The 115343-nt window shown below is 69.2% G+C and carries 89 protein-coding genes, 2 tRNA genes and 1 riboswitch (1 of these 92 running past the window's edge); of the genes, 34 read left to right on the top strand and 57 right to left on the bottom strand.

Annotated features, from left to right (window positions below; translation table 11 throughout):
* Nucleotides 1–288: the final stretch of a hypothetical protein gene (locus H5J31_RS13780; protein WP_181772930.1), read on the top strand. 741 nt of this gene lie to the left of the window's left edge; 288 of the gene's 1029 nt are visible here — the last part of the coding sequence; its start codon lies beyond the left edge, outside the window; it ends in the stop codon at nt 286–288.
* Between the two features lie 619 nt (nt 289–907).
* On the opposite strand, the gene H5J31_RS13775 is transcribed toward H5J31_RS13780, so the two are convergent.
* Nucleotides 908–2107 carry a GNAT family N-acetyltransferase gene (locus H5J31_RS13775; RefSeq protein ID WP_207898007.1) on the bottom strand — a complete coding sequence of 400 codons (1200 nt, stop codon included), beginning with the start codon at nt 2105–2107 and terminating at the stop codon, nt 908–910.
* 124 nt (nt 2108–2231) lie between these two features.
* On the opposite strand from H5J31_RS13775, the gene H5J31_RS13770 reads away from it, so the two are divergent.
* Entirely contained in the window at nt 2232–3170 is a 939-nt protein-coding gene (locus tag H5J31_RS13770; RefSeq protein ID WP_236005033.1) for an alpha/beta fold hydrolase, read from the top strand.
* 48 nt (nt 3171–3218) lie between these two features.
* Here the strand turns inward: H5J31_RS13770 and H5J31_RS13765 are convergent.
* From H5J31_RS13765 to H5J31_RS13735, 7 genes are all read right to left on the bottom strand, one after another.
* Nucleotides 3219–3290, bottom strand: a tRNA-Val gene (locus tag H5J31_RS13765).
* Nucleotides 3291–3325: 35 nt separating this feature from the next.
* Nucleotides 3326–3400 (bottom strand) — tRNA-Val (locus H5J31_RS13760).
* A 100-nt stretch (nt 3401–3500) separates the two neighbouring features.
* Nucleotides 3501–5345 (bottom strand): serine/threonine-protein kinase, encoded by a 1845-nt coding sequence (locus H5J31_RS13755; protein ID WP_181772928.1) that lies wholly within the window; start codon nt 5343–5345, stop codon nt 3501–3503.
* 9 nt (nt 5346–5354) lie between these two features.
* Nucleotides 5355–7238, bottom strand: coding sequence for a serine/threonine-protein kinase (locus H5J31_RS13750; RefSeq protein ID WP_181772927.1), 1884 nt, complete (start codon nt 7236–7238; stop codon nt 5355–5357).
* Nucleotides 7239–7284: 46 nt separating this feature from the next.
* A complete protein-coding gene (locus H5J31_RS13745; protein ID WP_181772926.1) occupies nt 7285–9531 on the bottom strand; it encodes a heavy metal translocating P-type ATPase in 2247 nt (748 codons plus the stop codon).
* A 508-nt stretch (nt 9532–10039) separates the two neighbouring features.
* Nucleotides 10040–11161, bottom strand: a complete 1122-nt coding sequence (locus H5J31_RS13740; RefSeq protein ID WP_181772925.1) for a DUF6801 domain-containing protein — start codon at nt 11159–11161, stop codon at nt 10040–10042.
* Nucleotides 11162–11225: 64 nt separating this feature from the next.
* Complete coding sequence (locus H5J31_RS13735; protein WP_181772924.1) at nt 11226–12452, bottom strand: DUF6801 domain-containing protein; 1227 nt, start codon at nt 12450–12452, stop codon at nt 11226–11228.
* A 481-nt stretch (nt 12453–12933) separates the two neighbouring features.
* On the opposite strand from H5J31_RS13735, the gene H5J31_RS13730 reads away from it, so the two are divergent.
* Genes H5J31_RS13730 through H5J31_RS13720 form a run of 3 tightly spaced genes read left to right on the top strand, consistent with a single transcriptional unit; the run spans nt 12934 to nt 15307 of the window.
* Nucleotides 12934–13503 carry a hypothetical protein gene (locus H5J31_RS13730; protein WP_181772923.1) on the top strand — a complete coding sequence of 190 codons (570 nt, stop codon included), beginning with the start codon at nt 12934–12936 and terminating at the stop codon, nt 13501–13503.
* 29 nt (nt 13504–13532) lie between these two features.
* Nucleotides 13533–14747, top strand: coding sequence for a lipase family protein (locus H5J31_RS13725; RefSeq protein ID WP_181772922.1), 1215 nt, complete (start codon nt 13533–13535; stop codon nt 14745–14747).
* A gap of 44 nt (nt 14748–14791) precedes the next feature.
* Entirely contained in the window at nt 14792–15307 is a 516-nt protein-coding gene (locus tag H5J31_RS13720) for a GtrA family protein (protein ID WP_181772939.1), read from the top strand.
* Here the strand turns inward: H5J31_RS13720 and H5J31_RS13715 are convergent.
* Nucleotides 15247–16443, bottom strand: coding sequence for a helix-turn-helix domain-containing protein (locus tag H5J31_RS13715; protein WP_181772921.1), 1197 nt, complete (start codon nt 16441–16443; stop codon nt 15247–15249). The two genes, H5J31_RS13720 and H5J31_RS13715, sit on opposite strands and share 61 nt — an antisense overlap.
* A 313-nt stretch (nt 16444–16756) precedes the next feature.
* Here H5J31_RS13715 and H5J31_RS13710 point away from each other — a divergent pair, with 313 nt between their 5' ends.
* From H5J31_RS13710 to H5J31_RS13695, 4 genes are all read left to right on the top strand, one after another.
* Complete coding sequence (locus H5J31_RS13710; protein WP_181772920.1) at nt 16757–17983, top strand: helix-turn-helix domain-containing protein; 1227 nt, start codon at nt 16757–16759, stop codon at nt 17981–17983.
* Nucleotides 17984–18313: 330 nt separating this feature from the next.
* Nucleotides 18314–19324: an alpha/beta fold hydrolase gene (locus tag H5J31_RS13705; RefSeq protein ID WP_181772919.1), complete on the top strand. Its 1011-nt coding sequence runs from the start codon at nt 18314–18316 to the stop codon at nt 19322–19324.
* A 338-nt stretch (nt 19325–19662) separates the two neighbouring features.
* Nucleotides 19663–20853, top strand: coding sequence for a helix-turn-helix domain-containing protein (locus H5J31_RS13700; protein ID WP_181772918.1), 1191 nt, complete (start codon nt 19663–19665; stop codon nt 20851–20853).
* Between the two features lie 54 nt (nt 20854–20907).
* Nucleotides 20908–22152 carry a PucR family transcriptional regulator gene (locus H5J31_RS13695; RefSeq protein WP_181772917.1) on the top strand — a complete coding sequence of 415 codons (1245 nt, stop codon included), beginning with the start codon at nt 20908–20910 and terminating at the stop codon, nt 22150–22152.
* 333 nt (nt 22153–22485) lie between these two features.
* On the opposite strand, the gene H5J31_RS13690 is transcribed toward H5J31_RS13695, so the two are convergent.
* The 12 genes from H5J31_RS13690 to H5J31_RS13635 all read right to left on the bottom strand — a co-directional run bounded on the left by H5J31_RS13690 (nt 22486) and on the right by H5J31_RS13635 (nt 34201).
* A complete protein-coding gene (locus tag H5J31_RS13690; RefSeq protein WP_181772916.1) occupies nt 22486–23136 on the bottom strand; it encodes a hypothetical protein in 651 nt (216 codons plus the stop codon).
* 11 nt (nt 23137–23147) lie between these two features.
* Nucleotides 23148–23651 carry a hypothetical protein gene (locus tag H5J31_RS13685; RefSeq protein WP_181772915.1) on the bottom strand — a complete coding sequence of 168 codons (504 nt, stop codon included), beginning with the start codon at nt 23649–23651 and terminating at the stop codon, nt 23148–23150.
* A 5-nt stretch (nt 23652–23656) separates the two neighbouring features.
* Nucleotides 23657–24757, bottom strand: coding sequence for an MCE family protein (locus H5J31_RS13680; RefSeq protein ID WP_181772914.1), 1101 nt, complete (start codon nt 24755–24757; stop codon nt 23657–23659).
* Complete coding sequence (locus H5J31_RS13675) at nt 24757–25740, bottom strand: MCE family protein (protein WP_181772913.1); 984 nt, start codon at nt 25738–25740, stop codon at nt 24757–24759. The genes H5J31_RS13680 and H5J31_RS13675 overlap by 1 nt, the downstream gene beginning before the upstream one ends.
* Nucleotides 25737–26741, bottom strand: a complete 1005-nt coding sequence (locus tag H5J31_RS13670) for an MCE family protein (RefSeq protein WP_181772912.1) — start codon at nt 26739–26741, stop codon at nt 25737–25739. Before H5J31_RS13670 ends, H5J31_RS13675 begins: the two co-directional genes overlap by 4 nt.
* Nucleotides 26741–27751 carry an MCE family protein gene (locus H5J31_RS13665; protein WP_328701476.1) on the bottom strand — a complete coding sequence of 337 codons (1011 nt, stop codon included), beginning with the start codon at nt 27749–27751 and terminating at the stop codon, nt 26741–26743. Before H5J31_RS13665 ends, H5J31_RS13670 begins: the two co-directional genes overlap by 1 nt.
* Nucleotides 27748–28761, bottom strand: coding sequence for an MCE family protein (locus H5J31_RS13660; RefSeq protein WP_181772911.1), 1014 nt, complete (start codon nt 28759–28761; stop codon nt 27748–27750). Before H5J31_RS13660 ends, H5J31_RS13665 begins: the two co-directional genes overlap by 4 nt.
* Entirely contained in the window at nt 28758–29981 is a 1224-nt protein-coding gene (locus tag H5J31_RS13655) for an MCE family protein (protein WP_181772910.1), read from the bottom strand. Before H5J31_RS13655 ends, H5J31_RS13660 begins: the two co-directional genes overlap by 4 nt.
* A complete protein-coding gene (locus H5J31_RS13650; protein WP_181772909.1) occupies nt 29978–30817 on the bottom strand; it encodes an MlaE family ABC transporter permease in 840 nt (279 codons plus the stop codon). Before H5J31_RS13650 ends, H5J31_RS13655 begins: the two co-directional genes overlap by 4 nt.
* A gap of 4 nt (nt 30818–30821) precedes the next feature.
* Nucleotides 30822–31625 carry an MlaE family ABC transporter permease gene (locus H5J31_RS13645; protein WP_181772908.1) on the bottom strand — a complete coding sequence of 268 codons (804 nt, stop codon included), beginning with the start codon at nt 31623–31625 and terminating at the stop codon, nt 30822–30824.
* A gap of 2 nt (nt 31626–31627) precedes the next feature.
* Nucleotides 31628–32410, bottom strand: a complete 783-nt coding sequence (locus tag H5J31_RS13640) for a hypothetical protein (RefSeq protein ID WP_181772907.1) — start codon at nt 32408–32410, stop codon at nt 31628–31630.
* A 198-nt stretch (nt 32411–32608) separates the two neighbouring features.
* The gene (locus tag H5J31_RS13635; RefSeq protein ID WP_181772906.1) at nt 32609–34201 is read right to left on the bottom strand and encodes a DUF6801 domain-containing protein; all 1593 of its coding nucleotides are present in this window, start codon (nt 34199–34201) and stop codon (nt 32609–32611) included.
* Between the two features lie 356 nt (nt 34202–34557).
* Between H5J31_RS13635 and H5J31_RS13630 the strand changes: the two genes are divergently transcribed.
* Both H5J31_RS13630 and H5J31_RS13625 read left to right on the top strand, forming a co-directional pair.
* Nucleotides 34558–35502 carry an ATP-binding cassette domain-containing protein gene (locus H5J31_RS13630; RefSeq protein WP_181772905.1) on the top strand — a complete coding sequence of 315 codons (945 nt, stop codon included), beginning with the start codon at nt 34558–34560 and terminating at the stop codon, nt 35500–35502.
* On the top strand, nt 35499–36350 hold the full coding sequence (locus H5J31_RS13625; protein WP_181772904.1) for an ABC transporter permease: 852 nt from the start codon (nt 35499–35501) through the stop codon (nt 36348–36350). The genes H5J31_RS13630 and H5J31_RS13625 overlap by 4 nt, the downstream gene beginning before the upstream one ends.
* 129 nt (nt 36351–36479) lie before the next feature.
* Here the strand turns inward: H5J31_RS13625 and H5J31_RS13620 are convergent, their stop codons facing one another.
* From H5J31_RS13620 to H5J31_RS13600, 5 genes are read right to left on the bottom strand one after another with little or no spacing between them, the layout of a single operon-like run.
* Nucleotides 36480–37619, bottom strand: coding sequence for a glycosyltransferase (locus H5J31_RS13620; RefSeq protein WP_181772903.1), 1140 nt, complete (start codon nt 37617–37619; stop codon nt 36480–36482).
* On the bottom strand, nt 37616–38401 hold the full coding sequence (locus tag H5J31_RS13615; protein ID WP_181772902.1) for an alpha/beta fold hydrolase: 786 nt from the start codon (nt 38399–38401) through the stop codon (nt 37616–37618). The genes H5J31_RS13620 and H5J31_RS13615 overlap by 4 nt, the downstream gene beginning before the upstream one ends.
* A 4-nt stretch (nt 38402–38405) precedes the next feature.
* A complete protein-coding gene (locus tag H5J31_RS13610; protein WP_181772901.1) occupies nt 38406–38705 on the bottom strand; it encodes a phosphopantetheine-binding protein in 300 nt (99 codons plus the stop codon).
* A 15-nt stretch (nt 38706–38720) separates the two neighbouring features.
* Nucleotides 38721–42764, bottom strand: a complete 4044-nt coding sequence (locus H5J31_RS40425; RefSeq protein ID WP_181772900.1) for a beta-ketoacyl synthase N-terminal-like domain-containing protein — start codon at nt 42762–42764, stop codon at nt 38721–38723.
* 8 nt (nt 42765–42772) lie between these two features.
* Nucleotides 42773–49129, bottom strand: coding sequence for a type I polyketide synthase (locus H5J31_RS13600; RefSeq protein WP_181772899.1), 6357 nt, complete (start codon nt 49127–49129; stop codon nt 42773–42775).
* 301 nt (nt 49130–49430) lie between these two features.
* Here H5J31_RS13600 and H5J31_RS13595 point away from each other — a divergent pair, with 301 nt between their 5' ends.
* Nucleotides 49431–50231, top strand: a complete 801-nt coding sequence (locus H5J31_RS13595) for an SDR family oxidoreductase (protein WP_181772898.1) — start codon at nt 49431–49433, stop codon at nt 50229–50231.
* A gap of 2 nt (nt 50232–50233) precedes the next feature.
* Entirely contained in the window at nt 50234–51199 is a 966-nt protein-coding gene (locus H5J31_RS13590) for an aldo/keto reductase (protein WP_181772897.1), read from the top strand.
* 40 nt (nt 51200–51239) lie between these two features.
* Here the strand turns inward: H5J31_RS13590 and H5J31_RS13585 are convergent, their stop codons facing one another.
* Genes H5J31_RS13585 through H5J31_RS13575 form a run of 3 tightly spaced genes read right to left on the bottom strand, consistent with a single transcriptional unit; the run spans nt 51240 to nt 54523 of the window.
* Nucleotides 51240–51734: a TetR/AcrR family transcriptional regulator gene (locus tag H5J31_RS13585; protein WP_328701478.1), complete on the bottom strand. Its 495-nt coding sequence runs from the start codon at nt 51732–51734 to the stop codon at nt 51240–51242.
* 56 nt (nt 51735–51790) lie between these two features.
* Nucleotides 51791–52996, bottom strand: a complete 1206-nt coding sequence (locus tag H5J31_RS13580; protein WP_181772896.1) for an MFS transporter — start codon at nt 52994–52996, stop codon at nt 51791–51793.
* 51 nt (nt 52997–53047) lie between these two features.
* Entirely contained in the window at nt 53048–54523 is a 1476-nt protein-coding gene (locus tag H5J31_RS13575; protein ID WP_181772895.1) for an FAD-dependent monooxygenase, read from the bottom strand.
* A gap of 81 nt (nt 54524–54604) precedes the next feature.
* Here H5J31_RS13575 and H5J31_RS13570 point away from each other — a divergent pair, with 81 nt between their 5' ends.
* The gene (locus H5J31_RS13570) at nt 54605–55270 is read left to right on the top strand and encodes a TetR/AcrR family transcriptional regulator (protein WP_181772894.1); all 666 of its coding nucleotides are present in this window, start codon (nt 54605–54607) and stop codon (nt 55268–55270) included.
* On the opposite strand, the gene H5J31_RS13565 is transcribed toward H5J31_RS13570, so the two are convergent.
* Nucleotides 55233–55853, bottom strand: coding sequence for a TetR/AcrR family transcriptional regulator (locus H5J31_RS13565; protein ID WP_181772893.1), 621 nt, complete (start codon nt 55851–55853; stop codon nt 55233–55235). The genes H5J31_RS13570 and H5J31_RS13565 overlap by 38 nt on opposite strands.
* 114 nt (nt 55854–55967) lie before the next feature.
* On the opposite strand from H5J31_RS13565, the gene H5J31_RS13560 reads away from it, so the two are divergent.
* Nucleotides 55968–57167 (top strand): oxygenase MpaB family protein, encoded by a 1200-nt coding sequence (locus H5J31_RS13560; protein ID WP_181772892.1) that lies wholly within the window; start codon nt 55968–55970, stop codon nt 57165–57167.
* A gap of 75 nt (nt 57168–57242) precedes the next feature.
* Here the strand turns inward: H5J31_RS13560 and H5J31_RS13555 are convergent, their stop codons facing one another.
* Together H5J31_RS13555 and H5J31_RS13550 are read right to left on the bottom strand one after the other, a co-directional pair.
* Nucleotides 57243–59831 (bottom strand): glycoside hydrolase family 3 protein, encoded by a 2589-nt coding sequence (locus H5J31_RS13555; protein WP_181772936.1) that lies wholly within the window; start codon nt 59829–59831, stop codon nt 57243–57245.
* Nucleotides 59832–60010: 179 nt separating this feature from the next.
* A complete protein-coding gene (locus tag H5J31_RS13550; protein ID WP_181772891.1) occupies nt 60011–60229 on the bottom strand; it encodes a hypothetical protein in 219 nt (72 codons plus the stop codon).
* A 142-nt stretch (nt 60230–60371) separates the two neighbouring features.
* Here H5J31_RS13550 and H5J31_RS13545 point away from each other — a divergent pair, with 142 nt between their 5' ends.
* Nucleotides 60372–61178 carry an NmrA family NAD(P)-binding protein gene (locus H5J31_RS13545; RefSeq protein ID WP_181772890.1) on the top strand — a complete coding sequence of 269 codons (807 nt, stop codon included), beginning with the start codon at nt 60372–60374 and terminating at the stop codon, nt 61176–61178.
* On the opposite strand, the gene H5J31_RS13540 is transcribed toward H5J31_RS13545, so the two are convergent.
* Nucleotides 61168–62130 carry an Lrp/AsnC family transcriptional regulator gene (locus H5J31_RS13540; protein WP_236005031.1) on the bottom strand — a complete coding sequence of 321 codons (963 nt, stop codon included), beginning with the start codon at nt 62128–62130 and terminating at the stop codon, nt 61168–61170. The two genes, H5J31_RS13545 and H5J31_RS13540, sit on opposite strands and share 11 nt — an antisense overlap.
* A gap of 55 nt (nt 62131–62185) precedes the next feature.
* Between H5J31_RS13540 and H5J31_RS13535 the strand changes: the two genes are divergently transcribed.
* Nucleotides 62186–63481 (top strand): MFS transporter, encoded by a 1296-nt coding sequence (locus H5J31_RS13535; RefSeq protein ID WP_181772889.1) that lies wholly within the window; start codon nt 62186–62188, stop codon nt 63479–63481.
* Nucleotides 63482–63531: 50 nt separating this feature from the next.
* On the opposite strand, the gene H5J31_RS13530 is transcribed toward H5J31_RS13535, so the two are convergent.
* Nucleotides 63532–64008: an RrF2 family transcriptional regulator gene (locus H5J31_RS13530; protein ID WP_181772934.1), complete on the bottom strand. Its 477-nt coding sequence runs from the start codon at nt 64006–64008 to the stop codon at nt 63532–63534.
* Nucleotides 64009–64119: 111 nt separating this feature from the next.
* Between H5J31_RS13530 and H5J31_RS13525 the strand changes: the two genes are divergently transcribed.
* Both H5J31_RS13525 and H5J31_RS13520 read left to right on the top strand, forming a co-directional pair.
* Entirely contained in the window at nt 64120–64851 is a 732-nt protein-coding gene (locus tag H5J31_RS13525; protein WP_181772888.1) for an SDR family oxidoreductase, read from the top strand.
* On the top strand, nt 64851–65282 hold the full coding sequence (locus H5J31_RS13520) for a cupin domain-containing protein (protein WP_181772887.1): 432 nt from the start codon (nt 64851–64853) through the stop codon (nt 65280–65282). Before H5J31_RS13525 ends, H5J31_RS13520 begins: the two co-directional genes overlap by 1 nt.
* Nucleotides 65283–65326: 44 nt before the next feature.
* On the opposite strand, the gene glpD is transcribed toward H5J31_RS13520, so the two are convergent.
* From glpD to H5J31_RS13505, 3 genes are read right to left on the bottom strand one after another with little or no spacing between them, the layout of a single operon-like run.
* Complete coding sequence (glpD, locus tag H5J31_RS13515; RefSeq protein ID WP_181772886.1) at nt 65327–67039, bottom strand: glycerol-3-phosphate dehydrogenase; 1713 nt, start codon at nt 67037–67039, stop codon at nt 65327–65329.
* A gap of 5 nt (nt 67040–67044) precedes the next feature.
* Nucleotides 67045–68562 carry a glycerol kinase GlpK gene (gene glpK / locus H5J31_RS13510; protein ID WP_181772885.1) on the bottom strand — a complete coding sequence of 506 codons (1518 nt, stop codon included), beginning with the start codon at nt 68560–68562 and terminating at the stop codon, nt 67045–67047.
* A gap of 24 nt (nt 68563–68586) precedes the next feature.
* Complete coding sequence (locus H5J31_RS13505; RefSeq protein WP_181772884.1) at nt 68587–69408, bottom strand: MIP/aquaporin family protein; 822 nt, start codon at nt 69406–69408, stop codon at nt 68587–68589.
* A 151-nt stretch (nt 69409–69559) separates the two neighbouring features.
* Between H5J31_RS13505 and H5J31_RS13500 the strand changes: the two genes are divergently transcribed.
* From H5J31_RS13500 to H5J31_RS13485, 4 genes are all read left to right on the top strand, one after another.
* A complete protein-coding gene (locus H5J31_RS13500; RefSeq protein ID WP_181772883.1) occupies nt 69560–70327 on the top strand; it encodes an IclR family transcriptional regulator in 768 nt (255 codons plus the stop codon).
* Between the two features lie 13 nt (nt 70328–70340).
* A complete protein-coding gene (gene glpK / locus H5J31_RS13495; RefSeq protein WP_181772882.1) occupies nt 70341–72293 on the top strand; it encodes a glycerol kinase GlpK in 1953 nt (650 codons plus the stop codon).
* A 176-nt stretch (nt 72294–72469) separates the two neighbouring features.
* Complete coding sequence (locus H5J31_RS13490) at nt 72470–72739, top strand: hypothetical protein (RefSeq protein ID WP_181772881.1); 270 nt, start codon at nt 72470–72472, stop codon at nt 72737–72739.
* 88 nt (nt 72740–72827) lie between these two features.
* Nucleotides 72828–74426, top strand: coding sequence for a purple acid phosphatase family protein (locus H5J31_RS13485; protein WP_181772880.1), 1599 nt, complete (start codon nt 72828–72830; stop codon nt 74424–74426).
* Nucleotides 74427–74833: 407 nt separating this feature from the next.
* On the opposite strand, the gene H5J31_RS13480 is transcribed toward H5J31_RS13485, so the two are convergent.
* A complete protein-coding gene (locus H5J31_RS13480; protein ID WP_181772879.1) occupies nt 74834–75490 on the bottom strand; it encodes a MerR family transcriptional regulator in 657 nt (218 codons plus the stop codon).
* A gap of 341 nt (nt 75491–75831) precedes the next feature.
* Between H5J31_RS13480 and H5J31_RS13475 the strand changes: the two genes are divergently transcribed.
* From H5J31_RS13475 to H5J31_RS13465, 3 genes are all read left to right on the top strand, one after another.
* Nucleotides 75832–76695, top strand: a complete 864-nt coding sequence (locus tag H5J31_RS13475; protein WP_181772878.1) for an alkaline phosphatase family protein — start codon at nt 75832–75834, stop codon at nt 76693–76695.
* Nucleotides 76696–76757: 62 nt separating this feature from the next.
* On the top strand, nt 76758–77747 hold the full coding sequence (locus H5J31_RS13470) for a TolB family protein (protein WP_181772877.1): 990 nt from the start codon (nt 76758–76760) through the stop codon (nt 77745–77747).
* A 168-nt stretch (nt 77748–77915) separates the two neighbouring features.
* On the top strand, nt 77916–78416 hold the full coding sequence (locus H5J31_RS13465) for a VanZ family protein (RefSeq protein ID WP_181772876.1): 501 nt from the start codon (nt 77916–77918) through the stop codon (nt 78414–78416).
* Here the strand turns inward: H5J31_RS13465 and H5J31_RS13460 are convergent.
* The 4 genes from H5J31_RS13460 to H5J31_RS13445 form a co-directional block, all read right to left on the bottom strand.
* Nucleotides 78380–80071 (bottom strand): flavin monoamine oxidase family protein, encoded by a 1692-nt coding sequence (locus H5J31_RS13460; RefSeq protein ID WP_181772875.1) that lies wholly within the window; start codon nt 80069–80071, stop codon nt 78380–78382. The two genes, H5J31_RS13465 and H5J31_RS13460, sit on opposite strands and share 37 nt — an antisense overlap.
* A complete protein-coding gene (locus H5J31_RS13455; RefSeq protein ID WP_181772874.1) occupies nt 80068–80823 on the bottom strand; it encodes a carbon-nitrogen hydrolase family protein in 756 nt (251 codons plus the stop codon). The genes H5J31_RS13460 and H5J31_RS13455 overlap by 4 nt, the downstream gene beginning before the upstream one ends.
* Nucleotides 80824–80937: 114 nt before the next feature.
* Nucleotides 80938–82980 (bottom strand): acyltransferase family protein, encoded by a 2043-nt coding sequence (locus H5J31_RS13450; RefSeq protein ID WP_181772873.1) that lies wholly within the window; start codon nt 82978–82980, stop codon nt 80938–80940.
* 103 nt (nt 82981–83083) lie between these two features.
* On the bottom strand, nt 83084–83647 hold the full coding sequence (locus tag H5J31_RS13445; protein ID WP_181772872.1) for a DinB family protein: 564 nt from the start codon (nt 83645–83647) through the stop codon (nt 83084–83086).
* Between the two features lie 93 nt (nt 83648–83740).
* Here H5J31_RS13445 and H5J31_RS13440 point away from each other — a divergent pair, with 93 nt between their 5' ends.
* On the top strand, nt 83741–84685 hold the full coding sequence (locus tag H5J31_RS13440) for a helix-turn-helix transcriptional regulator (RefSeq protein WP_181772871.1): 945 nt from the start codon (nt 83741–83743) through the stop codon (nt 84683–84685).
* A 25-nt stretch (nt 84686–84710) separates the two neighbouring features.
* Here H5J31_RS13440 and H5J31_RS13435 read toward each other — a convergent pair whose 3' ends face one another.
* Nucleotides 84711–86528 carry a flavin-containing monooxygenase gene (locus H5J31_RS13435; RefSeq protein WP_181772870.1) on the bottom strand — a complete coding sequence of 606 codons (1818 nt, stop codon included), beginning with the start codon at nt 86526–86528 and terminating at the stop codon, nt 84711–84713.
* 158 nt (nt 86529–86686) lie between these two features.
* Between H5J31_RS13435 and H5J31_RS13430 the strand changes: the two genes are divergently transcribed.
* Together H5J31_RS13430 and H5J31_RS13425 are read left to right on the top strand one after the other, a co-directional pair.
* On the top strand, nt 86687–87874 hold the full coding sequence (locus H5J31_RS13430) for a sigma-54-dependent transcriptional regulator family protein (RefSeq protein WP_181772869.1): 1188 nt from the start codon (nt 86687–86689) through the stop codon (nt 87872–87874).
* A 48-nt stretch (nt 87875–87922) separates the two neighbouring features.
* The gene (locus H5J31_RS13425; RefSeq protein ID WP_181772868.1) at nt 87923–89167 is read left to right on the top strand and encodes a cation:proton antiporter; all 1245 of its coding nucleotides are present in this window, start codon (nt 87923–87925) and stop codon (nt 89165–89167) included.
* Nucleotides 89168–89297: 130 nt separating this feature from the next.
* Here the strand turns inward: H5J31_RS13425 and H5J31_RS13420 are convergent, their stop codons facing one another.
* Nucleotides 89298–89813 carry an SRPBCC family protein gene (locus H5J31_RS13420; RefSeq protein ID WP_181772867.1) on the bottom strand — a complete coding sequence of 172 codons (516 nt, stop codon included), beginning with the start codon at nt 89811–89813 and terminating at the stop codon, nt 89298–89300.
* A 102-nt stretch (nt 89814–89915) separates the two neighbouring features.
* The gene (locus H5J31_RS13415) at nt 89916–90551 is read right to left on the bottom strand and encodes a DUF4230 domain-containing protein (protein WP_181772866.1); all 636 of its coding nucleotides are present in this window, start codon (nt 90549–90551) and stop codon (nt 89916–89918) included.
* 110 nt (nt 90552–90661) lie between these two features.
* Between H5J31_RS13415 and mptB the strand changes: the two genes are divergently transcribed.
* A complete protein-coding gene (mptB, locus tag H5J31_RS13410; RefSeq protein ID WP_181772865.1) occupies nt 90662–92101 on the top strand; it encodes a polyprenol phosphomannose-dependent alpha 1,6 mannosyltransferase MptB in 1440 nt (479 codons plus the stop codon).
* Here mptB and H5J31_RS13405 read toward each other — a convergent pair.
* Complete coding sequence (locus tag H5J31_RS13405) at nt 92005–92547, bottom strand: SRPBCC family protein (protein WP_207898002.1); 543 nt, start codon at nt 92545–92547, stop codon at nt 92005–92007. The two genes, mptB and H5J31_RS13405, sit on opposite strands and share 97 nt — an antisense overlap.
* Before the next feature lie 60 nt (nt 92548–92607).
* Between H5J31_RS13405 and H5J31_RS13400 the strand changes: the two genes are divergently transcribed.
* Nucleotides 92608–93189 carry a TetR/AcrR family transcriptional regulator gene (locus H5J31_RS13400; RefSeq protein WP_181772864.1) on the top strand — a complete coding sequence of 194 codons (582 nt, stop codon included), beginning with the start codon at nt 92608–92610 and terminating at the stop codon, nt 93187–93189.
* 3 nt (nt 93190–93192) lie between these two features.
* Here the strand turns inward: H5J31_RS13400 and H5J31_RS13395 are convergent, their stop codons facing one another.
* Nucleotides 93193–94095: a LysR family transcriptional regulator gene (locus H5J31_RS13395; RefSeq protein WP_181772863.1), complete on the bottom strand. Its 903-nt coding sequence runs from the start codon at nt 94093–94095 to the stop codon at nt 93193–93195.
* Nucleotides 94096–94177: 82 nt separating this feature from the next.
* Between H5J31_RS13395 and H5J31_RS13390 the strand changes: the two genes are divergently transcribed.
* Both H5J31_RS13390 and H5J31_RS13385 read left to right on the top strand, forming a co-directional pair.
* Complete coding sequence (locus H5J31_RS13390) at nt 94178–95401, top strand: MFS transporter (RefSeq protein ID WP_181772862.1); 1224 nt, start codon at nt 94178–94180, stop codon at nt 95399–95401.
* A 76-nt stretch (nt 95402–95477) separates the two neighbouring features.
* Nucleotides 95478–95546: riboswitch (guanidine-III (ykkC-III) riboswitch) on the top strand.
* Nucleotides 95547–95557: 11 nt separating this feature from the next.
* On the top strand, nt 95558–95872 hold the full coding sequence (locus H5J31_RS13385) for a DMT family transporter (protein ID WP_181772933.1): 315 nt from the start codon (nt 95558–95560) through the stop codon (nt 95870–95872).
* Between the two features lie 92 nt (nt 95873–95964).
* Here H5J31_RS13385 and H5J31_RS13380 read toward each other — a convergent pair whose 3' ends face one another.
* The 7 genes from H5J31_RS13380 to H5J31_RS13350 all read right to left on the bottom strand — a co-directional run bounded on the left by H5J31_RS13380 (nt 95965) and on the right by H5J31_RS13350 (nt 106283).
* Entirely contained in the window at nt 95965–97296 is a 1332-nt protein-coding gene (locus tag H5J31_RS13380; protein WP_181772861.1) for an alpha-lytic protease prodomain-containing protein, read from the bottom strand.
* A 137-nt stretch (nt 97297–97433) separates the two neighbouring features.
* Nucleotides 97434–98417, bottom strand: a complete 984-nt coding sequence (locus H5J31_RS13375; RefSeq protein ID WP_181772860.1) for a LysR family transcriptional regulator — start codon at nt 98415–98417, stop codon at nt 97434–97436.
* A 126-nt stretch (nt 98418–98543) separates the two neighbouring features.
* Complete coding sequence (gene fxsT / locus H5J31_RS13370; RefSeq protein ID WP_181772859.1) at nt 98544–101489, bottom strand: FxSxx-COOH system tetratricopeptide repeat protein; 2946 nt, start codon at nt 101487–101489, stop codon at nt 98544–98546.
* Nucleotides 101490–101636: 147 nt separating this feature from the next.
* Nucleotides 101637–102827, bottom strand: a complete 1191-nt coding sequence (locus H5J31_RS13365) for a cation:proton antiporter (protein WP_181772858.1) — start codon at nt 102825–102827, stop codon at nt 101637–101639.
* A gap of 92 nt (nt 102828–102919) precedes the next feature.
* Complete coding sequence (gene secD / locus H5J31_RS13360) at nt 102920–105199, bottom strand: protein translocase subunit SecD (protein ID WP_181772857.1); 2280 nt, start codon at nt 105197–105199, stop codon at nt 102920–102922.
* A gap of 94 nt (nt 105200–105293) precedes the next feature.
* Nucleotides 105294–105677 carry a hypothetical protein gene (locus H5J31_RS13355; RefSeq protein WP_207898000.1) on the bottom strand — a complete coding sequence of 128 codons (384 nt, stop codon included), beginning with the start codon at nt 105675–105677 and terminating at the stop codon, nt 105294–105296.
* Between the two features lie 30 nt (nt 105678–105707).
* On the bottom strand, nt 105708–106283 hold the full coding sequence (locus H5J31_RS13350) for a TetR/AcrR family transcriptional regulator (protein ID WP_181772931.1): 576 nt from the start codon (nt 106281–106283) through the stop codon (nt 105708–105710).
* Nucleotides 106284–106364: 81 nt separating this feature from the next.
* Here H5J31_RS13350 and H5J31_RS13345 point away from each other — a divergent pair, with 81 nt between their 5' ends.
* The gene (locus tag H5J31_RS13345; RefSeq protein ID WP_181772856.1) at nt 106365–106691 is read left to right on the top strand and encodes a rhodanese-like domain-containing protein; all 327 of its coding nucleotides are present in this window, start codon (nt 106365–106367) and stop codon (nt 106689–106691) included.
* 3 nt (nt 106692–106694) lie between these two features.
* Here the strand turns inward: H5J31_RS13345 and H5J31_RS13340 are convergent, their stop codons facing one another.
* From H5J31_RS13340 to H5J31_RS13330, 3 genes are all read right to left on the bottom strand, one after another.
* The gene (locus H5J31_RS13340; RefSeq protein WP_181772855.1) at nt 106695–107357 is read right to left on the bottom strand and encodes a maleylpyruvate isomerase family mycothiol-dependent enzyme; all 663 of its coding nucleotides are present in this window, start codon (nt 107355–107357) and stop codon (nt 106695–106697) included.
* 140 nt (nt 107358–107497) lie between these two features.
* On the bottom strand, nt 107498–113830 hold the full coding sequence (locus tag H5J31_RS13335) for a DUF11 domain-containing protein (protein ID WP_236005029.1): 6333 nt from the start codon (nt 113828–113830) through the stop codon (nt 107498–107500).
* 445 nt (nt 113831–114275) lie between these two features.
* A partial coding sequence (locus H5J31_RS13330; protein ID WP_181772853.1) for an ABC transporter ATP-binding protein occupies nt 114276–115343 on the bottom strand: 1068 nt, incomplete at its 5' end.

Here is a 115343-nt window from a genome sequence, read left to right as displayed (position 1 = left end):
CAGGGCGCCGCGCACGTGCTGCCCAACTCGAGCTACAACCTGTCCAACACCAACCCGCAGTTCGACATCAACCGGGACGGTCTGATCACCGGCCGGATCGACGAGGCGCACGGCGGCAACGACAACAGCGGCACCGGCTACGGCGTATGGCAGCAGGGCGCGTGGGTGTCGAACTTCGGCGACATCACGCTCGACATCCCGTCCCGGATCGGCGACGACGGCACGGTGGCGGGGGCGCGCATGGACGCCGACCGGATCTACCACCCGTACGTCTGGCGTTGTTCCTGATCACCGGCCGAGCGTTCTGACCATCTTCGCCGGCGCTCCGTCGACGTAGATCAGGCAGTGGTTCCCGTCGTCCGCCCGGACATAGCCGGGCTTGGTCGGCCGGCTGGTTCAGCAGCACACCGACGCTCGCGTCGGCCCCGGTCGCCTTTCACGGGCGGCCGGGGCCGATGCCCGGCAGCGTCGCCACCGCGTCGGTGAGTAGTGCGCACGGATCCGCCTTCTGCCAGTCGTTCGACGGGGCGCGGTGATCGAAATGGGCATCCTGCCAATCTGGATGGACCGGCGTGGCCTGCTTCTTCGGTCAGACCAATCGGCCTGTCTGGAGTGAGACCAGCACTGTCGCGCGTGCCCCGACAGTGCTGTCAGTGACCCAGGTCCGTGGCAACGGATGGCGGCTTCCGAGTTCGCGTCGGGAAGATGCGTGCGACGCCCTCGCGAACGGCTGCTGTCGAGCAATTTCCCATGAACGCGGTCTTCTGCCGATGTGCGCGTGTTTTCGATGCCGTCGGGCTTCATCCCGAGGGCGAGATGCGCTTCAGGAGCGGATCGCAGTTCACCGACGGCAACGCTCCCCACGGCAGCTGCTCGACCGCGGGCACCTCACTTTCGTCCCGCACTACTAGCGCCAGCGCATCATGTAGGTAGGTCCGTCGGCGTCGTGGCGCGCATCGCGTTCGTCGAAACGCCACTGCGCGAACATCGTTCGAGCAGTGGCGGGCGGCGCACCACGGCGAGCCGCCAGCAGCGATTCGAGCTCGTTGAGGCGCGCGGGTTTCTGGTCCCCCGCATCCCACGCTTTCACGTAGAGACGCCAGGCCTCCTGTTCGAGGGCGAGGCTCTCGTCGTCGATCGGCCAGACGGAGAACTCGTCGCCGTCTTCGAACAAGCTGTTCAGCCTGACGAAGTAGTGGGGAACGCCGGAGATGTCGGCGACACCGGTTTGCGGGCCGTCGTAGCGATCGTTTTCCACGTGGACGTGTTCGAAGCCGACGGAGATCAGCTGCTCCCGCGTGGTGTAGCCGCGGTCTTCCAACGGGACGATCGGGACGGGGTACTCAGTGAACCAGCCATCGGTACGGAAACCGAGCCTGCGGTACACCGGCTCGGTCTCGGCGGACGGTCGGATCGCCACGGTGTCGTATCCGGCGGCGCGAGCACTGTCCACCGCGGCCAAGGTCATGGCGCCGCCGAATCCCCGGCGCCGGGAGGCGGCCAGAGTGGAGATGTCGTAGATACCGGCGACCTCGGCGTGCAGGAAGATCTCGCCTGCGCTGACCGGCTCGCCACGGTGGTAACCGATCAGATACCGCGCCGGGCAGTCCTCGGCGAGGGCGGACGGGGCCACACGATCGTAGAACTCCACAACGGTGACGGCAGGTGGATTCCAGTCGGCGGCCAGGATTCGGGCGTAGTCGGCGAGTTCCTCGGGGGTGCGGACCCGGCGGATCTCCAAATCCGGGTGGGGGCCCGCAGCGGGGATGTCCGCGGTGTGGGCCCACATCGCGGCTTCCCTCTTCCCGGCCCTCAGTTGCACGGAGTCGAACGGCAGGTCCGCGGAATTCGGACCGGCCCACCACGAGAAGGCGCGGCCGGTCAAACGCAGCGTGAACGCTGTGCGGGAAAGACGGTTCTTCACCTCATCCGGCGCGAAACGCGCGTTCGCGACGATGTTGAAGGTACCGGCATCACCTTCGATACCGCTGTCGGCGATCACCAGGTCGCCGGTTTCCGTAACAGTCATCCCGTCGGTACGGCGATGCAGATGACAGGCATGTTCGGCGACGTTCGCCTCGATGCGCTCCGTGAGCCCGGCATACATGGGCTCACCGTACGTCGGGAGCCACGATTCGCGACACGTCCTCAGGCCTGGTAGGGCTAGCCCCACCGGGCTTTAGGGGGCGCTCCCGATGGTCTTCGGCTCGCCAGGCCGACAGGCTGGCCGCATGTCGATCTCTCCCTCCCGTCGTGACTTCATCAAATTGAGCACCACGGCCGCAGTCGTCGGCGTGGCGTCCCTCGGTATCTCGGGCACGGCGTCCGCGGGTGATCTGCCGCGGATCACCCCGCTGAAGATCCCTACGCCCGCCGGCACTTTCGATGCCGTCGCCGCCGGGCCGCGACACGGCCGGAAAGTGCTCCTGTTGCACGGTTTCCCCGAATTCGGCATCGAGTGGGAGCATCAGTTGCGCGCACTCGCCGCCGCCGGATACCGGGCGGTGGCGCCCGACCAGCGGGGCTACTCACCGGGCGTACGACCGACCGGGATCGAGAACTACCAACTGGACCACCCGGTCAGGGACGTCCGGGCGATTGCCGACTCCCTGGGCTGGCACAGCTTCGACCTGGTCGGACACGACTGGGGTGCCGCGGTCGCCTGGATCGCCGCGGCGAAGTACGCACGCCGGGTACGCTCGCTGACCGCTGTCTCCGTGCCGCACCTCGGTGCCTTCGCCGAGGCACTGCGGACCGATCCTGCGCAGCAGAAGGCATCCAAGTACATGAACGACTTCCGGGCGCCCACCCCGATCCCGGAGAACACGATTCTCGCGTCCGGGCCGCCCAAGATACCGGGCGCCTCACCGGAGAAGTGCGCGGAGTACTTCCGGCGGCTTTCCGAGCCGGGCGCCCTGACCGCCGTGCTGAACTGGTACCGGGCCAACGATTTCACCGGCTACGAGCAGCGGGTCACGGTCCCGACGCTCTTCATCGCGAGTACGAAGGATCCGATGGTCGCCCCCTCGGGCGTGGCGGCGACCAAGAACTGGGTCACCGGGCCGTACCGGCTGGAGAACCTCGCGGGCATCGGCCACACCATTCCCGAAGAGGCCGCCGAGACCACGTCGGCCCTGCTCCTCGCACACCTCGATTCAGTGTGTTCCTAGCAACCGGCGCAAAGCGAAAAGCCCCACCTGGGAAGGTGGGGCTCGCGGTGGGCGATACTGGGATCGAACCAGTGACCTCTTCGGTGTGAACGAAGCGCTCTCCCCCTGAGCTAATCGCCCGCTGTACGAACTCCGGTTCACCGGGGAAGTGAACCTGGTGCGCGATACTGGGATTGAACCAGTGACCTCTTCCGTGTCAGGGAAGCGCTCTCCCGCTGAGCTAAACGCGCGTTGTGTAGTTGTTCGTACTGAAGCTAGCTTAGCGGACCGGTTTTCGGGCCCGCACAGGGGATCCCCTTCGAGATCGAATCCCCGCGCGAGCAGGCGGATTCACGGCTTCGGCAGCTTCGGGACGATGGACGCGGCGATCTCCTTCGCCGGGTCGCACGAGCTTCCGCTCCCCTCCCTACCGAGCATCATGACGGTGACGTGTTCGGCTTCACGGTTCGGGAGCGGTCGATGCTGCCAATGCACGGTGCACTTCGTGGTCCCGGCACCGCGCAGGTCGCCGGTGACACCATTGCCGAGGTCCACCGGCGACCCGTCGGCCACGTACGCACCGAGGTTCAGTTCGACGGTCAGCGTGTTCCCACCACCCTGCCACTCGCAGATCCGCAGCGTGCGCGGCGCCGACTCCGCGTTGGCGATGTTCTTGCCGACGACGGCGGGATCCGCGACGGCACACGGGTCGAGCGGGAGGATGCTCGCCGGGTCGCCGGCGCGATCGACCTCGTGCGTACGCAGGCGCGCGAGGGCGGCGGTGAGCATGTCGTCGGCGGACTTGCAGGGGTCGCCTTCCTTGCCCGAACGGGAGACGACGATGCCGAACCGCCGCTCCGCCGGCAGCTGGACCACCGAGTCGCAGCCTCCGCTGATCGTGCTGCGCAGCAGGGGAAGTCCCTCGGCGGTGCGGTCCGTCCGCTCGAGACCGCTCACGGTCACACTCTCGCCCAGCTGCAGGTTGAAGGTGACGCCGTTGAGGCCGGTGTACTTGCAGCGAGCCGGATGGAGTGACCCCGATTCCGGTTTCAGCGTGCCGGATTCCTTCACGAAGCGGCCGGCGAGCACCTTGCAGGGGTCGGTCAGCCTCAGCCGCTCCGGACTGACAGCCTCGGTCACCGCGAGCGACGCCACTCCGGGATCCTCGGGCTTGGCGTACTCGGCGATGGAGAGGCCGAGCGCCACGATCCCGCTGACCAACAGCAGGACGACCGCGGCGAGCGAGCCGAACAGGATCTTCTTGGTCCGCGGCGCCATCTTCTTGGGCGGCGGCCGCCAGACCGGCAGCGGCAGGGCCAGCACCGAACGCACCTCGGCGTCCTGCTGCCGGATCCGCGCGTGCACCGCGGGCGGCCACGGAGCCACCCCCGGCGGCACCGGGCCGAGGTGGTTCAGGATCTGTTCCGGTGTCGGGCGCCTCGCGGGGTCCTTGGCCAGGCACGGCTCGGCGAGCCGCCGGATCTCCTCTGGGACGTCGCTGAGATCCGCGGTGCCGTGCACGACGTTATACAGCGTTTGGGGCGCTGTCGGTCCGGTGAACGGGCCGCGTCCGGTCGCCGCCATGACCAGGATCGCGCCGAGGGCGAACACGTCGCTCGCCCCGGTGACCTGCCCGGTGCCGGCCTGTTCCGGGGACATGAACGCGGGCGACCCGATGATCGCGCCCGTGCCGGTGAGGTCCTGGGCGTCTTCGGCCACGCGCGCGATGCCGAAGTCGATGACTCGGGGGCCGTCACTCGTAAGGATGATGTTGCTGGGCTTGAGATCCCGGTGGATCAGCCCGGCACGGTGGATCTCGGTGAGCGCCGCGGCGAGCGCCGACGCCAATAGCCGCACCGACTCGACGGGCAGCGGCCCGGCCGCGTCCACCGCTTCTTTCAGGGACGGTCCGGTGACGAAGACCGAGGCGAGCCAAGGGGTTTCCGCTTCGGCGTCGGCGTCCATGACGGCCGCCGTGTAGGCGCCGGAAACCAGGCGCGAGGTGGCGACCTCGCGACGGAACCGCTCACGGAACCGGGGATCGTGCGCGAACTGGGCGTGCAACTGCTTGAGCGCGACGAGCCTGCCGTCCGGGGCCAGGCCCAGCACGACACGGCCCATACCGCCTTCGCCGATCTCGGCGATGATCCGGTAGCGGCCGACCTGCCGGGGTTCGCCGGGATTCAACGGTTTCACTGATCAGCCCTAGGGTTTCGGGAGTTTCGGCAGCAGCACCTCGGCGAAGGCCTTCGCCTTCTCGCAGGCCTGGTCGGCGGTCAGCTTCGTGCCGCTGGTGCTGAACATCAGCTCCACGTTCTCCCCGTCACGCTCGCTGACGGACCGGTGCTGCCAGGTCAGCGAACAATGCGATCGGGCGATGCCGTCGTCCACCGCGGCCAGGTAGACCTTGGTGCCACCGAGGTCCAGCGTGGCGGTCTTGGTGTAGTACGCGTCCTTCGACTGAGTGGGCGGGTACCCGCGCACGAGGTCCACCCGAAGGCCGCCCGCCGCGTCGTAGCGGCATTGGTGCAGGTGCTCGCGGATCGTTTCGGCCACCGGGCCGATCAGCCGGTCCGCGGTCACCGGGCCGACCAACGCGCACGGATCCAGCAGGGCCAGTGTGCCCGCCGGAAGGTCGCGGTCGAAGCCGCCGGCCCGGATGCGCTTGACCGCGTCGGCGAGGGCCGCCTTCACCACCGAACAGGCTTCGTCCTTTGAGGACAGCGAGTTGACTTTCGCGGCGAGGGCGGTGTTCCGCAGCCCAGTGACGGCGACGGCCACCTCGCAAGAGTCGCTGGAGCCCTTGATGTTCGACGGAAGCCCTTCGATGTTGTCACCGGGCTCGCCTTGGATCACGTCGCCGCCGACGCCGAGATCGAGCCACTTGCCCGAGGGCGACTCGTACGTGCACGAGTCGAAATGGATGTCGATCTTCTTGGTCAGTTTGCCGAACCCGGGAACGGCGCGTCCTTCGAGGACCTTGCACAGATCCACCTTGCGCAGGTTGTCCGGGCCGAGTGGATCCGGGTTGACCGGGGTGGTGACGGGGACGTCCGGAGGCGGGGACGTGCTCGGCGCGGCGACGGCGGCCGGAGGCGGATCCTCCTTGTTCACCGAGACCGCGAGGACGACGCCACCGGCGAGCAGCACCACCGCGGCCGCGGCGAGCCCGGCGTACAGGCCGCGCTTCGACCGCTTCGCCGGCGGATTCAGCAACCGCCCGACCTCGGCCTGCTGCTTGTCGATGAGATGCGGCACGATCGGCGGCCACGGGCTCGGCATCGGCGGGATCGGCCCCAGCTGCTCCAGCACCCAGGCCGGGGACGGCCGGTCCGCCGGATTCTTCGCCAGGCACGGCTCGACGATCCGCCGGAGTTCCGGGGCCAGCTGCCGCAGATCCGGTTGGACGTGCACGACGTTGTACAAGGTGTGCGGAGTGGACGATCCGGTGAACGGGTTCGTCCCGGTCGCGGCCATCACCAGCAACGCGCCGAAGGAGAACATGTCGCTTGCCGAGGTCAGCGGCTTGCCCTCGGCCTGCTCCGGCGACATGAATCCGGGCGAGCCGATGACGGCGCCGGTGTGCGTGAGCTCCGAGTCGCCTTCGACGGCGCGGGCGATACCGAAGTCGATCACCCGGGGGCCGTCTCCGGCGAGGATGACGTTGCTCGGCTTCAGGTCGCGGTGGATCAGCCCGGCGCGGTGGATGTCGCCCAGCGCCAACGCGAGCCCCGCGGCGAGGTGCCGGATCGACCCGAACGGCAGTGGCCCGCCGGTGGCGACGGCCTCGGACAGCGACGGTCCGGGCACGAACACCGAGGCCAGCCACGGTGTCGGCGCGTGCGGGTCGGCGTCCATGACCGGTGCGGTGTACGCGCCGGAGACCAGGCGCGACGTCTCGACCTCGCGCCGGAACCGCTCGCGGAAGCCGGGGTCGTGCGCGAACCCCGGGTGGACCTGCTTGATCGCGACCAGGCGGCCGTCGGACGAGATCCCGAGCAGCACCCGGCCCATCCCGCCCTCACCGAGCGCGGCGAACACCCGGTAACGCCCCACGCCGGTGGGTTCGCCGGTGTTCAACGGCTTCACGAAGGCCCCCTTGTCCGGGGCGATGGTACAAAACCACCCGGAAGTGTCACGCAGCGCGTCGGTCGGACCGGCCGAAATCCTTCAGACGGAGACTGTTGGACACCACGAGGACGGACGACAGCGACATCGCGGCACCGGCGATCAGCGGGTTCAGCAGCCCGAACGCGGCCAGCGGGATCGCGGCGACGTTGTAACCGAACGCCCACGCCAGATTCCCGCGGATGATCCGCAGCGTGCGGTCGGCCAGCCGGATGGCGTCGGGGACGACGCGCAGATCCTCGCGGACCAGCACGACGTCGGCCGAGCGCAGTGCGATGTCGCTGCCCTGGGCCATCGCCATCCCGAGATCCGCGGTGGCCAGCGCCGGACCGTCGTTGATCCCGTCGCCGACCATCGCGACCCGCGCTCCCCCGGCCCGCAGTTCCTCGACGACCGCGGCCTTCTCGGCGGGCAGGACCCCGGCCCGGACGTCGGGGATGCCGACCTCGTCCGCGACCACGCGGGCGGCGGCCTCGTTGTCGCCGGTCAGGAGGACGGTCCGCAGGCCGAGCGCGTGCAGGGCGTCGACGGCGGCCCGCGCGGACGGCTTCACGACGTCGCGGATCGCCAGCTGCCCGGCGACCCGGCCGTCCACCGCGACCAGGATCGCCGTCGCACCGTCTTGTGCGGCGGCGGCGAAGTCGTCCGGGACTCCGATCTCGCGATCGGCGAACAGCCGTGCGTTGCCGACCAGGACCTCGTGGCCCTCGACGGTGCCTCGCGCACCGAGCCCGGGCAGCGCGCCGAAGTCGTTCACCGGCGGCAGATCGGGCAACTCAGCCCGCGCCGCGGTCACGACGGCCGCCGCGATCGCGTGCTCGGAACCGGTCTCGACAGCGCCGGCGAACCGCAGTACCTCCGGGACGGTGAAGCCGTCGGCGGGACGGCACGCGATCATGGACATCTTGCCGGTGGTGACGGTGCCGGTCTTGTCCAGCACGACGGTGTCCACCTTGCGGCTCGCTTCGAGCGCGTCGGGCCCCTTGATGAGGATGCCCAGTTGCGCGCCCCGGCCGACGCCCGCCATCAGCGCCGTCGGCGTCGCCAACCCGAGGGCGCACGGGCAGGCGATGATGAGGACGGCGACCGCCGCGGCGAAACCTTCGCGCGCGGGCGCACCGCTGAACAGCCAGATCGCCAGGGTCAGCACGGCCACGCCCAGTACGACCGGGACGAACACCGCGCAGATCCGGTCCACCAGGCGTTGCACGGCCGCCTTGCGGGCCTGCGCGCGTTCCGCCAGCGCCGTCATCTGGGCGAGCTGGGTATATGCGCCGACCGCGGTCGCCCGCACGATCAGCCTGCCGTCCCGGTTCACCGAGGCACCGACGACGCGGTCTCCCTCGCCGGTCTCCGCGGGGACCGGCTCACCGGTCACCGCACTGACATCCACAGTGGACAGTCCACTTTCGACGACGCCGTCGGCCGCGATCGACTCCCCCGGCTTCACCACGAACAGGTCGCCGACCGTCAGCTCACCGATCGGGACCATCCGCTCGGCGCCGTCTCGCAGTACCCGGACATCCTTGGCAGCCAAGGCGTCCAACGCGGCCAGCAGCCCGGCCGCACTTCGCCGGGACCGGCTCTCGAAGTACCGGCCCGCCAGCAGGAACGTGGTCACACCGGCGGCGACGTCGAGGTAGATCGCGTCCGCGCCGGCCGCCGTCGGACCGAAACCGATCCAGTACCCCGGTTCGGCGCCGCCGCCGAACGCCGCCCAGGCCGACCACGCGAACGACGCCAGCACTCCCAGCGACACCAGTGTGTCCATACTGGACGAACGATGCCGGAGATTCCGCAGGGTGGCCCGGTGGAACGGCAGCGCGGACCAGAACACCACCGGGACGGCCAGCGCCAGGCACAGTAGTTCCCAGCCGGGGAACCGCAGCCGCGGCACCAGCGCGAGGGTGATCGAGAGGTTCCCCAGCGGGATCGCCAGCAGCGCGGCCACGACCATGCGGCGGCGGAGATCGCGGACCCGCGCGAACCCGGTGTCCGGACCCTCTTCGCCGCGGATCTCCGCCGTGTAACCGGATTTGCGGACGCGTTCGATGAGCACGTCGTCGGCCAGCGCCCCGGGGACCTGCACGGTGGCGCGCTCGGTCGCGTAGTTCACCGACGCGCGGACACCGTCCAGTTTGTTCAGTGTGCGTTCCACCCGCGCCGAACAGGCGGCGCAGGTCATCCCCGACACGGTCAGTTCCACCGTGCGGACGGCCGCGGCCTCGTCGGCCGTCGGCGCAGAAGTCGTCATCTCGCGGCACTCCCCTGGATCGATCGTTCCTTGGTGGTGGAACAGGCGTCCAGAAGATGTCGCGGAGGAGATTACCGCCGCCGGGAACCGAACCCGTCGGCGGCCCGACTACTGGTGTGGTGGTGGAACAGGCGTCACCTGGGTCGTGAGTGGCGATTCGGGTTCTATTGAGCAGAAAGGCGAAGGTGGCGTGTTCTGCCGGTCGCCCGCACGCCGACCTCGGGTGTTGCGAAAGCCACTTTCGCAACCTTCAACGTTGCGAAAGTGGCTTTCGCAACACCCGGGACTCCGCCGCCCACGAGGACCACAAGACCCGCGCCGAAGGAGCCTTTCCCCTCACTGTACGAGCGGAAAGTCCCCTTCACCCCGCTGATCACCGGTCCGTGAAGGCCTCCTTGAGGGACCCAGAGTCCCTCAAGGAGGCCTTCACGGACTCGGCACCCGACACGACACCTTTGCCTTACCCCTCAATAACCCGAATCGCCACTCACGACCACGGTGACCTGGCTCAGACCTTGCGCGGCGTCAGCACGAGATCGAACGTATTGCCGTCGCCTTGGACGAACGTGCTCAGGTAAGGGGTGAACGCGCCGCATCCGGTGAGGGGCGCGAGCGAGTAGGTACCGGTGAGCGTGCCGCCGCCGGCCATCGTGAAGCCGTCACCGGTGCGCAGTTCCGCCGTCGACGGGCTCGACGTCCTGCACGCGGGCCCGCTGCTGACCGGCATGCCGACGAGCGTCACGAGCGGGAGGACGGTGGTGAACCGGGGCCGGGCGACGAATCCCGTGCCGGTCAGGTCGCCGCCTTGTGGTCCGTCGGCGACGAACTCGAGATCGGCCGAACCCGGTACGAAGCCGAACAGCCGGAAGTCGGTGTGCGCCTTGTCGAACACCGGGCCCCCGGTGAAGACGGTGGCGGCGGTGGGGCTCAGGTCGAAACCGCCGGCGAGCGGCGCGGACGCGGTCAGCGCCTTCACGGTCGTCTTCCCGGCGACCGTGTACCGATGCCCCGCCGGTTTGTCGCCGAGGTCGAAGGACAGCAGGACCGGGTCCTGGCCCGGATCGAGGGTGCAGTCCGAAGTGAACGAACCGAGGCCGGTGAACGAGCCGTCGGCCTTCTTCGGTGTGAGCCGGGTGGTGAAGTCGCCGACCGTCAGCGTGGTCTTGCCCGGTTTCGCCAACGTCACCGTGGGAACGGATCCGGTCGCCACCGGGCTGAAACCGCCCGTCTGCGGGATGTCGGTCTTCGCCACGTTCAGCGGAATGCGGACGGGCAACGGGTTCGCGTCACCGTTGACCAGGGTCACGCCCGCCGCGGCGGTGCCTTCGATGGTGGCGGCGCCGACGAGGTTGAGTCCCCGCGCCGCCTTGTCCGGCACGGCGACGGTGATCGTCAGACCGGACGTGGTGAGCGTGCCGCCGGGCGCGGTCGGGACCTCGAAGTCCGCCTTGATCGCGACGTCGAGCTTCTGCAGCCCGATCAGCGGGAACGGGCAGGTGTACGAGAGTCTCTTGTCGACGGGGGTGCCCGCCGCCGCACCGTGGACCGCCACGAAGAGCAGGCAGGTCGCGGTGAGCAGGACGATGACGCCCGTCGCGAGCAGCATCCGGACAGTGATGCGGAGGGGCATGGTCGCCTTCCCGTGCGCGGGGCCGGCCCCCGCCGCACGAGGCGACGGGGACCGGCTTTCCTGGCTACTTCTTGGTGAGGTTCAGATCGAGCGTGTTGCCTTCACTCTTGGTGAAGATGCTGATCATGTCGTTGAACGAACCGCAGTTCTGCAGCCCGGACAGCGAGTAGGTACCCGACAGCTTCCCGCCCTTGAGCAGGTCGAAGTCCGGACCGGTGGTCATCTCGCTGGTGGACGGGCTGACCGTGCCGCACTTCGGGTCGTTGCTGATGGGGATCCCGAAGACCTGCACGCTCGGCAGGAACACGTTGAACTTGATGTGCGCCTTGAACCCGGTGCCGACGAGCTCACCGGTCTGCTTGCCGACCTGCTCGACCTTGATGTCCGAAGCGCCGTCGACGAAGCCGAACAGCTTGAACGTGGTCTTCGACGGGTCGAGCTTCAGGTCGCCGGTGAAGGTCTTCGACGCGAGGTCCACGTCCGCGTCGAACGCGCCGTTGATCGGCGCCGTGCTGCCGAGCGCCTTCAGCGCGGTCTGGCCCTTGATTCCGAAGGCGTACTTCAGCCCGCCACCGCCGGGGGTCGTGGTCGGCGGCGTCGTCGGAGTGGTCGGCGTCGTCGGGGTGGTGGTGGGCGTGGTCGGCGTGGTGGTGGGCGTGGTGGTGCCGCCACCGCCACCGATCTTGATCGTGGCCAGGGTGTTGTTCTGGCCCGGATCCTGCGTGCACGGCGCGTCGATCGTGCCGTCCGGGGTGATCCCAGTGACCGAACCGTCGGCCTTGCGCGGAGTGACCTTCAGCTGCAGGTCACCCACGGTGATCTTCGCCTCGCCGGGCTGGTTGAAGGTCAGCGAAGGCGTCTTGCCCGCCGCGTTGACCGTCATCTCGCCCGAGGTGGGGATGTTCGACTTGGCGATCTCGTTGGGGACCTTGACCGGGAGGTTGAGTCCCGGCGCCGCCACGGTCGCCGCCGCGATGGCCTGGCCTTCCAGCGTCGTGGCACCGATCAGGTTGAGCCCGCTGACCGTGTCCGCGTTGATCGTGGAGACGGCCTTGATGTCGAACGTGCCGGTCGGCTGACCGGTCTCGACCGACAGCGGCAGATCGGTGTTGATCACCACCTTCAGCGACTGCGAACCCACGAGCGGCAGGTTGCAGTGATAGTTGAGCGGGAGCGAAATCGGATCGGCGACACTGGACTGTGCCCCGACCACGAGTACCGCGGCGGCAAGGCCCACGGCACCGGCAGCGGCGGCGGCGACCGCCTTCTTGGTTCCTCTACGGTGACTCACGATCGTCCTTCCGTGGTATCAACGATGATACGAAACGGCGTACAATTCCCCAGAGCAGTGAATATCGGCCCGAGAGAATTCTCCGGGTAGCGACGATGTCTGACGGATCGCAACCGAACGTAAACTAACGACGCTCCGGCATCGCTTTCAAGGGCTTCTCCGGAAAAGTTGACGAGTGCCCGGCAAATTGTCACCCTGGCACGGTGCGACCGCCCGGTTCCTAGTAGGGGCACGTGGGTTTTCCCAGCGTAGAGCCACTTGAGGGCGCGCCGGAGAACCGCTGACGCGGGTGACAAGCGCAATGCGCGAAACTATCTCGCGCATGCCAATCACCCTTTTACCGTCGCGCCGGGGAACCGCTCCGCTTGCCTGGCGGAATCTTTCGTGAGTAACCTCGCGGTTCAGCCAGCCGGTCATCGCCGACCATCGCGCGGACGCCGGCTCCTCTTTCGCCGAATTCGACGGGGAAACCATGAAAAGAATGCGCCGGACGGCAGCGCGAATCGCGTTCGCCACCGTCTCCGTGACCGCCGCGGCGGTCCTGCTGGCAGCCTGCGGGTCCGACGAACCCGCCGACACCGCGCAGCACGCCGACCCCGCCGCGCTCGCCTGGGTGGACAAGGTGTGCTCCGGGGTGGCGACGGGTTCGGCGAAGCTGTCACAGCCGCCCGCTTTCGACGCCGGCAATCCCCAGGGGACGAAGACCGCGATGGTGGGCTTCCTGAATTCGCTCACCGCGGCGCTCGACGACATGGCGGGCGGGATCCGCAACGCCGGTGTGCCGCCGGTCCCGGATGGACAGTCCGCCGTGGACAAGGCCACCAGCACCCTCGGCGAGACCAAGACCAAGGTGTCCGCCACCTTGGCGAAGATGCAGGACGCCAAGGTCACCGACCAGGCCAGCCTGCAGAAGGTGATCGCGGACGCCGACTCCACGATGAGCGGGCTCAGCGAGCCCGAGGGCCCGATCAAGCATCTGCGCGCCAACCCGGAACTGAACCTCGCCTTCGCCGAATCCTCGACCTGCCGACAGGTCTACGGCAACGCCTGACAACCGTCCCGTCCTCTGGAGGCCCGGCCGTGCCGATCTCGTTCCCCCGCCCGTCCCGCCGGACGCTCGCCGCCGTGCTGGCGATCGTCCTGACCGCCGGCGTGCTGACCGCGCTGGGCGGCAGCCCGGCGAACTCCGCCGCCCCCGCGGCGTCCGACGACTCGTTCTACACCCCGCCCTCACCGCTCCCGGCGGGCAAACCGGGTGACATCATCCGCTCACGTGTCTCGAAAGCCGGGCCGCGTAAGGATTCCGTCAACGCCTGGCAGGTGATGTACCTGTCCACGGACGCGCTCGGACGGCCGAACGCGGTGACCGGGACGGTCCTCGTACCCAAGAACGCCGACCCGTCGACGGCGCCCATCGTCTCATTCGGTGCCGGCACGCACGGCCCGGCGTTCAGCTGCACGCCGTCGTCGATGATCGATATCGGCGCCTTCTACGAGCAGTCGGGCCTCGACGACCTGCTCGACGCCGGTTACGCCGTCGCGCTCACCGATTACGAGGGCTACCGCCAGGACCCGAAGACGACGTACGTGGTCGGCAAATCCGAAGGCCCGGCGATGATCGACGCGGTCCGCGCGGCCCAGCGGCTGCCGGCGACGAAACTCTCCGCGAACGCCAAGGTCCTCTTCCGGGGGTATTCCCAGGGCGGCGGGGCGGCGGCGTGGGCGGGTGAACTCCAGCCGGCCTACGCCCCGGAGCTGAACCTCGTCGGGGTCGCCGCCGGCGGAGTGCCCGCCGACCTCGTCCAGGTCACCCTGCAACTGGACGGAAAAGCCGGCTTCGGTGTCTTCGCCTACGCCCTCGTCGGCCTGGACAACGCGTACCCCGAGCTCAAACTGGACTCGTTCCTCAGCGACAACGGGCGCGTGAAACTGGCCGAGATGCAGAAGAGCGCGTGCACGTTCGAGTTGCTCACCACCTACGCGAACCAGAAGATCGCCGACTACACGACCAGCGCCGGCTACGTTCGGCCGGAATGGGTGAAGCGGCTCAACGAGAACAAGCTCGGCGGCACACCGCCGAAGGTCCCGGTGCTCCTGTACCACGCCACGCAGGACCAGCTCGTGCAGTTCGCCCAGGCCGACGCGCTGCACAAGACCTATTGCGCCGCCGGGGTCAAGACGACCTGGAAGACCTTCGAGACCGACCACATCACCGCCGTCTACACCGGTAACGCCGACGTCCTCGCCTTCGTCAAGGACCGGGTCGCGGGCACACCGGCGACGACGAACTGCTGAGCCCGGCGGTGCTCAGAACCGCCCCTGAGTCCTCTGTGGACGAAGTGGCACCCGGCGGTGGCCGGACCGGCAAGCGGCGAGAGCTGCTTCGGTTCGCCACCGTCGGGCTCGCCTCGTTCGGTCTCACGCTGGGGACCAACTACGGGCTGAAACTCACCGTCCTGCAAGCGAAACCGGTCACCGCGCTGGCCGTCGCCACCGTCGTCGCGACGGCGTTGTCGTACCTGCTCTCCCGGCGCTGGGCCTTCCACACCCGCGGCGGCAGGCGACGCCTCCACGAAGCCGCGCTGTTCTTCACGGTCAACGCGATCGCCGTGACGATCAATCTGTGCCCGCCGCTGATCTCGCGGTACGTCCTGCATCTCGAAGTCCCCGAAGTGAGCTTCCTGACGCAGGAGATCGCCGACTTCGTCAGCGGAATGCTGCTGGGCACCGCGGCGGGTTCGGCGTTCCGCTGGTGGGGTTACCGCCGCTGGGTCTTCCCGGTGGCGGGAGCCCGTCAGACGTCCGCGGGGCGCAGTCGTTCCGCGCGCAGCGCGAGTTCGATCCGCAGCCGCTGATCCGGGTCGTCCAGCCGCTCGCCGAACAACTCGGTGAGCCGCCGCAGCCGGGCCCGCACGGTCTGCGGGTGCACGGCGAGCCGCCGGGCGATCTCGGGCGCGCTCCCCCGTGTCTGCACCTGCGTGAGCAGGGTCGTCGCCAGCTCCTCGTGCTGTCGCGGCGCCAGTCCGGACAACGGTTCCAGCGCCTCGCCCGCCAGCTGGTCCAGCAGGAACTCGTCGGCCAGCAACAACAACGTGGTGATGTGCTCCTCGCACCACAGCACCGGTCCGACCGTGGTGATCATCCCCCGCTGGGCCAGCCCCGACGCGCGGCGCGCGATCCGGAACGACTCCGCGGCCTGCGCCGGCGGAACGGGGACCCCGACCGTCGCCGACCATCCGGCGGGCAGTTCCCGAAGGCCGGCGAGTTCGGTCTCGGGGCAGGTCACCAGCGCTCCGGGAGCGTCCGAGACCAGGTCGGCGGGCACCGCCATCGGCAAAAGGCCGACGGGGAACGCGGGCGCTCCCGGAGCCGAACCGAAGACGACGGCGGTGACCCGCTCCGGCAACCGCCAGCCGATCGCGACGGCGAGCGCGCCGACGTCGGCCTGCGTGTACCCCGCGCCGCTCGTCAGCAGGCGGAACAACCGGGCCCGCTGCTCCGCGGGGCCGGTGGCCTCGGCCTGCGCCGCGTTGTAGCCCTCGGTCAGCGCCATCGTCACCTCGACGACGTCGCCGAACAGGCATTCAGCGGCGCCGTAGAGGACGTCACCGGACAGCTGCAGCTGTCGGCCGGCCGCGGCGATCGAACGCCACAGCACCCGGCTGGACACCCGGAACGCCGCCTGCGCGGCCTCCCGGCTGAGTCCCTGATGGAAAGCGATGCGGCCTTGTTCGCGGAAGTCCGCCAACAGGTCGTTCTGGAGCAGTTCGGGGACACCGACCCGGTCGATGGCGCGCTCGATGCTGCGCCGGGTCAGCTCGACGGCGGCCGCGCGGGCGTCGCCGTCACTGAAGACTTCCGCGCATTCCCCGATTTCGGCCACCACGCCCTCGACGCAGTGCCGGGCGATCGCCGGGATCCGGGGCCGGACGGCGTCACCGAGTTCCCTCGGCAGCCGTGCCCACAGCGAACCAACGGGCTGCCAGCTCACGTGTGGGATCCCCCGCTCGGAAGTATGCCGACGATTACGGGCACGCATTCCCTTTCGTCCGCGCGCCATCGGCGCACTCGAATGCACGGAGCGTAGAACCGGTGCCACATCCGTGTCAAAAGACGCCGCGCCGAAACCCCCGTCCGTGTCGACGGCGAAGAGTACCGCGACTTTCCGTCGCCAATTCATCGTCACATTCGCGGTACACGTCGTCGGCCGATCGAGTAGAAACACTCCCTGCCGTTCCCGCCGATCCGAACCGGGCACGGAAAGGGATTCACGTTTCCCGCCGTCCGTTCGGCGAAATCACAAGGTGGTCTTCGTGGTCGAGTACCGCAGTTTCCGGATGCTGGCGACGCTCCCGCGTTCGCTCGGCGAAGAACTGCGTCCGCATACCGGTCACGCCGCGGCCGCCATGATCAAGGAGGTGCAGCGTTCGGTCCCCGCGTACTCGCTGCCTCTGCGCGGCGTCTTCGGCCGTGTCCTGGTCGTCTCCTGCGAACGCGCCGTGCGGCATTACGTCGACTGCATCGGCGCCCCGAACCAGCCGCACGACCGGTGGACCGACTTCTACCGCATGCGGGGGCGCATCGAGTTCACCGAGGGCCGCGGTCTCGAACCGTTGCACGACAGCGCGACGATCGGCGCCCGCGCGGCCTGGCGTGCGATGCAGCCCATCGTGCGCGGACTCGGCGTCGGGCCGGAAATCATCGCCCGCGCGGCGGAGTCGGTCTTCGTCTACGTCGACGAACTCTGCGCCACGACGATCGAGGGGTACCAGGACGCGGAGGCCAAGGCCGCGGGCGCCGTCCCGCTCCGCCGTCGGCGTCTGCTCGAACTGATCGCGCAGGCGCCGGAGGGATCCGCGTGCAGCATCGCGAGCCTGGCGAACGGAGCCGGATGGAAGCTTCCGGACACCGCGGCCCTGGTCGCGCTCCAGCGCGCTCCGGGCGCTTCCGACTTCCCCGCCCATCTCTTGGACGACGACGTCCTCCTGGACCTCGACGCCACCGAGCCGTACCTGCTCACCGCGGATCCCGACACCGACCTCGCGCCCTTGAAGGACGCGCTGGACGGCTGGCGCCTGGCGGTCTCCCCCGTCGTCCCGCTCGCCGACGCCCCGGCCGCGCTGCGGACCGCGCGCCGCGCACTACTCCTGACCAGCGAAGACGCGCCAGGACCGATCGTCTGGTGCCGCGATCACCTGGCCACCCTGTGGCTGCTCGCCGAAGACTTCCTCGGCGCCGAACTGGCCAAGCAGAGCCTCGACCCGTTCAGCTCGCTGAGCGAGAAACAGCAGGACAGGCTCAGCGAAACCCTGTTGGCGTGGCTGGAAACCCGCAGTGGGGCACCGGAGATCGCGCAGCGGCTGGGCGTCCACCCGCAGACGGTGCGGAACCGTCTGCGGCAACTGGAAGAGCTCTTCGGCGATCGCCTCAAGGACGCCGACGACAGGCTGGGCATGCAACTCGCGCTGCGCGCCCAGCGGCTCATGCGCGCCCACCGCCGCGACGAAGGGCCACCAACCCGACCCGCCTGACCCGTCGCTCCGGTGGCCGTACGGTGGGCAGCACCCAGCGCAGGCCTCTACGGGAACGCCGGCCCGATGGCTGGTCGATGTGGAAGTCCGCCCGGCAGGCCATGCTCGTCTCCCTGGTGACAGGTGTTTACCGATGCTTTCCTGAATACCGGGACGGTCGGAAAATGTCGATGCGCATTTGTTCCCCCATACCAGGATTTAGCACCTGACTCGGAGGCGTCGACGGCTTTCTTGTCATACCGGTCGCAATTGCCGGACGTGTCCGGCGACACGCTGACGAACCGACCGTTCTTCACGTTATTTTGACGCCCGACAAGCGAAAGGCGGGACATGGCCATCGAAGCACGCACTCTGACCCTGCACGGGCAGGAAATCCGCCTGCGGGAATACCGTCCGTCCACAACGGACACCGCCGGGGAAACGCTCGTGCTGCTGCACGGGATCTCCGGCAGCGGCGAAACCTGGGTTCCCCTGCTCGAACACTTCGAACGGACCGGGTTCGGGCATCGCGTCCTCGTCCCGGATCTGCCGGGGCACGGTGATTCCGCCGCCCCGCGGGCCGACTACGGCCTCGGCGCGATGGCCAGTGTGGTCCGGGACGTCCTCGCGCTCACCGGCGTCCGGCACGCGACCATCGCCGGGCACTCCCTCGGCGGCGGGATCGCGATGCAGTTCGCCTACCAGTTCCCGGACATGTGCGCCCGGCTGGTGCTCGTGGGCAGCGCCGGGCTCGGCCCGCAGGTGACCTCGGTACTCCGCGCGACGGCGCTGCCGGGCGCCAAGGCGACGCTGTCCGTCGCCGTCAACCCGGTCACCGTGGCGATGGCCCGCGGACTCGCCACCGTCGGACGCAGGCTCGGGGGCGAGCTCGCCCCCGAAACCCGTGAACTGACACGGCACCTTTCCTCTCTCGCGGACCCGGGCCGGCGGCGGGCTTTCCTCTTCATCGCGCGCAGCCTCATCGATCTCAGGGGCCAGCGCGCGAGCGCCGTCGACAAGCTCTACCTCGCCCAGCAGGTGCCGACGCTCGTCGTCTGGGGCGCACATGACCCGCTCATCCCGGTCGAACACGGCCGAAAGACGGCCGAACTGCTTCCGGGTAGCCGCTTGACTGTGTTCGAAAATGCGAAACACTTTCCACATGTGGCCGACCCGGCCCGGTTCGGCGGCGAGGTCGAGCGCTTCCTCGGCGAGACGGAACCCGCCCGGCTGAGCCTGGACGAGGTCGTCGAAGTGCTCATCCGGGCGAGCGAGGCCGCGAACGTGGTCGAAATGCCCCAAAACACCCAGAAGAAGGTCCCGGAAAAGTTGTCATCCGGGACCCAACGCGGGCACGGGTAAATGTCACCCTCCGGCGGATCGGACCACCCGTTCGGGTGTAGTCCATCCAGGTGGCCGATCCAGGCCCCGTCAGCCGTTGACAGTCCTCTCAGCCGGATTTTATGTTGCGTGAGCCACAAAATCTGGATCGGCTTCACCGTTGAAGAGGCTGATTTTGTTGCCAGCAAGGATAAAACATGACCGACTTGGATACCGGGTTCTCGCGGCACGATCTGCGGACCGCACGGCCTGACCCCGACGTGCGCCACCCCGCCACACCGCACCGCCAGCCACCGGGTCCGGTCCAGCGACCGCGCGCCTTCACGCCGGCACCGAGAACCCCAGTGGAGAACCGACCTGTGCGCAGCACCGGCGCGAATGGACTGTGGGCGTCGCTGCCCCGCGAGCTGGGCGAGAGGTTCCGGCCGCGGGTCGACCCCATGGCACGAGCCATCCTGCAGGAGGTACAACGAGCCGTTCCCGAGTACGCGCAGCCATTGGAAGGCGCGTTCGGACAGATCATCACCCAGGGTATCCGGCAGGCGATCCTGCACTGCCTCGACACCATCGGTCAGGGGACCGCGCCCCTCGACAAATGGACCACGGTCTTCCGCAATCTCGGGAAGGTCGAGTTCAGCGAGGGTCGCAGCCTCGACTGCCTGCAGACGGCCTACCGCGTCGGTGGTCGCGTCGCCTGGCGGCACGTCTCGGAATTCGGGCAGGCGATCGGAGCGGACGCCGATCTCCTGTGCACCACGGCCGAGGCCATTTTCGCCTACGTGGACGAGATTTCCGCACTGTCCATCGAGGGCTACACGGCCGCGCAGGAACGGGCCGCGGGCACGAGAGCGAGACGCAGGCGCAGGCTGCTCGAACTGATGCTCGCCGATCCGCCGTCCTCACCGCAGTCGATCGCGTCCCACGCCGCGAACGCCCAGTGGGCGCTGCCCACCGAGGTCACCGTCGTCGCGCTGGAACGCCGGCTCGGACCGCTCGACCCCGACAGCCCCGACCTGGACGCCGACGTGCTCGTCGACCTAGAGGGCCCCAAGCCCTGCCTGGTCACCGGCGACCCCGAGAAACACCTGAAGGATCTCGCCGAACGGCTTCCCGGGTGGCGCGCGGTGATCGGGCCGGCGGTGCGGCTCACCGAAGCGCCGCGCTCGCTGCTGTGGGCCCGCCGCACCCTGCGGCTGGTCCAGCGCGGCGTCCTGCCGGACAACCCGGTGACACGGTACAGCGACCACCTGTCCACCCTGTGGCTGCTCGCCGACGAGTTCCTGGTCCGTGAGCTCTGCGCGCGCAGCCTCGCCCCGTTCAACGACCTCACCCCCAAGCAGCGGACACGGCTCGGGGAGACGTTGCTGATCTGGCTGCAATCCCGGGGAAGCGCTCCCGAGATCGCGAAGAAACTGAAGGTCCACCCGCAGACGGTCCGGTACCGCATGCACCAGCTCATCGATCTCTTCGGCGACCGGCTGAACAACGCCGACGACCGGCTCGACATGGAGATCGCCCTGCGCGCGGAGGCCTTGCTCGCCGAGGACTGACGGCGTCTCCGGCTGAGAAAGACCAGCGTTTCCCACTCACGACGAGGTGACGAGGTGACCCGACCGCAGGATGCCCGAAGCGGGGTCGAGGCGACGTACGGCCCGCTCCTCACGCCCGCACGGCCGGGCGGGTCGAGCGGGCGGCCCGTCCAGCTCTGGGCGCTGCTGCCGAGAGAACTGGCGACCGTCTTCCGGCCGGTTCTCGCCGACGTGGCCGGGGAGGTGGTCCGCGAGATCCAGCGGACCATCCCCGACTACGCGCGGCCGCTGGACGGTGCCTTCGGGAAGTCGCTCAAGACCGGCGTCCAGATGGCGTTCCTGCAGTTCCTCGACCGGATCGGGAATCCCGAGGCGCCGTCGGAGGACCGCCGGAGCGTGTTCCTGAGCTTGGGCATCGAGGAGTTCCACCAAGGCCGCAACGTCGACGTCCTCCAGGCGGCATACCGCGTCGGGGCCAGGGTGACCTGGCGCCGGGTGGCCGACGCCGGGCGGCGCGCGGGTGTCCCGTCGGCGACGTTGTGCCTGCTCGCCGAAGCCATCTTCGCCTATATCGACGAGCTTTCGGCGCTATCGGTCGAGGGCCACGCGGAGGCGCGGGAAAAGGCCGCCGGCGCTCTCGAGCGCCGGCGGCACCGCCTGATGGAACTGCTGCTCACCGAACCGCCGTCGCCGCCCGACGTCCTCAAGAACGCCGCCGACCTGGCCCGATGGCAACTCCCGGACCTGCTCGTCGCCGTCGCCCTCGACCAGCCGTCGGAAGAACTCCCGGCGGCCGCTTCGACCGCGCTGGCGGACTTCGAAAGCCCCTCCCCCTGTCTGCTGCTACCCGCACCGGAACCGGACGATCGGGAACGCTTCGCCGAAAGCCTGTCCGGATGGCGAGCCGCGATCGGCCCCGCCGTCCCGCCCACGTTCGCGGCGCGCTCGCTGCGAGCCGCACGGGAAGCATTACGGCTCGTCGCCGCCGGTGACCTCCCGGAGGAACCCGTGACCTGGTGCGTCGACCATCTCTCGCGGCTCTGGCTGCTCAAGGAACCCTTCCTCGCCGCCGAGCTGGTGCGCGAGCGGCTCGGGCCGCTGGCCGGACTCACGGGGAAGCAGCACACGCGGCTGGCGGGGACGCTGCTGGCCTGGCTGGAGACGTGCGGGAACGTCCGCGAGGTGGCGGAACGGCTCGCGGTGCACCCGCAGACGGTGCGTTCGCGGGCGCAGGAACTCGAGGCCCTCTTCGCCGATGGGCTGCGGGATCCCGAACGGCGGTTCGAGATGATCCTCGCCCTGCGAGCCGCCCCCTCTTGACGGGCGCCACCCGTGCGCCAACGGACGCCACCCGTGATCAGCCGGACGCCACCCGTGTTTGGACGGACGGCACGCGTGATTGGACGGACGCCACGCGTGATCAGACGGACGGCACGTGGCGGGACGGCGGCGTGATCCCACCTGTACGCGTTCTTCTGGCCATGAAGGCCCCAATCCCGCGCGTGCCGTCCGTCCAGTCACGCGTGCCGTCCGTCTGATCACGAGAGTCGGCTGTCCAGTCACGAGTGACGGCTGTCTGGGCACGGGTGACGGACGTGCGGGTTTCGTGGACATCGCATTCAGAGGACTAAATGCGGCGGGCGAAGGGGTGGGTCAGGCGGCGGCGAGGGCGGTGACCCGCCACCGGCCGTCGGAACGTTCGGCGGTGACGCTCAGCTGGGCCGCGCCGGTACTGCGCTGCCCGTCCCCGCGTACGCCGGTCTGGTCCAGGAAAACCAGCAGCGACGCGCGGTCGCCGTCGAGCACCTTGACCCCGGAGACCACCGGTGTCGACGTCACGACGAGTTTCTGTTCCGCGGCCAGGTTCCGGACCTGCGCGAACAGCTGGTCGTACTGACCCAGCGCGGGTCCGGTCAGGACCTCTTTCGCGGCCTTCTCGCTCTTGGCGGGATCGTCGTAGCGGTAGGAAAAGATCGTGCCGAGCGCCTTGCCGATCTGGTCGCTCACCTCGGCGGTCGTGGCGACGTCGGTCAGCGCGGTGTTGTGGGTCAGCACCGCGGTGGCGTCCCGCGCCTCGACGGCGAACCATCCCGCGAGGCCCGCCATCACCAGTGCGACGGCGCCGAACACCAACGGGAGACGACGGCGCCGCACCGGCGGGACGACTTCCTCGACAGCGGGCTCCAAAACCGCCGACTCCGAGACCTCGGGAGCCTCGATGACGCTCGTCCGCGTAGACCCACCCATTTTCCCGGCCACCTTCACGGTGCGCCGGGCGGGTTTGACGGCTCGTTTCGTGGACATTCCGTCCTCCCTCAGGGCTTTCCGGTGTCGGTCACCGGGACCTGGCCGAGCGACGTGACCCGCCACCCGTCCGGTGTGCGGTTCAGGCCGGCGCGGAACCGGTTGTGCTTGGTCACGGCTTCCCCGCCGTCCGGCCGGACCTCGAGTTCGACCGCGGCGATCACTTCGGCGGTGCCGCCGCCACTGTCCACTTCGGTCACCGCCGCGTCGACGACCCGGCCGGTGGTGACGGTCTTCGCCTGGCCGATCCGGCCGAGGCCGCCATCGCGGTCTCGCGCGAGTTCGTCGTGCAACGCGCCTCCGGAGAGGTTCAGCCAGTTCTGATAGCCCTGTTCGGCCTGCCGGTAGTCCAAAGTGGTCAGTGCGGCGACGGCCTGACGTCCTGCCTGCAACGCGTCTTCGCGGACCGCGGCCCGCGCGACGCCGTCGTCTCTGCTCGCGTCCCACCAGGTGTAGCCGAACCAGGCGGCGAGCGCCGTGGCGACCACCGCGAGCGCGGCCGTGAGTCGAGTCATCAGCTTCACCTTCCAGGCACGTTCTGCGAGCCACGCACATTCGTCGGGTTGCCCTTCGGCAGGGCGCAGCGCGCGGCGGTGTTGAGCGGCCGCGGCGACGTGTCGAGGCCGTCGCGATAACCGGTTCCGTAGCCGGTGACGCACGGCGGCGGGTCGAAGAACGTCAGCGACAGACCGACATGCGCACCGTCCGGGCCCATGATCGCGTGGCCCGCCGCGACCGCCTTGGGCGCCGTGACCAGCAGTTGCTCGATGCCGTCCTGTCGCGACTCGAGCACATCCGCCGTCGTCAGGAGGTTCGCCAGCAGGATGCCGAGGCTGGGGCCGGACTCCCGCAGGAGAGCGCTCACCTCGTTCGCGGCCGCCGGGACCGCGGGGATCAGTCGGCGCAGGTCGCCGTCGGAGTTCTTCAGTGTCTCGGCGAGCAGTTTCGCGTTCGCCCCGAACGAGCGGATCGCGTCCGCCTGCTCCACCTGGGTGTCGAGGACGGTATGGGCGTCGGTGACGAACGTGGTCAGCGGGCCGACGTGCTCGCTCGCCTCCTTCACGAACTCGATCCCCCGCCCCACCAGCTGATCCAGCGCCGGGCCGGCGTCGGACGTCGCGTTGTACAGCTCGTCGACCACGGTCCGCAGCGCGGGCTTCGGCACCGAGTTGGCGAAGGAGTCCACACTGGACAGGACGACGTCCACCGGCAGCGGGATCTTCGTATCCGCCTCGCTGATCACCGAGCCGTCCCGCAACGTCGCCCCGTCGGCGCGGCGTGGCCGCAGATCGACGTACTGCTCACCGACGGCGGATCGGTTGGCGACGACGGCTTCGGTGTCCATGGGCACCGTCGGGCCGCCCGGCTCGATATCGAGATCGACCTCCATCCCGGAGGCCGTCAGCCGCAGTTCCCCGACCCGGCCGATCGGCACACCCCGGTAGGTGACCTCCGCGTTGCTGAAGATCCCGCCGCCGGTGGCGAATCGCGCCTTGACCGTGTAGCCGCGGTCCAGCACCAGCTTGTCCAGCCCCGCGTACGTCGCGCCGACGTACGCGACGCCGAGGACCGCGATGACCACGAAGGCCACCACCTGGGCACGGACGAGCTTGGTCTGCATCAGCGGCCACCACTGTTCTTGAAGGTCAGGAAGGTGTTCAGGTAGTCACCGCGGATGGCGTCCAGCGCGGCGTCGGGGAACGGGAAGGTGAAGATCATCTCCATCGCCTTCGGCAGTTTGTCCCCGGAATCGGCCAGCTTCCGCAACAGCGGTTCCAGCGCCTTCAGATCCGCGACGAGGTCGTCCTTGCTGCGGTTCACCGTGTCGACGGCGACCGTGGTGAGCCCGTCCAGCGACTTCAGCATCCCGACCAGCGCCTGACGCTGCTGGTTCAGGACCTCGATGCCGGGTGTAAGCCCGTTCAGGGTCGCCTTGATCTCTTCGGTGTTCGCGTTCAACGTCGCCGCGAGCTTGTTGACGCTCTCGATGGCACGGGTGATCTCCGCCTTGTGCTCGTCGAGCCCGCGGACGAAGGTGTCCAAATTGGACAACAGGCTGCGGGCCGCGCTCTCCTTGCCGCCGAGCGCGTCGTTGAGTTCGCGGGTGATGTTCTGCACCTGCGCGACGCCTCCACCATTGAGCAGCAAGGAAAGCGCTCCGAAGACCTCCTCGATCTCCGGGGTCAGCGACGAACGCGCCAGCGGGATGACGGCGCCGTCGGCCAGCCGCCCGCTCGGGGTCGCGTCGTCCGGCGGTGCGAGTTCGACGAACTTCTCGCCGAGGATGCTCGCCTGCCGCAGCCGGGCGATCGCGTTGGCCGGCAGGTTCACGTCCCCGTTGAGCAGCAGACCGACCACGGCGCTGCGCCCGTCCGGTGCGAGCTCGACCGTCCGCACCTGGCCCACCGGCACGTCGTTGACCTTCACCCCGGACTGCGGCACGAGGTCCAGCACGTTGGTGAAGCTCGCCTTGACGTGGATCGGGTGGTCCCCGAGCGCGGCACCGCCGGGCAGTGGGATGTCGTAGACGTCGACGCCACTACTGCAGCCGGTGGCGGCCAGCGTGAGGATCAGGACGGCGGCGCACTTGAGCCGGGCGTTCATTTCGCCCCCGAGAACTCGGTGATGTTCCCTCGGCCGTCGAGTGTTCCCGCACCCTGGTTGTACGCGCCGAGCACGTTCGCCAGCGCGTTCGGCGCGGCGTCGAGCGCCTCACCCAAGGACGCCTTCTGCTGGCTGAGCGCCTTGGTGATCTCGGCCAGTTTGTCCACATCGGACTTGACCTTGCCCCGGTTGTCCTTGATGAAACCCTGGACGACGCCGAGCGCCTCGGTGAGTTCGGTCATCGCGCCGGAGAACTGGTCCCGCTGGTCGGCGAGGATCTTGCTGATCGAGGAGATCTGCTGGATCGCCTGTTTCACCTGGCCGTCGTTCGAGGCGAGCATCGCGGTGAACTTGCTGATGTTGTCGACGGAGTTGAACAGGTCGTCCTTGGAATCGCTCGCCGTCCGGGCGAATTCGCCGAGGTTCTTGATCGCCTCGCCGAGTTTGCCGCCGTTGCCGTCGAGGTAGGTCGCGGCACGGGTCAGCACGTCGCTGACGGCGCCGTTCTTGTTGGCACCCTGGGGCCCCAGCGCGGTCATCAGCTGGTTGAGGCTGCCCAGGAGCTCGTCGACCTCGACCGGGGTCACCGTGCGATCGCGCGGGATCTTCGCGTCACCGCCCAATTCCGGACCGCCCAGGTACACCGGCGTGAGCTGGACGTACCGGTCGGCGACCAGACTCGGCGTGATCACGACTGCGCCGACGTCGACGGGCAGTTTGACGTCCGGCCGGACCGACATGGTCACCTCGACGGTGGTGCCGCGCGGTTCGACCCTGGTCACCGAGCCGACCGGGACGCCGAGCACGCGCACCTCGGTGTTCGCGTAGACCCCGACGGTCGCGGTGAAGTACCCGGTCAGGATCCGGTCGGCCTGCCGGGTCACGAGCGGCCAGACCGCCGTCACCAGCAGGCCGGCGACGACGGCGACGGACAGCCGCCGAACCCAAGCCCGTCGCCGGGCCTGCGTCCCGAGATCGGACAGCGTGAAGTGGCGCCCCATCAGCGTCCCCCGTTCCTCGACGGCATGCAGCTGCCCGGCGTGCCGCCGGTCGGCACGAGTCCGCAGATGTAGGTGTCGATCCAGCGGCCGTTGCCGACCGCGTTGCCGAGCAGCCGGTAGAACGGACCGGCCAGCCGCAGGCTCTCGCTGAGCTTGTCCTGGTTGCGCTGCAGCACGGTGGCGACGCGATCGAGCTGGTCGAGTGCCGGGCCGAGCGTCTTCTGGTTGTCCGCCACAAGGCCCTTGAGCTGCACCGAAAGGTTCTTGACGCCGCTGAACAGTTTCGCGATCGCGTCCTTGCGCGCGTTCAGCTCGGTCAGCAGCGTGTTGCCGTCGCGGATCAGCGCTTCGATCTGCTGCGACCGGTCGCCGAGCGTCTGCGACACCTTGTTCGTGTTCGCGAACAGCTTCACCAGCTCCTCGTCTCGGGACGCGAGCGTCTTCGACAGCGCGGTGATGCCGTCGAAGGCTGTCCGCACCTCCTGCGGCGTCGAGGCGCCGAGCGTCTCCGACAGCGTCCCGAACGCCTTCGCCAGCTGATCGGTGTCGATCGCGCCGACGGTGTTCGCCAGGTCGTTGAACACGGTGGTGACGTCGTACGGTGAGCTCGTGCGCTGCACCGGGATCGGCTCGTCCGGATCGAGTTCCGCGTTGCCGACCGGGTCGATGACCAGGTTCTTCTGCCCCAGCAACGTCTTGATCTTGATCGCGGCGGTGGTGCGGTTGCCGACCCAGGTGTCCTTGACCCGGAACAGGACCTTGACCCGGGCGCCGTCGAGCAGGACGTCGGAGACCTCGCCGACCTTCACCCCGGCGACACGGACCTCGTCGTTGACCTTGAGCCCGGCGGCCTCGGTGAACTCCGCCGTATAAGTGGTCCCGCCGCCGACCACCGGCAGGTCGTCGGAGAAGAACACCGCGGAACCGCCCACGGCCATCACCACCGCCGTCACGGCACCGACCGCGATCGGGTTGCGGCTGCGGAAGGGTTTGATCCGGGGCGCTTTCACCGGCACCGTCCTTGAGTGAGCGGGATGCCGACCGGCGGGCCGCCCGGGGCCGGCCGCGCGTCCGACTTCACCGAGCACAGGTAGAAGTTGAACCACGAGCCGTACGAGACCATGGCCCCCATCCGGTCCAGCTTCTTCGGCAGGTTCGCCAGGAACTGCTCGAACACGGGGGTGTTGTCGGCGAGGTTCTTCGACAGATCACCCAGCGCGCCGATGCTGTCCTTCAACGGCGCGCGACCCTCCTGGAGCAGGCCGGCGGTGGACGTGGTGAGTTCGCCGAGCCCACCGATCGCCTGCCCGATCGGCTTCGCGTCACCGGCGAGCCCGGAGACGAGCTGGGCGGTGACGTCGACGAGCTTGTCGAACTGGTCGCCCTGGGAGTTGAGCGTGTCGAGCACCGTGTTGAGGTTCCCGACCACCTGCCCGATCACCTCGTCCTTGCCCGCCAGCGTGTTCGTGAGCGACGCGGTGTGTTCGAGCAGGCTGTCGATGGTGCTCCCCTCCCCCTGCAACACCTGGACGATTTCGAACGACAACTGGTTGACGTCGTTCGGCGAGAGCGCTTGGAACAGCGGTTTGAAGCCGTTGAACAACGCGGTGAGATCCAGCGCGGGCGTCGTCCGTTCCGGCGGGATCAGCGCACCCTCGGTCAGTACGGCCGGACCGTCGGGGCCGGGATCGATCGAGAGGTACCGCTGCCCGACCAGGTTGCGGTACCGGATGGTGACGGTGGCACCCGCGGTGAGCCGGCGTTTGTCCTCGATCGAGAACCTCACGTCCGCCAGCCGCCGGTCGACCACGCCGATCGAGTCGACCTGGCCGATCCGGACGCCGGACATGCGGACCTCGTCACCGGGGTTGACCGAGGTCGCGTCGGTGAACCTGGCGGTGTAGCCGACCGTGGTGCCGACTCCCGAGTTCGCGATGGTGACGGCCAGGATCCCGGTGGCCACCGCGGTGATCACGAAGAAGATCAGGCCCTTGATCGCCGGGCCCGCCATACTCCTCATCGGACGGTCACCTCCGTTCCGCGCAGAGCCGGTCCGGCGAGCACGCTGCTCCAGTCCGGAACCTCGGCCGGCTTCATCCCGAGCGACGGCGCCAGGATTTCGGCGACCAGCCCTCGCTCCCCCTTCGAATTCGCCGGGCCGAGGTCCCCGTCAGTGGCGAACGAAACCGCCGTTGACGCCCCACCCCCGCCGTAACACCGGGGGCCGCCCTTCTGATCGAAACGCGGATCGTCCCGGCCGGGGACGTACTTGTCCCGTGGGTCGTGGACGGACAACGTCACGTGCAGGCCGGGCTCGCCGGTGCCCTTGCCGAGTGCCTTCTCCATCACCGGCTTGAGCCGGTTCACCGCGTCGAACAGACACGGGAACTCCGGCGAGTACCGGGAAAGCAGCTCCAGGGTCGGCCTGCTCTTGACGCTGACGCCGATGATGTTGTTCTTGTTCTCCACCAGGAATTTGTTCAGATCACCGCTCGCGGTGGTGACACTGGCGTACAGCTTGTCGAGATCCGCACGAGTGTCCACAATGGTCTTCGCGGTGGTCGAGAGGTCCGAGAGGGCCTTGAGGATGTCCGGCGCGGCCCCGGTGTAGAGATCGGCCACGTCGGCGAGTCCGGTGATGTCGGCCTTGAACCGCGGCATCAGCGGGTTCACCTTGCCGAGCAGGTCGTCGAGCTGGACGATGCTGTCCCCCAGGGACTTCCCGCGGTTGTCGAGGGCGAGCGAGATGGCGCCGAGGGAGCTGTTGAGCTTCTGCGGCTGAACCGCCCGGAGCAACGGCAGCAGATCGCCGAGCACACGTTCCAGTTCGATCGCGTTGGCCGACCGGTCCTGGGTGATGACGTCGCCGTCCCTCAGCGAACCGCCCGCGGGCCGGTCCGGCAGCACGAGATTGACGTACCGTTCACCGAACACCGTCTTCGGGAGCAGCCGGGCGGAAACGTTGCGCGGCAACTGATCGATCTTCGACGGGTCGATGGCGAGGTCGATCTCGGCGCCCTCCGCACTGCCTCGGACCGCCCTGACCTCACCGAACGGGACCCCGCGGACCTTGACCTCGGCGGGCGGGGCCAGCTGATTCCCGACCCGGTCGGTTTTGAGCGTGACCGTCTCCGCGCGGTCGAAGTCCTTGTCGTAGATCGCGACGGCGAGCCAGCCGAGCAGCACCAGGATGACGAGGAAGATCACCCCGGCCGCCTGCGTCCGTGCCCTGGTGGTCATCCGGACACCTTCACCGTCGTGGTCGCGCCCCAGATAGCCAGGCTGAGGAAGAGGTCCAGCACGCTGATCAGCACGATCGACGTCCGCACCGCGCGGCCGACCGCGACCCCGACGCCCGCCGGGCCGCCCGACGCGCGGTATCCGTAGAAGCAGTGCGTGAGGATGACACCGACGCTGAACACCAAGACCTTGCCGAACGACCACAGGACGTCTTCAGGCGGCAGGAACAGTGAGAAGTAGTGATCGTAGGTACCGCCGGACTGTCCGAAGAAGACGACCGTGGTCACTCGGGAACCGAGATAGGAGATCAGCAGGCCGATCACGTAGAGCGGGATGATCGCGATGAAACCGGCCACGATCCGTGTCGTGACGAGATAAGGCATGCTGCGCACGGCCATCACTTCGAGCGCGTCGATCTCTTCGGAGATCCGCATCGCGCCCAGTTGCGCGGTGAAGCCGGCGCCGACCGTCGCGGACAACGCGAGCCCGGCCGAAAGCGGCGCGATCTCGCGAGTGTTGAAGTACGCGGTGAGGAAGCCCGTCATCGCGGAGATGTTGATCTGGTTCAGTGCGCTGAAACCCTGCAGCCCCACGGTGATCCCGGTGAACACGCATAGGCCGACCATCACGCCGACGGTGCCGCCGATCACCGCGAGGGCACCGCTGCCGAAGGTCACTTCGGCGAGCAGCCGCACCACTTCGCGGAAGTAACGGGTGACGGCCATCGGGATGGCCGCGAGCGCGCGGACGTAGAACAGCAGCTGGTCGCCCAGCTCGAAAAGGCTGTTTCCGGGGCGTTTGAACGCTTCTCGGGCCCGCTCGGGGACGCTGGTCACGGGATCAGGTTCCCTTCGCGGGGACGAGCTGCAGGTACAGCGCGGTCAGGATGGTGTTGACGAAGAACAGGAGCAGGAACGTGATCACCACCGACTGGTTGACGACGTCGCCGACACCCTTGGGGCCGCCCTTGGGGTTCAGCCCCCGATAGGAGGCGACGACACCGGCGAGGAAACCGAAGATGAACGCCTTGATCGAGCTGACCACGAGGTCGGGCAACTGGGCCAGCGCGTTGAAGCTCGCGAGATACGCGCCCGGCGTCCCGCCCTGCACGATCACGTTGAAGAAGTAGCCGCCGAGCACGCCGACGACGCTGACCAAACCGTTCAGCAGGACCGAAACCCCGATGGCGGCCAGCACCCTCGGCACGATGAGCCGGTGGATCGGCGAGACGCCGAGCACCTCCATCGCGTCGATCTCCTCTCGGATCGACCGGGCCCCGAGATCAGCGCAGATCGCCGAACCGCCCGCACCGGAGATGATCAGCGTCGTCACGATCGGGCTCGCCTGCTGCACGACCGCCAGCACACTCGCCGCGCCGTTGAACTGCTGTGCGCCGATCTGGCTGGTGAGCGAGCCGAGCTGGAGCGAGATCACCGCGCCGAACGGGATCGAGACCAGGATCGCCGGCATGATCGAAACACTGGCGATGAACCAGAACTGCTGCACGAACTCGCGGACCTGCACCGGGCGGCGGAACATCGCGAGGATGACGTCGAGGCCCATGGCGCACATCCGGCCGAATTCGCGCAGCCCGGCGGCGATCTTCTCCGGGGCACGGGCGAGCAGGGCGACGGGATTGGTCATGGTCAGCTCCCACATCCGTTGGGGGGCGGGCCCGAACCGACGCAGCGCAGCCTGAGGTGGGTGACCAACGTGTTGCCCGGCCCGGAGACCAGGCCGGTGAGCAGCGGGCTCAGGTCCTCACGCACACCGCAGCCGGTGAATCCCGGCGTCGTGAAGGTGCTGGTGGCCTTGACCGGCGGGGCGGGGAATCCGAGCGGCATCAGCGCCTTGATGTTCACCGCGACCGATTGCGCGGTCCGGCAGTTCGGGCCGACTTCGAGAGGCCTACCGTCCACTTTGACGTCCGACAACTTGATGAACATCTTCGACGTGACGTCGGAATCACCGCAGAGGTTGGTGCCGACGGATTTGCAGTTGGTCGTGGCGCCGGTCCTCACCTCGACGGTGCCGGTGGCGTCGCCGTCCGGGACCAGTTCGACCGTGCCCGTGGCGGGCATGAACCGGAAGGACACGAAGTAGCTCGACGTCACCGGGATGGCGAGCTTGCCGGTGATCGGCACCCGGCCCGAAAGACCTTGGAGCGCGCCGTCGAACCGGCCCTGCGGGAAAGTGATGTCGGAGCCCAGTTTGGCGACGTGGCTCGTCGTGGGCTGCTGGTCGTCGCCGACGTAGAAGCCGAACGGGAGCCCGGCGGCGGCCACCGGTCCGGCGGGTGTTTCCTGCTGAACCGCCTGCTGTGTTCGTGCCGGGTCGGCGGACGAGGCGGAAGCCAGTGAAAGCGCCCCCAGCCCCAGCACCGCCGGGAGCAGGAAGGCGCGCAGAACGCGCCCGGTCATCACTGACATTCGGGCTTCCTCACTTCTACTTCTCCGGCCGAACGGCCAACTTGTGCAGCACGCTACTGGCGGAAGATCAGGGAAACAAGCAATGCTCGAATCCGGTTTCGAGCGGGCGAAATGTTGTTATGCGCGTGACGGTTTGGGAGTGGGGGTCGTGAGTGGCGATTCGTGTTCTAACCCGAATCGCCACTCACGAGGTTCGCCCTACTTCTTGGTGAGGTTCACTTCCAGGCTGTTCCCGTCCCCGGAGACCATCGCGCTGATCATCGGGGTCAGCAGACCACAGCCGCGGAACTGCGGCAGTTTGTACTCCGCCGTCAGCTTGCCGCCCTTCAGCGGATTGAAGCCGTGTGCGGAGACCAGCGGGATGTTCGCCGGCTGGGCGGTCTGGCACGACGAGCTCGCCATGATCGGGAACCCGAAGAGCCGCACCGCGAGCAGGTTGACGTCGGCCTTCGCGTCGGCCTTGACCGCACCGGCCGTGACGGTGCCCGCCACGTCACCGACCTGCTTGATCTTCACCGTCGCCGAGGCCGGGAAGAAGCCGAGGAAACGGAACTGCACCGACGACGGCGGCAGCGACAGCTGTCCGGTGAACTTGCCCGACTGGGCGTTCAGCTTCGCGCTGAACTCGCCGGGACCGAGCGGCAGCTTCGCGTTCAGCCCGGCGATGGTGGTCTTGCCCTTCACGCCGTAGGTGATCTTCGTGTCGCCCGGCGGCTGCGTCGTGGTCGGCACCGTCGTCGGGCTCGTCGGCTGGGTCGTCGGCGTCGGCTCCGTGGTGGGAGTCGGTTCCGTCGTCGGCGTCGGCTCGGTCGTCGGCGTCGGCTGAGTGGTCGGGGTCGGCTCCGTGGTCGGAGTGGGCTCGGTCGTCGGCGTCGGTTCCGTCGTCGGCGTCGGCTGAGTCGTCGGCGTCGGCTCGGTCGTCGGAGTGGGCTCCGTGGTCGGAGTCGGTTCCGTCGTCGGCGTCGGCTCTGTGGTCGGCGTCGGCTGAGTCGTGGGCGTCGGCTCGGTCGTCGGAGTCGGCTCGGTGGTGGGAGTCGGTTCCGTCGTGGGAGTCGGCTCCGTGGTCGGGGTCGGTTCCGTCGTCGGGGTCGGTTCCGTCGTCGGGGTCGGCTCCGTCGTCGGCGTCGGCTCCGTGGTGGGGGTGGTCGGCGTCGTCGTGCCACCACCGGCGGGTTTGATGTCGAACGTCCCCAGCAGCTGGTTCTGGCCGGGCTGGACGACGCAGTCCGAGGTGAAGGTGCCGAGGTCGGTCGGCTGCCCCTGCGCGTTCTTCGGGGTCATGGTGGTGGCGAAGTTCCCCACCGTGACCGACGCGGTGCCCGCGCTGGGGAAGGTGACGGCGGGCGCCTTACCGCTCGTCTTGACGTGGAAATCGCCCGACTCGGGCACCGGCGTCACCGGGATGGCCAGCGGCAGGCCGAGGTTCAGGGTCTTGTCGACCGGGTACTTCAGCACCGCGGCGGCCTTGGCGCTGCCTTCGATCGTGGTCGCGCCGACCAGCGCGAGTCCCGCGGTCGCGTCCGCCGGGACGGTGACGTCGACGTCGAACGTGATCGGGGTGGACGTCTTCCCGGCCACGGCGTCGTCCGGCAGGACGGTGTCGATCTTCACGACCAGGGTCTGGTCACCGATCAACGGGAACGGGCAGGTGTACTTCAGCGTCAGCGACGCGGGCGCCGCCTCGCTCAAGCCCGCCCCGGCGATGCCCAGGGTGGCCGCGACGGCGGCCACCGTGCCGGCGGCCAAGGCCTGCACGGATCTTTTCGACTTCAGTTTCTGTGGGAACTTCACAACGGTCACTCCCGGGGAATCGGAGAAATTGCGTGACACAACCGAAACGGGCAGGCCACGGAAGCGGTAAATTACCTGTGGCCCCCACCACCGGCAAGGACCCCGAATGCCGACCCGTTTCTTTGTCATCCGGGTGAGGTCGGCCTTCGAATAGACTGGCATCGGCACCCGCCGGAACCCCTTTTTGTCACCCGGGTCAACAGACTGCCGAGCAGAACTGTCAACCGCGAATTCTTGTGACGCGCATGCGGTGTGCGCCAACCGGAATTGTCACGCGCGTCCTGAGTCCGTGCGCGTTCATTGCGGCCGTACCGAATACCTCGGTACGTTCGGCGGACCGATCCCAGGGAGTGGCGATGGAGCAGGCTGCCATCGAGGTGACCGGCCTCGCCAAGACCTACGGTGAGGTGACGGCCCTCGCCGGCGTCGATCTTCGCGTCGGCCGCGGCACCGTGCTCGCGGTACTCGGCCACAACGGCGCCGGGAAGACGACGCTGATCGACATCCTCAGCACCCGCGTCAAACCGAGCGGCGGCAACGCGAAGGTCTGCGGTTTCGACGTCGTCCGCGCCGGGCGCCACGTCCGGAAGCGGATCGGGGTCACCGGCCAGTTCGCGGCGGTCGACGACGCGTTGTCGGGCCGGGGCAATCTCGAACTCGTCGCGCGACTGCTGGGCGCGGACCGGCGTCAAGCGAGAGCGCGCTCGGCCGAACTGCTCGCCATGTTCGGGCTCGACGACGCCGCGGACCGTCCCGCGCGGACGTACTCCGGCGGGATGCGGCGGCGGCTCGACCTGGCGGCGGGACTGGTCGGCTCCCCCGAGGTCCTCTTCCTCGACGAGCCGACGACCGGCCTCGACCCGCTCAGTCGCGCGGGACTCTGGGACGGCGTCGAACGGCTAGCCGCCCGAGGCACCACGGTCGTGCTCACCACCCAGTACCTCGAGGAGGCCGACCGGTTGGCGGACACCGTCATCGTGCTGGGGCTGGGCCACGTCACGGTTTCCGGGCGGCCGTCGGAATTGAAGGCCCGCCTCGGGGAACGGACCGCGACCCTGACCTTCGGCACCGACCTGGCCAGCCGCCGGGCCCTGGCCGCGTTGCACCGGCTCGGCATGCACTGCACGGCGTCGGCCTCCGGGCTCGTGGTCGCCGTCGCGCTGTCCGGGCCCTCCGACATCACCATGCTGGTCCGCGCGCTCGACGCGGCGGGCGCGCCGATGAAGGACCTCACCGTCGCCGAACCCACGCTCGACGACGTCTACCTTTCCCTGCACCGGAATCCGGCGGTCCCGTCATGACCGAAGCACGCCACCGCGCGCCGTCACCGGTGAGGCTGACCGATCCGGCGGCCTGGCCGCCGAGCACGTTCGCCACCCAGGTCCGAGTCCTCGCGGGGCGTTCGCTGAAGACGGCGTTCGGGGACAGGCGGCTGGTGTTCTTCGGGCTCCTGCAGCCGATCGTGCTGCTCCTGCTGTTCAGCCAGGTCTTCAACGGCGTCAGCACCCTGCCCGGCGTCGCGGCCTATCAGGGTTACGTGAACTTCCTCGTCCCGGCGACGCTGGTGAACATCGCGATGACGACGGCGATGAGTTCCGGCGCCGGCCTGCTCGCGGAGATCTACAGTGGATTCACCGGACGCCTGCGCTGCCTGCCGATCAGTCTGTCCGCCGTCCTGGTCGCCAGGACCATCTCCGACTCCGCCCGGCTCGGCGTGCAGTTGCTCGTGACCGCGTTCGCGAGTGTGGTGCTGCTCGGATTCCGGCCCACCGGCGGCGTTTTCGGTGTCACCGCGGCACTTCTGCTGACACTCGTCGTCGGCTGGTGCCTGAGCTGGATCTTCGTCGCCATCACGACCTGGCTGCGCAAGGCCGAAACGCTGCAGATGGCGTCCTTCGTGGTCATGTTCCCGCTGATGTTCTCGTCCAGCGCCTACATGCCGCTCGACACCATGCCCACCTGGCTGCGGGTGGTCTCGGCGATCAACCCGCTGACCTACGCCATCGACGCGACGAGGGCGCTCGCGCTCGGACGGCCGTCCGGCTGGTCGATCCCGGTGTCGCTCGGGATCGCGGCGGTGGCGGCGCTCGCGGGCGGGTGGATCGCGGCGAGGACGTTCCGCTCACCCCGGGAGACCTCGCCGAGGTGACCGGACGGCAGGCCCACGCGCCGTTCCCGACCGCGCGTCATCCTGGACGTTGCGAAAGCCACTTTCGCAACGTTGAAGGTTGCGAAAGTGGCTTTCGCAACACGCGAGTCTTGGCGCGCCTGGTCCGGGTCAGCCCTTGTGCGGCAGGGACTCCACGTGGTCCACGGCGGCCACGACTCCCCCGGCCGCCGCGAACGAAGCCCGCACCCGCGCGGCCGCCGCGGCGTAGGCGGGCTCGGTCAGGACGTCCGTGATCGTGCGGCGGATGTCGGGCGCCTTCACGCGGTCGAACCGCAGTCGTAGCCCCGCGCCCGCCGCCTCGACCTGCTGCGCCAGCATCGACTGGTCGTCCCGGATCGGGGCGATCACCAGCGGCAGCCCGGACGCGAGGGTCTCGCTGACGGTGTTGTGCCCGCCGTGGCAGATCACCGCGGCCGCCTTCCGCACCACTTCCGCCTGCGGAATCCGTTTGGCCAGCAGCACGTCTTCGCTGAACAGTTCGCCACCCGGATCGACGACCAGCCCTTGCACTTCAGGCATCCCGGCGAGGGCGTCGACGCATTCGGACAGGAAGCGGCGGCCGAGTGCGGCGTTGGCGGTGCCGAGGGTGACGAGCACGAGCGGACGGCCGTCGAGCCGATGCCACGGGAAGCCCACCGGCGGAGCGGGAGCCAGTGCCGGACCGACGAACCGGACAGCGCCGGCGTCGGCGATCGGGCCCGTCAAGGTCACGGTGGTGAAGGCGAGCACGAGATCCGGTGAGAAGCGCAGGTCACCGCAGGAAACCCGGTGCCGGTCACGGAGCTCTTCCTGCAGCTTGCCGACCCAGGCGGCGATCTTCGGCATGGCGCCCAGCGGGTCGCCGAGTTCGGTCGACGTCGACGCCGAAGTCACCCACGGCAGGCCGCGGCGGCTCGCCACCAGGGCGCCCGCGAAGGCCTGCTGATCGGTGATCACGACGTCGGGCCGGAAGTCGGCGACGGCCTTCTCGACCCCGGGCACCATCGCGTCGGCGAGCGGGACGAGGTACTGCTCCCAGAGGAACTTCAACGCCGCGAAACCCCGCAAACCCTCGGGACGTCGCTCGACGGCGAACTCCAGCGCGTCCCCGGCCGCGTACACCCGGCCCGCCCGAGTCAGTTCCGACGTGGAGGGCTCCGGTCCGCACCAGGCGACGTCGTGCCCGCGGTCCACCAGTTCGGTGGCGACGGCGCGCAACGGCGCCACATGTCCGGTCAGCGGTGGGACGACCAGCAGGAAACGGCTCATCCGCGTGGCCTCCCGTGCCGGGCGATCCAGTTCAGAAGCAGCTCCCGCACCTCGCGGTGCTGCTCGACGAGGACCGAATGCCCCTGCCCCTCGAACACGTGCAACTCACCGCGAGGCAGCAAGGACGTCAACGCGTTCAGATCGTCGGCCTGGTACCCGTGACTGCCCAAAATGGACAGTACCGGGCAGTCGATCCCCGCGACCTGGTCCAGCGTCAGCAACGGGCCGAGCGGGACCTCTTCGGCCATCGACGTCGCCATGATCCGCTCGGCCGCCATTCTCGCGAGCCGCCGGTGATGGGCGCTGTAGTTGGCCTCGATCCAGTCGAAGCTTTCCTCGACCTTGAGGAACCGCACGGTGTGTTCGAGGATCCGCGCCATCTTGTCGGCCCACGACTCGGTCGCGGGCTCCGACTCGATGCAGACGATGCTGCGCACGCGATCCGGTTTCGCGACGGCGTAGCTGTAGGCGAGAGTGCCGCCGAAACTGTTGCCCACCAGGTGGACCGGCCGGTCCAGATCGAGCTGGGACAGCAGGTCGTCGAGGTCGGCCATGAAATCCGCGATCGTGTACCCGCGTTCGGGGCGTTCGGTCTTGCCGTGCCCGCGCAGGTCGTAGCTGATCACGTCCACGCCGGCGGCGGCGACCGGCGGGGCCAGCGTGAGGTAGAAACTCGCCAGGCTGTCGGTCCCCATCCCGTGCAGGAACACCACGGTCTCCGTACCCCCGCCGGGCACGAGCTGCACGTTCGTGCGCAGCCCGTTGACGGTCATCGTCGGCACCGGGTCAGCCCCGTTCGCCGAGGCGCGCGGCCACGTAGTCCGCGATGTCGCCGACGCGCAGTCCGATCACGTCGTCGAGGTCCTTCTCCGCCAGGAACTCCGCGAGGTTGACGTCGGCGCCGAAGAACTCGGCGAGGATGCTCGCGAAGGTCACCAGGTCGATGCTCTCCAGCTGGAGGTCCTCGTGGAAGGTGGTCTCCGGGGTGATCTCGATGCCCAGTACGTCGGTGTCACCGACCAGCTCTCTGAGCAACTCGGCCACGGTGCCGAAGACGGAGGCCGGGCTGTGCTGTTCGATGGTCATGCTCTGCTCCTGTTCCTACCCGCGGTTCCAGGCCACGACGTGCCCGGCTGTCCCGGCGAACTCCACCCCTGGGCCGATTTCCTCGGCCAGCCCCGCCAGATCGCCCTCGGCGCGGACGGCGATCCGGGGCGGCGGCTCGGTCGCGTCACGGACGAGTGCGACGGCGAGGTCCCCGGTCTTCGCGACGGCGACCGCCGCGACCAGATCCGGCAACACCCTGCCGTGCTTCCCGGACACCGTCCTGCCGTCGGCGCTCACGCGGATCTCGGCCGGATAGATCCCGTCGACGCCCTCGGCGGCCAGCCGTGCGCGGACGGCGTCCTTGATCGCGATCCGTTCCAGCAGCCAGCCACGCTGCCGCCTCGGGGCACAGGCGGCGAACTCGGCGCGTTCCTCCGAACCGAGGTGGACGCCGGCGTAGATGTCGCGTGCGGCCGGACTCGGCCAGCGGTCGGTGACCAGCGTCCAAGCCCCTTGGTGCTCCTCGGAAAGCCGGTGCGCGTCCGGGAACGCGTAGACCCGGTGTGCGGCGCGGTCGCACGGGAAGCGGATGTCGCGCCATTGTTCGATCCGGGCCAGCACGGCGCCGTCGCGCACCAGTTCGGCGTCCATCTCCAGCACGTCCGGCCGGGGCAGCCGGACCCGGACCACGCACCGCAGCGACGTCCCCGGCGCCGGTTCGGGGCCGAACCAGGTGATCCGGCCCATCGACGTCGGGAAGGCGAGCAGCGCGTCCGCCTTGGTCGCCATCAGCCAGCAGCCCAGCAGCTGGCCGACGTTGTCCAGCAGCGCGCCGGGCGCCGAAGGCACGACGAGATCGCCGCGGATATGCCGTTCGCCGAGGCCGATCAGCCGGGCCAGCCCCTGATACGCCGGGCCGTGGAACATCTCCCGGCGCGAGTAGATCTCGGCGGCGGTCAGCGGTGGCGCGGTCTCCGGTCCCGGCAGCGGCGAAGGCCGCGGCGCGGTGGGATACCGCTGTGCCAGCTGGACGTCCATGCTGGCGTGTGGTCCGATCTGGACACTGATGCGGTTCCCTTCGCGCGTCATCGAGAGCGGTACGCGCTGGGCGGGAGCCGCGATCAGCCAGCGGGAGAACGCCGCGTTCGCCACGCCGGTCGCGATCATTCCCGGCCAAGCCCGCTCGGCGGCCCGGCAGGCCATGGCGATCAGTGTCGTCGCGGGTACGGTCGGGCGGAAGTCCGCCTCTTCCGGCCAGCCCTCACGCTGCCGGAAGAAACGGTGGTCCACCAGATACGGCATGGCCGCGAGCGAGACGTCCACGGTGGACTCGGCGGCGCGCCGGGCGGCCGCGTTGACGACACTCGCCGCGGCTTGCCGAGTCTCGGCGAGCAACGCGCTGAACTCCGCGACGATCGCGTCCGGCACCCCTTCGCCCAGCTCGGGCACCTCACCAGTGCCTTCGAACATGCCCTTGACCTCGTCGGAGACCGAGAGCAGCGCGCCCGCGGTGTCGATCCGGGTCCGGCGTGGTTCCAGCGCGTCGAACGACGGCCGTCCACCCTCGACCCAGACCGCGGTGGCGACCCGGCGCAACTGGGCGAGGCCCGTCCGCGTACCGGACGACGCCGCGATCACCAGATGCGGCCGGTCCCCCAGCGTGTCCGCCACGAAGGAACCGACCTGACCGGCGCCCGCCTGCACGAACACGCGGGCGCCGTCGGCGTAGAGCGCGTCGACGAGTTCCCGGAACCGGACCTTGCGCACCAGATGGGCCAGGTACAGCTCGCGGACCTCCACCGGCGACGCGGGATACGGCCGCGCGGTGGTCGCCGACCACACCGGGACACGCGGCGCCTTCAGCTCCAGTTCCGCCGCGAGGCGGGTGAACGGGCCGAGCCGCGAGCGCATCAGCGGGGTGTGGAAGCCGGACCGGAACGGCAGTGTCCTCGCGACGATGCCGTGCTGGGTGCAGAGCCGGGCGAGCCGGGACGCGGCCGCCGGATCACCGCAGACGATCGTCTGACGTGGCGCGTTCTCATGGGAGATCATCAGTTCCGGCTCGGCGTCGAGCAGCCCTGCCGCGCGCTCCGCGGAACAGCCGAGCACCAGGAACTCGGCGTCCGGCAAGGTGAAGCCCTGCGGCCAGTAGCGGTTCAACAAGTCCTCTGTGGACCGTCCTGGGTACATTCCGGCGGCCTGCATGGCGGTCCACTCGCCCACGCTGTGCCCGGCGAGCAGATCCGGGGCGATCGCGAGCCGTCGCAGCGCGGTGTCGAGCAGCAGGCCGACCTGGGAAACGCTCGACGCGCGGGAAAGCACGCTCGTGGTCGACCACTCCGGCCGGTCGAGGCCGAAATGCCGGGCGACGTCGGCGCAGCGCGGTTCCGCGTCCGCTTCGAGGCCCGGATAGACGAACGCGGTCTTCGCGCCGTCCTGCTCCAGCAAGGGCGACATGCTGCACCAGATGTCGTTCGGGCCGTGCCAGGACTTGCCTTCGGCCGCGACCTTCGCGAGCACCCTCCGCGCGACCTCGATACGTTTCTCGGTCGGTCCGACGATCCCGATGCGGCAGGGTCCCTGTCCTCCGGACTCCTGGGCTCCGCGATCGAGCAAGGCGCGGAGACCGCCGGGCGTGGCCGCCGCGAGCCGCAGGATCCGCTCCGGTTCCCCGGTCACCTTGGCCCGGCGCGGCCGTGCGGGCGCCGGATCGGCCTCCTCCAGCACCACATGCGCGTTGACCCCGCCGAAACCGAAGGCGTTGACCGCGGCCCGGCGCGGCACCTCGCCCGCCGCCCACGGTTCGGCTTCGGACAGCGTCCGAAACCTGGTCTTGTCCAGCAGCGGACTCGGATCCGCGCAGTTCAGGGCCGGTGGCAGGACGGCGTGGTGCAGCGCCAGCGCCGCTTTGACCAGTCCGGCGGCGCCGGCGGTCGGCATGGTGTGCCCGATCATCGCCTTGACCGCACCGATCACGGCGCGAGGTCCGTCGGGTGGGCCGAACACCTCGGCGAGGGTGGCGAGTTCGGCCGCGTCCCCGGTGGGCGTCGCGGTCCCGTGCGCCTCCAGCAGGCCGAGCGAACCGGGCGCGGCGGGATCGAGACCGGCCGACGCCCACGCGCGGCGCAGCGCCAGGATCTGCCCGGACACGGCCGGGCTGAGCAGGCTCGCGCCCTTGCCGTCGCTCGATGTCCCCGAACCACGCAGTACGGCGTAGACCCGGTCGCCGTCCCGGCGCGCGTCGTAGAACCGTTTGAGCACCACGATCGCGGTGCCCTCGCCGATCAGGAGGCCGTCCGCGTCCCGCGAGAACGGGCTGATCCGCTGACTCGGCGAGAGCGCGCCGAGCTGCGTGAACATCGACCACAGCGTGTCGTCGTGGCAATGGTGCACACCGCCGGCCAGGACGACGTCGCAGCGGCGCCGCGCGAGTTCCCCGATCGCCTGGTCCACGGCCAGCAACGAGGACGCGCAAGCGGCGTCCACCGTGTACGCGGGCCCGCCGAGGTCGAGCCGGTTGGCCACACGCGACGCGGCGAGGTTCGGTACCAGCCCGATCGCGGTGTCGGGCCGGAACTCGCCGAGCGGTTCCAGCAACGCGTCCCGCAGCCGGCCGAGCACCTCCGGGCTCGCCGACGGCAGGAGTTCCCGTACGGTGCCGGTGATCTGGCGGACCGACCGGACACGCTGTTCGAACCGCTGCAGCCCGGGTGAGAGATAGCCGCCCCGGCCGAGGATGACGCCGACGCGTTCGAGATCGCCCAGCCGCCGCACGCCACCGGCGTCGTCGACCGCCGACGCGGCCACGGCCAGCGCGACCAGCTGATCCGGCTCCATCCCGGCGACGGAGCTGGGCGCGATGCCGAGCGCGGCGGCGTCGAACTCCAGGCTGTCCGCGACGAAACCGCCGCGCCGCCCGTAGGTACGGTCGGGAGTGCGGCCGTCGCCGTCGTGGAAACTCGGATCCCACCGGTGCGGCGGGATCTCGGTGATCGCGTCGGTGCCGGAAACGATGTTCCGCCAATACTCGTCCACGGTGGACGCACCGGGCAGGTGCACGCCCAGGCCGACGATCGCGACGGGCTCCTGGTTCACCACGCCTTGGCTCACCACAGTGATGCCGTGTACAGCACGGAGCGGACGTCGGCCGGGCCGTAGGCCAGCTCACGCAGGAGGGCGGCGGTGCCCTCGTCCGGATCGATCAGCGCGACTTCGCGGCGCTCGTATTCACGCGCGAGCTCCGGCGAAACCATGCCCGCGTGGTCGTCCGAAGGGGCCCACGGTCCCCAGTGGACGGTCAGCGCGCGGCAGCCGGTGCGGTCCGCCCACTGCGCGCCCAGCGTCTCCAGCGCGTCGTTCGCGGCGGCGTAGTCGGTCTGCCCGCGGTTCCCCAGTACCGCGGCGATACTGCCGAAGAACGTGACGAATCCGGGCCGGACGCCGAAGTGCTCAAGCGCGTCGAGCAGTGCCCGGGCTCCGTCCACTTTGGTCCCGTAGACCGTGCGGAAGGAGTGTTCGTCCTTGTCCGCCATGAGTTTGTCGTCGATCACCCCGGCCGCGTGGACGACGCCGTCGATCCGGCCGTAGCGGGTGTGCAGATCCTTCACCACCTGCCGGACGGCGGCACCGTCACGGACGTCCAGGGACCGGTAGGCCGCGGTGCCGCCGGCCTTGCCGATCTCGTCGAGTGTCCTGGCGATCTCGCGCTGGGCCAGCACCGTCCGCACCCGGCGTTCGATGTCCACCAGGGAACCGCCGCGTGCCGCCAGCACCGAGCGCATCCCCTGGGCGTCGCCGGGCAGATCCTCGTCGCCGGGTTCGGCGGGCCACGGCGTGCGCCCGGCCAGTTCGATCCGGCAGCCGCTCGCCGCCAGTGCGATCGCGGCCCGCGCGGTGATCCCGCGGGCGCCGCCGATCAGCAGCAGCACCGAATCCGCGCCGAGTCCGAGCGCCTTGGTCTCACCGCCGTCGGGACCCGCGCCCGCGTAGGCGATCGAGCCGAGGGAGCCGGCCGACGGCTCGAACGTCGCGCGGCCGGCGGTGTCATACCGCACCGCCGCCGGTCCTTCGGCGATCACCTCCTCCAGCACTATCCGCGCGAGGTCCACCGTGGACTCCAGCTCGACGAGCCTCGTCGGTTCACTCCGCTCCCGGGCCGCGGCCCGGAGCAGGCCGCGCAGCCCGGCGGTGTGCCCGGCACCCGGCCGGGCCACCACGACCACCGTGCCCTCGGCCGCCTTGATCAGCCCGAAGACCTGCGCGGCGACCGGTTCTTCGGCGTCCGACAACGGGTTCAGCACGACGACGACTTCGGCACTGTCGGCTTTCCCCTCGTCCGCCGGTGTCGCGCCCGCCTCGGCGAACACCGCCTGGACCGACTCGGCCAGTTCCTCCTGGCCGGGTTCGAAGCTCACCACGACCGACCTGCCGACGACCCGGGTGAGATCGGGCGTCCCGAGCGGCGCCGGAACCCGACCGAGCAGGTACCGGCCGGGCGCGCGGCCCGCCGGGGCCTCGACGGGCACCGGGGTCACGGTGACCGGAGCCGCCGGTTCGAGCCACTTCCGCAGCCGAGCCGCCAACGCGCTCGCCGTCCGGTCGCGGCTGAGCTGGTCCTGGGCGTCGTCGTGCACCCGGCCGGTGAGGCCGAGCTTGCCCAGCAGTGAACCCGCGATTTCGGTGCGCTTGATCGAGTCGATGGAAAGATCCGCTTCCAGGTCGAGATCGGCGTCGATCATCTCGGCCGGGTAGCCGGTGCGTTCGCTGATCGCGCCGATCACGGTGCCGAGGACGTCCGAGACGGCGGTTTCGGGGGCGGGTTCCCCAGGTGCCGGGGCCGCCGCCGGCGCGCTCACGACCGAAACCTCGGCCGGTGGCAGCAGCACCGGCGCGACCGGAGCCGGGGCCGGGGCGGCGGGCGGCGCGGTGCCGAGGTATCCCAGCATCACGTCCCGTTGCGCCGCCAGCAGTTCGCGGCTGGTGCGGAGGAATTCGACGACGGCCTGGTCACGACCGGGCGCGGGCTGGTTCATGGTCGTCCTCGGGATTCGTCGGGCGGGCAGGAGCCCATGGGCGGGGACCTCGCCACCGGGCGCGCGGACGGTCTGGCCGTCCACGGTCCAGGCGGGTGCGGGGAGCGGACCGACACGGACGCGGCCGCGGAAGAGCCGTTCGGCGCGCACGTCGACCCCGGTCAGCGCCAGCCGCGCGAGCGCGGTGAGGAAGCCCCGCAGACCCGGGCCGCCGGGGTCGCAGGCGACCACGGTGTACGGCCGGTCGCCGAGGATCTCCTTGGCCAGCCGGGAAAGCACCTGACCGGGCCCCGCCTCGACGAACGTCCGGGCGCCGACCGAGTACATATCCTCGATCAGGTCGACGAACCGCACCGGCGCGCCGATCTGCGCGGCCAGCTCGGCCCGCACCTTCCCGGGTCCGTACGGCCGGGCGGTGCGGTTCGACCACACCGGCAGGCCTGGCTCGCCGATCTCGGCGTTGTCGAGGTCGACGGCGAAGACGTCGCTCGCCCCGGCCACCAGCGGACTGTGGAAGGCACACGCGACCGGGATCCGTTTGGCGCCGATCCCCTGTTCCCGCAGTGCGCGGACGGCGTCCTCGATCGCGGCCGTGGGGCCGGAAAGGACGGTCTGCTCGGGTCCGTTGTGGTTGGCCAGCACGACGTCGGGACGGTCGAAGGCGGCGGCCAGTTTCTCGCGGGAGGTCTTCACCGCGGCCATCGCTCCCGGGTCGGCGCCGGCGACTTCGGCGATCGAGCGGGCCCTGGCCCGGCTGAGCGCGACCAGCGTCGGGGTGTCGAAGGCACCGGCGACCGACAGCGCGGCCAGCTCGCCGTAGCTGTGCCCGGCCAGCAGATCCGGCCGGACGCCGAGGTCGTCGAGCAGACGGCAGACGGCAGACTCGACGAGCCCGAGCGCCGGCTGCGCGACGCGGGTGTCCCTCAGCGCCTCGTCCTGCGCCGCCCGCGTCTCGTCGGAGAACGCGCGCGGTGGGAAGGTGGTCGCGGCGACGTCGGGGGCGAGTCGCAGGACGTCGGCCAGCTCCGGGAAATGCACGAAGAGGTCGGCCAGCATGCCGGTCCGCTGGCTGCCCTGCCCGGGGAACAGGAACGCGACCACGCCGGTCTCGGTGTTCTCAGTGTTCTCGGTGATGAGCCCGCCCGTTCCCTCGGCGGCCTCCCGCAGTTCCGCGAGGTCACCGGCGACGACCGCGAGCCGCACCGGTTCCGTGCCGCCACGTTCGGCGGCGAGGGCGGCGAGTTCCCGGAGCGGGCGGCCTTCGTTGGCCGAGAGGAGATCTCGCAGCGCCGCCCGAGCGCTGTCCACATCGGAACCGCGGAGCAGGAACAGTTCGGCGTCCCAGTCGCGCGGCCCGTGGCGCCGGTCCGGCGACACCCCGGGCGCCGCCAGTACCGCGTGGAAATTGGTCCCACCGAACCCGAACGCGCTCACGCCGGCGAACTCGCGTCCGCGCGGAACCGGCGTCGGCCGGGCGCCGGTGGAGAAGGTGAAGGGACTGCGCTCGGCGTCCCAGGCGGGGTTCGGCCTGCTCAGATGCAGCGTGGGCGGCACGACCTCGTGCCACAGCGCCAGCGCCGCCTTCATCAGCCCGGCCAGCCCCGCGGCGCATTTCGTATGCCCGATCTGGCTCTTCACCGAGCCCAGCGCGCACGCGCCCGGTTCGGCGCCCGCGTCGAGGAAGAACTCGGTGAGCGTGGTCAGTTCGGTGGCGTCGCCGACGACAGTGCCGGTGCCGTGCGCTTCGACCAGCGAGACGTCCGCCGGCGAGACCCCGGCGTCGCGGTAGGCCCGCTCCAGTGCCCGCCGCTGTCCCTCGGGGCGCGGCGCGGTGAGACCGAGAGCCTTGCCGTCGCTGGCCGCCCCGACCCCCTTGACCACGGCGTAGACCCGGTCACCGTCGCGTTCGGCGTCGGCTCGCCGCTTCAGCACGAGACACGCGACGCCCTCGCCGAGCGCGATCCCGTCCGCCGCCGCGTCGAACGGACGGCACCGCCCGGTCGGCGACAGCGCGCCCGCGGAGGTGAACATGAGGTAGTCGTTGATGCCGTTGTGCAGATCGACGGCCCCGCACAGCACCATCCCGCTGGTGCCCGAGCGCAGTTCCTTCACCGCGAGATCCAGCGCCGCCAGCGAAGATCCGCATGCGGCGTCCACGGTGTAGTTGGTGCCGCCGAGGTCGAGCCGGTTCGCGATACGGCCGGAGATGACGTTGGCGAGCGTGCCGGGGAACGAATCCTCGGTCAGCTCCGGCAACTGCGCGAGCAGTTCCTCCGGAACGTCTTCGAGGTAACTGGGCAGCAGCGCGCGGAGGACTCCGGCGTTGGCCAGGTCTCCTCCGGCTTCGGCACCGAAGATGACACTGGTTCGCTCGCGGTCGAAACCGCCTTCGCCGTAGCCCGCGTCTTCCAGGGCGCGCCGCGCCATCTGGAGCGACACGAGTTGAGCCGGGTCGATGCTGCCCATCGACTTCGGCGGGATACCGAAGGAAAGCGGGTCGAAGTCCACCGCGGGCAGGAAACCGCCCCACTTGGACGTCGACCGGCCGGCGTAGACATCCTTGTCCCAGCGGCGATCCGGCACCTCGGTGACCGCGTCGGCGCCGTGCAGGACGTTGGACCAGAAGGCGGGCAGGTCGGGCGCCCCGGGGAACACGCACGCCATACCGACGATAGCGACGTCACCGTCCACAACGGACGCTTCGCCAGGTGCCTGAGCGGAGAGGAGTTTCGCCGCGCCTTCGGTGACATCGCGGTGCAGGGCGGCGATGTCCGTGCGCTCCTCGCGCAGGACCGTCACCTGGCCCGCCATGTACATGCCCTCGGCGAGCTGCGTCCGATCGCCGACCTCGACGAGAGCGTCGCCCTCGCGCCGGACCCCCTTGCTCGCGATCCGCAGCCGTCCGGTGTTCAGCTCCTCCAGCCGCTGCCAGCTTTCCTGGGGCGGGACGCCGTCCGCGCGGAGCCCGGCCTTCAGGGCGTCGAACTCGTCGGTGTACGGGCTGGGCAGGCAGCGGGTGAGGTGTCCGGGCGCGGTTTCCAGGGTGACCGTGGACCGGGCATCGATCACCCGCTCCTGGAAGAGCCCGGTGATGGCGCCATAGGTCACGGCTTCCTCGGTGAACAGGTACGCGGTGCCCATCAGGACGCCGATCCCCGCGCCCCGCGCCGCCAGGGGTTCCGCCATCGCCGCGATCATGGCGGCGGATCGGGCGTCGTGGACACCGCCCGCGAACAGCACCTCGACGTCCGAGGCGCCGTGCTCGCGCAGGACGTCCAGTTGCTGTTCCCACAGCACGAAACTCGACCGCGGGCCGATATGCCCGCCGCATTCGGCGCCCTCGAAGACGAACCGGCGGACCCCGGCGTCCAGGAACTGGCGCAGCAGGATCGGCGAAGGCACGTGGAGGAAGGTCGCGATCCCGTCGGCTTCGAGTGCCTTGGCCTGTGCGGGTTTCCCGCCCGCGATCAGCACGCAGCGCGGACGCGCCGCCCGCACCGCCGCGAGTTGTTCGGCACGCAGGGCCTCCGGGACGAAGCCGAGGATACCCGCGCCCCACGGCCGTTCACCGAGCGCTTCGGCGGTGCGGCCGAGCAGTTCGGTGGTCTTGGCACCGTTCGCGGTGGCCACCGCGACGAACGGGAATCCGTCGTGAGCGGCGACCGACGCCGCGAAGCCGGGCTGGTCGCTCACCCGCGTCATCGGCCCCTGCACGACCGCCAGGCCGGTTCCGAGGGTGCGGCACAGGCGAGCGCCCTGCTCGGCAGGGCTCACCGACGCCGGCGCGGCCAAAGCACGCACCACCGACCTGACAGCGCTTTCCGCGTCTTCGTACCGGTTCGCGAACAGTGTCGCGAGGCCGCCGTCGGCCCTGGCGAGATCGTTCCTGGCCGCGGCGGGCACGTCGGCCTCGGCGAAGAGACCGAGACCGTCGAGCACCACACCGGCCGCGCCACCGGCGATCGCGGCGACGGCCGTCCGCGGACCGATGCCGCCGTACGCCCACACCGGAACGTCGTCACCGAACCGCTCCAGCAGCCGCTGGAGCAGCACGAACGTGGTGAGTTCGGAGCCACCCGCCTCGGCACCCCTGGCGACCAGAGCCGAGGCGCCGGCGCCGAGCATCCGGGCGGCCTGCTCGACGCCGGTCACCTCGGCCAGCACGGGTCCCTCGGCCTTGCCCTGCCAAACCGCTCCTTCGGCGAGCAGGACGAGTTCCGCGCCGCTTTCCCGGATCTCCTCCGCCCGCGCGGTCCGGCCCGCCGGGATCCGGACCGCGAACGGGAATCGTCCGTCCACTATGGACCGGGTGTCCCCGATGTCGAGGACCCCGAGGCCGCCGCCCCGGGCGACGGCGGACGCCAGCCCCGGATCGGGACGTCCGATCGGGTTGACGCCGAGTACCCGCGTGCGCGCCGTCGCATGAGTCACCGGCGGACCTCCTGTTCGGCTGGGCTGGTCGAACCTCGCCGGGTTCGGCGATCTTCAGCGGGATTCCCAAGAAATAACCTACTTGCCGCAGAGAGCGCAATACTCTTGCGGGAAAACTCGGAAAACAAGGTAACGCATGCTAAAGTCCGGCGCCGGAAACAAATATGTCGACACAGTCAGAACACGCCTCTGACCTGCACTTTTATCATACGCATTGCAGATTTACGCAAAGCATTGCTCACCCGCATAACAAAACAGAAGAATTGTCATCGAGAGCAGTCGAATCAATCATGGAGCGCATGTGGAAGTGACAGGACGAGTCGTCGTGCTGACCGGCGCGGCACACGGTATCGGCGCCGCCATGGCCCGGCGGTTCGCCGCCGAGGGCGCCGCCGGAGTGGTGGTCTCCGACCTCGACATCGACGCGGCCGAAGCCGTCGTCGCGGGCATCACCGCCGCCGGGGGCGCCGCTGTCGCGCGCCGGGCCGACGCGGCGTCCAAACAGGACTTGAAGATGCTGGTGAACGACGCGCGGACCGAGTTCGGACCGGTGGATCTGTTCTGCTCCAACGCCGGGGCCGCGTTCGGCACCGGGGTCCACGCCGCCGACGAGCAGTGGTCGCGATCGTGGGCGATCAACGTCATGCAGCATGTGCACGCCGCCCAGGTCGCGCTCCCCGCGATGCTGAGCCGCGGTCAGGGATACCTGCTGATCACGGCTTCGGGCGCGGGCCTGCTCGGCACGCCCGGCGACGCGCCGTACTCGGTGACGAAGCACGCCGCCGTCGGGCTCGCCGAGTGGCTGGCGATCACCTACCGGCCGCGCGGGGTCCGCGTCAGCGCGCTGTGCCCGCTCGGCGTCCGGACCGCGCTGCTGGAACCGGGGATCGCCGCCGGCCATCCGGCCGCGCTCGCGATCGCGGCCGCGGCGCCGCTGCTGGAACCGGAGGACGTCGCGGAGTCCGTGGTGCACGGGCTGGCGTCGGAGGAGTTCCTGATCCTGCCCCACGAATCGGTGCGGGAGACCTACGCGCGCAAGGCGGCGGGCCTCGACGAATGGATCGACCGCACCATCCTCGAAACCGGCGCACGGAAGGGGTGAACATGGAGTACCGCAGGCTCGGCGCGAGCGGGTTGTCCGTCAGCGAGATCTCGTACGGCAACTGGCTCACGCATCGCGACGGCGCGGAGTGCGTCGAAGCGGCACTCGACGCGGGCATCACGACGTTCCACACCGCCGCGGCCTGGGACGGCGGTGCCGCCGAGGAGAACCTCGCCACGGCACTGGCCCCGGCCCGCCGCGACGATCTCGTGCTGTGCACCGGGGTCTTCTGGCCCGAGGGCCCGGGCGCCAACGACGCCGGCCTCAGCCGCAAGCACCTGACCACGTCCCTGCACGGCTCGCTCCGGAGACTGGGTGCCGACCACATCGACGTCTACCAGTTGCTGCGGTTCGACTACCGCACCCCGCTCGACGAAACGTTCCTCGCGCTGTCGGATCTGGTGCGCCAAGGGAAGATCCTCTACGTCGGCACCGCGGAGTGGACCGCGGAGCAGTTGCTGGAAGCCCGGCCGATCGCCGATCGGTACGGCGTCCCGCTCATCGCCAACCAGCCGCACTATTCGATGCTGTGGCGGGTGGCCGAGGCGCAGGTGATGCCGGTGTGCGAACGTTCGGGCATCGGCCAGTTCGCGTCGGTCGCTCTCGCGCAAGGTGTCCTGACCGGGAAGTACACCCCCGGCCACATCCCGCCCGGCTCACGGGCGGACGTCGCCCGCGAGGCGCGGCCGCTGCTCCTGCCGGATCTGCTCGACCGCGTCGGCATGCTGCGCGGCGTCGCCGACGAGGCCGGACTGACCATGGCCCAGCTCGCGCTCGCGTGGACGTTGCAGCACAACACCGTCGCCTCGGTGGTCACCGGCGCGAGCAGCGCCGAGCAGGTGACCGAGAACGCGAAGGCGTCCGGCGTGGTGCTGGACCTCGACGCGCTGACCCGGATCGACGCGCTGCTGGGCAGTTTCGTGCAGACCGATCCGAGGCTGACCTGGTCACCACCCGCGACCCTCTGACGTCGTGAGTGGCGATTCGGGTTAGAACCCGAATCGCCACTCACGACCCCAGTGCGGTCCGCAGGATGGCCTCGAACCGTTCCGCGGTCGGAGGGTCGTCGCGGAGCAGACCTTGCAGCAGCAATCCGTCCACGAGTCCGACGAGCATCTCGACCCGCACCGGATCGTCCGTGTGCCGGCGCGCGAAGCCTGCCAAGGCCGCAAGCCAGCGATCGGTCGACTCGCGGAGCTTCGGCTCCCGCGCGGCCAGCAGGTACAGCTCGTATTCCGCCAGCAGATGCCCGGGCGCGGTGACCACCTCGGCCATCAGGACGGCGAACTTCCGCAGGCCGTCGCCGCCGGTTTCGGCGGCCAGGACCCGCATCCGCTCGGCGTCCTCGTCCATGCACCGGGTGAGCGCGGCGGTCAGCAGGTCTTCGATGCCCTGGAAGTGGTACGCGGCCGCGGTCGCGGGCAGACCCGCCTCGCGCGCGACCGTGCGGTGGCTGACCCCCGACACCCCGTCTCTCGCGACGATCCGCAGGGTGGCCTCGATCAGTTCCCGTTTCCGTTGCTCACCTTTGGCCAGGCGGCCGTCGGTGCTCGGCTCGTTCAGCAGGCCACCTCCGTCCTCTCACGCACCTCCGTGCTCAGCAGAGGATACGAGAGCAGCGCGATCAGGACGATCAAGCCGCCCGCGACCACCGCGACGACGAATCCGCCGTCCGGCCCGAAGCGGTCGACGACCTCTCCCGACAACGCCGCACCGAGCGCGACGCCGATGCTGAGCCCGGTGATCGCCCACGTCATCCCCTCGGTCAGTTTCTCCGCCGGGACGATCTTCTCGATCATGCCCATCACCACGATCATCGTGGGAGAGAAGAACAATCCGGCGACGAACACCACCACGCACAGGCCCACGATGCCGTCCACGACCAGCAGCGGCACCGCGCTCGCGGCCGTTCCCGCCGTACCGGCCAGGAGCTGCCGGGCCGGCGGCATGGCCACCTTGAGCGTTCCGAACACCAGCCCGGAGATCGCGGATCCCACCGCGTAGACCGAAACGACGATCCCCGCCGCCGCGGGCGCTCCGACGTGCTGGGCGAACGCGACACTGACGACGTCGACGGTTCCGACGATGACACCGCCCGCCATCAGCGTCAGCACGAGCACCCGCACCGCCCCCAGCCGGATCGCCGAGCCCCCGGAGGACTCGCTCGCCGGGAGGATCGGCGGTTCCGTCTCACGCTGTGCGACGAACAGCAGTACGCCGACGGCGAGGAACACGACGGCGACCAACGGCCCGGCTTCGGGGAAGAGGACGGTGCACAACGCCACCGACAACGCGGGACCGATGACGAACGTCAGCTCGTCGACCACCGATTCCAGCGAGAACGCGGTGTGCAGGCGGGGCGAATCGCGGTACAGCCGCGACCAGCGGGCGCGGACCATCGCCGCCATGCTGGGCATGAACCCGCCGAGGACGGCGAACACGTACAGCGTCCAGGCCGGCGCCCCGAATCGGGCGCAGAGCAGCAGTGCGCCGAGCGCCATCACGCTGATCCCGGTCACCGGCACCAGGATCCGGCCCTGCCCCCGGCGATCGACCAGTCGCGAGACCTGCGGGCCGAGCAGCGCCATGGACACCGTGAACGCCGCCGAGACCAGCCCCGCGAGGCCGAAGTCACCCCGCGTCTGGGACAGCATGGTGATGATCCCGATCCCCATCATGGGGACCGGGATCCTGGCGACCAGGCCCGCCGCGGAGAAGGCGAGAGACCCCTTCGCGGAGAACAGCTCACGGTACTGGCCTGCCACGGCGCACCTCACAACTTGAACACTCGTTACATTTTGAACGGACGTTTCACTTTATACACGCGTCCCGCCCGGACCCGCAACGAGCTCCAGCGCTTCGGACAATCCCGTCGTGCCGCCATCCGAAGCGGCCCAGGCGACATACCCGTCCGGCCGGACCAGGAAGGCGTCCGGATCGACGTCGTCCTCGACGACCCGGACGCGGCCGTTCACGGCCGCACGGATCTCCTCGGAGCCGCCCACCAGGAGCGCGCGACCGTCTTCGGACATCACCGGCACCGGGGCGAACCGTCCGACCAGCGGATGCCCGGAGTCCGGCGCGTAGTCGACGTCGACCCCGTTCGCCATCGCGATGAAATGCCGTTTGGCCGCCGGGATCTCCAGCGTCTCCGCGAGCACTTCCCGCAGCGCGGCACCCTGCGGTCCGGGCCTCATCAACGCGACCTGCGCCCTGGTGTTGCGCAACACGCGCTCCCCCACCGGATGCCGCTCGGCCGTATACGTGTCCAATAAGGACTCCGGAGCCGCGCCGCGGACGACCAGACCCAGTTTCCAGCCGAGGTTCATCGCGTCCTGGAGGCCGAGGTTCAGCCCTTGACCGCCGATCGGCGAATGCACATGCGCGGAGTCACCCGCCAGCAGCACTCGCCCCTGCCGATAGGTGACCGCCTGACGCGTGTTGTCGCTGTAGCGGATTCCGTCGTCCAGCCTGGTCACCGTGACGTCGATGCCGCCGGCGCGGCGGATGCTCGCCTGCATCTCGGCCGCCGTCAGCGGTGCGTCCCGGTCGCCCGGGCCGCCGTCGAACTCGATGGTGGAGATCTCCCCCGGCACCAGCGACAGGTTCACCAGGCCGCCGGGACCATGCATCGACGACCGGACCGCGCCGGGGTCGGCGAGTTCGGCCGAGGCGATCCGTCCGGTCATCGTCGCGTCCGTTCCCGGGAAGGCGATCCCGGACCGCTTGCGCACGACGCTGCGACCGCCGTCGCAGCCCACCAGGTAGGCGGCGCGCTCGGTCCGGCCGTCGGCGAGCACCGCCCGGACCGCCGAGTCCTCCTGCACGATGTCGACGACTTCGCTGTTCGTGCGGATCCGGACGCCAAGCCCGCCCGCCCAGTCGGCCAGGATCCGTTCCAGCACGGGCTGTTCGAGAATGAACCCGCCGGCCGCGCCGGGCCGGACCTCGCTTTCCTCCTCGATCAGCGGCAATCCGCCGAAATGCCCCCTGGCCCGATTCCTCTTCATCTGATGCAGGAGACCTCGGGCGACGTCGGTGTCATCCGCCTCGCCCTTCACCGCGAGCGCGTCGAACATCGCGCTCTGCGCCTCGCGCAGCACCTCGGTGAGCCCGCGAAGCCGCAAGGACTGCGAGGTCCGACCGTTGATACCGCGCAGCCCGAAACTCCGCTTGCGGCGCACGGATCCGTCCGCCGCTTCCAGGACGAGTGGATCGGCTCCGGCCAGCCGCAGCTCGCCGGCCAGCAGCAAGCCGACCGGTCCACCGCCCACGATGAGCACGTCGTTCACGACACCCCCGTATTTACAGCGTAAATGTACGCTGTAAATATGATAGATACAGTGTAAATCTGTCAAGTGGAGGGCGCCGAGATGACGCGGAGAGAACCGTTGAACCGGGAGAAGGTCCTGGACGCGGCACTCGCTCTGGCCGGCACGGAAGGCCTCAAGGGTCTGTCGATGCGCAAGCTCGCGAAGACCCTCGGGGTCGAGGCGATGGCGCTCTACAACCACGTCCAGAACAAGACCGACATCCTCGACGGGATCGCCGAGCGCGTCTACAGCGGAATCGAACGGGCCGATCCCGCGTCACCATGGCCGGAACGGGTGCGGGTCACCGTACTCAACACCTACCGCGCGCTCGCCCGCCATCCGGTCGTCCCGATGGCACTGGCCACCGACGAGGCCAACCCGAATTCACTGCGGGCCCTGCTGCCGACCGACGATCTCATCGGCGCGCTGTACGAGGCCGGTTTCGACGACGACGAAGTCCGTCAGACGCTGGGCGCGCTGAACAGCCTCGTCTTCGGCTCGCTGTTGCTCACGACCATCGGCTTCGCGGTGGATCGCGACGGCGAAGCGGAGCGGGAAAAGCGGGACCGCTACCTCGGGCGGGTCGACCCGGCGGCGTTGCCGAACTTCAGCCGCGCGCTGCCCGCGCTCTCGGCCGTCGATCCGGAGCGGGACTTCGTCAAGGCACTGGACATCCTGGTCGTCGGCCTCACTTCGGCAGCAGCATCGGGACCAGGAACCGCCTAGCCACCTCGCGGACCTGCTCGTCGTCGTCGAGGTCGATGACGTGGCTGGGCGTGACCAGGAACGACGCGGAGACCCGGGTCATCAGTTCGGCGACGAGTTCGACGTCGACGTCCGCCGAGACGTTGCCCGCCTGCTGCTCACGGCGAAGCTGACCCGCGACGAACCGCTGCACCGTCGCCAAGGTGCCGCCGCCGTCGCTGACCATCGACGGGATGAGGACGTCGGGCTCGACGGTCATCAGGCCGCCGATCAGCGGATTGCTCCGGATCGCCCGCAGAGCGCTGGCGAAGCCGAGCACGACCCGGTCGGCGGCGGTTTCGGCGTGCTGGATGTCGAGCAGGAACCGGTCGAAGTAGCGGCGGAACTCGCGGCGCACGACCTGCTCGACCAGGGCGTCCTTGGTCGCGAACCGGCGGTAGGCCGTAATGCGGGAAACCCCGGCCCGGCGGGCGACGTCCTCCATCGTGGACCGGCGGATCCCCATGCGGCAGAACTGCTCGTAGGCGGCGTCGAGAAGACGGAGAGCGATCTCGTCGGTCTCTTCGGCGCGTTCGAGCGCATCGGTGAGCGCGCGCTCCAGCAAAGAATCCGGGTCTGGTGTCTTCGCGATGATTGTGCTCTCCTTGAGATACGCGGTTGCACTACTTGTATCACAGTATCAATCCGCAGGTCCGGGCTCAAGGAGGAGTACTGGCGCATGACCGAACTCAATCGACGCACAATGCTGATCGTCAGTGGCGGAGCGACCCTTTTAGGGGCGATGGGGGTGGCCTCGCCTGCCTGGGCGTGGAGTCCCAGCGGTTCGGTGGCCGGATCGGGGGCGGGCACCGACCCGAAATGGGTATGGGACGCCGAAGCCGACCCGGTGGTCGCCGCCGTCCTCGACCGGGGCCAAGTCGCGGAGGTCAACCGGGCGCTGCGGACCTGGACGCGGAACGACCAGCCGACCCCGTCCGGCCTACCGCCGGATCTGCGGGAGTTCATCGAGCACGCGCGACGGCTACCGGCCTGGGCGAATCAGTCCAAATTGGACGCGGCCGCGGATTTCATGAAGGTCAGCGGCCGGTTCATCAACCTGCTGAACGGGCTGGGCGGCGGCATGCTGAGCACCGCCATCCCCAACGAGGCCCGCGCGGTCTACTACTCCAAGGGCGGCGCGGACATGAAGGACCGCGTCGCGAAGACCGCCAAACTCGGCTACGACGTCGGCTCGCTGAACGCCTACCGCCCCGACGGCCAGATGATCGTCTCGGCGGTCAAGACCCGGCTGGTGCACGCCGCCGTCCGGCATCTGCTGCCGCGATCCCCGCACTGGCAGCAGGGAATCCCGATCAGCCAGAACGACATGCTGGTCACCTGGCACACCCTGCCGACCTACACGATGCAGAAGCTGACCGAGTGGCACGTCCGGGTCTCCCCCGCGCATTCCGCCGCGTACCTGCACATCTGGCAGGTGACCGGCCATATGCTCGGGATCAGCGACGAGTACCTGCCCTCGTCGTGGGACGCGGCGAACGCGCAGTCCAAGCAGGTGCTGGACCCCGCGATGGGGCCGACGCGCGAAGGCGTCGAGCTCACCGACATCCTCCTCGACATGCTCGCCGAGCAGACCAGCCCCGGCGGCGTCGACCGGCCGATGGTCAACGCGCTGGCGCGGTACATCATCGGTGACCGGTACTCCGAGTGGAACGGCATCCCTCGCGAGCGGATCTGGGATCCGTTGATCGGCACGGCCTTCCCGGCGTTGGTGGCGTTCCACGAGAAGCTCATCCCGCTGCCGCTGGTGCCCCCGGTCGCCTGGGTACTGGACGAGGCGATCCGGCAGTACATCCGCCTCTGGCTTTCCGAGGGCAGGCCGGTCGACATCGAGATCCCGGACATGAACCGCCCTTCGTGAGCGCTCCGGGACGCTATGAACGGCCCGTTACTTGCAAATTTTGCAAGTAACGGGCCGTTCATAGCACGCTCGAGGTCAGCTCAGACTCGAGCAAGGTCTCGCATCGGGATCCTGAGCCCCCTTGGGCACCCACCGCACGTTCGCGATCGAAGCCGAGAACCGGCCGTCGGTGTACACCAGGAACGGCGTGTTGATGTTCTCCAGATCCAGGCCGTTGGCGAAGCAGGAAACCGGGATCTTCACCGTCGACTTCGGCGCGCCCACCAGGTCGGTGAACAGCTTGGTCGCGTTCACCTCCGAGAAGCACGGGTAGACGCAGTGCATGCTGATCACCGTCCGGTTGGCCGGTGCCTCATGCACGATGGTGTCGAACTCGACCGCCGCGTCGGCGTTCAGGTAGCCGCGCAGATCGTTGGTACCGGCCGGGTTCTGGAAGTAGATCTGGGCCGGGCCGGTGCCGGTCCAGGTCGCCTTCAGGCCGTCCTGCTGCACGTTGACGTCCGACTGGGCGACGGTGATCTCGGCGTGCGAGGCGGCGCCGTCGGGGCCGATCTCGGTACCGCCCCAGTTCTCCGCGGAGCCGATGTAACCCTTGTACGGCGCGACATCGGTGCGGTTGAACACCTCGAGGTCCTCGGTCGCGGTCCCGCCGCCACCGGTGGAACCACAGGTCACCGGGCCGACGGTCTCGTCCAGCTGCCCGACGGTGACCCGCTGGCCGGTCTTGAGGCCGTAGCCGAGTTCGAACAGCGGGTCGTACTCCGCCGAACCCGCGTTCAACGGCGTCTGGCATGCGCTCTTCGGCCACGAGTACGGCAGGGTGCCCTTGAACCCGGTGCCGTCCTTGCCCTTGACGAGCATGTCGGCGACGCCACCGCCCTCGGTGCCGGGCAGCCAGGCCGCCACGAACGCGTCGGAGCGGTTGATCTCCTTGTTCATGTACAGCGGGCGGCCGCCGACGTAGACGGTGACGACCGGGGCGCCCTTGCCGCGGACCTTGTCCAGCACGGCCAGGTCCTCGGGGTAGAGCTTCGAGGCTTCGAGCGTCTTGCGCGTCAGGTCGCCGACACCTTCCGCGTACGGCGTCTCACCGATCACGGCGATGACCGCGTCGTAGCCCGCCGGGTCGGTGTCGCCCTTCTCGTCGAAGGTGACGTTGACCTCGCCGAGGTTCTGCTTGAGCCCGGTGAGGATCGACGTCGCGTTCGGGAAGTCGGCGTTGGTGTTGCCGGTCCCCTGCCAGCTCAGCGTCCAGCCGCCGGTCTGGTTCTGGATGCTGTCCGCGCTCTTGCCGACGACCAGCACCTTCGACTTCGGCTTCAGCGGCAGCACGTTGCCGTTGTTCTTCAGCAGTGTCTGCGACGAGCGGGCCGCGTCACGCGCCAGCCAGGTCTCCCGCAGCGCTTCGTCGGAGTTCGCGTAGGAACGGTCGGACGGCTTCTGCGACTCGTAGAGGCCGGCGCGCAGCTTGACACGCAGGATCCGCGTCACCGCGTCGTCGATCCGCGCGACCGGGATCTGGCCGCCGTTGACCTGCGCGACGGTGTTGGCGATGAACGCCTTCCAGTCGGCGGGCACCATCACGACGTCGATGCCGGCGTTGATCGCCTGCGGGCAGGACGCGTTGGTGCAGCCCGGAACCTGGCCGATGCCGCTCCAGTCGGACACGACCAGGCCGTCGAAGCCCATCTTGCCCTTGAGGATCTGGTTCAGGGCCTTGTCGCTGCCGTGCAGCTTGCCCTCGTCGATCCCGAGTTCGGCGTTGGTCCAGCTGTTGAACGACACCATCACGGTCTGGGAGCCCGCCGCGAGCGCACCGTAGTAGCCCTGGCCGTGGACGTTGATCATCTCGGCCTCGGACGACGGGTTGACGCCCTGGTCCTGCCCCTTGAGCGTGCCGCCGTCACCGATGAAGTGCTTGGCGGTGCCGATGACGCCGTTGTAGCCGATGCGTTTGGTCGAGCGGTCCTGGAGACCGTTGATCGCCTCGTAGCCGTAGGCCCGGGTGATCCGCGGGTCCTCCGAGAAGCCTTCGTAGGTGCGGCCCCAGCGGTCGTCCTGGACGACCGCGAGCGTCGGCGCGAACGCCCAGTCCTGGCCGGTGGCGCGGATCTGCCGGGCCGTCGCCGCGGAGATGTCGCGCACCAGACACGGATCGTGCGCCGCGCCGAGGCCGATGTTGTGCGGGAAGACGGTGGCGCCGTACACGTTGTTGTTGCCGTGCACGGCGTCGATGCCCCAGATCACCGGGATCTTCGTCCGGCTGGTCTTGGCGGCGTCCCAGTAGGAGTCGGCGAGCTTCAGCCAGTCCTGCTGGGACGCGTGCTTGTCCTTGTTCGGCCACGAACCGCCGCCGTTGAGGACCGAGCCGATCGAGTACTGGCGGACCTCGTCGGGGGTGATCGCGGCGATCTCGGGCTGCGTCATCTGCCCGACCTTCTCCTCCAGGGTCATCCCCTTGAGGATCTGGGCGATCCGCGCCTCGTCGCTCGCCTTGCCCTTGAACCGGCTCTCGACCTTCGGCCAGTCGGCCAGTGTCGGCAGGCTCTTCTCGATCCGGGCGCAGCCGTCCCGGTCGAGCGCGGGTTTCCCGATCACCGGCTGCTCGGCCGCGCTCGCCGACGGCGCGGCCGCCACGACCCCTCCCAGCAGGGTCAGGCTCATCAACGCGATGAGCGGACTTCGGCGCGCACGGGACAGCGCGCGAGGACGTCTGGCCATGGTCTGGTCCATTCTGCGGGAGGCGGGGACCGGCCGATCCTCACCGGACCCGGCCACGGCGTCAAGAGTTACGGCCGGGTACGCCGAAAGTTAATTTTTGCCATGAACTAAGGCTTGACGCGTCACCCGGCCACCGGGCGCCCACGGTTGCGCCGCTTGGCGGTGTACGGCAGGGAGAACAGGTAGAGCCCGCTGAACATCAGCAGGAAGAGCGGCGGGAGCGGCGTGTAGAGCACCCACTCGGCCGGGTCGCCCATCGCCACGACGACGAAGCAGACGATGACGGTCGCGACGAAGACGATCGACGTCCACCGGTGGAACGTCCGGATCCGCTTGCTCACGAGAACCTCCTGGAGTCGGTTTTGCCTGTGCCGAAGACGCTAGGGATCCCTCGGGCACGGGCGCTTCTCGATTCCTGACCGGTCCACTTGACCTCCACATTACTTGAGCTTTTACCTTCGCCGGAGACGAAGGGAAACGAAGATGACCGTCTTGGTAACAGGAGCCACCGGGAACACGGGCCGCCACGTGGTGGCCGAACTCGTCCGCCGCGGGGAACGCGTCCGGGCACTGACCCGCGCCCCTTCTCGGGCACGCCTTCCGGCAGGCGTGGAGCTGGTCGAGGGCACACACACCGCGCCGGAGACGCTGGGCGACGCGCTCGACGGCGTCACGCGGCTGCACATCACCGTGACGGCGGGTCTCGCCGAGGTCGGCGCCGACCTGGTCAAGCGCGCCGTGGACGCGGGCGTGCGCCGGATGACCGTCGTCTGGGGCGGCTACGTCGGGCCGACGGAGCAGGCCATGGCCGAGTCCGGGGTGGAATGGACACGGCTGGAGCCGCAGGAATTCATGTCCAACGCGCTCACCTGGGTCGATTCCGTCCGGACCGGGAACGTGGTCCGGGAGCCCTTCGACCTGCCCAGCGCGGTCGTGCACGAGGGCGATATCGGTGCCGTCGCCGCCACCGCTCTCGTCGAGGACGGGCATTCGGGCCGGGTCTACAACCTGACCGGACCGGAAGCGCTGACCACGAGCGAACGGGTCGCGATCCTCGGCACCGCCCTCGGCCGCGACATCGCGCTGGAACGGATCACGCGGCAGCAGGCGATCGACCGGCTGCTGGCCGACGGCGTCTCGACGGCGGACGCCGAGTACGTCATCGGCTGGCACTCGTCACCGCCGCCCGAGGCCGGCACCGTGGTCGACACCGTCGAGCGGGTGACCGGCCGCCCCGCGCGGACCTTCGCGCAGTGGGTGAGCGAGCACAGGGACCGCTTCAGTGCGTGAGCGGTCCGACCGCCTTCACGATTTCCAGCACCGGCGCGGTGTGCACCGTGTGGATCGCCCGTAGCGCGCCGAGCCGCCGGGTGAGATAGCGATGTAGCGCGGCGGGATCCGGGCACAGCGCCTGCGCGGCCAGGTTGGTGGGCCCGGTCGTGGCGACGACGACGGCCAGCTCCTCGTGAGTGGCCAGCGTCGTCGCCACCTCGTCGAGGTCCGCCGGCGCGACGGCCATCCACAGGAACGCCTGCGTGGTCACGCCGTACAGGGCCGCGCTGATCTCGACGTCGAAGAAGAGCGCGCCCCGTGCGCGAAGGGCGGCCAGGCGGCGGGCCGCGGTCGCCGGTGCCAGGCCCGCCGCGGCGGCGAGATCCGCGATACCCGTGCGGCCGTCGACCCGGAGGGCGGCGATCAGCGCGTGGTCGGCCGGGGTCAGTGGCTCGTCCTCGGCGTGGGTTTCCGGCGGCCGCAACGCTTCCTGCTGGTCCTCGGTCAACGCGGCGACCCTGCCGTGCCACGCGGTCGGGCCGCCGAGATAGGTGTGCAGGATGAAATGCGCGGAGACCGCGGTGACACTCGCGGTGCGCGGGATGTCGTGCAGCAGCATGACGCTCGGCGCATGCCTCGGCGTATGCGCGATCGTCACGATCTCCGTGCCGCCCGAGGTCAGCTTGACCCAGGACGTGTCCGGCCGTCCGGCCAGCGAACGGGCCAGCGTCCGCGCGGTGGCGGGCTGCGCGGTGAGTCGCACGAGCCACTGCGTCAGGCCCGCCCGGTCGGGATCGGGCAGGCCCACCACTCGCAGTCCCGCGTCGGCGCGAAGCCGCTGATAGCGACGCGCGACGGTCTGAGTGGAGACGCCGAGCACTTCGCCGACGCGGCTGAACGGCGCACGCGCGTCGATATGCAGCGCATGGATCAGAGCACGGTCGACGACGTCCAACATGGAAGATTTCATCCATTCAAGCCGGGTTTCATGGAACAGAAGTCATTTTCGCCGCACCCTCTCGGCCATGCAAGAGACGAAAACCAGGCTGGCCCCGCTCGCCACCCTGCTCGCCGCCGAGGCGATGAACGTGCTGGACGCGACGATCACTCAGGTCGCCGGTCCGGCGATCCACGCCGACCTCGGCGGCCCGGCGTCGAGCATCCAGTGGTTCGGCGCCGCTTACACACTCCCCTTCGCGGTACTCCTGATCACCGGCGGCAGGCTCGGCGATCTGCTGGGCCGGCGCCGCGTGTTCCGGTTCGGCGTCGCCGTGTTCGCCCTCGCGTCGCTGTGCTGCGCGCTCGCGCCGGACACCGGCGTACTGATCGGCGCGCGAGCGATACAGGGAATGGCGGCGGCGCTGGTGATCCCCCAGACCATCGGATTGATCAAGGCGATGTTCACCGGCCCGGCGCTGGCCGCGGCACTCGGCTGGAACGGACCGGTCGTGGGTCTGTCCGCGGTGAGCGGCCCACTGCTCGGCGCCCTGCTGACCGAGCTGATCTCGTGGCGTGCGGCGTTCCTGGTGAACGTGCCGCTCTCGATCGCGGTCCTCGCCGCCGGACGGCTGCTGCCGGAGGACCGTGCCCCGCGTCCGGTCCGGCTGGACGTGCCGGGCACCGTGCTCGCGTCGCTCGGCGTCGGTCTGCTGGTGTACCCGCTGATCGACAGGTGGGACTGGCGCCTCTTCGCTGGTGGCGCCGCGGTGCTGGTGCTGTTCGCGCTCCACCAGCGGACACGACGTCATCCACTGGTCGAGCCGAGTTTGTTCGGCCGTCGCGGCTTCCCCGCGGCACTCGCGGCGTCGACCCTGTTCTTCGCGGTGATGAACGGGCTGATGCTCGTGGTGGTCCTGCACCAGCAACTCGACGAGGGGCGCGGAGTACTGGCGTCCGGACTGACGCTGCTGCCGTGGTCGAGCGGGCTGGCGGTGTCGTCCTGGGTGGCGGGCCGATGGCTCGTGCCCCGCTACGGACTGCGTGTCGCCTTCGCCGGGCTGACGCTGTTGCTCGCGGGAATCCTCCTGGCGATGGCGGGCCCGCTGCTTCCCGCGCTCGGGATCGGCGGACTCGGCTTGGGACTGTTCACGGTGCCGTTCTTCACCACCGCGCTGACAGGCGTCCGTCCACAGGAGACGGGATCCGCGGCGGGACTGCTGAACGCGGTGCAGCAACTGGGAGCGACGCTGGGGATCGCGGTGTTCGGCACCGTCTTCCTGAACGGGCATTCCCCGATGCGGGCGTTCTCGCTGGCGGCGGCACTGGTGATCGCGACCATGGCGGCCACCGCGCTGATGCGGCCCAGGCACGGCGATCGGTGAGAGGTACGGCGAAGGTGTCGCCTGCGGGCCACCTTCGCCGTATCCGTCGATTACCCCTCCGCGGCCTTGAACCAGCCGCCGATCCCCGCCAGCGCGCCCGGCCCGTAGTCGCCGCGGACGTCGTCTGCCAGGTCCGCGATGGACACCGCGCGCAACGCCTCCCGCCACTGGGTCTCGGCGTTGGCCATCGCACGGCTGATGGCGCACGGCGCCGTGCACGCTTCGGGCGGCGTCGCCATCGGGCCGCGCTGCCGGATCTCGGTGCAGATGAAGGCCGGGCCGGGACCGTCGATGGCTTCGACGACGTCGAGCACCGTGATCTCGGATGGCGGTCGCGTGAGGACGTATCCCCCGGCCTTCCCTTGCACCGAACGAATGAGACCGGCGCGCGAAAGGGCTTGGAGCTGCTTGGCGAGGTAGCTCGGGGAGACGTCGTGAAGCTGCGCCAGCCGCGCGGCCGGCGCCGGTTCGTCGACCGAGGTCAGCACGACGCAGCAATGCAGGGCCCACTCGACCCCGCCGGACATCTTCACCCGGATGACTCTAACCCGCCCCTTGACTCGGACACAATGTATCTGAGTATTATCTCGGACATCGGGTGTCCGAGTTAGCGGACATCCTCGAAGAAGGGCTGGGTCATGAAATTCGCAGTCATCGGCGGAACCGGGCTGATCGGCTCGCAGGTCGTGCGGAACCTGAACGACGCCGGACACGAGGCCGTCCCGCATTCGCCGTCCACCGGGGTCGATCTCCTCACCGGCCAGGGCCTGGACGCCGCGCTCGACGGCGCCGACGTGGTCGTCAACCTGACGAACTCCCCGACCTTCGACGAGGCCTCCCCCGCCTTCTTCCAGACCTCGATGGACAACCTGGTGGCCTCCGCGAAGAAGGCGGGCACGGGGCACTTCGTGATCCTGTCGATCGTCGGCGTCGACCAGGTCCCCGACCTCGACTACTACCGCGCGAAGACGCTCCAGGAGGACATCCTCAAGAGCAGCGGGATCCCCTACTCGATCGTCCGCGCCACCCAGTTCATGGAGTTCGTCGGCGCGGTCCTGTCCTGGACCTCCGACGAGAAGACCGTCCGCCTGCCCAGTACGCCGATCCAGCCGATCGCCGCGGCGGACGTCGCGGCCGCCGTCTCCGACGTCTCCGCCGGGAAGCCGCTGAACGGCACTCTCGACGTCGGCGGGCCGGACGTCTACCCGCTGGACGAACTGGGCCGGATCACCTTGTCCGCCAAGGGGGACACGCGTTCGGTGACGATCGACGAGACCGCGGGCATGTTCTCCGCGGTCAAGGGTGACGTGCTCACCACCAAGGACGGCGCCCGCATCGCCGCCACCCGCTACCTCGACTGGCTCAAGTGATGACCACGGACCACGCGCATCACTTGGAGAACCCCGACGCGACCACGCCCCCGCCGAAGATCGAAATGATCTCGTCGGTGCCGGCGCCGCCGATGCCGGAGAACGCGGAGGCGATGACGATCCTGATCACCCTTCCACCGGGTTGCGAAGGCGCGCCTCCACATCGGCACACCGGGCCCGCGTTCGGCTACGTCGTCAAGGGCGCGATCGTCTTCGAACTGGAAGGCGAGCCGGAGCGGGTCGTCAAGGCCGGGGAGTCGTTCTGGGAGCCGGGTGGCGACGTCATCCACTACCAGGACGGCAATCATTTCGACGACGCCGAAAGCCAGTTCGTCGTCACCATGTTCGGCGTACCCGGGCAGCCGATGCTGATCCCGGTCCCGGCCGAAGAACTCAAAGAGCGCAAGGACCGGCGGGCGCCGCGCCCGTGACCCGGCAGGCCGCACCGGGCGGAACCCGGTGCGGCCCTCAAGGGTCAGCTCGACAGCAGCGCCGGGGCCGCGAGACGGCTGGCGTTCGCCGCCTCGTCGTCCGGCTGGGCCTGGGCGGAACGTTCCGCCTCGACCCGCGCGAGGTAGTTGGTCACCTCGCGTTCCTGGCGGTGCGAGTCCCAGCCCAGCAGCGGCGCCATGAGCGCGGCCACCTCGGGCGCGGCGGTCACGCCGCGGTCCCGCTCCTCGATCGAGATCCGCGTCCGGCGAGTGAGGACGTCCTCCAGGTGCAGCGCGCCCTCGTGCGAGACCGCGTAAACGGCCTCCGCCTTGATGTACTCCGCCGTTCCCGGGATCGCCTCGCGGAGTTCGGGACGCTCCACAAGGGACGCGAGGATGTCCTCGATCGCGGTGCCGTAGCGCTGGAGCAGGTGCTCGATCCGGCTCAGCGGCAGCCCGGAGCGCTGGACGAGCGAGTGCCGCCCGTCCCACAGTTCGTGGTAGCCGGTCGCGCCGACGATCGGCAGCCGCTCGGTCCACGACGACGGCGCCGGGCGGCCGAGGTCCTCGACGGCGACGTCCACCGCGTCCGCGGCCATCACGCGGTACGTCGTGTACTTGCCGCCCGCCACGATCACCAGCCCCGGCACCGGGTGCGCCACGGCGTGCTCTCGCGACAGCTTCGTCGTAGACGTCGCCTTCGCGGCCAGCAGCGGCCGAAGCCCCGCGTAGACGCCTTCGATGTCGTCGGCCGTGATCGGCGTGCGAAGTACGGCGTTGAGGTGGCCGAGCACGTAGTCGACGTCCGCCTGGCTGGCCGCCGGATGTTCGCGGTCGAGGTCCCATTCGGTGTCGGTGGTGCCGACGATCCAGTGCCGTCCCCACGGGATGACGAACAGGACGCTCTTCTCGGTGCGCAGGATCAGGCCGGTGTCCAGGTCGATCTTCTCGCGCGGCACCACCAGGTGGACGCCCTTCGACGCGCGCACGGTGAACGGCGCGGGGATGCCCGCCGCCTCCGCCATGTCGTCGCTCCACACGCCGGTGGCCGCGACGACCGTCTTCGCCCGGACCTCGATCTCCGCGCCGCTCTCGCGGTCGACGACCTTCGCGCCCACAACGCTTTCGCCGTCACGGATGAGCGAAGTGACCCGAGCCCTGGTGAGGACCGAGGCGCCCTGCTCCGCCGCCGTCCGCGCGATGGTCATCGTGTGCCGAGCGTCGTCGACCTGGGCGTCGTAGTACTGGATGGCGCCGATCAAGGCGTCGTCGGCCAGGCCGGGCGCCACCTTCCCGGCACCGCGCTTCGACAGATGCCGATGGCGCGGAAGGGCGCGAGCGCCGCCGAGGGTGTCGTAGAGCGTGACGCCGGCGCCGATGTAGCCACGTTCCCAGACGCGGTGCTTGAGCGGCACCAGGAACTTCACCGGCCGCACCAGATGCGGCGCCAGCGTCTGCAACAGGAGGCCGCGTTCCTTCAGGGCCTCACGGACCAGCTTGAAGTCCAGCTGTTCCAGGTAGCGCAGGCCACCGTGGATCAGTTTGCTGGACCGGCTCGACGTCCCGGCGGCGAAGTCCCGGGCCTCGACGAGCGCGACGGAGAGCCCGCGCGACGCCGCGTCGAGCGCGACGCCGGCACCGGTCACTCCCCCGCCGACGACCAGGATGTCGACCTCTTCGCGAGCCAGCTTGCGCAGCGTCTCGGCGCGGTAGACCGGGGAAAGCGGTACGGGTGTCACTTTGTTCCTCCTGTTCATCGGGCTCACTCGACCTCCACCCAGTCGAGCGTGCGGCCGACGGCCTTCTGCCAGCCCGCGTAGCCCTCGGTGCGCTGCTCTTCCGTCCACGACGGCGTCCAGCGCTTGTCCTCGTTCCAGTTCTGCTCCAGCTCGTCGGTGTTCTTCCAGAACCCGACGGCCAGCCCGGCCGCGTAGGCGGCGCCGAGCGCGGTGGTCTCGGCGACGACCGGCTTCGACACCGGCACGCCGAGGATGTCGGCCTGGAGCTGCATGCAGAGCTCGTTCGCCGTCACGCCACCGTCCACACGCAACACGTCGAGCGGGACGCCCGAGTCGTTCTGCATGGCCTCGACGACGTCGCGGGTCTGGTAGCAGATCGCCTCCAGCGTCGCCCGCGCCAGATGCGCGTTGGTGGTCGCGCGAGTGAGCCCGACGATCGCGCCACGCGCGTCGGAACGCCAGTACGGCGCGAAAAGACCGGAGAACGCCGGGACGAAGTAGACACCGCCGTTGTCCTCGACCTGCCGCGCGAGACTCTCGCTCTGGGACGCGCCGCTGATGATGCCGAGCTGGTCGCGCAGCCACTGCACGGCGGAACCGGTGACGGCGATCGAACCTTCCAGCGCGTACACCGGTTTCTCGTCGCCGAACTGGTAGCACAGGGTCGTGAGCAGGCCGTGCTTCGACCGCACGAGCTCGTGCCCGGTGTTGAGCAGCAGGAAGTTGCCGGTGCCGTAGGTGTTCTTGGCCTCGCCGGGCCGGAAGCACACCTGGCCGACGGTCGCCGCCTGCTGGTCGCCGAGCACACCGGCGATCGCCACCTCGCCGCCGAGCGGTCCGTCCGCGCGGGTCGTGCCGAAGAAGCCGGGGTCGGACGAGGGGCGGATCGCGGGCAGCATCTGCTTCGGGACACCGAAGAACGACAGCAGTTCGTCGTCCCACTCCAGTGTTTCCAGGTCCATCAGCATCGTGCGCGACGCGTTGGTGGGGTCGGTCACGTGGACACCACCGTCGGAGCCGCCAGTGAGGTTCCAGATCAGCCAGGAGTCTGTGGTGCCGAAGAGCGCGTCGCCCTTCTCGGCGTCTTCGCGGACGCCGTCGACGTTCTCCAGGATCCACTGCAGCTTGCCGCCGGAGAAGTACGTCGCGGGCGGCAGACCGGCCTTGCGGCGGATGACGTCGCCCTTGCCGGACCGCTCCAGCGCCGAGGCGATCCGGTCGGTGCGGGTGTCCTGCCACACGATGGCGTTGCAGTACGGGCGACCGGTGCGGCGGTTCCACACGACGGTGGTCTCGCGCTGGTTGGTGATGCCGAGCGAGGCGAGGTCGGCCGCGGTCAGGTTCGCCTTGTTGAGTGCGGTGGCGATGACCGACCGGGTCCGCTCCCAGATCTCGGTCGGGTCGTGTTCGACCCAGCCCGGCTTCGGCAGGATCTGCTCGTGTTCGAGCTGGTGGCGGGCGATCTCGTTGCCGCCGTGGTCGAAGATCATGAACCGCGTGCTGGTGGTGCCCTGGTCGACGGCGCCGATGTAGTCAGGCATGTCTGTCTCTCCTTTGAGGACGGCTCAGGCGGCGGACTCGAGATCCTTGGCGGGCAAGGATTCCGGGGCCGGGTCGGCGGGCAGGTAGCGTTCGATGAAGAACTTGTAGATCGCGCCGCCGATGACCGCGCCGATGACCGGGGCCACGATCGGGATCCACCAGTACGGGAAGCCGTATTGGTCCGTGAACGCCGTGTCGTAGCCGGTGAGCCAGGACATCAACCGCGGGCCGAAGTCACGGGCGGGGTTGATCGCGTAGCCGGCGTTGGTGCCCCAGGCCATACCGATCGCGACCACGAGGAAACCGACGACGACCGGGGCGAGGTTCGCGGCGGGCGCGGTGTTGCGGAGGTCGGTGATGGCGAAGATCACCAGGGCGAGGATCGCGGTGCCGATGATCTGGTCGCGGAAGGCGCCCCAGTCACCCACCGGCAGGGTTCCGTTACCCGGAAGAGTGGAGAAGACACCCTGGGTCTTGATCGTCAGCCCGGGGTCGGCGGCGTTGAGCACCTCGGTGTAGTTCCAGCGCACGAGCAGCGCCGCGAGGAACGCGCCGGCGGTCTGCGCCAGGGCGTACGGGGCGACCTTGCGCCAGGAGAAGCCTTTGAACACCGCGAGCGCGACGGTGATCGCGGGATTGAGATGCGCCCCGCTGATCCGCGAAGCCACGTAGATACCGAGCGTGACACCGATGCCCCACGCCCAGGCGATGCTGTCGTGGTCCCCGATGCCCGCGGCGACCACCTGGGCCACCACCCCGCATCCGAACAGGATGAGGATCATCGTCCCCACGAACTCCGCGGCCAGTTCGCCCGCGAGTCCGCGAGCCTTGAGGTTTCGCACCATTGCTTCCTCCACAAAGGACACCGTTGCCCTGCTGTGGCCGAAGTTAAATTCGGGGCGACCCGGGGTCAACGGACGCCGGTCGGCATTGTCGAACACCCGAAGACGATGTTCGACATTGTCGAATCAGGGCCGGTCGGGCTACGGTTGCGCCGTGCCCGGTCCGATCCAGTCCATCGAGCGCGCCGCCGCGATCCTGCGGTTGCTGGCGCGTGGTTCCGGACGTCTCGGGGTCGGCGAGATCGCCGATTCACTCGAACTCGCCAAGGGCACGGCGCACGGGATCCTGCGCACCCTGCAAGGGGTCGGCTTTGTCGAACAGGACCGCGACACCGGGAAATACCAACTGGGCGCCGCGTTGCTGCACCTCGGCACGAGCTACCTCGACGTCAACGAACTCCGGTCGCGGGCGATCAACTGGGCCGACGCGCTGGCCGCGCGCAGCGGTGAGGCCGTCCGGATCGGAGCGCCGCTCGAAGGCCGGGTCCTGGTGGTGCACCACGTGTTCCGGCCGGACGACAGCCTGCAGACGCTCGACGTCGGCACGCTGCTGCCGCTGCACGCGACCGCGCTCGGGAAGGTCCTGCTGGCCTACGACACCGGTCTCGTGGCATCGTTGCGCACCGGCGAACCGGAGGCCTACACCCGCCGGACCCTGGTCACCCAGACCGCGATCAAACGTGCCTGCGGCAAGGTGCGCGAGGCGGGCTGGGCGAGCGAACTCGGCGAAATGATCCCGGGCGAGGCCGGGATCGCCGCACCGATCCGGGGCCACGGCGGCATCGTGGTCGGCGCGATCGGGGTGTCCGGCGCGGCGGAACGGATCTGCGAGGCCGACGGCGGCCCGATCCCGCGGCTGCTCGGTCAAGTGCGCGACGCGGCGCGCGCGGTGTCCCGCGACCTCGGCGCGTCCCGATGGTGATGGAGGTGCTCGTATGGTCCAGCGCTATGTGATGTCGATCGACCAGGGCACCACCTCCACCCGGTGCATCCTGTTCGACGCGCGCGGCAGGCTCGTTTCGGTCGTGCAGCGCGAACATCAGCAGCACTTCCCCCGGCCCGGCTGGGTCGAGCACGACGCGACGGAGATCTGGCGCAACCTCAGCCGGATCGTGCCGCAGGCCCTGACCGACGCCGGCGTCGAACCGGCGCAGGTCGTCGGCCTCGGCATCGCCAACCAGCGCGAGACCACGGTGCTGTGGGACCGGCACTCCGGAAACCCGGTCGGGCGCGCGATCGTCTGGCAGGACACCCGCACCGACGCCATGCTCGAACAACTCGCCCGCGAACCGGGCGCCGACCGGGTGCGGGAGCTGTGCGGGCTGCCCCTGGCGACGTACTTCTCCGCGCCCCGGATCCGGTGGATGCTCGAACGGACCCCCGGCCTGCGGGAACGCGCCGAGCGCGGCGACGTCCTCTTCGGGACGATCGAGAGCTGGCTGATCTGGAACCTCACCGGCGGCAACGAGGGCGGCGTCCACATCACCGACGTCACCAACGCCTCGCGCACCATGCTGATGAACCTGCGCACGCTGTCGTGGGACGACGAACTGCTCGAGTTCTTCGACGTCCCGCGCGCGATGCTGCCGGAGATCCGGCCGTCGGCCGAGGTGTACGGGACGACGTCGCGGGTCGTGCCCGGGATCCGGATCGCGGCCGCGCTCGGCGATCAGCAGGCGGCCCTGTTCGGCCAGACCTGCTTCGCGCCCGGCGAGGCGAAGTGCACGTACGGCACGGGCAGCTTCCTGCTGCTCAACACCGGTCCGACACCGGTGCTCTCGACGCACGGCATGCTGACCACCGTCGGCTTCAAGATCGGCGACGAGCCCGCCGTGTACGCGCTGGAGGGGTCGATCGCGGTCACCGGGTCGCTGGTGCAATGGTTCCGGGACGGGCTCGAACTGATCGGCAGCGCTCCCGAGATCGAGACGCTCGCCCGCACGGTCGAGGACAACGGCGGCTGCTACATCGTGCCCGCGTTCTCGGGACTGTTCGCCCCGCACTGGCACAGCGAGGCGCGCGGCGTGATCGCCGGGCTGACGTCGTACATCACAAAGGGACACCTCGCGAGGGCCGTCCTGGAAGCGACGGGCTGGCAGACCCGCGAGGTGGTCGACGCGATGAACGCCGATTCGGGGCTCGCCTTGTCGACGCTCAAAGTGGACGGCGGGATGACCGCGGACAACCTGCTGATGCAGTTCGTCGCCGACGTCCTCGACGTCCCGGTGGTCCGCCCGATGGTCGCCGAGACGGTTTCGCTGGGCGCGGCCTACGCGGCCGGGCTCGCCGTCGGATACTGGCCGGATCTGGAGGGCCTGCGCCGGAACTGGCACCGCGCCGGCCAATGGCTGCCGTCGATGAACCCCGCCCGCCGCGACAGTGAATACGCGCATTGGCGGCAGGCCGTCGAACTGACCTTCGGCTGGATGCGGCCGGGCCCCTCAGCCGCGCCGCCCGGATCGGATCTGGTCGAGGTGATGCTGGCCGACCACCGCCGCTTCGAGCAGCTGTTCCGCGATCTCCGCAACGACGAGGCCGACCGCCCGGCGCTGATCGCGGAGCTGTCCGCGCTCCTCGTCGCCCATGCCACGGCGACCGAGCGGATCGTCCGTCCCGATGCGACGGAGAGCGGTCTCGCGGCGGAGTTGCTGGCCGTCCTGGACCCCGATGACTTCGAAAAGGCGTTGGTGGGACTGGAGAACACGGTGGACGCGCATATCCGCACGGAAGAACGCGGTCTACTGAACGAACTCCGGCGCACAGTGTCCACTTCGGACCGAACGGCGCTCGGCCGGGCGTTCGTCGCGGAACGGCGACGGCAACTCGACCTCGACTGCGGCTCGGCCACGCACGTCCGAGAACAAGGCGCCCGGCTGAGGCTCTCGTGACTCGCCGGTAGGTCGTGCTAGCCTGTCGCCGTGCAGCGCTGGTCTCGACTCGTAGTAGTCAAGCGCGCCGGCTGAAACCAGGTCGCCGGCGCGCATTCCGGCGACCCCTCGATACGGGGCATCTCCCGGGACCTGGCCCTCCATGGCCTGTACGTTTCCCGCCTTTGGAGACCACGATGTCCGTCACTTCGTTCCAGATCCCCGCCCCGCGCACGTCCCTGATGGTCCGCCGCCGGATCGCCACCTACTTCGTCGGCGGCGTCGACCAGATCCCCGGCCTGGTCGCGGCCCTCGACTGTCTCGTCCACGAGCTGTCGGTCGATGTCCGCGACGGCGTCCGGGAAAGCACCATGACCTGCGCCGTCCTGGTCGCGGAAGCCGAGGTCGACGCGCTGCTGGAACGGCTGCGGGAGCTGTCCGCGGTCGTCTCGTCGGAGCTGCTCTGACCCGGTCACTTGCACGATCTCGTGCAGCCCGAACCCTCTGCGCCGCCAGGCCATTGACATAGTTAAGAAGCCTTCTTAACTTGAAACCATGTCTGAGACTCCCGAAAATCCCAGGTCTCAAGCCTATCGCCGGCTCAGCCTCGCCGAGAAGCACGACAAATTCCACAACCGGTACTCACGCCGGACCCTGTTCCGGGTGGGCGCGGTCGGCGGCGCGGCGCTCGCCGCCGGCGGCGTCCTGCTCCCCGGCACCGCGGCGGCCTCCCCCGGCCCTACGGTGCTGCTCAACTCCGACAAGACCGCCGGTTCGGCGCTGCGGCCGTTCGGGCGGCATATCGCGTTCGGCGCGGATCCGTCCCAGCAGGTCGTGGTGTCCTGGCAGGTGCCCGCGGTGGTGACCGCGCCGTTCATCCGGATCGGCACGGTGCCGGGCGACTTCAGCCCGCCCATCGCCGCCGAGGTACGGGCCCTGACCAGCCAGATGTCCTGGCAGCACCCGGTCGAGGAGGTCCCGCCGAACAGCCCCAAGTCGATCACCCAGTACTACCTCCACGCCCGGATCGACCGCCTGCTGCCCGACACCACGTATTACTACGTCGTCGGCCACCAGGGTCACGACCCCGCGGGGAGGCTCGGCGAAATGGCGAGTTTCCGCACCGCCCCCGCGCCGGGCGGCGACGGCACGTTCACCTTCACCGCGTTCGGCGACCAGGGAGTGGGCTACAACGCCGTCGCGACCAGCAGCCTGATCGCTGGCCTCGACCCCGCCTTCCACCTCGCCATGGGCGACCTGAGCTACGCGCTCGAAGGCGAAGGCGGCCACCCGGAGGAAGACCAGTACGACGCGCGGTTGTGGGACTCCTTCTTCGTGCAGAACGAGCCCGTCACGGCGGGGATCCCATGGATGATGGCGCTCGGCAACCACGAGATGGAGGGCTGGTACTCCGAGGACGGCTACGGCGGCGTCCGCGCCCGGTTCACCATGCCGGACAACGCCTGGAACGGATCCACCTGCATCTACTCATGGCGCTACCAGAACGTCGGCATGATCAGCCTCGACGGCAACGACGTCTGCTACAACAGCCCGTCGAACCTCGGTTATACCAAGGGCAAACAGCTCAAGTGGCTGGGGAGGACACTCGCCGCCTTCCGCGTCGACCCGACGATCGACTTCATCGTCGTCTACTGCCACCAGTGCACGTACTCCACCTGCCATTCCAACGGTGCCGAACTCGGCGCGCAGACGGACTGGGCGCCGCTGTTCGACAGGTACCAGGTGGATCTGGTGCTCAACGGCCATAACCACATCTACGAGCGCACCGACCCGATCCGCGGCGGTAAGGCGGGCAAGAAGGTGCCGTCGCGCGGGACGACCGACCCGGTCAAGGACGGCACCACCTACATCACCGCGGGCGGCGGTGGCGGGAGCGTCTCCGAGTTCCCCGCCCCTGACACCTACCTGGGCCACGAGACGAGCAACGACTCCCCCGTTCCGATGAAGTACTCCGAAAAGGACGGACACAGCCTGACCAAGAAGGTCACCTGGTCCCGCGTCCGCTTCCGCGGCTACAGCCTGGTCGCGGTCGACGTCATCGCGGGCACGGGAACCACTCCGCCCAAAATGGACGTCCGCGCGATCAGCGCCGACGGCACCCTGGTCGACCAGATCATCGTGCAGCGCACCTGACCCGGCGGCGGCTCCCGGCACCGCCGAGCACGGGAGCCGCCGCCTTCCCCTTCGCGCGTCGACCGGGAAGTCATTCCACATCGGCCGATCGGCCGGTATCGGATCCCGTTGTCCGGCCATATTTCCGAAGCGCGAAAGATCCTTTCGTGCGGCCCGCCGCCGCTACGAAGTCATGACATGAACGAGACGGGACAACGATGATCGTCTCTGAACGTCAACCTCATCGCACTGGACGCGATCGCCAACGCCCGGTGGAGCCGGAACGGGACGTCCGCGATCGTCACCAAGACGGTGGACGCCGTCGGCCTGAAGAACACCATCCCGCCCGCCGACGGGTTCGACCAGCGCTTCGGCATTCCTGGCCAGGTTCGCCGGAGGCACCGACCTCGCGGTCGCGACCGCGGCGGCTACCTCCGCCGCCACTTCTCTGTTTCCCCGTCTGGAAAAGTAGCCTCGGCGGCGTTTTCGATCAGCATCTTGAAAGCGCTTACCAGAAGCTCGGCGAAACAGGCTCGCGGAGCCTCCGACCCGGCTCCCGTCTGCGCTTCGAGCGCGGCCAACTGCTCGCCGGCCAAGGGCGCGACCCCGTCCAGGAACCGCCCGAGGAGCCGCAGGGCCACGGCGGGCGGTACCCCCGCCCCGGCCAGGTCGGCCATCGCCCGAGAAACGGACGGGCGGACGACGGCGGGTGTTCCGGCGTCGTCCCGGACGAGCACGCCGTGCCGTTCCAGGCACCGGACGACCGACGGCTGCTCGCGCGCGATGTCGGCGATCGCCGCAGCCGGCCGGTCACCTCCGGTGTCCACTGTGGCCGATTCGACGACTGGGGCGGATTTGAGCATCGCGGCGATGGAAACCAGGTTGAAACCCTGTTTCTGCAACGTCGTGATGTGTCGCAGCCGCCGAAGATGGACAGGCCCGTAGTAGGCGGACCTGCCGTGCCGGATCGGCGACGGAAGCAGCCCCCTCGTCTGATGAGCCCGGATATTGCGCGCGGACATACCGACGATCGTGGAAAGTTCTTCGATCGTGTATCCGGCCGGTCTCGGCGAAAGGGGCTTCACGCCGCGAGCTTAACCAATGGTCGGATGAGTGCACCACGAAGGCGGCACGAAAGGTTCCACAGTCAACCGGCTGAATCGTCAAGTCGCGATAAGTTCATCGTTTCAGGCCGCCGAGCGCAAGGCTCACGAGGACGTTTGCACCGTTTCGTGCCAGTAAATGCCGGTTTTGGGGCGTTCTCCACCTTCCGATTACTCCAGTCAGGCGATCTTGATGGGCCAGGGACTTCGAGGCCGTTTAAATTCAGCTAAGACATCCGATGTCTTACTCTGTCGACGCCCGCGGAGCGCCGCTGAACCCGATGGCTGGTCGTCAAAGTTTCAACCTTTTCCCAGGAGGATTCATGTTCTGGAAACGGATAGCGGTCGCGGCCGTGGCCGCGACCGGTTTGGCCACCGGACTGGCGGTGTCCCATCAGGACACTCCCGCCGTCGCGATCGAGCCCGCCGCGGCGAAAGTGCCCGCCTTCGACCACATCGTGCTCGTGATGTTCGAGAACAAGGACTACAAGGCGATCAGCGGCAGCTCCAAGGCGCCTTATTTCAACAAACTCGCCTCGCAGGGCGCCAAGTTCACCAAGGCGTACGGGACGACGCATCCGAGCCAGCCGAACTACATCGCCCAGTTCGCCGGCTCGACGCACGGCGTCGACAGCAACAAGTGCCAGGACCTGGGGAACAAGGAGAACATCGCGTCCCAACTGGCCGGGATCGGCAAGACGTTCACCGGCTACGCGGAAAGCATGCCGTCCGACGGCTACACGGGTTGCACGAAGGACAAATATGCCCGCAAGCACAACAGCTGGGTGAGCTTCAGCAATGTTCCGTCGTCGGCGAACAAGCGCTTCTCGTCGTTTCCCCAGGACTTCACGAAACTTCCGCACATCGCCTTCGTGACCCCCGACCTCTGCAGCGACATGCACGACTGCTCGGTCGACACGGGTGACAACTGGCTGAAGAAGAACCTCGACGCCTACGCCCAGTGGGCGAAGACGCACAACAGCCTGCTGATCGTCAACTTCGACGAGGACAGCGGGACGTCGGTGAACCAGATCTTCACCACCTTCGTCGGCGCCCACGTGAAGCCGGGCAGCTACAGCGAATCCATCAACCACTATTCGATCCTGCGCACGATGGAGGCGGCGTTCGGCCTCCCGGGTATCGCCAACGCGGCGAACAAGTCGCCGATCACGAGCGTCTGGCAGTAACCACCGATCCCGCGGGCGTGTCCACTGTGGACGCGCCCGCGGCCGGAAAGAGGGGCACAACCGTGAACACCCGCAGCCGCGTCCTGATCGCCGTCACCGGGGTACTCACGCTGGCCGCGGCCGCCGTGATCTACGTCGGAGTGGCCGGAGCGCGAAACCAGGACACCGCTTCAGCCGGTACCACCGGCGCGGTCACTCTCGACGGACCGCGGCTGCTGTTCCGCAGCACCGCCGACGCCGACCGCGGCCACGTCTCCAGCGTCGCCGCGGCCGACCCGGGCGGCGCACGGGCGGTGTCGACCGTGTCCTGCAGCCGCGTGTACGCCGCGGGCGGGACCGGGATCTGCCTGCGTCCGGAGTCCGGGCTGACCACCTACCAGCTCGCCGTACTCAACGGCCGTCTCACCGTCACCCAGGAGATCCCGCTGGTCGGCCTGCCCAACCGGGCCCGGGTCTCGGCCGACGGACGCCGTCTCGCGTGGACGGTGTTCGTCACCGGCGACTCCTACAACGGCGGCCGGTTCTCCACCCGTGCCGGCACCCTCGACCTCACCACCGGCGAGGTCGAGGGCACCCTTGAGGACTTCGCCGTCACGGTGGACGGCAAGCCGTACAAGGCTGCCGACCTCAACTTCTGGGGCGTCACCTTCACCCGGCAGCCGAACCGGTTCTACGCCACCATGTCCACCGGCTCGCACCGCTATCTCGTCGAAGGCGACTCGGCCGCCAGGACGATCCGGACGCTGCGGGACAACGTCGAATGCCCGTCGCTGTCCCCCGACGAGACCCGGATCGCCTACAAGGCCGCCATCGACGGCGATCCCGCGAAGGGCTGGCGGGTCTCGGTGCTCGACCTCGCCACCGGCACCACGACGCCGCTGGCCGAGACCCGGACCGTCGACGACCAGCCCGCCTGGCTCGACGGGCGCACCGTCGGCTACGCCCTCCCCCGGGTCCCGGGCCATTCCGACATCTGGGCCGTCCCCGCCGACGGCACCGGGGCGCCGCGTCTGCTCATCCCCGAGGCGGAGTCACCCGCCGCGCTGCCGTAGCCCGCGCTGCTGATCGTCCCCCTGGTGACTGGTCCGTGTGAAGGGGTTGCGAAAGCCACTTTCGCAACCTTGAACGTTGCGAAAGTGGCTTTCACAACACCCATCTCGCCGACGGACCCGCGCTGGACCGAGGGCCACGTTCACCGCACCCCGTAGGATCGGCCAGCCATGATCACGAACTTCCTGCTGGACCATTCCGGCCTCGTGCCGATCGCGCTGCTCGTGATCGCGCTCGTCTGCGCGGTCCTGGGCTACCTGTTCGCGCAACGGCCACAGATCCTGTGGGCGCTCGCCGGCCTGTCCCTGATCCCGGTCTTCGGCCTCACCCTCGTGCCCACGCACTACCCCGGCGACGCCGTCTTCTGCACGGTCCAGTTCGCGCTTCCCTCGCTGGGCTCGGTGGAACTCCTGGCCAACGTCGCGCTGTTCCTGCCGCCGGTGCACTTCGCCGCCCTGGCGTCCCGGCGCCCGCTGATGGCACTCGCGGCGGGCTCGTGGCTGTCCGCCGTGATCGAGGCGCTGCAAGCGTTCTTCCCCGTCATCGGCCGCGCCTGCGATACCAACGACTGGCTGATGAACACCCTCGGCGCGCTCCTCGGGCTCGGGACGGCTTGGCTGGTGCAGCGCCGTTCTCAGTCCGGGAGTTCGACCGGCGCGATGTCGTCGTAGACGTCACCCGGACCCGGGTTCGCCGGATCCGTTTCGCCGCCGAAGTGGTTCAGCACGCCCCACACCGCGTTGAGCGCCGTCTGGACCGCGCCTTCGGCCCAGCCCGCCGTCCACGAAACATCGTCGCCCGCGAGGAAAAGACCGCGATGGCGCGGTTCCAGACCATCCTGCTTGAAGTGCGTGAACAGCCGGTGCTGGTAGCGATAGTGGCCGGGCAGGTTCGCCTTGAACGCGCCCATGAAATGCGGTTCGTCCTCCCAGGACACCGTCACCGGGTCGCCGATGATGTGCCGCCGGACGTCGACGCCGGGATAGATCTCCCGCAGCGACTGCAGCATCACCTCGACCCGCTCGGACACCGAAAGCGGCAGCCACTTCAGCGAATCGTCGGCCCACGTATAGGAAAGGCAGATCACCGCCGGGGAATCCGGATCGTCGCCGAGCAGGTAGGTGCCGCGCGGCATGCGGTCGGTGAGCGTCATGCTCATCGTGTCGCGGCCGGTCGCCGGATCGGGGTCCAGCCAGAACGGCCGGTCCACCGGGACGAAGACCTTCGACGACGCCATGTAGTGCGTGCGTTCGATCGCCGTCCAGTGGTCGATCGGGAACAGCGCCGCGTCGCATTCGATGTTCGAGAGCAGCATCCAGCTCTGCGCGGTGAACACCGCCGCCGGATACGTGCGGATCCGGCCCTCGGTGTCGGTCACGGTGATGTTGTTCGGCGCCGTGCGGTGCAACCGGGCGACACCGGGCTTCGGGCTCCCGCCGTGCAGCGAGCTCAGACTCGTCCCGGCGGGCCAGAAAGCCAGGTCTTCGGGCGCGTGTTCCCACAGCCGCAGGGGAAGCTGCCTGCTGCCGCCGACGATGCTGCGGTGCTCGTCGTCGGCGCCGGTGTACACCACCCGCAGGATCTCCAGGATGGAGTTCGGGAAGTCGGTGTCCCAGCCGCCGGTGCCGAAACCGACCTGGCCGAAGATCTCGCGGTCGCGGAAGGAGGCGAACGCGGGCGACTCGCAGAGGAAACCGTAGAACGTCTGGTTGTCCAGGCGTGGCACGAGTTCGTTCCACAGCCGCTTGACGGTCTTCGCGTCGCGGTCGCGGATCGCGGTCTGCATCTCGGCGAACGCGGCCTTCTCGGTCAGCGTGCGGTCCCAGGCGGCCGCGACCTTGCCGAAGACCTCGGGAAGCTCGTCCGGCGTCCGCGCGTAGTGGCTCTCGCCCTTGAGGTCGACGACGGTACTCGGCGTCCCCGGCGCGAGCGGGTTCGGGAACGGCGTCGTCTCCAAGCCGACCTTGTCGATGTAGTGGAAGAGCGCCGTCGACGCGGGTGGGAAACGCATCGCGCCCATCTCCGCGACGACGTCGTCCGGGCAGCCCGGGAAGTTCACGGTGCGCAGGCGGCCGCCGATCTCGGCGATCTCGTAGACGACCGGGCGCAGGCCCAGTTTCATCAGTTCGTAGGCGGTGACGATGCCCGAGAGACCTCCGCCGATCACCGCCACCTCGGTGCCGTGGCGCTCGGCCGGAACCGTGCCGAGCCCGGCCGGATGCTTCAGGAAATCGTCGTAGGCGAACGGGAAATCGGGGCCGAACATGGTGATCGGCCGGCCCGCGGGTTCGTCGTGATGGATCGCGGTCGGGACGGCGGAAGTCATGTGGAAAGTCCTCGGTACAACTCGGGGCGTCGGTCGGTCAGGTGAGTGTTCTCGGTGCGGGAGGCGTGCAGCGCGGCGCTGTCGACGTCTGCGCTGATCAGCTCCGGTCCACCGCCGGCGCGGGCGAGGACCTCGCCGGTCGGGGCGACGACGCAGGAGCGGCCGCAGTAGGTCAGTTCCCGTTCGGTGTCACAACGGTTCGCGTAGACGACGAACAGCTGGCTTTCGTAGGCCCGCGCGGGCACCAGCGTGTCGGAAACCAGTTCGTACGGGCTCATCAGCGCCGTCGGCACCACGAGCAGTTCGGTCCCGGCGAGCGCGTGCGCCCGCACCAGCTCCGGGAACTCGACGTCGTAACAGATCATCAGGCCGACCCGGACCCCTTCGAGATCGGCCTGCACGACCGCCTCGGTGCCCGGCTCGAACCACGACCGGTCGATGTCGCCGAACAGATGCGTCTTGCGGTAGTTCGCCAGCCGCCGCCCGCCCGCGTCGATCAGCTGGACGCTGTTGTAGACCCGCGAACCGTCCGACTCGGGATAGCCGTAGGCCAGCGCGACGCCGGTTTCGCGGGCCAGCGCCGACATCCGGGCCGCGGTGGGCCCGTCGGCGGGCTCGGCGAGCTCATGCGAGCGGGCGCCGATGTGGTAGCCGGTGGTGATCATTTCGGCGGCGACCACGAGGTCGGCCCCGGACGCGGCGACCGCGGCGGGGAGCTCGGCGTACGGACCTTGGTGGACGGCGACCTTCATGCCGCCGACGATATCTGCTGTTCCGCTGCGCCGCTAAGACCTGATCATTGCGCAGAAATCACTCGGATCGGTGATCTAGTGTCCCAAAGGCCGATTTCACGCAACGATTCATGATCAGCCTCCGGGCGGTGGTTCCTCCGCGTTCTCGTCCGCCCAGCCCAGCGCCGCGGTGATCGCCTTCTCCGCGATGGAGGACATCGTCGACATATAGGTACCACTGACGTGGTTGTCGTCGAGGTAGACGAGCACATTGCCGATCACCGGCGGGCAGACCTCGGCCGTGCAGAAGTAGTCGCTGAAGTCGACGAACCGCACGTTCGAGGGTAGATCCGGCAGCGCTTCGTACGGAGGCTCCGCCGCGTAGAGGTCGTAGCGCGGGGTGGAGCATTCGGGCGAAGTCGCCCCGCGGCTTTCGACACAGGCCGAGGGAGACTGGCTGAAGCGCGGGTTGTCCCGCACCGCGAGTACCGGGATACCCTCTTCGTCGATCTTGCGCCACTGGGCGATGTAACCGCCCGGAACCCGTTCCTCGACACCGATTCTCACGTCCCGCGTACCGATCGTCATCACCGCGTCGGGGCGGGTCGTCAGGATCTCCTCGACCACGGCGGAGTTCCAGTCGATGCAGGACTGGTCGCCCGGCACCGCGTCCGAGTCGGTGGAGAACGGGCAGCCGCCGCGCAGGATCGAGGTCACCTCCCAGTTCCGGGCCTCGGCGACCGGCAGCAACGCGCCGAGGAACTGCCCGGCGTGCGAATCGCCGGTGACCACGATCCGCCGCGTGGGATGCCCCGACGTCTCCGAGGTGCAGACCTCGAGGTCGGTGTTGCGCGGGGACGTGCCGCAGCGGGCCGGGTCGATCCCGGCCCAGTCCTCGGACACCCCGACGAACGACGGCACGAGCGTGGCGTCGTCGGCTCCCCAGTAGGTGAAGCCCTCGGTACGCGCGAGCGCGCCGGGGTGATCGGGATCGTTCACCGCGATCGAGTAGTCCTCCGCCTGGCTGACACTGACCCATTGCCAGGCACCCGACGCGGCCAGTACGACGGCCATCGTCAGCACCCCGAACCGGTAGGCGCCCCAACGGGTCCGGACCCCGATCTCGGACGACCTCAGCGGCCGTTCGACCAGATGGTGGGTCAGCACGGCGAGGACGAACGCCAGCGCGATGATCACCGCGCCGCCGCGTGGTCCGACCTCCTCCCGGTCACGGGAGACGAGGTACAGCACCAGGACCGGCCAATGCCAGAGGTAGAGCGCGTAACTGAGATCGCCCAGGTATTCGAGCGGGCGGCTGCTGAGGAAGCGGTCCGCGCCGCCCTTGGACGCGGTGTCGCCGGCGAGGATCACCATCGCCGCCGACAGTGTCGGCCACAGCGCGAGGTAGCCCGGGAACACCGTGCCGACCTGCAGCACCAGACCGCACGCGACGAGCCCGGCGACCCCGGTCCAGCCCAGCACCACGCGCACCGGGCGGGGAATCGGGACCATGTCGAGCGCCAGGGCGAGCAGGCCGCCCAGCGCGAACTCCCAGACACGGGTCAGCGAGTCGAAGTACGCCAGCGGCTGGTCGACCGACGTGAGCCACACCGAGTAGGCCAGCGAGACCGCGAAGACCACGCCGAGGACGGCGAGCAGGAGCGGACGCACGTTCCGCCTCGCACGTCTGGCGATCAGCAGCACCAGGCCGACCAGCAGCGGCCAGACCAGATAGAACTGCCCCTGGATCGACAGCGACCAGAAGTGCTGGACGACGCTGGCCGAGTTGTGCTGGGCGAAGTAGTCGGTCGAATCCGCCGCCAGCTGCCAGTTCTCGACGTACAGCGCGGAGGCGACGACCTCCTTGATCGTCTGGAACCAGCGGTTCTGCGGGAGCAGCACCGAACTCGCCGCGATGACGAGCAGCAGCACGGTGAGCGCGGCCGGGAACAGCCGTTTGATCATCCGGCCCCACATCGGCCGGTACTCGATCCGCCCGCGTACCGACGCGCGGTAGAGCTGGCCGGTGACGAGGAACCCGGAGATCAGGAAGAACGCGTCGACGCCGCCGGATATCCGGCCGAGCCACACGTGGTAGACGACCACCAGCACGCACGCCAGTGCCCGCAATCCCTGGATCTCCGGGCGGAACCGCCGCTCCACCGCACTCTCCCGCACACAACCACCACCATGATCAGGTCGCCGACGGGCGGGGACCCTACGGCAGGAAGCTGTGAACGAGCTTAGGTTCGATGATCGGATGGTTCAGGGCCGCCCCGGGTCAGGTCGACTTCTTCCCGTCGATGCTCTCGCGGAGGATGTCGGCGTGCCCCGCGTGCTGCGCGGTCTCGGCGATGACGTGCGCCAGCACCCCGCGCACGCTGCGCACCGCACCCGGCTTGTTCCAAGGCGCTTCCGGCAGCGGATGCGTCGCGGACAGGTCGGGGATCGACGAGACGACCTCCTGCGTCTTGGCGGCGACCTCTTCGTAGCGTTCGAGGATCCCGGCGAGCGTGTCGCCGGGCAGCATCCGGAAGTTGTTCCGGTGGTCGATCGCCCACTGCGGGAACTCGCGCGCGGTCCCGGCGCCGAGGTCGGCCCAGGTGACGCCTTCGGGCAGGTCGTAGGTCATCGCGGACGGGCCCTCGACCACGAACCGCAGCCAGGCGGCCTCGATCCAGGAGACGTGCTTGATCAGGCCGCCGAGGCTCAGCTCGCTGACCGTCGGGCTTTCGGCGAGTTGTTCGTCGGTGAGGCCCTCGACGGTGGTGGTCAGCGCGGCGCGGACGGTCGCGAGGGCTTCGAGCAGGTCGGCGCGTTCGGCGTCGAGGATGGTGGCGGTCATCGGGCCCTCCGGGTTGGTGTTTTCTGGCACGAGAGTCACTCTCGCAGGGGTAGAGGACAGGTAGTGGCCTCTACTCGGGGCATCATGGAAAACATGCCGAAGACCTCCGCGCGACTGCTGTCGATGCTCTCGTTGCTGCAGGCCCGTCGCGACTGGCCGGGCGCGCTGCTGGCCGAACGGCTCGACATCAGCCCGCGCACCGTGCGGCGCGACGTCGACAGGCTCCGCGAACTCGGCTATCCCATCGCGACCATGAAAGGGCCTGACGGCGGCTACCGGCTCGACGCCGGGTCGGAACTGCCGCCGCTGCTGTTCGACGACGACCAGGCCGTGGCGCTGGCCGTCGCCCTTCAGATCGCCACCACCAGCGGGGCGGGGATCGAAGAGGCCGCGATGCGGGCGCTGCACACCGTCCGGCAGGTGATGCCTTCGCGCTTGCGGCGGCGGATCGACACCCTGCGGGTCACCGCCGTCGACACCCCCGAGATCAGCGTCGACGGCGACGTCCTGCTGGCGCTCGGTGCCGCCGTCCACGCCCGGGAAGTCCTGCGTTTCGACTACCCGGGATCTTCGACGCCGCGCCGGGCGGAACCGCACCACCTCGTCACCTGGCACGGACGCTGGTATCTCGTCGCTTGGGACCTCGACCGCTCGGACTGGCGTACGTTCCGGGCCGACCGCATCACTCCGCGCACGCCGACGGGCCCGCGGTTCACCCCGCGCGACCTGCCCGCCGCCGACGTCGCGACGTTCGTCGCGAGCAAGTTCCGGGGCTCCTCCGGTACCGGCGAGTGGCCGTGCCGCGGCGAAGTGATCCTCGACCTCCCTGCCACCACCGTGGCGCACTACGTCCGCGACGGCGTCGTCGAAGAGGTCGGGCCGGATCGGTGCCGTCTGGTGCTGGGATCGTGGTCGTGGGCGGGATTGGCGGCGAGCATCGGGCGATTCGACGCCGATATCGAGGTCGTCGGACCCGCTGAGCTCAAGGAGGCCTTCGCGCTCCTGGCCCGCCGATACGCCCACGCTGCCCGCATTTAGTCCTCTGAATGCGATTCGTGACCCGTCACGACTTGTGGTGCACCTCCTGCAATCCGAAGACCGGTGTCGGGATCTCTTCGTAGCGTGCCTTCAACTGCAGGGCGAGATAGAGCGAATAGTGCCGTGACTGGTGCAGGTTCCCACCGTGGAACCACAGTCCTTCCTGCTGTGTGGGCTTCCACATGTTGCGCTGCTCCCCCTCCCACGGCCCGGGGTCCTTGGTCGTGCCGGAACCCAGGCCCCAGCATTTGCCGACGCGGTCCGCGGTCTCCTGTCCGACCAGGTCGGCGACCCAGCCGTTCATCGAGCCGTACCCGGTGGCGTAGACGACCAGGTCTGCCTCCAGTTCGGTGCCGTCCGACAACACCACCGAGTCGCGGGTCAGATGGTCGACCTGGCCGTGGGCCAGTTCGACCTTCCCGTCGGCGACCAGTTCGGACGCGCCGACGTCGATGTAGTAGCCGGAACCGCGGCGCAGGTACTTCAGGAACAGACCGGATCCGTCGTCGCCCCAGTCGTGCTGGAACCCGGCCGCTTCCAGCCGCGCGTAGAAGTCCTTGTCCCGCTCGCGGATCGCGTCGTACACCGGGATCTGGAACCGCGGCATGATCCGGTACGGGATCGACGCGAAGATCATGTCCGCCTTGTCGGTGGTGATCCCCGCCCGCACCGCGCGTTCGGAGTACAGGTCGCCGAGTCCGAGGTCCATCAGGGAATCCGACTTCACCACATGCGTGGAAGACCGCTGCACCATGGTGACGTCGGCGCCGTGCTCCCACAGTGCCGCGCAGATGTCGTGCGCGGAGTTGTTCGAGCCGACCACGACGGCCTTCTTGCCCGCGTAGGCGTCCGGGCCGGGGTGTCGCGACGAGTGGTGCTGATCGCCGGCGAACGACTCCATCCCGGGGAACGACGGGAGATTCGGCTTACCCGACATCCCGGTCGCGAACACCACATGCCGTGGGGTGAGCACCACTTCCTCGCCCTCGCGGACGACGATCACGAGCCACTGCTGCTTCTCTTCGTCCCAGGACGCGGAGGTCACCTCGGTACTGGCCCAGTACGGCACCTCCATCAGGCGCGTGTACATCTCCAGCCAGTCGGCGATCTTGTCCTTGGGCGCGAACACCGGCCAGTTGTCCGGGAACGGCAGGTAGGGCAGGTGGTCGTACCAGACCGGGTCGTGCAGGCAGAGGTTCTTGTACCGCTTGCGCCACGAGTCACCCGGACGTTCGTTGCGTTCCAGGACGAGCGCCGGTACGTCGAGCTGCCGCAGCCGGGCCCCGAGCGCGATCCCGCCCTGGCCTCCGCCGATGACGACGACGTACGGCTGTTCCTCGTAACCGAGCCGGGCTTGCTGCTCTTCGCGCTTCTCGGCCCAGGACTTCCGGCCGCGGACGACGCCGTGCTCGACACCCTTCGGTCGCCTGTCGCGTTGGTTCTCCTCGAAACCCTTGAGCTCGCGCAGACTCGTCAGCAACGTCCACGCGCCTTCGTCTTTCAACCGCAGGTGGCCTTTCGCGCGGCCTGTCGCGGTTTCGAACTCCAGCCACGCCTCGGTGACGCCGTCGGCTTCGGTCGGCGTCTCGGTCGTGCGGAACCCGGACGGGTCGATCCGGTCGAGACAGGCGCCGAGCATGCCCGCCACGCCGTCGCGGCCTTCGACGGTCTTGATCGTCCAGGTGAAGGAAACCAAGTCACGCCAATAACTGTCGACGGCGAAAAGCGCCGCGGCGGCTTCGACGTCGCGGGCGGCGAGGGCCGCTTCGAACCGGCCCAGCCAGGCGTCGACCCGAGCCTGCGGCGAGCCCGTCGCCTCGATCCGGTCCACCGTCTGTGTCATGGCCACTCCTCAACGTCGGCGTTTCGGCTGTAACCCCGATCACACGCCGCGGGCCAGGGCGGCGGCAAGGGTTGCACCGAGTTGCAGCGCGACGCCGTGGCGCGCCCGGCGCGCCCGACCTATGCTGATTCGTCGACGCGACGGTGCGGAGGTGACCCATGGGCGTGTACAGCTCGGTCCCGCCCGGCGCCAATCTTCCGACGCATGCCCGTGACCTGGTCCGGATGCACGAAGCCGTGATCGGCGGCGGCAGTCCGCGCGTCCGCCCCCGCCCGCTGGTGTCGCGTTCGTGGTCGCGCGCGCTGAGCCTGGGGCTCGCCGCCGACGGGATGAACACCCGCGGCTCGGTGCCGCTCGACGAGGTCGGCCGCCGTCGCCGCGCGTCGCCGTTACGGCACGTGATCGACGACCTCGGACAGGTACTCGGCGCGAAGTCCGACACGGCGAACATGCTTCTGGTGGTCACCGACGCCGACGGCGTCATCCTCTGGCGTGTGGGCTCGTCCGCCATCCGGCGCCGGGCCGACACCCTGGGCTTCGTCGAAGGAGCGGACTGGACCGAGGCCAGGGTCGGCACCAACGCGATCGGCACCGCGCTCGCCGAAGCCGCGCCGGTGGAACTACTCGCCGGTGAGCATTTCGAACAGGGCCAGCATCCTTGGTACTGCACCGCGTCGCCGGTGCACGATCCGCGCACCGGCGAACTACTGGGCGTGATCGACGTCAGCGGTCCCGCGCTGACCCTGCATCCGGCGATCGGCGCACTGGTCGAAACCGGGCGACGACTGGCCGAATCCGAACTCTGGCGCCACCACCAGCAGGGCCTCGACCGGCTACGGAAAGCCGCCGAACCGGTGGTGGCCGGCACCGGCGGTCCCGCGTTACTGGTGGACGACGACGGCTGGGTGGCCCACGCCGCCGGAATCGTCCCCGGGCAACGGATCGCCGCGCCCGCGGAAGGGCAGGTGCTCGCCGTCCCCGGGCTGGGTGCCTGCCTGCCGGAACGCCTCGCCGAGGGCTGGCTCGTACGCCCCGCCGACACCGCGCGCCAGGTGCGACTGGATCTCGAACTCGGCCACGCGCCGGTGCTGCGGATGCTGGCGGGCGAGACCGGCTGGGTCCGCACGGTGACGCCGCGGCACGCGGAGATCCTGGTCCACCTCCGCACAGCAGGCCCGGCCGGCCTCTCGGCCGAAGCGCTCAGCCGGGCACTCTATGGGGACGCCGAACATCTCGTCACCGTACGCGCCGAGGTCTCCCGGCTGCGGCGGATGCTGGGCGCCATCGTGGACACCCGGCCGTACCGGCTCGCGACCGGCGTCTCCCTGTCCGTCCACAAAGGATAATCCGGCTCCCGCCGGTTGCGGGGGCCGAGGCCCGGGTACCCGGTCCGGATGGAAGTACTGCTCGCCGGGGCCGGCGTTCTGGCGTTGCTCGCCGCGGTGTTGCCGAACCTGCTGCACGAGCGCGCGCTGTCGATGCCGCTGATCCTGCTGGTCGGCGGGCTGATCTTCGGTCTGCTCCCCTTTCCGCATCCTTACGGCGGAGGTGTGCTCGACCCGAGTTCGCAGGTGGACGTCGTCGAGGTGATCACCGAACTCGGCGTCCTGGTGTCCCTGGTCGGCGCGGGCCTGAAATCGGACCGGCTGCTCGGCTGGCGTTCGTGGAGCTCGACCTGGCGACTCCTGCTGATCACGCTCCCGCTGTCGATCTGCGCGGTGGCGTTCCTCGGCTGGTGGGCGCTGGCCCTCTCCCCCGCCGCCGCGCTGCTGCTGGGTGCGGCGCTGGCGCCGACCGACCCGGTGCTGGCCGGCGACGTCCAGGTACCGGCACCGAATACCGAGGACGGACGGGGCGCGGACAACGAGATCCGGTTCACCCTCACCACGGAGGCCGGGCTCAACGACGGACTGGCGATGCCGTTCGTCCTGGTCGCGCTCGCGATGGTGGGGACGGCGACCACGTCCGCCGTCCCCTGGCTCCTGACCGAGGTCGCCGTCCCGCTCGTGATCGCCGTGCTGGTCGGCCTCGCCTGCGGCCGGCTGTTGTCCTGGCTCATGTTCCGGGTCCGGAACGAGAGGTTGCGTCTCGGCGAGTACTCCGACGGCCTGGTCGTGCTGGCGATCGCGTTCCTCCCCTACGCGCTGTGCCAATGGCTCGGCGGGATCGGCTTCGTCGCGGTGTTCACCGCGGCGGCGACCATCCGCGCGAGCGAACGCTCACACGACTACCACGGGGTGCTGCACGAATTCGGTGACCAGCTGGAACGGCTTTTCGTCGCACTGGCCTTGCTCGGCCTCGGCGTCGCGATGGGCGACGGGCTCTTGAACGGCCTGCGGCTCGTCGAGATCCTGGTCGCCGTGGCCGTGGTACTCGTCGTGCGGCCGCTGTTCGGTGGACTGGCGCTCATCCGGGGCTCGGGCAGCCGCCCGGCGGCGAAGGCCATCGCGTTCTTCGGCATCCGCGGCATCGGCAGCCTGTACTACCTCGCCTACGCCCTGAATCACGGCGACTTCCCGATGGCGGATTCGCTCTGGCGCACAACGGCTTTCACGATCGCGGTGTCGGTCCTCGTCCACGGTCTCCTGTCCGGGCCGGTGATGCGCAGGCTCGAAAAGCGAGGCGTCGCGGGGTCGTGAGTGGCAAGCGACGTAGCGCGTTCGGACGCCGCACACCCGAGTGCGGCTTCCAAGCACGCGAGTCACGTGCCTGAGCACGCGAGTCACACCTTCACCCCGGCGTCGACAGAGACCCGCCCGTCCCGCAGCGTCAGCGGCCCGCGCGCCATTCCCGTCCTTCGACCCGCGCCTTCATCCGCTCCAACGTGGTCGCGATGTTGGCCCGGTTGGTCCCGGCCCGGTCCGGCTGGCCGGTGATGAAGATGGCGAACGGGATGAACCACGGCGGGACCCGCAGCCAGTTCGTCACGGTGACGCGGCTGCCTTCGCCGTCGGGGGTGATGTCGTATTCCCAGCGGGAGATCGGCACGAAGAACGGCGTCCGGACCCGGTAGGCGAAGCGGCGGCCGGGCTCCGCTTCGGTGATCTCGGCGTGGGTCACCCAGCGGCGCCAACCGTTTCGGTTGCTGCCGGAGAACCAGTTCCCGACGGCGGCCTCGGTCGCGCCGCGGATCCAGCGGGCCTCGCGCAGTTCCTCGGCACACTCCGCCATCGCGACGGGGTCGCTGACGAGCCGGTACACGGTCTCGGGTGAAGCGTCGACGGCGATGTCGCCGGTGGCGATCGGTTCGCTGTAGGTCAGGCTGTCCCTCGGCCTCGTCGTCATGAACGCAGCACCTCCCCGTGGCTCACGCCAGCCCACCAGCGCACGGCGGCACCGTCAAGGGCCGGCCGGGAAGCTCAGCACGATCGCACAAACACGGGCGGGTCAGGTCGTAGGTTCCGCCGGAAAAGTCACGCGGAAGCCCAGCGCCTGGAGCATTCCGGTGAGCATCGCCTTGGTATTGGCCTTCGCGCGCTCCAACAGACCGGACTGCTGCGCCGCCTCGCCGATCTTCTTCTCGGCGGCGACGTAGAACTGCTGCTGTTGCGGCACGGACACCAGCGCCCCGAGCCGGTCCACCAGACCGCGTTCCTGACCGAAGACGTAGCTGCGCTCGTTGTCCAGGTTGGGTTTCGCCAGCTGCGGCTCGGGCAGCCTCACCTCGACGGATTGGCGGTCTTCGGACACCTTCAGCGAATTCTCCACGAGCGGGCCGAAATCGATGTAGGCGTCGACCGAACCGGCCGCCACGAACAGGGTCCGCTCGCCGGCGATGACCGAGGGCAGCCACTTGACGTCCCTCTCGATGTCGAGGACGACCTGGTAGTCGCCGACGGCCGCGTGATACTGGCTGAGGTCGCGCATCGCCTTCAGCACCGCGGGTTGCGAACGGTCCACAGTGGACGTTTCGAACGGATTGATCTTCGACAACAGTCCCGTGAACTGCAACACGGCACCCACGATCAGCAAACCGACCAGGGCGAACGCCCCGAGGCGCACCCAGCGATTCTTCACGCCCACCACCGCCTCTCCAGCCCCTGGGTACCCGTCGGACGCGCTCCCGAAGCGCACGGACCGGTTTCTCGGACGATCGGCGGAACCGGATTTCGCAGTTGGAGTAGTTTGACCGCATGCAGAACGTCTTGCCCGCGCCGGAGAAGACCGGGCTGAACATCCGGACGCTGCACTGGGCGGGGTTCACCGGAATCGTCGTACTGGTGCTCGTCACGTCCGGGATCGGCCTGCCGTCGGTGCTGGTGGTGGCGCTGGGCGTACTCGGGATGGCCACCCTGGTGCTGTCCTGGCTCGGCATCGGGCGGCTCGCCGCCTCGCTCCCGGAGCGGCGGCTGTACTGGATCGCGGTCTCGTGGTGTGCGCCGTTGCTGGCCGCGCGCCCGCTGTTCAGCGGCGACATCAACAGTTACCTCGCGCAAGGTGTCATCGCCGCGAAGGGGTTCGACACCTACCTCGTCGGCCCGGCCGAAGCGCTCGGTGCCGACTCGCCGGTGACGATGGCCGTGAGCCACTACTGGCGTGACACGCCGGCTCCGTACGGTCCGGCGTTCGTCGCGCAGGCACGCACGATCGCCCAGATCGCCGGAGAAGACCTGGTCCCGACCCTGCTGCTGCATCGGCTGCTCGGGCTCGCGGGGATCGCGCTGATGGCCTGGGCACTCCCCCGGCTGGCCCGCCGTGTCGGTGTCTCACCGACGATCGCGCTATGGCTGGCCCTGCTCAACCCGCTGGTCCTGTGGCACGTCGTGGCGGGCGTGCACAACGACGGGCTCATGGTCGGGCTGATGGTCGCCGGCCTGGAACTCGTCCTGATGGGCGCGGCGAAGACCGGCGCGGCGCGTCCCGCGCTGATCGCCGCCGGCGTGATCGCGGTGAGCGCCGCGGCGAACATCAAGATCGTGGCCGTCGCGGGACTTCTGTTCGTCGGGATCGACCTCTTCCGCCGCGCGACCCCGGCCGGGCGGATCGCGGTGGCACTGGGCCTGCCCGCCGGATTCGCCGCGGTCACCGTGGCGATCTCCCTCGGCACCGGGATCGGCTTCGGCTGGGTCCGCGTGCTCTCCGGCGTCTCCGGACAGGTCCACAGCTGGATGGCGCCGACCAACGAACTCGGCTTCCTCGTCGGCGGTGTCGGCAAGATCTTCGGAGCGGATCTGACCGACGGCGCGATCAAGGTGTTCTCGCTCATCGGCGCCATCCTCGGCCTGGCCGTCGGGGCGAGGCTGTTGTGGCTCACCTACCGTGAGAAGTTGCACCCCTTGTACGGCGCGGGGCTGACCTTCGCGGCGATGCTGGTCCTCGGACCGGTAGTGCAGCCCTGGTATCTCCTGTGGACGGTCGCGCTGCTCGCCGTGAGCCTCACGACCGACCGCGGACGCTGGATCCTCGCGGGGATCAGCGCGGTGTTCGGCATCCTCCTCCCACCGGCCAACGGTGGTGTCGTGTCGCTGATCCTGGGTTACCTGATCGCCGTCGTGGTGCTCGTCGCGGGCTTGTTCGCCCTGAAGCGCAAGAACCTGTTGCCCGAGATCAGGTTCCGTAAGAGCCGAACGTAAGGGCTCCATCGAGCGGGAGTCCGGACGGCGCCGGTGAGTTCACGTTCGGCGCGGTCGAGGCCGTCCTCCAGCAGGGCGTCGTGCAGCGGCCGCCACAGCAGCGGATAGGTGCACCAGGCGGGGTGCCGGAGCCGGAGCACCATGAGGTGCACCAGTTCGGTCTCCCCCGCTTCCGTCGCACGCACAGTGAATTCGTGGAAGCCGTCGAAGCCGCGCGGGGCGGTGAACCGGAACCGCACGGACCTACCGGGTTCGTACGACTCGACGTGATAGCGGACGGGACCGTGCCCGCCGTCGGCTCCCACGCCGAGCGGCCGGTCGAACCGAAGCGGGGGCCACGACTCGGACCAGAGCCGGTCGTCCTCACCGGACAGTGTGTCGATCAACGCGCCGACGCGATCCTGCGGTAACGCGAAGACCCGGGAATGCCTGTTCCATACGCGCATCTCGTCCTCCCAGTTCTAGAGACCTTCCCCTAAAACGATAGTAGAGGATAATCTCTGAAAATGGGACGGCCGCCGCAGCACACCCCCGACGACTTCCTCGACGCCGCGATCCGGATCTTCGCCGCCAAGGGGGTCGCCGGGGTGACGATGTCAGCCGTCGCACGCGAGGTCGGCGCGCCGAGCGGGTCGATCTACCACCGCTTTCCCGGACGTCCGGCGCTGCTCGCCGCCGTCTGGCTGCGCACCGTCACCGGCTTCCAGCAGGGCTACCTCGAAGCCCTGGACCGGGATCCGCCCGTGGAAGCGGCCATCGAGGCGGCGGCCCAGGTGGTCCGCTGGTGCCGCGCGCATCCCGCCGAGGGGAAGCTGCTTTACGCGGGCAACCGGGCGCTCGGCGTCGACGACTGGCCCCCCGAAGACCGCGACCGCGCGGACAAGGCGAACCGCAGGCTCGAAACGGCGATCGGCAAGGCCGTGCGCGAGCTGCGCGCGATAACCGGTCGAAGCACCGACGAACTGATGCTGGCCCTGGTGGATCTGCCCTACGCCGCCGTCCGGCGGCATCTCGACCGTGGCGAGTCGCCGCCTCCGCGCACCGTCGACCTCGTGGCCAGGACCACCCGCACCCTCCTCGCGGGGTGACGTTCAGTCCCGGACCGGGACGGCGATGGAGAACTCACCATCGCTGATCAGGTCGAGCAGGAGCCGCGCCGCCGGACTCGGCGCCCGCTCCGCCCTGGTGGCGATGGTCAGGGGCCACACCAGGCCGTCGGCGTCGAGCGGGATCGTCCGGACACCCGAGAGCAGCCGGAGATCGGGCACCACGGCGATACCGAGCCCCGCCGCCACGTACGCGGGCACCGCGCGCAGATCCGCGACCTCGACGGCGACCCGCCGCGGTGTCCCCATCGCGTCGAAGGCACGGTCCAGGGCGATGCGGTTGCCGAAGCCGCGCGGGTTGTCGACGAACGGCTCACCGGCGAGGTCGGCCAAGGTCACCGAACGCCGCTCCCCCAGCCGATGCCCGTCGGGCAGCACGACGACGTACGGCGCCGAACCGAGCAGCCGGGTGTCGAGCCCGGCGAGGTCCGACTCGGGCAACCCGAGCAGCGCGATGTCGAGCCTGCCCTGGCGCACGTCCTCGGCCAGCCCGGTCGAGCCGGTGGTCGACACCGTGACGTGCAGGTCGACCAGCGGGTACCGGCGGTGGAAGCCGCCGAGGAGTTCGGGCAGGTCGAGGTCGCCGACGCTGGTCAGGGTGCCGATGCGGAGGCTGCCGCGAAGGCCGGCGGAGGCGTCGGAGACCACTTCGCGTGCCCTGGCGACCGCCTCCAGCGCGGCCTTGGCCTCCGGCAGGAACACCTTGCCCGCGGAGGAAAGCGCGACCCGCCGCGTCGACCGGTCGAACAGCATGACGCCGAGTTCGCCTTCGAGTGCCTGGATCGTCGCGGACACGGTCGACTGCACCGCGTAGAGCCGCTGAGCCGCCTTGGTGAAGCTGAGTTCTTCGGCGACGGCGACGAAACATTCGAGCTGACGGGTCTCCACGAGGCCGATTATCGCATTTGCCGATAACTGTGACCATGATTGTTCGTTGGACTTGGATGATCGGGAGATCCACAGTGGAGACATGCTGAACACCGTCACCCTCCACCGTCCCGCGCTCAGGCGGATCAGCCACGGACGCGGTTTCTGGATCATCGCGGCGGCCTACGCCGCTTCGCTGGCCTTCTCCACCGTGCCCACCCCGCTCTACCTGCTCTATCAGCAGCGTGACGGCTTCCCGACCTACGTCGTGACCATCGTGTTCGCGGCCTACGCGGTCGGTGTGATGGCCAGCCTGTACCTCGCCGGGCATGTCAGCGACTGGCTGGGACGACGGCGCGTCATCCTCGCCGCTACCCTGACCCAGGCGCTTTCGGCGGCGATCTTCCTGACCTGGCCGGAGGTGCCCGGGCTGATCCTGGCCAGGCTCATCGGAGGTGTGGGGATCGGCGCGCTGACCGCGACCGCCACGGCGCATCTGTCGGAGCTGCGCGCCATGGCCAGGCCACGTGAAGACCACGGGCGAGCGGGTCTCATCGCGACCGTGGTCAACATGGGCGGGCTGGCGCTCGGCCCGCTGTTCGGCGGCGTGTTCGCGCGCTACTCGGCCGAGCCGCTCACCACGCCGTTCGTGTTCTTCCTGGTGCTGCTGCTGGCTTCGGCCATCGCCGTCGCGCTGGTGCCGGAGACGGTGGAGCGCGCCGAGGAACTGCCCGCGTACCGCCCTCAGCGCGTCTCGCTGCCCTCCAGCGCGCGGCCCGCGTTCTTCGGCGCGGCGATCGGCGCCTTCGCCGCGTTCGCGATCACGGGACTCTTCATGGCTCTCACGCCGACTCTGCTGGCTCAGGGCCTGCACGAGAATTCCCGCCTCACCGCCGGTCTCGCCTCGTTCTCGGTCTTCGCCGCGGCCGCCGGAGCACAGGTGCTCTTCGCCGGTCTGGCCACGCGGATCCAGTTGCGGCTCGGACTGACCCTGATGGTCACCGGACTGGTGGCGTTGCCGATCGCCGTGACGACGTCGCTGCTGTGGCTCTTCGTCGCGGGCGGGATCGTGGCGGGCGCCGGTGTGGGGCTGAGTTTCCGCGCCTCGGTGGCCACCGTCGCCGCCCTCGCCGAACCACCGGTCCGCGGTGAAGTGCTCGCGGCCCTGTTCCTGGCCGCCTACGCCGGACTCGTCCTGCCCATCCTCCTCATCGGCATCGCGCTGGTCTGGCTGCCGAGCGCCTGGGCGCTGATCGGATTTTCGTTACTGGAACTGGGTTTGCTCGCCTGGTCGGCGCCGAGGGCCTTGGCCGGGGCGAAGCGCTGACCGTCCACAGTGGCGTCCGCCGGTGATCTCCGTCAAACCGGCGGGCGCCCGGCGCGGCCCGTGTGCCATCCTGGGGAAGGAACCTCGTGATCGAGGTCCCCGGACGAGTGGGTGCCGTACCCGGCCAGCGACAAGACGGCGCTCTGGGAGTACGTCATGTCCTGGCTCGTGCTGATCGTCTCGGGGTTTCTGGAAGCCGTATGGGCCACCGCCCTCGGCAAATCCGAAGGACTTTCGCGGCTGACGCCGTCAGTGATCTTCGGCGTCACACTGGTGGCGAGCATGGTGGGTCTCGGTTACGCGATGAAGGACCTCCCCGTCGGCACCGCCTACGCGGTCTGGGTGGGGATCGGTGCGTCGCTCACCGTCGGCTACGGCATGTGGTCCGGCGCGGAAACCGCGTCACTGGCCAAAATCCTGCTGATCATGGGGATCGTCGGCTGCGTTGTCGGGCTGAAGATCCTGCACTGACAACGGAAAAGGGACCGCCCCCGACGCACGGACGACGTCGGGGACGGTCGGGCCCGGGTGCACCCCTGCGTGTGCCCCGGACGACTAGGCGGTCAGGAGCGCGCCCAGAGGGCGGGGACGTTCGGCGGCTCCCAGCCGGCCTGAGCGGTGTGACCTTGCAGGGCACGATAGGAAGCGCCGTTGTAGGTGACCGTCGCACCCGCGGCGTAGGTGGTGCCGGCCGCCCAGGTCCCGGAGGGCGGGTTCGAGGTCGTCGGGCCGGTCGGCGTGGTGGTGGTGCTGGTCGGCGGGTTCGAGCCGGAGGTCACCAGGCGCAGGCTGTAGACGCTCAGGATCTCCGAGATCGGCTGGAAGTAGAACGTGCCGCCCGAACTGCAGTTCCCGGAGCCACCGGAGGTGACACCCTGGGCCTGGTCGCCCGCGAGCCACGAACCACCCGAGTCGCCCGGTTCGGCGCAGGCGTTGGTCCGCGTCAGACCGGAAACCGTGCCCTGCGGGTAGGTCACCGAGGCGTTCTTCTGCTGGATCGTGCCGCAGTGCCAACCGGTCGTGGAACCGGAACGGCAGACCGAGGCGCCGACGGCGGCCTCCTGCGAACCCGCCACCGGCACGGTGCCCGGGTAGCGGTTGACCAGCCCGCGCGGCGTGTTGCCTGCGTCCACGCGAACCCACGCGTAGTCGTTGCCGGGGAAGCTGGAGCCGGCGACGGTGCCACTCGGGTTCGAGGTACGCGTGCCGGTGGTGCCACAGTGCCCGGCGGTCACGAAGCCGCCTTCGACCGAGAAACCGATCGAGCAGCGGCCCGAACCGAAGGTGTAGGCGTTGCCGCCGATGACGTCGATCAGCGGAACCGGGGTCTCCACGCTGGTCTCGACCCGCAGCGCGTCGGCCGGAACGCCGGACGCGGTCGCCCACGACTTCGCGGCGGCCTCGCCACCCGCGTTGGCCAGCACGACGACGGAGTTGGTGACGGCGTCGACGTACCAGCCGGGCACCGTCTTCGGTGCGCCGGAAGCCTTGGCGTCCAAAGAAAGCTTCGCCGAGTCGAGCTGGGACGCACTCCGCGCGACGGTCTTCGGGGTGGCGCCTGCCGCGCGGACCGCGCCTTCCAAGGCCGCGTCGGCGACCGCGACGGTCAGCGTGGTGCCGGAGGCGTCCAGCCACGATCCGGCGTACGACGAACCGAGCTGGGTCTTGAGGGCACTGTCGGCCTTGGCCGCCTTCTGCTCGCCGGCGAGGCGGGCCCTGGCCTGGTCCGGGCTGATCTTCAGATCGCGCGACAGGGCCGCGACGATCTCCGACTGGACCTGGTCGGCCGCCGAAACGGTCTGACCGGCACTGGCGCTCGGCGTCAGCACGATGGCCGTCACCAGCCCGGCACCCGTGATGGCGGCCGCGGCGGCCGCAACGATCTTTCGGTTCATGCTCAGCGCTACCTCACCGACGGTTCCGGAAGGGGATCTCGTCCCCGAACCGTACGAGGCGCCTCACGCAAATGGTACATACCATTTAGGTCATATCCACCACAGTGGACTGGACCTTTCAGTGACCTTGTCGCAGGTCAGCGCACTCCGGCGTCCGTGTAGTCGACGCCGTACCCAGGGTTCAACTCGAGGTACTTCGAGTAGGTCGGCCGCCGGTCGATGAGTTCGCCGTACACCGCGCGGGACAGCGCGATCATCTCCGCGGCGAACGGTCCCATCTCCCCGCGCTCCGACCAGCCGACGAGATTCCGCCAGCTCAACGGGTTCCCCGCGATCGGAACGGCGACGATGCCCGGGATCTCGTGGAACAGCGGCTGACACAAAACCACCGCGTGTCCCGATTCGACCATCTCGATACAGGTCAGCACATCGGTCTCATACAACGAACGCGGCGTGAAACCCGATCTGGCGCACGCGGAAGCGAAACAGTCGCCGAAACAACCGTCCCCCGGCGTGGCACACCAGCGCTCGTCCGCCAGCGCACTCAGTTCGACCTCGTCGTGCCGCGCGCGCTCGTCGCGGGCCGACATCAGCACGAACACCGGATGATGCGCGAGCGTCCGCCACCGGAGACCGGGCTCGGGTGGCGGCGCCGCGTCACCACAGACGCCGACGAAGGCGAAGTCCAGCGAACCTTCGGCGGTGACACTCGCGAGTTCGTTGGCCGACCACGACGTATGCGTGGCGACGTGGATGTCGGGATGGGTGGTGCCGAGTCGCTGCAGGAGCGCGCCGAGCATCGGCCCCGTCGCCGAGCCCAGCCGCAGCGTCACCGGCTCACCGGTGCCGTTGTGCTGGGCCAGGCGCGCCGCCTCGTCGTGCAGGGAGGACACGGCGGGGAGCACCATCTTGGCCCGGTCGAGGACGAGGAGACCGAGCGCCGTCGGCCTCGTCCCGGTGTGGTCACGCAGGAACAACTTGCCGCCGAGCGTCCGTTCGATACGTTTCAACTGGGCGGTCAACGCGGGCTGCGCCATCCCGAGCGTGTTCGCCGCCTTCGTGATGCTCCCGAGTTCGGCGATCGCGCACATGATGCGTAGGTGGCGCAGTTCCAGCTCCATCCCTCTACGTTAGTAGACGTAACTGGACTGGACCAAGCGAACGAATGAGCTAAATGGGCTTCGTCCTGGATTGCCATCGATGTCAGCAATCCTGGACACCCCGGACGACAACCGGGCCGCCGGTGATCAGGGCCGGTCGCGTACCCGGATCGCGGCCTCGACGTTCTCCCGAAGCGTCCTGGTGACGCGATGTTCGGGTCCGAGTACCCGCTCCGCGTCGGCCAACGCCGCCTCGTACATCCGGATCGCGTGCGGCAGGTCGCCCGCCACCCCGTGGACGTAGGCCAGGTTGTTCCGCGAGTTCAACGTGTCCGCGTGGTCCTGCCCCAGCACCCGCTCACGATCGGCCAGCGTGCGCTCGTACATCTCGATCGCCCGCGGCAGGTCACCCGCGGACTCGTACGCCCCCGCCAGATTGTTCCGCGAGTTCAACGTGTCCGGGTGATCGTTCCCCAGGATCCGCTCACGATCGAACAACGTGCGCTCGTACATCTCGATCGCCCGCGGCAGGTCCCCGGCGGATTCGTAGGCGGCCGCCAGGTTGTTCCGCGAGAACAACGTATCCGGATGGTCCTCCCCCAGGACTCTCTCGCGACCGGTCAACGTCTCCGTGAACAACGAGATCGCTTTTCGGACGTCGCCGACCGACCAATGGGCGTAGGCGAGATTGTTGCGATAAAGCAGGGTCTCCGGGGCATCCGGGCCCAGCACCTGTTCGCGGTCGGCGAGGGTGGCCTCATGAAGGGGAAGTGCCCGCTCGGCGTCGCCCATCACCGCGTAGGCCATGGCCAGGTTGTTCCGGGAGCTCAGCGTGTCCGGGTGGTCCGTTCCCAGCACTCGCACACGCCCGGCCAGCGTCTCCTCGTGTATCGCGATGGCTTGCCGCACCTCACCGACCGCTTGGTGGGCGGCGGCGAGGTTGTTCCGGCAGGTCAGCGTTTCCGGGTGCTCCGCCCCGAGCACCCGCTCCTGGTCCGCGAGCGTCGACTTGAACAAGGAGATCGCCCGTCGCACCTCACCGGCCGCCTGGTACGCGGCCGCCAGACTGTTCAGCGAACGCAAGGTCACCGGGTGATCCGTGCCGTAAAGGCGTTCGCTGCCCTGAACGGCACGGGAGGACAACGCGATGGCGACGGCGGGTTTGCCCTGACCGAGAACGTAAAGACCGAGGTGGTTGGCGAGCACGCACAGCGCGTCGGCGTCGGCGTGCTCGAGCAACGCCTGAGCGTGCGGGAGGACCGCTTGGAATGCGGGCCAGTCTCCGGGCAGACGGGGGTCGGTGTCGTCCAGTGCGCGGGCGAGACTCGCGGCGGTGTCGTCGCGGGCGCGCGCGATGTCCTCGGGAAGCCGATGGGGATCGGCTGGATCCGGCGTGCGGGTCACGGCCTGCACGAGGCGGTGGACGTCGATCGTTTCGAGGTCGAGGGTGATCATGCTGTAGGCGGCCAGCCGGCCCAACGCCTCGGAGAGGTCCGGTTCCTCACCCGCGTCCTCCAGCAGCGACCGGGGGATGCGGTCGGGGGCGTGCCAGGCCAGTCTGTGCAACAACTTCGCGGCGAGAGGGGTGTCGGTGAGCCGGTCGAGGGTGACATGCCAGACCCTGGCCATCGTGCGCTGGGCGTCGCCGCCCTCCGCGGTCGCGGTGAACATCCGCGCCGGGAACCGGGTGAGCAGGTCGAGATAGCGCGCCGGAGTGATCCGGGCCTGGACGAGGTACGCCGCCGCCTGTTCGACCGCCAACGGCAGGTACCCCAGCTCGGCACACAGTTCCTCGGCGTCGGCCAGGTCGGCTTCCGGCCACTCCGCCCGGACGACCCGGCCGAATAACTCGACCGCCTCGTCCGGCGCCAGTACGTCGAGCGGCAAGGTGCTGACACCCCGCCAGCCGATTCCTTGTCTGCTGGTGATCAGGATCGTGCCGGTGCGCACTCGCTCCAGGAGACGGGCGGCCTGAGCGGGAGCGGTCAGGTTGTCCAGGATCAGCAGCCAGCCGGTGTTCCCGGCCAGCCACCCCATGGCCAGTTCGGTGCGCTGTTCCCAAGGAAGTCCCACCGAGTCCGGCGACAGCGCCACGGCCAGTTCGGCCAGGCCGTCGTCGATCGCCGCGACCGTATCCGCTGTCACCCACCACACCAGGGAGAAGCTGTCCGCGTGCAACTCGGCGAACCTCGCGGCCAAGGTGCTCTTACCGACGCCACCCAATCCGTGCACCGCCACGACCGCTACCCGGCGAACGGTCGTCGCCACGCTCTCCAATCGGGCCAGCTCGTCCGTGCGTCCGACGAACACCCCGGTGTCCGCGGGCAGCTTCCGGACGGGGGCCGATGTGTCGCCCTCGGCGAGGATGTCGGTGATGAACTTCGCGATCTGGCCGTAGACAAGGGAATCCCGGTCGGCGGGCTTGCAGATGTCGACGTGGTCGGCGTCGACAGGGATCGGCCGGACCCGAGGCAGCCCGGGGTTGGCCGAAACCTCGTCGACCACTCGCACCCCCTTGGTGGGATACGCCTCGAAGAAGACCAGACTGCGGATTCCGGATTCGTCGGCCCAATCGCGATACCGGTCGTTCAGGTGACGGAGGTGGGCGGCGTTGCGTTTGAGGTCCTTCACCGCCGCCGTGGCCCGGTAGACCAGGCCGAGCGCCTTGACGACACCGGCCAGCCCCGAACCGGTGTGCGGTGTCCCCAGGAAGACCACCCCACGAGCGGCCTTGGCGAACACCGCGAACTCGGTTCGCCCCTCGGCCGCGTGCAGCAGGATCTCCTTGGCGAGCAGACCGCCCATGCTGTGGGTGACGAAGCACAGGGGCCGCTGCCCGATGCCGAGGTTCTGCAATCGGGCCATCAGATTGATCGCCCGGTCCTGCATGGGCATCGCCGTTCCACGCCAGCCCGTCGACCAGGCTTCGTAGCCCACCGACCACACCGCCACGCGAGCGAAGTCCTCGGCGAGCCATTCCGGCCAGAACGATCTCCCGGTCCAGGACTTGCGCGCGTCACCGTCCAGGCCGTGCAGGAAGACCACGTCCAGCACCGCCGATTCCGGGACCCGGATCTTCAGGACGTCGGGCAATCTCGGACCTCTTCCAGCACGGAGTTCGCCGGGACGACGCCCCGGCCACGCGACCGCTTCGGTCGCGCCGCCACCGGTTGTCGGCCGCTCCGTGCTCACCGTTACGCGCGAAGACGGTCCGGGAACGACAGGCGCGTCGCCACTCGCTCACGAAGGTCGTTTGGACTTGCGGTTCAGGAACGCCGAGGCCCCGAAGCCGTGGGCGACCACGCTCGCCAGCACGGTCACCGCCATGACGCTCAGCGCGACGTCCGCCGCGTCGCCGTCGAGGGAGTTGAAGGCCAGCAACCCGAATACGATCGACGCCGCGCCTCGGGGCGCCAGCAGGCCGATGGTCATCCGGTCCTTCCAGCGCAGATCGGTCCGCAGCAGGGTGAGCAGTACCGGGACCAGCCGGGCGACGGTCAGCGCGACGACGCTGACGATCACCACGCCCCAGGTCAGGCCGAAGCCCAGCACCAGCACCGCGGTACTGCCGAAGACGAACCACATCAGCAGTCCGCACAGCGAACTGACGTCCTCGGCCAGCCCGAGTTCGTCTCCGCTGGGGTGCCGGGCGGTCTTGTAGGCGATACCGCAGATGAACGCCGCGACGAAGCCGTTGCCGCCGATCGCGACGGCGGCGGTGTAGGTCAGCAGCGGGATCGCGACGGTCGCCACCCGCGCGGAATGCGGGGTGGACCAGCCGTGCCTGCCCGCCACGTTCATCGCGACCGCCGCGAGCGCGCCGACGACGGATCCCGTCAGGACGGCCAGCAGTGCCGCCGGGATCGCGGCCTGCAAGGCCTGGACGGGGGTGTTCGCCTGGTGATGGCTCCCCGCGAGGGTGAGCGCGAAGATGAACACGGGTGCGACGACGCCGTCGTTGTAGCCGCTCTCGACGTTCAGCAGATGCCGCACGCGTTCGGGCACCCGGACGTCGTGCACCACCGACGTCGCCGGCGCGAAGTCGGTCGGGGCGATGATGCACGCGATCAGCAGCACCACCGCCCAGCCGATCCCCGGCAGGACCAGCAGTCCGACGCCCATGGTGATCAGGATCGTCAGCGGCAGCGCGATCAGCAGCAGCCGCACCGCGGTCTTCCCGTCATGGCCGAGATAGCCGCCCTTGACCGCGGTGGCGTCGACGAACAACAGCAGCGCGAGGATCAGTTCCGCGGCGTTCAGGGCGATCTCGGTGTTGAGCCCGTTCCCGAGATCGTTGCGGGTGGTGAAGCCGATCGCGAGTCCGGCCACGACCATCGCCATCGGCGCGGTGATCTGCCACCGTTCCAGCCGCGCCGCCGTCATCGTCCACGCCAGCACGACGACCGCGCCGACGAGCACGCTCTGGATCATCTACCCCGCCCCTCGTTCCCGGTGGACTCCCCTGCCACCGGGAACGAGCATAAAGCCAGGGCGGGCCGTGACGGTCCACAAAGGAACGCCGATCACACCACCGCGCCGTTGTCGTCGCGCTCCCGGGTCCGCGCGGGTTTCCGGTTCGGGCGTCCGGCGCCGGGCCAGCGCTTGTCCAGCAGGATGGCGACGGGACCGGCGGTGGCCACTGTGGACACCGTGCCGGCGACGAGGCCGAGCAGGAGCGCGAGCGCGAAGTCGGCGAGCGAGCCGTCACCGAGGAACAACAGTGCGCCGAGGACGAACAGCACGCCGATCCCGGTGTTGATCGTCCGCGGCAACGTCTGCAAGACCGCGGAGCCGACGACGCGGGTGAACGGTTCCTTGCGGCGCAGGCCCCGGATCTCCCGGACCCGGTCGAAGACCACCACCGAGTCGTTGACCGAATAGCCGATCACGGTCAGCAGCGCGGCCAGGAAGACACCGTCCATCGACTTGCCCAGCCAGGCGAAGATCCCGAGGATGAGCAGGACGTCCTGGGCCAGCGCGACCACCGTGGCCAGACCGAGCCGCCAGTCGAACCGCACCGCCAGGTAGATCAGCTGCGCCAGCACCGCGAGGCAGAGCGCGATCACCGCCTTGGTGCGCAGTTCGGCACCGAGGCTCGGGCCGATCTGCTCGTCGCGGATCTCGGTGGCGTCACCGGCGACCCCGGACACCGCGGCCCGGATCCGTTCGGTGGCCGCCTCGTCGATCGGCTCGGTGCGGACCGAGATGTCCTTCTCCCCGGACATCTGCACGACGGCGCGCGGGAATCCGGCGTCGGAGACGGCGTCGCGGACCTGTTCGACGTCGGCCGCGGCGGTGGTGCCGTATTCGATCACCCGGCCGCCGGTGAACTCCACACCGAGGTTCGGCCCGGCCACCAGCAGTCCGGTGACGGCGGCGATGACGACCGCGCCCGCCACCGTCAGCCAGCGTTTCGGCCGGGCGAGGAATTTCGGGTCGCGGCGGTTCACCCACTGGCGGACCCGGCCTTCGTGGGTCAGCCCGGACAACCGGGGCTTGCGCGCGACCACGCCGCGCATCGTGAGGTGCAGCAGCAACCGGGTGAGCACGAGTGAGATGAACAGCGCCACGACCACACCGATCGAGAGCGTCACCCCGAAGCCGCGCACCGGTCCGGAAGCCAGCCAGAACAGCAGCCCGCCGGCGAGCAGCGTGGTCACGTTCGAATCGACGATCGCCGACAGCGCTCCGCTGAACCCTCGGCTGACCGAACGGGGAAGTGAGCCTCCCCGTTTGACCGAGTGTTCCTCTCTCGCCCGTTCGAAGACGAGGACGGTCGCGTCGACGGCCATGCCGATGGCGAGGACGAAGCCCGCGAGTCCGGGCAAGGTCAGCGTCGCGCCGAGGGCAAGCAGGACGGCGTATGACACGGCGGCGTAGATCACCAGCGTGCCCACGGCGACGAGCCCGGCCAACCGGTACACCGCCAGCAGGAACAGCGCGGTCAGCGCCAGGCCGATGACGGCGGCGCGGGCGCTGGCGTCGATGGCGGCCTCTCCGAGCGTGGGGCCGACAGTGCGTTGTTCGATGATCTCGACCGGCGTCGGCAGCGCGCCGGCGTTGATCAGCAGTGCCAGATCCTTCGCCTCGGCGGGTGAGAACCGGCCGGTGATCTGCGTACTCCCACCGACAATGCCGACCTGGCAGGCGACCTGGGGGCTGACCTGCGGCGACGAGATCACCTTGTCGTCGAGGGCGATCGCCACCCGGCGGGCCGGGTCACCGGGCGGGGAACAGGCGGCCTGCCCGGTCAGTCTTTCCCAGGCGCGACCGGAATCCCCCTTGAAATCGACGGAAACGAGCCAGCCGCCGCCCTGGGAATCGACCGACGAAAGTGCTTCGTCGACGCCTTCCCCGGTCAACGCCGCGGGCCCCAGCGTGATCGGCTGCCCGCTCTCGTCGGGCAGCACGCGGGTGCCCGCCGACTCCCCGGCCGGCGCGCCGAGCACCGGATGGAAGGACAGCTGCGCGGTCCGGCCGATCACTTCGACGGCTTCGCGTGGATTCCGCACGCCGGGCAGTTCGACGATGATCCGGTTGTCCCCGGAGCGGGCGAGCATGGGTTCGGCCACGCCGAGCGCGTCGACCCGGCGGCGCAGCACCTCGAGGGTGCGGTCGGTGGTCTCGGCTCCCGCGGTGGCGGTCGGTGAATCCTTGGTCTCCAGCACGATCTGCGTGCCACCACGCAGATCGAGCCCCAGACGCGGGGCGGTGGTCAGCAACAGGTAGACGGTCGCGGCGAGGACGACCAGCGAGACGACGGCTCGACCGGTCATGCCTCGCCGCGCGGTTTCGCGCGGCACGACGGTTTCTCCTCGATGAACGCGCGTCCGGACGAGGACGCGCGGATTCCCGGTACGGACACGGGGAAGACGTGCCCGTGAAGCTCGGCTACGGCTACCGGGAGGGAGGAGCGCGATCCCCCAGCGCGAGGCGGTGTGCCGCGTGGGAGGGAGGGGTGACGTCGGCGTGGAGTTCGTTCAGGCGGAGCAGCGTCGTCGACGCGGGCCCGTGCGGAACGGTGCCGAAGAGGGGCAGATCACCGTGACCGTGGACACCCAGGAGCGACGGCTCGGCCGCCAGCCTGCCCGCGGCGCGCACGGGTGCCACGGCCTTCGAGACCGAGGCGTCGACCACCGCGTTCGTCCCGCGGGACTCGGCCGCGGCGGCGGAATCGACGGAATGCAGGACGGAGAACAGGCCCAGCGCGGTCAGGACGGCGGCGAGCAGCGCCAGCACGGGCAGCCTGCCCGGCCGGGACGTCCCGCGCTCCACCGTCATCGACACACTCCTGGGGTTCTCGCCGACACCCTACTTGGCGACGGCGTCCCGCCACAGGCGCGCGACGCCGGCGCGGACCCGGTCCTCCCCCAGATCCGGCAGCAACGCGGTCACGTGCTCGGCCGCCAACGGCGCGAGCAGGGCGTGCGCGGTGTGTTCGGGATCAGGGGTGCCGTCGAGCAGCATCGTCACGTGCCGGTGCCAGAACCGGTAGGCGCCGATGCGGTAGCGCGCGCCGGGCGCCGCGGTCTCCGACATCCGCACCAGCGGCAGATGCTTGAGCAGGTAGTCGAGGTAGGCCTCGGCGAAAGCCGCGAGACGGTCCGCGGGCGAGGCGCCGGAGCCCAACGGCGGCGGTCCTTGCAGAACACCTTCCTGAAGCACGCGTTCCCGTGCGTCCAGCAACCCCGCGGCCAGCCCGGCCTTGTCGCCGAAGCGGCGGAACAGCGTCCCCTTGCCCACACCGGCGGCCGCCGCCACCTGATCCATGGACACCGCGTCGACACCGTGTTCGGCGAACAGCGACGCGGCCGCGTCCAGGATGGCGGCCCGGTTGCGGGCGGCGTCCGCGCGTTCCTTGGGCGGCGGTGTGCGCAGGAGTTCCAACGGCGTTGCGAAAGCGGACTGCGGTCCGTTATGGTCGTGAGGCACATGCGGACTATAGTCCGATTAACTGGAGGTAGCGACATGACGACCCTGATCACCCGTGACGAGCTGAAGGCCGCGATCGACGCGAAGGCCGTGACCGTGATCGACGCGCTGGGCGGCGAGTACTACGCCAAGCAGCATCTGCCCGGCGCCGTCCCCCTGGTCCTCGCGGACGTCGACGCGCGGGCGGCCACCGTCCTGCCCGATCGCGGCGCCGCGATCGTCACCTACTGCTCGAACCCGGCGTGCCCCAACAGCGGGCAGGTCGCCGACCGCCTCACCGCGCTCGGCTACACCGACGTCCGCAAGTACCGGGAGGGCATCGAGGACTGGGCCGCCGCCGGCCTGCCCCTCGAACAGGCCTGACGGTCAGCCGGGCACGCGGCTCCGCAGGATCTCGACCCCGTCGCCGTCGAGTTCGTCCACAGGGGCCGCTCGTCCGGTCATGGCCATGACCAGTGCCAAGGTCGTGCCCGAGACGAGCGGCCCGGACCCGACGGCGAAGGGGCCGTCCGTCGCTTCCAGCCGCAGGCCACCGATGCGTCCCTTCGCCATCACCACCAGATCGGCACCCTGGTAGTACCCGGCCAACGAGGTGAGGACCGCGATCGGATGGTCGCGGCGGATGCCGAGCGGACGGCGGATGTCCTCGCCGTGCACGATCACCTCGCCGAGCATCGCCATTTTCGGCAGGGGCGGTTTCGTCGTGCTCGTCACGACGCGACGGAACCGCTCCAGCGTCTCCGCGCCGCTCGACCCCAGGTGTTCGGCCAGCCGCATCGCGACCTGCTCGTCGAAGTCGAACCGGCAGCGGATCACCCCGGCCATCCAGCGCAGCGGCGTGAGGCTCGCCGCCGCGGTGAGATGGGCCAGTACCTCGCGCACCGTCAGCCCGCTGCACAGCGACGGCGTCTCCCACTGTTCTTCGGTGAGTCCGATGAGGTCCTTCGCCAGCATGGCCCGTTCGGTGTGGATCACTGGCCAGACCCCGGACGCCGCGCGACTGCGCGATTTCGGTCCCGTATTCGTCATTCCGGACTCCCTCCAGTCGTTCCGGAGAGGGAGACTCCCGACGCCGCCCGAAATCATCGGCCGCGGATACCTCGAGGGCGAACCGTGACGGAGGGTCCGGAGCACAGCGCGGTTTCGCCGTGCTCCGGACCCTCTCCCGGTCAGGACTCCCGGCGCCTCCGTCCGGCCAGGAGCAGCAGGGCCCCGATGGCCAGCATCCCGAGCGCCAGTACCGACATGGTCTTCACCGGCGAACCCGTGACGGCCAGCCCCGGCGGCCGCGGCGTGTTCGGCGGCTGCGGGTTCGGCTTGTCCGGCGGCTGCGGAGTCGGCGGCACCCGGGTGTCGGTGCCGCAGTCGGGATTCTCCGAGCCCGGCGGGCAGTTCCCGCCCGGGGTGTCGGACGTGACGACGTTGCGGAGCCGGTGGTCACCGCTCGCGGGCGACTTCACGGTGACGGCGTAGGTGACGGTGGCCTTCTCCCCCGGAGCGAGCTTGCCCTTCCAGGTGAGCTTCGGCGCGGCATAGGTCGCCGTTCCGGTACTGACCTTCACCGCGCCGTCGAAAGTCGCGTCGTCGAGCACCTGGGTCAGGTCGTCGGTGAACGTCGCATCGTCCACGGTGGCCTGGCCGGTGTTCTCCACGGTCACGGTGTAGGTGACGACCTCGCCGGGTTTCGCCTCCGCCTTGTCGACCGTCTTCTTGATCTTCAAGCTGGACAACGGGGTCGTCGTCCCGCACTTCGGATCCTTGCTGCCCGGCGGGCAGTTGCCGCCCGGGGTGTCGGTGGTGACGACGTTGGTCAGCTTGCCGTCACCGCCGGTCTTGGTCACCTTCACGCTGTAGGTGACCGTCGCCGTCTGCCCGATCTCCAGATCGCCGGTCCAGGTCAGCTTCGGTTCCGAGTAGGTGACCTCACCGATCGTCGCCTTGCCGTCCTTTGCGAACTCGGCGTCGTCGAGGACCTCGGTGAGGTCGTCGGTGAAGGTCGCCCCGGCCAGCTTGGTCTTGCCGGTGTTCCGGACGGTGACCGTGTACTTGACGACGTCGCCCGGGTTCGCCGTCGCCTTGTCCGCCTTCTTCTCCAGCGTGATGCCGGGCACCGGGGTGACGGTCGAACAGGCCGGGTCGTCGGACTGCGGCGGGCAGGTGCCCGGCGTGTTGGTGCTGACGGTGTTCCGCAGTTCGTGATCACCCTTGACCGGGTTCTTCACCTTCACCGAGTACTTCAACGTGGTCGACGCGCCCACCGGGAGGTCCCCGGTCCACACCAGGTTCGGCGCGGTGAACGCGAAATCGCCGGCGATCGGCGTGGACTTCGCGTCGCCTTGGTAGTCCGCGTCGTCGAGCACCTCGGACAGATCGTCGGTGACGCGTGCGGCGTCTTCACCGACCAGATCGACCTTGCCGGTGTTGGTGACCGTGACGGTGTACGTGACGACGTCACCCGGGTTCGCGCTCTGCTTGTCCGAGGTCTTCTTCACCGTCAGTTCGCGGGACGGTACGTCCGCGACGCAGTTCGGGTCGGTCGAATCCGGCGGGCAGTTGTTGCCCGGCGTCTCCGAAGTGACCACATTGGACAGTTTCTTGTCACCGGGGTTCGGCTTCTTGATCTTGACCGTGTAGGTGATCGTCGACGTCTGGCCGATGTCGAGCGAACCGGTCCAGCTCAGCTTCGGCGCCGCGTAGGTGACGTCACCGATCGTCGCGGCGCCGTCGTTCTGGTAGTCGGCGTCGTCGAGAACCTGGGTCATGTCGTCGGTGAACGACGCACCCTCCTGTTTGGTCTGCCCGGTGTTGGTGACGGTGACCGTGTACTTCACCGTGTCGCCCGGGTCGACCGACTTCTTGTCCGCGGTCTTCTTGATGAGCAGCCCGGAAACCGGCGTCGTCGTCCCGCACTTCGGATCCGTCGAACCCGGCGGGCAGTTGCCCCCCGGCGTGTCCGAAGTGACGGCGTTGACGAGCTTCTTGTCGCCGTCGCCCGGGTTCTTCACCTTGACGGTGTAGGTGACCGTTGCCGTCGCACCGATGTCGAGGTCGCCCGTCCAGGTCAGCTCCGGCTCGGCGTAGGAGACCGTGCCGATGGTCGCCGCGCCGTCGCCCTGGTAGTCGGCGTCGTCGAGGACCTTGGTCAGGTCGTCGGTGAACGTCGCACCGGAAACCTTGGTCTGCCCGGTGTTCCGCACGGTCACGGTGTACTTCACGACGTCACCGGGGTTCGCCGACTGCTTGTCGACGACCTTCTTGATCTCCAGGCCCGACACGGGGGTCTCCGTGCCACAGGCCGGATCCGTCGAACCCGGCGGACAGTTCCCGCCCGGCGTCTCGGAAGTGACGACGTTCTTGAGCCGGTTGTCACCGGTGTTGGGGTTCTTGACCTTCACGGTGTACGTGACCGTGGCCGTCACACCGATGCCGAGATCGCCGGTCCACGTCAGCTTCGGCGACGCGAAAGTCACGGTACCGATGGCCGAGGCACCGTCGTTCTGATAGTCGGCGTCGTCGAGGACCTGGGCCAGGTCGTCGGTGAACGTCGCGCCCGACAGCTTCGTCTGGCCGGTGTTCTGCACCGTCACCGTGTACTTCACGACATCGCCCGGGTTCGCCGACTGCTTGTCGGCGATCTTCTTGATGACCAGACCGGAAACCGGCGTCGTCGTCCCGCACTTCGGATCCGTCGAACCCGGCGGACAGTTCCCGCCCGGAGTCTCGGAAGTGACCGTGTTGACGAGCTTCTTGTCGCCAGGGTCGGGACTCTTGACCTTCACGGTGTAGGTGACCGTGGCCGTCTCGCCGATGTCGAGGTCGCCGGTCCAGGTCAGTTTCGGCGCCGCATAGGACACCGCGCCGATGGTCGCGGCACCGTCGTTCTGGTAGTCCGCGTCGTCGAGCACCTGGGCCAGATCGTCCGTGAAGGTGGCACCGGTCAGCTTCGTCTGGCCGGTGTTCCGGACGGTGACGGTGTACTTCACGACGTCACCCGGGTTCGCCGACTGCTTGTCGACCGCCTTCTCGATCATCAGACCGGACACCGGCGTCGTCGTCCCGCACTTCGGATCCGTCGAACCCGGCGGACAGTTCCCACCAGGAGTCTCGGAAGTGACCACGTTCTTGAGCTGATTGTCCCCGGTGTTGGGGTTCTTCACCTTGACCGTGTACGTGACCGTCGAGGTCTCGCCGACTTCGAGATCACCGGTCCAGGTCAGCTTCGGCGACGCGAAAGTGACCGCGCCGATCGTCGCCGCACCATCGTTCTGATAGTCCGCGTCGTCGAGCACCTGCGTCAGATCGTCCGTGAAGGTCGCGCCGGCCAGCTTCGTCTGACCCGTGTTCCGCACGGTGACCGTGTACTTCACGACATCACCCGGGTTCGCCGACTGCTTGTCGACCGCCTTCTCGATGATCAGACCGGACACCGGCGTCGTCGTCCCGCACTTCGGATCCGTCGAACCCGGCGGGCAGTTGTTACCCGGGATCTCCGAAGTGACCACATTGGACAGCTTCTTGTCGCCGGGGTTGGGGTTCTTCACCTTCACCGTGTAGGTGACCGTCGATGCCTGGCCGATGTCGAGCGAACCCGTCCAACTCAGCTTCGGCGACGCGAAAGTGACCGCGCCGATGGTCGCCGCACCGTCGTTCTGATAGTCCGCGTCGTCGAGGACCTGCGTCAGGTCATCGGCGAAGGACGCGGCGTCCTGCTTGGTCTGCCCGGTGTTGGTGACGGTGACCGTGTACTTCACGACATCACCCGGGTTCGCCGACTGCTTGTCGACCGCCTTCTCGATCTTCAGGCCCGACACCGGGGTATCGGTGCCACAAGCGGGATCCGTGGATCCCGGCGGGCAATTCCCGCCCGGCGTCTCGGACGAGACCGCGTTCTTGAGCCGGTTGTCACCGGTATTCGGGTTCTTCACCTTGACCGTGTACGTGACCGTGGACGTCTCGCCGACACCGACGTCACCGGTCCACGTCAGCTTCGGCGCCGCGTAGGACACCGCACCGATCGTCGCCGCGCCGTCGCTCTGGTAGTCCGCGTCGTCGAGAACCTGCGTCAGGTCATCGGTGAACGTCGCACCGGAAAGCTTCGTCTGGCCCGTGTTCTGAACAGTGACCGTGTACTTCACGACATCGCCCGGGTTCGCCGACTGCTTGTCGGCGATCTTCTTGATGAGCAGACCGGAAACCGGCGTCGTCGTCCCGCACTTCGGATCGGTCGAACCCGGCGGACAGTTCCCGCCCGGGGTCTCGGAAGTGACCACGTTCTTGAGCCGGTTGTCACCGGTGTTGGGGTTCTTCACCTTGACCGTGTAGCTGATCTCGGCGCTCGCCCCGACGGCCAGCGTGCCCGTCCAGGTCAGCTTCGGCGCCGCGTAGGACACCGAACCCGGCGACGCGGTTGCGTCGTTCTGGAAGGCCGCGTCGTCGAGCACGCCGGTCAGATCGTCGACGACCTTGAGGTCGGCGGCGGTGACCCTCCCCGTGTTGGCGACCTTGATCGTGTAGCGCACGGTGTCACCGGGGTTCGCGGATTCCTTGTCCGCGGTCTTCGTCACCGTGTACGCGGGAGCGGGCACCTTGGTCTTGGCGCAGGCCGCGGCCGGGTCGTCCGGGCAGCGGTTGTCGGGCGGTACCACCGGCGGCGGTCCGATCGGGACGGTCGCGCGGTTCACCAGTTCCTTGCCGATCGCGGCCTCTTCGACCTTGACGCGCACGGTCAGCGTCGCGGTCTCGCCGACGGCGAGGCCGTTCACGGCCCAGTCGATCGGGCCGGTACCGGACGCGGTCCCCTTCGACGGCTCGGACGACACGTAGGTCGTACCCGGCGGAAGCGTGTCTCGCACCGTGAGCGCGGGTACCGGGATCACGCCGGTGTTCCGCAGGGTCACCTTGTAGGTCAGGGTGTCGCCCGGCACCGCCTCGGCGAGGTCGACCGACTTCGTGAGCTGGTATCCCGGCGACGCGACGGTGTTCCGCACCGTGTTCGAGGTGCGTTCCTGCTGGCGGCCGGTGTCCTCACCGCGGAAGGTCAGTTTGCCGGTGTTGTCGAGTTTGGTGCCGTCCGGCACCGTCGCGCCGACCTTGACCTTGAAGGCGACCTTCTGCGATTGCCCCGGCGCGAGGTTCCGCAGCCGGCAGCTGACCACCTGCCCGGCGGCCGAACAGTCCGGATTGGACCCGGCCACGAAGGTCACGCCGTCCGGCAGCGTGTCCGTGAGCACCACGTTCGTCGCCGTGTCGAGGTCGTTGGTGGAACCGTCGGCGTGTTTGTTGGCGACGTCGAAGGTGTAGGTGACGTCGTCGCCCTTGGTGACGTAACCCGGCGGATTGTCGTTCGTGTTGCCGACCGGGTCGTTGGCCTTGGTGATCTGCAGGTCCGGTTCGAGTGCGTCGGTGACCAGCCAGACCACCTGCGGGTAGAGCGCGTCGCCGGTCGTGCCGATCTTCACCTGGAGCGCGGACGTGCCCGCCGGGACCTTGCCGGTGATGTCGATGCTGCGGGCGTCGTAGCCGACGTTGTTGACCGGATTCGGATTCCGGGCGGTGACGTTCGATCCCGTGCCGTTCGCCGCCACCTGGTCGATCCGGCTGCTGAAAGCGTTGTTCACCGCCGTGCCGGCGGGTCCGGGCAAGGAGATGTCCTGCAGGCTGGCGGCGTTCGGGCCCACCTGGAGGTAATCACCGGTGATCGGCGCGTCCCCGTCGCCGGCGACGATGCCGAGTTCGACACTGGGCTGACGGGAGGTCGGGGCCTTGATGCCGCTCAGCGCGATGGTCGCCGAAACCGGCGTACCGCCACCCGCGACACGCTGGAGACCGTCCCACACCTGCAGATAGCGCAGCGGTTCGCTGGCCAGTTCGTAGGCCACCACCAGCGACCAGCCGCCCCAGCAGCCGAGGTTGGTCGGGCTGATCGACTGGCCCTGGCAGGCCTGGATGTCGGAGACGGTGTACTGACCGGTCCCGGACTTGGTCACCGTGTCGGTGACGTCGGCCGCGCCGCCGTAGGCGTACAGGGTCGGGTTGCCGGGTGTGGTGAGCGCGGGGAACCAGTCGTAGGTCTCCGCGGTGATCCGCTGGTAGGAGGTCGACCCCGGCGTCTTCATCGACACCTGGTTGCCCTTCGGGCCGTCGCCCGAGGTCCCGCTGGTGGCGACCGGGTTGAACTGCCAGTACAGCCGGGCGTTGAGCACCTTCGCGCCGGCCGGGATGCTCAGGCTCGCCGCCGAGGCGGTGTTGCCGGGCGCGGCGGGGTCGGTCTTGATCCAGGACACCGGGCTCGCGTTGCTCGCGGAGGCGTCGCAGACGACGCCGATACCGCATTGGACCACCGAGTTGGCGGCCATCGCGATCCCGCCGTGCGCCAGGCCGGAGTACACCGGCTGCGGCCCGATCGGGCGTTCGGTGCCCGCGCCCCGCGGTTGCGTCTGGGCGCTCGCCGGCAGCGGGGCGCCCATCACCAGGGCGACGACCACCACCGTGAGCATCGCCATGCCCCGGCGAAACCGATTTCGCCCGCGCCGTTCCGCCATACCGCCTCCGCCTCACCCCTCGCTCCCATCGGCCCAGGGCAGGACGGACGGGGACAGCGAGCCCGATCGAGGGTCATCCTGTGTCGGCAAGATCATCGACGGCAACCGGGATCGGCGGCGTCCCCTGGATAGAACCCCTTGGGTGAGGACAAAACCCCCGGACGGGTGATGAAAACGGTGTTCACCAGACCGTCCACAACGGACACCGAAATTCCGGAACGTGGTGTTTTCCGGCGGAAACGGGCTCTCCTCGGAAAGCGTCCGGACGATCTCGCCGACGATCACCTCGGGTTCGGACTTCGGGACGTAGTGCCCGGACCGCTCCGCGATCACATGCCGTCCACCATGGCGAACAGCCGTCTGCCGTCGCGGGTGACCACCCACTCCGGCTCGCCCTGGGTATGGGTCACGGCGCGGTCCCGGCGGTGATGCGCCAGCCTGTGGCGTCGACCTGCCGCCGCCAGAACTCCGCGAAACGTCCTCGCCGGGCAAGGAGTTCTTCGACGCCGCCGTCCTCCACGATCCGGCCGTCTTCCAGGAAGACGACCCTGTCGGCATGGCGGATCCCGGCGATCCGGTGGGTGACGATCACCCGCGTACGCGGCACGGGGTCGGCACTGAGCGAGCGGACGACGGCGTCTTCGTTCTCCGTGTCGAGCGCGCTGGTGGCCTCGTCGACCAGCAGGATCGGCGCCGGTTTGAGCAGAGCGCGGGCGATGGACACGCGTTGCCGCTCACCACCGGAAAGCGCGCTTCCCGCCTCGCCGACGACCGGGTTCCGGCCGTCGAGCAGTTCGTCGACCTTGGCGAGGCCGACGACCTCCGCGACCCGTCGTTCGTCGGCGGTGGGGTCTCCGGCGAGGACGTTGTCGCGGACCGAACCGTCGAAGAGGTACGGCTGCTGGAAAACGACGGTGACGAGGTCACGCCGGTCGGCCGCCGTCAGCTCGGCGAGATCCGTCCCGCCGACGAGGACACGTCCGTTCGTGGGCTGGTGCACTCCGGCGAGCAGCGCGAGGACGGTGCTCTTGCCGGAACCGGACGGGCCGACGATCGCGGTCGTCGTCCCCGGTTCCAGGGTGAGGCCGAAGTTCTCGAGCACGTCCTCGCCGCCGGCCGCGTACCGGAATCCGACGTCCTCGAACCGGATCCTCGGCGCGACCGACCGGTCCGGCGCGACGGCGGTCCCGGCCGGGGCCACCGGGGCGGTGAGCACCGTGCGGATGCGGCCGAGCGTGGTGGCGGCGGTCTCGATACCGGGTGCGAGGTCGCCGAGTGCGGTGAACGGCTCCAGATAGCGGGCGATCACCACGATCAGCGCGATCGCCTCCGGAACGCTCAGATCACCTTGCGCGGCCAGGAGAACGGTCGTGCCGGCGAGAAGGACCAGCGCGAGCTGACCGGCGACGCCGAACAGCACCTGGCCCGGGATCTGCAGCCGCAGCAGGCGGACGGTCGCTCCGTGCTGGGCGGC

The organism is Amycolatopsis pittospori (genome assembly GCF_013870525.1).
GTDB lineage: Bacteria > Actinomycetota > Actinomycetes > Mycobacteriales > Pseudonocardiaceae > Amycolatopsis > Amycolatopsis pittospori.
The sequence above is the reverse complement of the archived record's forward strand: the minus strand, read 5'-3'. Positions and strand labels throughout refer to the sequence as shown.

Excerpts from the sequence above, each read along its gene's own strand:
- H5J31_RS13775 (WP_207898007.1), bottom strand. The coding sequence starts at position 2,107 with ATGTATGCCGGGCTCACGGAGCGCATCGAGGCGAACGTCGCCGAACAT.
- H5J31_RS13770 (WP_236005033.1), top strand. The coding sequence starts at position 2,232 with ATGTCGATCTCTCCCTCCCGTCGTGACTTCATCAAATTGAGCACCACG.
- H5J31_RS13745 (WP_181772926.1), bottom strand. The coding sequence starts at position 9,531 with ATGACGACTTCTGCGCCGACGGCCGACGAGGCCGCGGCCGTCCGCACG.
- H5J31_RS13740 (WP_181772925.1), bottom strand. The coding sequence starts at position 11,161 with ATGCCCCTCCGCATCACTGTCCGGATGCTGCTCGCGACGGGCGTCATC.
- H5J31_RS13730 (WP_181772923.1), top strand. The coding sequence starts at position 12,934 with ATGCGCCGGACGGCAGCGCGAATCGCGTTCGCCACCGTCTCCGTGACC.
- H5J31_RS13705 (WP_181772919.1), top strand. The coding sequence starts at position 18,314 with ATGGCCATCGAAGCACGCACTCTGACCCTGCACGGGCAGGAAATCCGC.
- H5J31_RS13690 (WP_181772916.1), bottom strand. The coding sequence starts at position 23,136 with ATGTCCACGAAACGAGCCGTCAAACCCGCCCGGCGCACCGTGAAGGTG.
- H5J31_RS13685 (WP_181772915.1), bottom strand. The coding sequence starts at position 23,651 with ATGACTCGACTCACGGCCGCGCTCGCGGTGGTCGCCACGGCGCTCGCC.
- H5J31_RS13680 (WP_181772914.1), bottom strand. The coding sequence starts at position 24,757 with ATGCAGACCAAGCTCGTCCGTGCCCAGGTGGTGGCCTTCGTGGTCATC.
- H5J31_RS13675 (WP_181772913.1), bottom strand. The coding sequence starts at position 25,740 with ATGAACGCCCGGCTCAAGTGCGCCGCCGTCCTGATCCTCACGCTGGCC.
- H5J31_RS13670 (WP_181772912.1), bottom strand. The coding sequence starts at position 26,741 with ATGGGGCGCCACTTCACGCTGTCCGATCTCGGGACGCAGGCCCGGCGA.
- H5J31_RS13660 (WP_181772911.1), bottom strand. The coding sequence starts at position 28,761 with ATGAGGAGTATGGCGGGCCCGGCGATCAAGGGCCTGATCTTCTTCGTG.
- H5J31_RS13655 (WP_181772910.1), bottom strand. The coding sequence starts at position 29,981 with ATGACCACCAGGGCACGGACGCAGGCGGCCGGGGTGATCTTCCTCGTC.
- H5J31_RS13645 (WP_181772908.1), bottom strand. The coding sequence starts at position 31,625 with ATGACCAATCCCGTCGCCCTGCTCGCCCGTGCCCCGGAGAAGATCGCC.
- H5J31_RS13640 (WP_181772907.1), bottom strand. The coding sequence starts at position 32,410 with ATGTCAGTGATGACCGGGCGCGTTCTGCGCGCCTTCCTGCTCCCGGCG.
- H5J31_RS13630 (WP_181772905.1), top strand. The coding sequence starts at position 34,558 with ATGGAGCAGGCTGCCATCGAGGTGACCGGCCTCGCCAAGACCTACGGT.
- H5J31_RS13625 (WP_181772904.1), top strand. The coding sequence starts at position 35,499 with ATGACCGAAGCACGCCACCGCGCGCCGTCACCGGTGAGGCTGACCGAT.
- H5J31_RS13620 (WP_181772903.1), bottom strand. The coding sequence starts at position 37,619 with ATGAGCCGTTTCCTGCTGGTCGTCCCACCGCTGACCGGACATGTGGCG.
- H5J31_RS13610 (WP_181772901.1), bottom strand. The coding sequence starts at position 38,705 with ATGACCATCGAACAGCACAGCCCGGCCTCCGTCTTCGGCACCGTGGCC.
- H5J31_RS13590 (WP_181772897.1), top strand. The coding sequence starts at position 50,234 with ATGGAGTACCGCAGGCTCGGCGCGAGCGGGTTGTCCGTCAGCGAGATC.
- H5J31_RS13570 (WP_181772894.1), top strand. The coding sequence starts at position 54,605 with ATGACGCGGAGAGAACCGTTGAACCGGGAGAAGGTCCTGGACGCGGCA.
- H5J31_RS13560 (WP_181772892.1), top strand. The coding sequence starts at position 55,968 with ATGACCGAACTCAATCGACGCACAATGCTGATCGTCAGTGGCGGAGCG.
- H5J31_RS13555 (WP_181772936.1), bottom strand. The coding sequence starts at position 59,831 with ATGAGCCTGACCCTGCTGGGAGGGGTCGTGGCGGCCGCGCCGTCGGCG.
- H5J31_RS13545 (WP_181772890.1), top strand. The coding sequence starts at position 60,372 with ATGACCGTCTTGGTAACAGGAGCCACCGGGAACACGGGCCGCCACGTG.
- H5J31_RS13540 (WP_236005031.1), bottom strand. The coding sequence starts at position 62,130 with ATGAAATCTTCCATGTTGGACGTCGTCGACCGTGCTCTGATCCATGCG.
- H5J31_RS13535 (WP_181772889.1), top strand. The coding sequence starts at position 62,186 with ATGCAAGAGACGAAAACCAGGCTGGCCCCGCTCGCCACCCTGCTCGCC.
- H5J31_RS13530 (WP_181772934.1), bottom strand. The coding sequence starts at position 64,008 with ATGTCCGGCGGGGTCGAGTGGGCCCTGCATTGCTGCGTCGTGCTGACC.
- H5J31_RS13525 (WP_181772888.1), top strand. The coding sequence starts at position 64,120 with ATGAAATTCGCAGTCATCGGCGGAACCGGGCTGATCGGCTCGCAGGTC.
- H5J31_RS13520 (WP_181772887.1), top strand. The coding sequence starts at position 64,851 with ATGACCACGGACCACGCGCATCACTTGGAGAACCCCGACGCGACCACG.
- glpD (WP_181772886.1), bottom strand. The coding sequence starts at position 67,039 with ATGAACAGGAGGAACAAAGTGACACCCGTACCGCTTTCCCCGGTCTAC.
- glpK (WP_181772885.1), bottom strand. The coding sequence starts at position 68,562 with ATGCCTGACTACATCGGCGCCGTCGACCAGGGCACCACCAGCACGCGG.
- H5J31_RS13505 (WP_181772884.1), bottom strand. The coding sequence starts at position 69,408 with ATGGTGCGAAACCTCAAGGCTCGCGGACTCGCGGGCGAACTGGCCGCG.
- glpK (WP_181772882.1), top strand. The coding sequence starts at position 70,341 with ATGGTCCAGCGCTATGTGATGTCGATCGACCAGGGCACCACCTCCACC.
- H5J31_RS13490 (WP_181772881.1), top strand. The coding sequence starts at position 72,470 with ATGTCCGTCACTTCGTTCCAGATCCCCGCCCCGCGCACGTCCCTGATG.
- H5J31_RS13485 (WP_181772880.1), top strand. The coding sequence starts at position 72,828 with ATGTCTGAGACTCCCGAAAATCCCAGGTCTCAAGCCTATCGCCGGCTC.
- H5J31_RS13475 (WP_181772878.1), top strand. The coding sequence starts at position 75,832 with ATGTTCTGGAAACGGATAGCGGTCGCGGCCGTGGCCGCGACCGGTTTG.
- H5J31_RS13465 (WP_181772876.1), top strand. The coding sequence starts at position 77,916 with ATGATCACGAACTTCCTGCTGGACCATTCCGGCCTCGTGCCGATCGCG.
- H5J31_RS13460 (WP_181772875.1), bottom strand. The coding sequence starts at position 80,071 with ATGACTTCCGCCGTCCCGACCGCGATCCATCACGACGAACCCGCGGGC.
- H5J31_RS13455 (WP_181772874.1), bottom strand. The coding sequence starts at position 80,823 with ATGAAGGTCGCCGTCCACCAAGGTCCGTACGCCGAGCTCCCCGCCGCG.
- H5J31_RS13445 (WP_181772872.1), bottom strand. The coding sequence starts at position 83,647 with ATGACCGCCACCATCCTCGACGCCGAACGCGCCGACCTGCTCGAAGCC.
- H5J31_RS13440 (WP_181772871.1), top strand. The coding sequence starts at position 83,741 with ATGCCGAAGACCTCCGCGCGACTGCTGTCGATGCTCTCGTTGCTGCAG.
- H5J31_RS13435 (WP_181772870.1), bottom strand. The coding sequence starts at position 86,528 with ATGACACAGACGGTGGACCGGATCGAGGCGACGGGCTCGCCGCAGGCT.
- H5J31_RS13430 (WP_181772869.1), top strand. The coding sequence starts at position 86,687 with ATGGGCGTGTACAGCTCGGTCCCGCCCGGCGCCAATCTTCCGACGCAT.
- H5J31_RS13425 (WP_181772868.1), top strand. The coding sequence starts at position 87,923 with ATGGAAGTACTGCTCGCCGGGGCCGGCGTTCTGGCGTTGCTCGCCGCG.
- H5J31_RS13420 (WP_181772867.1), bottom strand. The coding sequence starts at position 89,813 with ATGACGACGAGGCCGAGGGACAGCCTGACCTACAGCGAACCGATCGCC.
- mptB (WP_181772865.1), top strand. The coding sequence starts at position 90,662 with ATGCAGAACGTCTTGCCCGCGCCGGAGAAGACCGGGCTGAACATCCGG.
- H5J31_RS13405 (WP_207898002.1), bottom strand. The coding sequence starts at position 92,547 with ATGCGCGTATGGAACAGGCATTCCCGGGTCTTCGCGTTACCGCAGGAT.
- H5J31_RS13400 (WP_181772864.1), top strand. The coding sequence starts at position 92,608 with ATGGGACGGCCGCCGCAGCACACCCCCGACGACTTCCTCGACGCCGCG.
- H5J31_RS13390 (WP_181772862.1), top strand. The coding sequence starts at position 94,178 with ATGCTGAACACCGTCACCCTCCACCGTCCCGCGCTCAGGCGGATCAGC.
- H5J31_RS13385 (WP_181772933.1), top strand. The coding sequence starts at position 95,558 with ATGTCCTGGCTCGTGCTGATCGTCTCGGGGTTTCTGGAAGCCGTATGG.
- H5J31_RS13380 (WP_181772861.1), bottom strand. The coding sequence starts at position 97,296 with ATGAACCGAAAGATCGTTGCGGCCGCCGCGGCCGCCATCACGGGTGCC.
- H5J31_RS13375 (WP_181772860.1), bottom strand. The coding sequence starts at position 98,417 with ATGGAGCTGGAACTGCGCCACCTACGCATCATGTGCGCGATCGCCGAA.
- H5J31_RS13365 (WP_181772858.1), bottom strand. The coding sequence starts at position 102,827 with ATGATCCAGAGCGTGCTCGTCGGCGCGGTCGTCGTGCTGGCGTGGACG.
- H5J31_RS13355 (WP_207898000.1), bottom strand. The coding sequence starts at position 105,677 with ATGACGGTGGAGCGCGGGACGTCCCGGCCGGGCAGGCTGCCCGTGCTG.
- H5J31_RS13345 (WP_181772856.1), top strand. The coding sequence starts at position 106,365 with ATGACGACCCTGATCACCCGTGACGAGCTGAAGGCCGCGATCGACGCG.
- H5J31_RS13340 (WP_181772855.1), bottom strand. The coding sequence starts at position 107,357 with ATGACGAATACGGGACCGAAATCGCGCAGTCGCGCGGCGTCCGGGGTC.
- H5J31_RS13335 (WP_236005029.1), bottom strand. The coding sequence starts at position 113,830 with ATGGCGATGCTCACGGTGGTGGTCGTCGCCCTGGTGATGGGCGCCCCG.